This is a genomic window from Streptomyces achromogenes, from assembly GCF_030816715.1.
GTDB lineage: Bacteria > Actinomycetota > Actinomycetes > Streptomycetales > Streptomycetaceae > Streptomyces > Streptomyces achromogenes_A.
Genome location: NZ_JAUSYH010000001.1, coordinates 5490082 through 5604316, shown reverse-complemented (window position 1 = coordinate 5604316; position 114235 = coordinate 5490082). Strand labels below are relative to the sequence as shown.

The 114235-nt window shown below is 71.0% G+C and carries 104 protein-coding genes and 3 pseudogenes (2 of these 107 running past the window's edge); 50 read left to right on the top strand and 57 right to left on the bottom strand.

The features are described 5' to 3' along the window. A protein-coding gene (pglX, locus tag QF032_RS25345; RefSeq protein ID WP_307057605.1) for a BREX-2 system adenine-specific DNA-methyltransferase PglX crosses the window boundary here: on the bottom strand, positions 1-2060 show its 5' portion. Its footprint begins 1744 nt before the window's first position; only the first 2060 of its 3804 coding nucleotides appear in the window; the start codon lies at positions 2058-2060; the stop codon falls past the left edge of the window. A gap of 133 nt (positions 2061-2193) precedes the next feature. Here pglX and QF032_RS25340 point away from each other — a divergent pair, with 133 nt between their 5' ends. The 3 genes from QF032_RS25340 to QF032_RS25330 are packed head-to-tail and all read left to right on the top strand — an operon-like array spanning position 2194 to position 5554. Next, on the top strand, positions 2194-2700 hold the full coding sequence (locus QF032_RS25340; RefSeq protein WP_307057603.1) for a hypothetical protein: 507 nt from the start codon (positions 2194-2196) through the stop codon (positions 2698-2700). After that, positions 2697-4076, top strand: a complete 1380-nt coding sequence (locus QF032_RS25335; RefSeq protein ID WP_307057601.1) for a ParA family protein — start codon at positions 2697-2699, stop codon at positions 4074-4076. Before QF032_RS25340 ends, QF032_RS25335 begins: the two co-directional genes overlap by 4 nt. Further along, on the top strand, positions 4073-5554 hold the full coding sequence (locus QF032_RS25330) for a hypothetical protein (RefSeq protein WP_307057599.1): 1482 nt from the start codon (positions 4073-4075) through the stop codon (positions 5552-5554). Before QF032_RS25335 ends, QF032_RS25330 begins: the two co-directional genes overlap by 4 nt. A gap of 31 nt (positions 5555-5585) precedes the next feature. Here QF032_RS25330 and pglW read toward each other — a convergent pair whose 3' ends face one another. Both pglW and ychF read right to left on the bottom strand, forming a co-directional pair. Further along, positions 5586-9986 (bottom strand): BREX system serine/threonine kinase PglW, encoded by a 4401-nt coding sequence (gene pglW / locus QF032_RS25325; protein WP_307057597.1) that lies wholly within the window; start codon positions 9984-9986, stop codon positions 5586-5588. Positions 9987-10473: 487 nt separating this feature from the next. Further along, entirely contained in the window at positions 10474-11562 is a 1089-nt protein-coding gene (ychF, locus tag QF032_RS25320) for a redox-regulated ATPase YchF (protein WP_306949502.1), read from the bottom strand. 197 nt (positions 11563-11759) lie between these two features. On the opposite strand from ychF, the gene QF032_RS25315 reads away from it, so the two are divergent. Then, positions 11760-12344: a DUF6542 domain-containing protein gene (locus QF032_RS25315; RefSeq protein ID WP_307045613.1), complete on the top strand. Its 585-nt coding sequence runs from the start codon at positions 11760-11762 to the stop codon at positions 12342-12344. Positions 12345-12420: 76 nt separating this feature from the next. Here the strand turns inward: QF032_RS25315 and ppgK are convergent, their stop codons facing one another. Further along, entirely contained in the window at positions 12421-13167 is a 747-nt protein-coding gene (ppgK, locus tag QF032_RS25310; protein WP_307057595.1) for a polyphosphate--glucose phosphotransferase, read from the bottom strand. Positions 13168-13196: 29 nt separating this feature from the next. Continuing rightward, entirely contained in the window at positions 13197-14264 is a 1068-nt protein-coding gene (locus QF032_RS25305) for a 4-hydroxy-3-methylbut-2-enyl diphosphate reductase (protein ID WP_307045609.1), read from the bottom strand. A 104-nt stretch (positions 14265-14368) separates the two neighbouring features. Between QF032_RS25305 and xseA the strand changes: the two genes are divergently transcribed. The 3 genes from xseA to QF032_RS25290 all read left to right on the top strand — a co-directional run bounded on the left by xseA (position 14369) and on the right by QF032_RS25290 (position 16580). Further along, entirely contained in the window at positions 14369-15577 is a 1209-nt protein-coding gene (gene xseA, locus QF032_RS25300; RefSeq protein WP_306949505.1) for an exodeoxyribonuclease VII large subunit, read from the top strand. A 12-nt stretch (positions 15578-15589) separates the two neighbouring features. Next, the gene (locus QF032_RS25295; protein ID WP_307045607.1) at positions 15590-15814 is read left to right on the top strand and encodes an exodeoxyribonuclease VII small subunit; all 225 of its coding nucleotides are present in this window, start codon (positions 15590-15592) and stop codon (positions 15812-15814) included. A gap of 175 nt (positions 15815-15989) precedes the next feature. Beyond that, a complete protein-coding gene (locus QF032_RS25290) occupies positions 15990-16580 on the top strand; it encodes a malonic semialdehyde reductase (protein ID WP_307057593.1) in 591 nt (196 codons plus the stop codon). A 64-nt stretch (positions 16581-16644) separates the two neighbouring features. Here the strand turns inward: QF032_RS25290 and QF032_RS25285 are convergent, their stop codons facing one another. After that, positions 16645-17169, bottom strand: coding sequence for a DUF4245 domain-containing protein (locus QF032_RS25285; RefSeq protein WP_307045606.1), 525 nt, complete (start codon positions 17167-17169; stop codon positions 16645-16647). A 131-nt stretch (positions 17170-17300) separates the two neighbouring features. On the opposite strand from QF032_RS25285, the gene glpX reads away from it, so the two are divergent. Continuing rightward, a complete protein-coding gene (gene glpX, locus QF032_RS25280) occupies positions 17301-18335 on the top strand; it encodes a class II fructose-bisphosphatase (protein WP_307045604.1) in 1035 nt (344 codons plus the stop codon). A gap of 69 nt (positions 18336-18404) precedes the next feature. On the opposite strand, the gene QF032_RS25275 is transcribed toward glpX, so the two are convergent. Continuing rightward, positions 18405-18782: a WhiB family transcriptional regulator gene (locus QF032_RS25275; RefSeq protein WP_307045603.1), complete on the bottom strand. Its 378-nt coding sequence runs from the start codon at positions 18780-18782 to the stop codon at positions 18405-18407. A gap of 126 nt (positions 18783-18908) precedes the next feature. After that, the gene (locus QF032_RS25270; RefSeq protein ID WP_373430378.1) at positions 18909-19595 is read right to left on the bottom strand and encodes a DUF1707 SHOCT-like domain-containing protein; all 687 of its coding nucleotides are present in this window, start codon (positions 19593-19595) and stop codon (positions 18909-18911) included. 168 nt (positions 19596-19763) lie between these two features. Between QF032_RS25270 and QF032_RS25265 the strand changes: the two genes are divergently transcribed. From QF032_RS25265 to QF032_RS25250, 4 genes are all read left to right on the top strand, one after another. Further along, positions 19764-21431, top strand: coding sequence for a fumarate hydratase (locus QF032_RS25265; RefSeq protein ID WP_307057591.1), 1668 nt, complete (start codon positions 19764-19766; stop codon positions 21429-21431). Between the two features lie 115 nt (positions 21432-21546). After that, entirely contained in the window at positions 21547-22932 is a 1386-nt protein-coding gene (locus QF032_RS25260; protein ID WP_306949512.1) for a class II fumarate hydratase, read from the top strand. A 73-nt stretch (positions 22933-23005) separates the two neighbouring features. Next, complete coding sequence (fomD, locus tag QF032_RS25255) at positions 23006-23698, top strand: cytidylyl-2-hydroxypropylphosphonate hydrolase (RefSeq protein ID WP_307045599.1); 693 nt, start codon at positions 23006-23008, stop codon at positions 23696-23698. 316 nt (positions 23699-24014) lie between these two features. Continuing rightward, the gene (locus QF032_RS25250) at positions 24015-26126 is read left to right on the top strand and encodes an ATP-binding SpoIIE family protein phosphatase (protein ID WP_307057589.1); all 2112 of its coding nucleotides are present in this window, start codon (positions 24015-24017) and stop codon (positions 26124-26126) included. Positions 26127-26234: 108 nt separating this feature from the next. Here QF032_RS25250 and QF032_RS25245 read toward each other — a convergent pair whose 3' ends face one another. Further along, the gene (locus tag QF032_RS25245) at positions 26235-28652 is read right to left on the bottom strand and encodes a transglycosylase domain-containing protein (RefSeq protein ID WP_307057587.1); all 2418 of its coding nucleotides are present in this window, start codon (positions 28650-28652) and stop codon (positions 26235-26237) included. A gap of 278 nt (positions 28653-28930) precedes the next feature. Between QF032_RS25245 and QF032_RS25240 the strand changes: the two genes are divergently transcribed. The 5 genes from QF032_RS25240 to QF032_RS25220 all read left to right on the top strand — a co-directional run bounded on the left by QF032_RS25240 (position 28931) and on the right by QF032_RS25220 (position 33920). Beyond that, positions 28931-29893, top strand: a complete 963-nt coding sequence (locus tag QF032_RS25240) for an SPFH domain-containing protein (protein ID WP_307045595.1) — start codon at positions 28931-28933, stop codon at positions 29891-29893. After that, the gene (locus QF032_RS25235) at positions 29890-30219 is read left to right on the top strand and encodes a hypothetical protein (protein ID WP_307045594.1); all 330 of its coding nucleotides are present in this window, start codon (positions 29890-29892) and stop codon (positions 30217-30219) included. Before QF032_RS25240 ends, QF032_RS25235 begins: the two co-directional genes overlap by 4 nt. 148 nt (positions 30220-30367) lie before the next feature. Beyond that, positions 30368-30892: a PadR family transcriptional regulator gene (locus QF032_RS25230; protein WP_307045593.1), complete on the top strand. Its 525-nt coding sequence runs from the start codon at positions 30368-30370 to the stop codon at positions 30890-30892. Continuing rightward, positions 30889-31578 (top strand): ABC transporter ATP-binding protein, encoded by a 690-nt coding sequence (locus QF032_RS25225; RefSeq protein ID WP_307057584.1) that lies wholly within the window; start codon positions 30889-30891, stop codon positions 31576-31578. The genes QF032_RS25230 and QF032_RS25225 overlap by 4 nt, the downstream gene beginning before the upstream one ends. Then, complete coding sequence (locus QF032_RS25220; protein WP_307057583.1) at positions 31575-33920, top strand: ABC transporter permease; 2346 nt, start codon at positions 31575-31577, stop codon at positions 33918-33920. The genes QF032_RS25225 and QF032_RS25220 overlap by 4 nt, the downstream gene beginning before the upstream one ends. Before the next feature lie 72 nt (positions 33921-33992). Here the strand turns inward: QF032_RS25220 and QF032_RS25215 are convergent, their stop codons facing one another. The 4 genes from QF032_RS25215 to QF032_RS25200 all read right to left on the bottom strand — a co-directional run bounded on the left by QF032_RS25215 (position 33993) and on the right by QF032_RS25200 (position 36943). Further along, positions 33993-34421 (bottom strand): hypothetical protein, encoded by a 429-nt coding sequence (locus tag QF032_RS25215; RefSeq protein ID WP_028806553.1) that lies wholly within the window; start codon positions 34419-34421, stop codon positions 33993-33995. A 4-nt stretch (positions 34422-34425) separates the two neighbouring features. Beyond that, a complete protein-coding gene (locus QF032_RS25210) occupies positions 34426-34851 on the bottom strand; it encodes a roadblock/LC7 domain-containing protein (protein WP_307057580.1) in 426 nt (141 codons plus the stop codon). 104 nt (positions 34852-34955) lie between these two features. Further along, a complete protein-coding gene (locus QF032_RS25205; RefSeq protein WP_307045588.1) occupies positions 34956-35846 on the bottom strand; it encodes a MarR family transcriptional regulator in 891 nt (296 codons plus the stop codon). Between the two features lie 179 nt (positions 35847-36025). Then, positions 36026-36943 (bottom strand): hydrogen peroxide-inducible genes activator, encoded by a 918-nt coding sequence (locus tag QF032_RS25200; protein WP_307060364.1) that lies wholly within the window; start codon positions 36941-36943, stop codon positions 36026-36028. A gap of 319 nt (positions 36944-37262) precedes the next feature. Here QF032_RS25200 and QF032_RS25195 point away from each other — a divergent pair, with 319 nt between their 5' ends. Continuing rightward, on the top strand, positions 37263-37817 hold the full coding sequence (locus tag QF032_RS25195; protein WP_057584435.1) for a peroxiredoxin: 555 nt from the start codon (positions 37263-37265) through the stop codon (positions 37815-37817). A gap of 6 nt (positions 37818-37823) precedes the next feature. Then, a complete protein-coding gene (locus QF032_RS25190) occupies positions 37824-38360 on the top strand; it encodes an alkyl hydroperoxide reductase (protein ID WP_306949524.1) in 537 nt (178 codons plus the stop codon). A 103-nt stretch (positions 38361-38463) separates the two neighbouring features. Here the strand turns inward: QF032_RS25190 and QF032_RS25185 are convergent, their stop codons facing one another. The 7 genes from QF032_RS25185 to QF032_RS25155 all read right to left on the bottom strand — a co-directional run bounded on the left by QF032_RS25185 (position 38464) and on the right by QF032_RS25155 (position 46354). After that, a complete protein-coding gene (locus tag QF032_RS25185; protein ID WP_307045585.1) occupies positions 38464-39822 on the bottom strand; it encodes an AI-2E family transporter in 1359 nt (452 codons plus the stop codon). Positions 39823-40022: 200 nt separating this feature from the next. Next, positions 40023-40751 carry a transglycosylase SLT domain-containing protein gene (locus tag QF032_RS25180; RefSeq protein ID WP_306949526.1) on the bottom strand — a complete coding sequence of 243 codons (729 nt, stop codon included), beginning with the start codon at positions 40749-40751 and terminating at the stop codon, positions 40023-40025. 139 nt (positions 40752-40890) lie between these two features. Continuing rightward, a complete protein-coding gene (locus tag QF032_RS25175; RefSeq protein WP_307045583.1) occupies positions 40891-41565 on the bottom strand; it encodes a transglycosylase SLT domain-containing protein in 675 nt (224 codons plus the stop codon). A gap of 429 nt (positions 41566-41994) precedes the next feature. After that, entirely contained in the window at positions 41995-43320 is a 1326-nt protein-coding gene (locus tag QF032_RS25170) for a PhoH family protein (protein WP_107442162.1), read from the bottom strand. Positions 43321-43683: 363 nt separating this feature from the next. Further along, a complete protein-coding gene (locus QF032_RS25165; RefSeq protein WP_306949529.1) occupies positions 43684-44457 on the bottom strand; it encodes an isoprenyl transferase in 774 nt (257 codons plus the stop codon). Between the two features lie 598 nt (positions 44458-45055). Then, positions 45056-45853 (bottom strand): class I SAM-dependent methyltransferase, encoded by a 798-nt coding sequence (locus QF032_RS25160; RefSeq protein WP_307045581.1) that lies wholly within the window; start codon positions 45851-45853, stop codon positions 45056-45058. Between the two features lie 105 nt (positions 45854-45958). After that, positions 45959-46354, bottom strand: coding sequence for a DUF192 domain-containing protein (locus QF032_RS25155; protein ID WP_307045580.1), 396 nt, complete (start codon positions 46352-46354; stop codon positions 45959-45961). A 77-nt stretch (positions 46355-46431) separates the two neighbouring features. Here QF032_RS25155 and QF032_RS25150 point away from each other — a divergent pair, with 77 nt between their 5' ends. The 4 genes from QF032_RS25150 to QF032_RS25135 all read left to right on the top strand — a co-directional run bounded on the left by QF032_RS25150 (position 46432) and on the right by QF032_RS25135 (position 50559). Beyond that, positions 46432-47040, top strand: coding sequence for a dihydrofolate reductase family protein (locus QF032_RS25150; RefSeq protein ID WP_307057578.1), 609 nt, complete (start codon positions 46432-46434; stop codon positions 47038-47040). An 83-nt stretch (positions 47041-47123) separates the two neighbouring features. Then, a complete protein-coding gene (locus QF032_RS25145; protein ID WP_307057576.1) occupies positions 47124-47597 on the top strand; it encodes a hypothetical protein in 474 nt (157 codons plus the stop codon). Positions 47598-47691: 94 nt separating this feature from the next. Next, on the top strand, positions 47692-49902 hold the full coding sequence (locus QF032_RS25140; RefSeq protein WP_307057574.1) for a hypothetical protein: 2211 nt from the start codon (positions 47692-47694) through the stop codon (positions 49900-49902). A gap of 156 nt (positions 49903-50058) precedes the next feature. Beyond that, on the top strand, positions 50059-50559 hold the full coding sequence (locus QF032_RS25135; RefSeq protein ID WP_306949535.1) for a hypothetical protein: 501 nt from the start codon (positions 50059-50061) through the stop codon (positions 50557-50559). 128 nt (positions 50560-50687) lie between these two features. Here the strand turns inward: QF032_RS25135 and QF032_RS25130 are convergent, their stop codons facing one another. Next, on the bottom strand, positions 50688-50846 hold the full coding sequence (locus tag QF032_RS25130; RefSeq protein WP_307057573.1) for a hypothetical protein: 159 nt from the start codon (positions 50844-50846) through the stop codon (positions 50688-50690). A 56-nt stretch (positions 50847-50902) separates the two neighbouring features. Next, entirely contained in the window at positions 50903-51271 is a 369-nt protein-coding gene (locus QF032_RS25125) for a hypothetical protein (protein WP_307057571.1), read from the bottom strand. Positions 51272-51416: 145 nt separating this feature from the next. Between QF032_RS25125 and QF032_RS25120 the strand changes: the two genes are divergently transcribed. Together QF032_RS25120 and QF032_RS25115 are read left to right on the top strand one after the other, a co-directional pair. Next, entirely contained in the window at positions 51417-51707 is a 291-nt protein-coding gene (locus tag QF032_RS25120; protein ID WP_307045571.1) for a winged helix-turn-helix domain-containing protein, read from the top strand. A gap of 102 nt (positions 51708-51809) precedes the next feature. Further along, the gene (locus QF032_RS25115) at positions 51810-51989 is read left to right on the top strand and encodes a hypothetical protein (RefSeq protein WP_307057568.1); all 180 of its coding nucleotides are present in this window, start codon (positions 51810-51812) and stop codon (positions 51987-51989) included. Here the strand turns inward: QF032_RS25115 and QF032_RS25110 are convergent. From QF032_RS25110 to QF032_RS25050, 13 genes are all read right to left on the bottom strand, one after another. After that, positions 51964-52590, bottom strand: a complete 627-nt coding sequence (locus tag QF032_RS25110; RefSeq protein WP_307050290.1) for an OmpA family protein — start codon at positions 52588-52590, stop codon at positions 51964-51966. The two genes, QF032_RS25115 and QF032_RS25110, sit on opposite strands and share 26 nt — an antisense overlap. A gap of 8 nt (positions 52591-52598) precedes the next feature. Beyond that, the gene (locus QF032_RS25105) at positions 52599-53180 is read right to left on the bottom strand and encodes a hypothetical protein (protein WP_306949540.1); all 582 of its coding nucleotides are present in this window, start codon (positions 53178-53180) and stop codon (positions 52599-52601) included. A 34-nt stretch (positions 53181-53214) separates the two neighbouring features. After that, complete coding sequence (locus tag QF032_RS25100; RefSeq protein WP_306949541.1) at positions 53215-53811, bottom strand: pilus assembly protein TadG-related protein; 597 nt, start codon at positions 53809-53811, stop codon at positions 53215-53217. Positions 53812-54169: 358 nt separating this feature from the next. Next, entirely contained in the window at positions 54170-55012 is an 843-nt protein-coding gene (locus QF032_RS25095) for a response regulator (protein WP_307045569.1), read from the bottom strand. A 32-nt stretch (positions 55013-55044) separates the two neighbouring features. Next, the gene (locus QF032_RS25090) at positions 55045-56328 is read right to left on the bottom strand and encodes a sensor histidine kinase (protein ID WP_373430492.1); all 1284 of its coding nucleotides are present in this window, start codon (positions 56326-56328) and stop codon (positions 55045-55047) included. Between the two features lie 187 nt (positions 56329-56515). After that, on the bottom strand, positions 56516-57403 hold the full coding sequence (locus QF032_RS25085; RefSeq protein ID WP_307057566.1) for a DUF5936 domain-containing protein: 888 nt from the start codon (positions 57401-57403) through the stop codon (positions 56516-56518). A 27-nt stretch (positions 57404-57430) separates the two neighbouring features. Beyond that, the gene (locus QF032_RS25080) at positions 57431-58375 is read right to left on the bottom strand and encodes a type II secretion system F family protein (protein WP_307045565.1); all 945 of its coding nucleotides are present in this window, start codon (positions 58373-58375) and stop codon (positions 57431-57433) included. Between the two features lie 5 nt (positions 58376-58380). After that, positions 58381-59718, bottom strand: a complete 1338-nt coding sequence (locus QF032_RS25075; RefSeq protein ID WP_107442176.1) for a CpaF family protein — start codon at positions 59716-59718, stop codon at positions 58381-58383. Between the two features lie 85 nt (positions 59719-59803). After that, positions 59804-60115 (bottom strand): TadE/TadG family type IV pilus assembly protein, encoded by a 312-nt coding sequence (locus QF032_RS25070; protein ID WP_307060362.1) that lies wholly within the window; start codon positions 60113-60115, stop codon positions 59804-59806. Positions 60116-60287: 172 nt separating this feature from the next. Next, positions 60288-60686, bottom strand: a complete 399-nt coding sequence (locus tag QF032_RS25065) for a TadE/TadG family type IV pilus assembly protein (RefSeq protein ID WP_307045561.1) — start codon at positions 60684-60686, stop codon at positions 60288-60290. Position 60687: 1 nt separating this feature from the next. Next, positions 60688-61944 (bottom strand): AAA family ATPase, encoded by a 1257-nt coding sequence (locus QF032_RS25060; protein ID WP_307057564.1) that lies wholly within the window; start codon positions 61942-61944, stop codon positions 60688-60690. 13 nt (positions 61945-61957) lie between these two features. Next, complete coding sequence (cpaB, locus tag QF032_RS25055) at positions 61958-62665, bottom strand: Flp pilus assembly protein CpaB (protein WP_307045558.1); 708 nt, start codon at positions 62663-62665, stop codon at positions 61958-61960. Between the two features lie 121 nt (positions 62666-62786). Beyond that, positions 62787-63656 (bottom strand): hypothetical protein, encoded by an 870-nt coding sequence (locus QF032_RS25050; RefSeq protein WP_306949549.1) that lies wholly within the window; start codon positions 63654-63656, stop codon positions 62787-62789. Positions 63657-63906: 250 nt separating this feature from the next. Here QF032_RS25050 and QF032_RS25045 point away from each other — a divergent pair, with 250 nt between their 5' ends. Continuing rightward, on the top strand, positions 63907-65634 hold the full coding sequence (locus QF032_RS25045; protein WP_307057562.1) for a chitinase: 1728 nt from the start codon (positions 63907-63909) through the stop codon (positions 65632-65634). 61 nt (positions 65635-65695) lie between these two features. After that, a complete protein-coding gene (locus tag QF032_RS25040) occupies positions 65696-65947 on the top strand; it encodes a hypothetical protein (RefSeq protein WP_307057560.1) in 252 nt (83 codons plus the stop codon). Here QF032_RS25040 and QF032_RS25035 read toward each other — a convergent pair. Further along, positions 65937-66305 carry a hypothetical protein gene (locus tag QF032_RS25035; RefSeq protein WP_307057558.1) on the bottom strand — a complete coding sequence of 123 codons (369 nt, stop codon included), beginning with the start codon at positions 66303-66305 and terminating at the stop codon, positions 65937-65939. The two genes, QF032_RS25040 and QF032_RS25035, sit on opposite strands and share 11 nt — an antisense overlap. Before the next feature lie 121 nt (positions 66306-66426). Here QF032_RS25035 and QF032_RS25030 point away from each other — a divergent pair, with 121 nt between their 5' ends. Beyond that, the gene (locus QF032_RS25030; RefSeq protein WP_306949553.1) at positions 66427-66936 is read left to right on the top strand and encodes a SigE family RNA polymerase sigma factor; all 510 of its coding nucleotides are present in this window, start codon (positions 66427-66429) and stop codon (positions 66934-66936) included. 100 nt (positions 66937-67036) lie between these two features. Further along, the gene (locus QF032_RS25025) at positions 67037-68305 is read left to right on the top strand and encodes a hypothetical protein (RefSeq protein ID WP_307045548.1); all 1269 of its coding nucleotides are present in this window, start codon (positions 67037-67039) and stop codon (positions 68303-68305) included. Positions 68306-68431: 126 nt separating this feature from the next. Here the strand turns inward: QF032_RS25025 and QF032_RS25020 are convergent, their stop codons facing one another. Beyond that, positions 68432-69766, bottom strand: coding sequence for an Nramp family divalent metal transporter (locus tag QF032_RS25020; protein WP_306949555.1), 1335 nt, complete (start codon positions 69764-69766; stop codon positions 68432-68434). A gap of 310 nt (positions 69767-70076) precedes the next feature. Between QF032_RS25020 and QF032_RS25015 the strand changes: the two are divergent. After that, a pseudogene (locus QF032_RS25015) lies at positions 70077-71418 on the top strand (M14 family metallopeptidase). Between the two features lie 18 nt (positions 71419-71436). On the opposite strand, the gene QF032_RS25010 reads toward QF032_RS25015, so the two are convergent. The 4 genes and pseudogenes from QF032_RS25010 to QF032_RS24995 all read right to left on the bottom strand — a co-directional run bounded on the left by QF032_RS25010 (position 71437) and on the right by QF032_RS24995 (position 74388). Further along, entirely contained in the window at positions 71437-72045 is a 609-nt protein-coding gene (locus QF032_RS25010; RefSeq protein ID WP_307045546.1) for a hypothetical protein, read from the bottom strand. Positions 72046-72181: 136 nt separating this feature from the next. Further along, positions 72182-72574 (bottom strand): annotated as a pseudogene (locus QF032_RS25005) (RidA family protein); the annotation flags it as partial. 12 nt (positions 72575-72586) lie between these two features. Next, the gene (locus QF032_RS25000; protein WP_306949559.1) at positions 72587-73360 is read right to left on the bottom strand and encodes an IclR family transcriptional regulator; all 774 of its coding nucleotides are present in this window, start codon (positions 73358-73360) and stop codon (positions 72587-72589) included. Further along, positions 73357-74388, bottom strand: a complete 1032-nt coding sequence (locus QF032_RS24995; protein WP_307050288.1) for a sugar kinase — start codon at positions 74386-74388, stop codon at positions 73357-73359. Before QF032_RS24995 ends, QF032_RS25000 begins: the two co-directional genes overlap by 4 nt. Positions 74389-74642: 254 nt before the next feature. Here QF032_RS24995 and QF032_RS24990 point away from each other — a divergent pair, with 254 nt between their 5' ends. Together QF032_RS24990 and QF032_RS24985 are read left to right on the top strand one after the other, a co-directional pair. Beyond that, the gene (locus tag QF032_RS24990; protein WP_307057556.1) at positions 74643-75917 is read left to right on the top strand and encodes an amino acid deaminase; all 1275 of its coding nucleotides are present in this window, start codon (positions 74643-74645) and stop codon (positions 75915-75917) included. Between the two features lie 22 nt (positions 75918-75939). Beyond that, a complete protein-coding gene (locus QF032_RS24985; protein ID WP_307057554.1) occupies positions 75940-77565 on the top strand; it encodes an N-acyl-D-amino-acid deacylase family protein in 1626 nt (541 codons plus the stop codon). Positions 77566-77611: 46 nt separating this feature from the next. Here QF032_RS24985 and QF032_RS24980 read toward each other — a convergent pair whose 3' ends face one another. Beyond that, positions 77612-78475, bottom strand: coding sequence for a S1 family peptidase (locus QF032_RS24980; RefSeq protein WP_307045537.1), 864 nt, complete (start codon positions 78473-78475; stop codon positions 77612-77614). A 182-nt stretch (positions 78476-78657) separates the two neighbouring features. Here QF032_RS24980 and QF032_RS24975 point away from each other — a divergent pair, with 182 nt between their 5' ends. From QF032_RS24975 to QF032_RS24960, 4 genes are all read left to right on the top strand, one after another. Further along, entirely contained in the window at positions 78658-79206 is a 549-nt protein-coding gene (locus QF032_RS24975) for a hypothetical protein (protein ID WP_307057552.1), read from the top strand. 159 nt (positions 79207-79365) lie between these two features. After that, complete coding sequence (locus tag QF032_RS24970) at positions 79366-80577, top strand: pyridoxal phosphate-dependent aminotransferase (RefSeq protein WP_306949564.1); 1212 nt, start codon at positions 79366-79368, stop codon at positions 80575-80577. Between the two features lie 90 nt (positions 80578-80667). Beyond that, positions 80668-81111: an SCO4983 family protein gene (locus tag QF032_RS24965; RefSeq protein ID WP_307045533.1), complete on the top strand. Its 444-nt coding sequence runs from the start codon at positions 80668-80670 to the stop codon at positions 81109-81111. A gap of 219 nt (positions 81112-81330) precedes the next feature. Beyond that, entirely contained in the window at positions 81331-82695 is a 1365-nt protein-coding gene (locus QF032_RS24960) for a glycosyltransferase (protein WP_307045531.1), read from the top strand. 67 nt (positions 82696-82762) lie between these two features. Here the strand turns inward: QF032_RS24960 and rfbD are convergent, their stop codons facing one another. From rfbD to QF032_RS24930, 6 genes are all read right to left on the bottom strand, one after another. Then, entirely contained in the window at positions 82763-83671 is a 909-nt protein-coding gene (gene rfbD / locus QF032_RS24955; RefSeq protein ID WP_307057550.1) for a dTDP-4-dehydrorhamnose reductase, read from the bottom strand. Continuing rightward, positions 83668-84672 (bottom strand): dTDP-glucose 4,6-dehydratase, encoded by a 1005-nt coding sequence (gene rfbB, locus QF032_RS24950; RefSeq protein ID WP_307057549.1) that lies wholly within the window; start codon positions 84670-84672, stop codon positions 83668-83670. The genes rfbD and rfbB overlap by 4 nt, the downstream gene beginning before the upstream one ends. 161 nt (positions 84673-84833) lie before the next feature. After that, positions 84834-85811 carry a hypothetical protein gene (locus tag QF032_RS24945; RefSeq protein ID WP_307057546.1) on the bottom strand — a complete coding sequence of 326 codons (978 nt, stop codon included), beginning with the start codon at positions 85809-85811 and terminating at the stop codon, positions 84834-84836. A gap of 239 nt (positions 85812-86050) precedes the next feature. Continuing rightward, the gene (locus QF032_RS24940; RefSeq protein ID WP_307045522.1) at positions 86051-86650 is read right to left on the bottom strand and encodes a dTDP-4-dehydrorhamnose 3,5-epimerase family protein; all 600 of its coding nucleotides are present in this window, start codon (positions 86648-86650) and stop codon (positions 86051-86053) included. Further along, the gene (gene rfbA, locus QF032_RS24935) at positions 86647-87594 is read right to left on the bottom strand and encodes a glucose-1-phosphate thymidylyltransferase RfbA (RefSeq protein WP_307057544.1); all 948 of its coding nucleotides are present in this window, start codon (positions 87592-87594) and stop codon (positions 86647-86649) included. Before rfbA ends, QF032_RS24940 begins: the two co-directional genes overlap by 4 nt. Before the next feature lie 177 nt (positions 87595-87771). Then, entirely contained in the window at positions 87772-89595 is a 1824-nt protein-coding gene (locus QF032_RS24930; RefSeq protein ID WP_307045518.1) for a phosphoenolpyruvate carboxykinase (GTP), read from the bottom strand. Between the two features lie 318 nt (positions 89596-89913). Between QF032_RS24930 and trhA the strand changes: the two genes are divergently transcribed. The 4 genes from trhA to QF032_RS24910 all read left to right on the top strand — a co-directional run bounded on the left by trhA (position 89914) and on the right by QF032_RS24910 (position 93803). Then, complete coding sequence (trhA, locus tag QF032_RS24925) at positions 89914-90627, top strand: PAQR family membrane homeostasis protein TrhA (RefSeq protein WP_307045516.1); 714 nt, start codon at positions 89914-89916, stop codon at positions 90625-90627. A 122-nt stretch (positions 90628-90749) separates the two neighbouring features. Further along, positions 90750-92336: a DHA2 family efflux MFS transporter permease subunit gene (locus QF032_RS24920; protein WP_373430377.1), complete on the top strand. Its 1587-nt coding sequence runs from the start codon at positions 90750-90752 to the stop codon at positions 92334-92336. Between the two features lie 5 nt (positions 92337-92341). After that, on the top strand, positions 92342-93043 hold the full coding sequence (locus QF032_RS24915; protein WP_444875771.1) for a TetR/AcrR family transcriptional regulator: 702 nt from the start codon (positions 92342-92344) through the stop codon (positions 93041-93043). A 34-nt stretch (positions 93044-93077) separates the two neighbouring features. Continuing rightward, entirely contained in the window at positions 93078-93803 is a 726-nt protein-coding gene (locus QF032_RS24910; protein ID WP_307057540.1) for a Mut7-C RNAse domain-containing protein, read from the top strand. Between the two features lie 86 nt (positions 93804-93889). Here the strand turns inward: QF032_RS24910 and QF032_RS24905 are convergent, their stop codons facing one another. Together QF032_RS24905 and QF032_RS24900 are read right to left on the bottom strand one after the other, a co-directional pair. Next, positions 93890-95941, bottom strand: a complete 2052-nt coding sequence (locus tag QF032_RS24905; RefSeq protein WP_307045507.1) for a thioredoxin domain-containing protein — start codon at positions 95939-95941, stop codon at positions 93890-93892. A gap of 30 nt (positions 95942-95971) precedes the next feature. Next, complete coding sequence (locus tag QF032_RS24900; RefSeq protein ID WP_307045505.1) at positions 95972-96520, bottom strand: hypothetical protein; 549 nt, start codon at positions 96518-96520, stop codon at positions 95972-95974. Positions 96521-96811: 291 nt separating this feature from the next. Here QF032_RS24900 and QF032_RS24895 point away from each other — a divergent pair, with 291 nt between their 5' ends. Continuing rightward, complete coding sequence (locus QF032_RS24895; protein WP_307045503.1) at positions 96812-100012, top strand: tetratricopeptide repeat protein; 3201 nt, start codon at positions 96812-96814, stop codon at positions 100010-100012. Positions 100013-100370: 358 nt separating this feature from the next. Here QF032_RS24895 and QF032_RS24890 read toward each other — a convergent pair whose 3' ends face one another. Together QF032_RS24890 and mca are read right to left on the bottom strand one after the other, a co-directional pair. Continuing rightward, complete coding sequence (locus tag QF032_RS24890) at positions 100371-100658, bottom strand: hypothetical protein (RefSeq protein ID WP_307045501.1); 288 nt, start codon at positions 100656-100658, stop codon at positions 100371-100373. Further along, on the bottom strand, positions 100651-101511 hold the full coding sequence (gene mca, locus QF032_RS24885) for a mycothiol conjugate amidase Mca (RefSeq protein ID WP_307050286.1): 861 nt from the start codon (positions 101509-101511) through the stop codon (positions 100651-100653). Before mca ends, QF032_RS24890 begins: the two co-directional genes overlap by 8 nt. A 125-nt stretch (positions 101512-101636) precedes the next feature. On the opposite strand from mca, the gene QF032_RS24880 reads away from it, so the two are divergent. Continuing rightward, complete coding sequence (locus QF032_RS24880; protein WP_307045499.1) at positions 101637-102038, top strand: DUF4307 domain-containing protein; 402 nt, start codon at positions 101637-101639, stop codon at positions 102036-102038. 190 nt (positions 102039-102228) lie between these two features. Then, a pseudogene (gene greA, locus QF032_RS24875) lies at positions 102229-102730 on the top strand (transcription elongation factor GreA). 172 nt (positions 102731-102902) lie between these two features. Here greA and QF032_RS24870 read toward each other — a convergent pair. The 3 genes from QF032_RS24870 to ilvA form a co-directional block, all read right to left on the bottom strand. Further along, positions 102903-103709, bottom strand: a complete 807-nt coding sequence (locus QF032_RS24870; protein ID WP_306949582.1) for an ABC transporter permease — start codon at positions 103707-103709, stop codon at positions 102903-102905. Continuing rightward, positions 103706-104698 carry an ATP-binding cassette domain-containing protein gene (locus tag QF032_RS24865; RefSeq protein WP_307057538.1) on the bottom strand — a complete coding sequence of 331 codons (993 nt, stop codon included), beginning with the start codon at positions 104696-104698 and terminating at the stop codon, positions 103706-103708. Before QF032_RS24865 ends, QF032_RS24870 begins: the two co-directional genes overlap by 4 nt. Before the next feature lie 286 nt (positions 104699-104984). After that, complete coding sequence (gene ilvA / locus QF032_RS24860; RefSeq protein ID WP_307057536.1) at positions 104985-106214, bottom strand: threonine ammonia-lyase; 1230 nt, start codon at positions 106212-106214, stop codon at positions 104985-104987. A gap of 163 nt (positions 106215-106377) precedes the next feature. On the opposite strand from ilvA, the gene QF032_RS24855 reads away from it, so the two are divergent. The 3 genes from QF032_RS24855 (at position 106378) to QF032_RS24845 (ending at position 107777) form a co-directional block, all read left to right on the top strand. Further along, positions 106378-106887, top strand: coding sequence for a MarR family winged helix-turn-helix transcriptional regulator (locus tag QF032_RS24855; RefSeq protein WP_306949585.1), 510 nt, complete (start codon positions 106378-106380; stop codon positions 106885-106887). 132 nt (positions 106888-107019) lie between these two features. Next, entirely contained in the window at positions 107020-107532 is a 513-nt protein-coding gene (locus QF032_RS24850; RefSeq protein WP_307045493.1) for a sigma factor-like helix-turn-helix DNA-binding protein, read from the top strand. Then, entirely contained in the window at positions 107529-107777 is a 249-nt protein-coding gene (locus QF032_RS24845; protein ID WP_307045490.1) for a hypothetical protein, read from the top strand. The genes QF032_RS24850 and QF032_RS24845 overlap by 4 nt, the downstream gene beginning before the upstream one ends. Positions 107778-107794: 17 nt before the next feature. Here the strand turns inward: QF032_RS24845 and QF032_RS24840 are convergent, their stop codons facing one another. Then, positions 107795-108949 (bottom strand): cystathionine gamma-synthase, encoded by a 1155-nt coding sequence (locus QF032_RS24840; protein ID WP_307045488.1) that lies wholly within the window; start codon positions 108947-108949, stop codon positions 107795-107797. Between the two features lie 202 nt (positions 108950-109151). Here QF032_RS24840 and QF032_RS24835 point away from each other — a divergent pair, with 202 nt between their 5' ends. The 3 genes from QF032_RS24835 to QF032_RS24825 all read left to right on the top strand — a co-directional run bounded on the left by QF032_RS24835 (position 109152) and on the right by QF032_RS24825 (position 112385). After that, positions 109152-110270 carry a hypothetical protein gene (locus tag QF032_RS24835; protein WP_306949589.1) on the top strand — a complete coding sequence of 373 codons (1119 nt, stop codon included), beginning with the start codon at positions 109152-109154 and terminating at the stop codon, positions 110268-110270. Between the two features lie 173 nt (positions 110271-110443). Further along, positions 110444-111148 (top strand): DUF4389 domain-containing protein, encoded by a 705-nt coding sequence (locus QF032_RS24830; protein WP_307045485.1) that lies wholly within the window; start codon positions 110444-110446, stop codon positions 111146-111148. Between the two features lie 82 nt (positions 111149-111230). Next, positions 111231-112385, top strand: coding sequence for a serine hydrolase domain-containing protein (locus QF032_RS24825; RefSeq protein WP_307057534.1), 1155 nt, complete (start codon positions 111231-111233; stop codon positions 112383-112385). A 175-nt stretch (positions 112386-112560) separates the two neighbouring features. Here the strand turns inward: QF032_RS24825 and QF032_RS24820 are convergent, their stop codons facing one another. Next, positions 112561-113601, bottom strand: a complete 1041-nt coding sequence (locus QF032_RS24820) for an NAD(P)-dependent alcohol dehydrogenase (protein WP_307045481.1) — start codon at positions 113599-113601, stop codon at positions 112561-112563. A gap of 173 nt (positions 113602-113774) precedes the next feature. Between QF032_RS24820 and QF032_RS24815 the strand changes: the two genes are divergently transcribed. Beyond that, a protein-coding gene (locus tag QF032_RS24815) for a helix-turn-helix domain-containing protein (protein ID WP_306949593.1) crosses the window boundary here: on the top strand, positions 113775-114235 show its 5' portion. 445 nt of this gene lie beyond the right edge of the window; the window shows 461 of its 906 coding nt (coding positions 1-461); the start codon lies at positions 113775-113777; its stop codon lies off the right edge, out of view.

Here is a 114235-nt window from a genome sequence, read left to right as displayed (position 1 = left end):
CATAGCCCATGCGAAACGAGCGGACTCGACTCAGTAACTAGCTTCGTGTTGGAAGAATCAACATAAGGGTTACGGATCTGAGTCACCCGCGAGATCGCAAAGTCGCGAACGCTGTCACCTGTAACAAGTTCGCGAACCGCCGCGTCTTCCCCCAACCGCTTGGCCGTCATCCGGTCAGGCAGGAAGTACGCATCGTCCGCGCCACTGGCAGTGGTTCGCCCGATGCTGGTGCACCGGTCTCCTAGCCGACCCACAGCTGCCGCTTCCACATGAGCTTGCAGTTCGCCTGCCCCTCCCCCAGAGAGGCTCCACGGAAATTCACTGAGGCTGGAGCTGGGCGAATCCACCACGCTCACCCAGTCCGACGGACTGCCCGGGGCACCCGTCTTCTGTGCAATCTCGCGCCAGACCAGACCGTCCTCGGCGTTCTGCGGCTGCGAAGGCTCCCCCCGAACCCCCAACACCGCCCGAAGTATCCGCTTCGGATTAGGAATCCGATTCCGCCCCACCAGAATCACCGTAGGCGTGCCATGCCCCGGGATGTACGCCCCCGACGTATCAATCACATGTGACAGTTCGACCCGGTTACGGAAGAAGACCTCGATGAGCTTCTTGCCGAACTCTCGCTTCATGAAGGAGTTCGCCGTGATCTGCCCGACGAACCCGCCCCCGCCGAGCCGCCCGCCCGGCCCCCTGACCGCCAAGTCAAAAAGCCGTGCCGCGAACGGCACGGACAGCGCGTACGTCCCCGCGCACACGTCCTTGTACGCAGCCCGGTAGTTCTCGTTCTCCTGCTTGTCCTTCACCGTGATGTACGGCGGGTTCCCCACAACCACGTGGTACGAGCCCCGCCCCAGCAGATCCGCCCGCTTCGCGTACTCCCACACGTCCTCCGTCGCGTACGCGTAGGCCTCCCCGTCCTCGCGCCCCACGACCGCCTCCGCGAACAGCGAGTCCAGGTCGATCTCGGTCTGGATTCCGGCCGCGCCCCGCCCGTGCAGGAGCGAGTCGCCGACCGCCACGTTGATCGGGAAGGGCCGCATCTCCGCGAGACGGCTCACGCCCGCGGCCTTCATCGCGGCGACGAGCAGCCGGAAGCGCGCGATGCTCGCCGCGAACGGGTTCTTGTCACAGCCGTGGACGGATTCCAGGGAGCGCCGGACCAGGGTCCAGTCGTCCGTACCCGGCTCCGCGATACGCCACTTGTCCAACAACCGGTGGAAAATGCCGAGCAAGAAGTGCCCGGACCCGCAGGCCGGGTCGATGGTCCGCAGCCCGCGCAGCGGCTCACCGTCCGGGTCCAGCGGATCTTCCCGTACCGCGTTGAGGCCGAACTCCTCGATCGCCGGTTCCAGGGTCAGGTCGAGAATGAACTCCTCGACGAATTCCGGGGTTTGGAGCAGCGCGTACGTCTTGCGGGCATGCTCGCTCAGCTCCTGGTAGAGGTCGCCGAGGAACCGGGTGTTCCACTCCGGGTCCGTGAAGTCGTAACGGATCTCGCCCGCCGCGCCCCACCTGCGCCAGAACGCGAGCAACTTCGTCGCCGCGTCGTAGCCGGGGGTGATGCTCCACAGCGGGTTGTGGTTCTCGTCGAAGAGGCCGGCGGCGGCGGCGTTCGTCTTGGCGAGATGACGGAAGGAGTCGATCAGCCAGTCGCGGTCGTTGAGGTGCGGGTTCTCGCGGAAGAAGTGGTCGTGGCGGGCCTCCGCCTCGGCGAGACGTTCGCCGGGGCCGGCGAGGAAGGGCTCCTCGATGAGCCGATTGTCCTCGCAGAAGCGGACGAAGACGCAGGCGAGGACCCAGGCCGCCGCGGCCTGCGTGACCCGCTCGTCGCGCCAGGCGGCGTAGGGGGCCGCGATCCGCTTGGCCTTCTTGGCCTGCTGATACTCCTCTTCCAGGCGTTCGCGGAACTCGTCGACCGTCTCGCTGCGGGCACGCAGGTCGTCCTCCAGGTCGAGGACCTGCCGCTTGAGGTCCTTGACCAGGGCCTCCTTGTCCAGGCCCGCCGCCGTACCCGCCGTCTCCACCGTCACGTCCGCTTCCTTCTTGTTCCTACTCACCGCACCGCGTCCTCTCCCGCCGCGCATCCCGCGGCCAGGCCCTTCAATCCTGCCAGCCTCGTTAACGAGGCTGGGGTCCCCGTGTGTGGAAAGGCCTCCCGCGCCCTCGGCTCCCCCCACTAAAGTGATCGTCGTGACGGCAGCGCCCAGTACCTCGCCCCCGCCCGACTTCGCCCGAGCGAGCGTGCACCACTACCGGTCGGCCGTCCTCGCGACGGGCGCGCGGTGGCAGATATCGGCGGACCACCTGGCCGGTCTGGCCGCGGAATGCGCCATCAAGGCCATCCTGATCAGTTTCCTCGGCTCCGAGCTCAAGCCGAACGGCATGCCGCACCACCCCGAGATGAAGTTCGCGCATCCTCAGCGGAGGCAGCGGAACTGGGACGGCCAGCACGGCCACCTTCCCGCCCTCTGGGAACAGCTCACCGCCGTGGCCCACCGCCGCAACGACACCGCCGCAGGTCTCCTGTTCTCCCAGCTCCTCTGGGAGAACCCGTTCGCGGACTGGGACGTGGGCGACCGGTACTGCGACGGCACCACGCTCACCAAGGAGCACGTCGACCGGCACCTCAAGGCGGCCCACGACCTCATCGCCGCCCACGAGCAGGCCCGCATCCTAGGAACCGGCACCCTCGTATGACCACCCCTCCCCCACCCTCCGCACGGTTCGACGCGGCCTGGAAGCAAGCGCTCGCCCACGCCGGACAGGCCGCCCAGCGGTTCGGAATGGACGTTGTCGTCACCCGTGACCTTCTGGGCCGGGCGTCGCTCCTTGTCGACGACCGCGCCGCTCCACTGCCTGCGGACGCCCCCGATGTGCTCTCGGCGTCAGCGGCATTCGCGGCCGCGACGCACCCCTTCACCGGCCTCGAGCCCGTCGTCCTAGGCAGTCTGCTGTTCGCCCCCGACCTCTTCTTCGCCAGCAGCGACCGTACGGAGATCAGCGCGTCCCACGGGAGCGTCGGCAGCGTGCATGCCTTAGAACGCACAGTGATAGGGACCGACTGGACCAGTGCACCCGTTTCTGCCCAGGCGCCGAACGACGAGGACTGGGACCGCCGGGACCGACGCGTCGCCATGTACGGATTCAAGGGGGGTGTGGGCCGCTCTACGGCCACCGCGATGCTCGCCCGGTATCTGGCGGACCGCGGACGTTGTGTCCTCGTGGTGGACCTCGACCTGGAGTCCCCCGGGGTATCGAACCTCCTGGAGAGCCCGAGCGGCATCCCGCGTCACGGCATCGTGGACCATCTGGTCGAAGCAGCAGTCGGGCATGGAGACGGGCTGGAACTGGTCGCTCGCGGCACCGCCCTCCCGGTCCGGGGCGAAAGCAACGGTGAGGTGTGGTTCGCCCCTGCGGGAGGGACACCTCGCGCAGGCGAACGCAGCGACTACCTCGCCAAACTGAACCGCATCTACAGCGACCTGGCCCCGCTCACTCCCGGCGATTCCCCGCGCCCCTTCGCCACCCGTCTTGAGCAGGCCATCAGCGCCTGCGAGAACCAGGTCGCGGAGCTCTCCCGGCGCCCGGATGTCGTCCTGCTCGACTGTCGGGCGGGAATGCATGACATCGCCGCTGTCACCCTGACCCACCTGAGCGGCCTGGCTCTGCTGTTCACCGTGGACAACCCCTCCACCTGGGAGGGGTACCGCATGCTGTTCGAGCAGTGGAGGCAACGGCAGGACCACGTCAGCGACCTGGTAGAACGCCTCAGGGTCGTCGCTGCCATGTTCAACTCCGCCGGAGACATCAACCGACTCCTCGCCCTGCAGGAGCGGGCCTACAACCTCTTCGCGGACACCCTCTACGAGCCGGACAGCACGTATATCTCGGCACCGGACGCGGAAGACGCACCGCACTCCCCCATCCCGATCCTGTTCGGCAACGACCTGATCGGACTCGACCCGCTGCGCAGCAGCGCCTGGCCGGAGCTGCCGATGGTCGAGGCCGTGTACCAGACCTTCACGACTACGGTGGAGCGACTGCTGCCGTCACCGCACCCGGAGCCCTCATGACCCCCCTGACCGCCGACGAGTACCGCACCCTGATCGACAGGGCTCTGGAAGGCGCGGTCGACGCGAACACCACGGAACCGGACCTGCGGCGACTGTTCACCCCGTCGAGCCACCGGCTCGCTCTCGCTCCCGATGTCACAGTGGTGAAGGGCGCTCGCGGCACCGGCAAGACCTACTGGGCCAAGGCACTGACGGATCCCCGGCTGCGAGAGATCGCCGCGGCCTCGTACCTGATGCCCAAATTGCGCCGGGTCGAGATCGCCACCGGCTTCGCTGCGGACCGTAGGGCCGACGCCGCGTACCCGACCAAGCGAGTCATCGCCCGGCTAATGCGTGATGACGAGTTCGATGCGGTCGACTTCTGGTTCACGGTCGTTCTGATGGCGCTCCAAGTGCCCGAGATCGCAGCCATCGGTGACTGGCCCGGCCGGATGAGCTGGGTACGGGACAATCCCGAAGCACTCGACGACGCTCTCCAGGAAGCGGACAGCACAGCCCACAACGACGGCATGACGCGGGTCCTGCTCTTCGACGCCCTCGACCACCTGCACAAAGACAGGACACAGGCGGACAAGCTTGTGTCAGGTCTGCTCGAGGTGGCACTCGAACTGCGGCTCACGACCACAGCTCTGCGCGCGAAGATCTTCATTCGCCCGGACATGTACGACAGTGCGCCCAAGAAATTCGCAGACGCCTCGAAACTCACGGCAAACACCGCCGAGCTCACCTGGCTCCGGGAGAACCTCTACGGACTCTTCTTCCACCAACTGGGCAACTACGACGGCCCCGGAGCCGCGGAGTTTCGAGCCGCGACCAGCATGACCGGCAGCTGGCGCGACGAGGGCGAGGGCAGGTTCATCGCGCCGACCGACGTCATCGCTGACCAGACACGGCAGGAAGCCGTATTCGTTGACATCGCCGGGCCGTACATGGGTACCGACCGGCGCAAGGGCCTCACCTACACCTGGGTGCCCAATCACCTCCAGGACGGCAATGAGGAGGTCAGCCCCCGTACCTGGCTCTACAGCCTCCGGGAGGCCGCCGTCGTCTCCGCGGAGCGCTACGCCGGGCACGAGTACGCACTGCACTACGACGCCATCAGAGCGAGCCTGCACGGGGCGGCCCGTATCCGTGTGGAGGAACTTACGGAGGACATCGCCTGGGCGGTTGCTGCGGTCGAAAAACTCGAGGGGGGTGAGGTACCGATGGAGCCTTCCCTCGTCATCGCCTACTGGGATCAGGGCGGGCTCAGCGCAGCGCTGCAGGATCTGGCCAAGGACAACGCTCAGGACGGCCAGGAAGACGACGGCGGCAGCGGTCCACGCAAACCAGCTGACCTCTTCGCCGTCCTCGAGGAACTCATCGACATCGGCGTCCTGACCCGGCGACTCACCACCGGGGCCATCGACCTGCCCGATGTGTACCGGCTGTACTTCAACATCGGGCGCAGGGGCGGAGTTTCCCGCAAGAAGTCCTGACCCCGGCCGTCCGTTCACTTCGTGAAGGCGCTCAGTCCCCGAGCGCCTTCACGAACTCCGCATCCAGGTGCTCTTTCTCCCCATCGCCCGCAATCACCTCAACCGTCCGCCCGTCCAGGCGCGGCTGCTGCGACCGTGTCTCGACCGGACACAACAGCCACAGGCCGTACGGGACGGTCGCCGGTCGGCGTGCCGCACTCTGAAGACGGGTCAGGAAGCCATGGCCGCCCTCGTCCCAGTAGCGGGCGACGAGGCCGGCGTCGTAAAGGAAGAGAATCGTCCGGGGCTCGGCGGCCCGCTCCAGGAGGGCGTCCTCCATCCTCTGCCAGACGACGCGTGCGAAAGAGGCAAGGCCGGGCTTGATGCGGCCGGGAGCCGAACTGCTGTCGGCGCGCAGGAACTTCTGCCAGTCCTGGCCCTTCTCGTCCGCCAACTCCCGCAGCGTACGCAGGAACATGCCAGCGACGTCAACCGCGACGACACCCTCGGATTCGAAGGTCGCCGCCACCCGCTCCGCCGTCCCCACGAGTACGTCGCGCTTCACCGTCAAAGCGAGGAAGCCGCCGCGCGCGGCCCGCTCGGTGAGCCGGGCACGAGACGCCCCGTGCGGGTCCTCCCGGTCCGAGCGGGAGATCGGGCGGGGTGGAAGATAGCTGGTGTGGACGCCGGTTGAGGTGCGGGCGGCGGGCGGTGCGGTTCTGCGCGGGAAGAACGTCAGGGTCGTGTGGTCGTACCGCAGGTCGAAGCGTGCCGCTTCGAGCGCGTCCTCAAGCTCCACATGGGTCGGCTCGCGGCCGCCCACGAGGAGGTCGAGGTCGGGGAACCGTGCCCGCAGCCGCGCGATCAGACCGGGAACCATGATGCCCCGGTCGTGCCGGACCCCGGCTCCCGCCTGGGAGATGCGAAGTGCGCGCTCCAGACTCAGATCCTGCGGGTACAGCTCCAGACGCGGGGTGACCGCGGTCCGAGTGGCGACCGCGGCGGCCAGTGCCACGAGGCGGGTGTCCGCGAGTGGGGCGAAGCCGTCGGGAACCGGTACCGCACGCAGATCACGCAGGACCTCGGTACGGCTGGGCAATGGGTCACGCCTGGCCGACTGATAGGCGCAAGCCCCCAACAGAGCGCTGTAGTCGGCCAGTTCACGGGGGCTCGGATCCTCGGTTCCGGGAAGCGACTCGGCCGCGATGAGGATCGCTTCGCCACGCCGGTGCACCGCGAGCCGGGGCTCATGCGGTACTGCGCTCTCGGTCCCCGCGCTGTCTCCCCCTCCCAGTACATCCGCGGTCTCGGCCTCGACCGCGGCCCGGACCACGGCGAGCGATCTGGCCAGGATCCGCTCACCGGTGTCGCTGTCCGCTCCGTGGCGGGCACGCAGTTCGGCGGCAGCCTCCACAGCGGTCATGACGCGCCCGGCGGCAGTGACGATGTCGACCAGCTCAGCCCGTACCGGTGCGAGCCAGGCCGCCTCGGCCCACTGTTTGATCTCCATCCGATGGTGCCGCGAGACCGGCGGCTGCTTGATACCCAGGTGCTCGGCAATGCGTGCCTGCACCGGCCAGGCTCCCAGCGGAGACAGCCCGCCCTCCTCGGGCGGAAGCCCGAGCGTGAGCCGGACCACGCCCTCGCGGTGCGAACCCTTGCGTCCCGGCTCGGGCGTGAGCAGGGCTGCCATCTCGTCTATCGACAGGATCCGTTCCGGAGCCGAGCCGTCCGCCGTGACGACGTCCACCACCGCGCGATCGACGGACGCGGTCCGCGGAGACCTTCCGTCGGAGGCCGGAAGGAGCGCTGCCGCCCATTGCTTGCGCCGCCGGTTCAGTTCCTTGCGGACCAGCGCACCTGCGCCGCGCGCCCGGGAGATGACGTACGGCTGAAGGTTCAGCAGATCACCGACCCGGTAAGCGTGCAGGTCGTTCGCGACAGACACCGCCCGGGGAGACAGACCGGCGGCCTCCAGGAGTGTCGTAGTGTCGGCGGCTGCCGCTGCCCTGTCCCGGTCGCTCTCTGGGTCCTCGGAGATGGTGCCGACCGTGGTCGGAGTAGTGGTGGGGCCGGTCGAGTCCGCGGTGCGGAACACCTGCCGCCACTCGTCCCGCATCTGCGTGAGGGTCTCGAAGCGGTGCTCGGTATCGCGGTGCAGGGCTCTACGGAAGAAGCGTGCGAGCCCCTCGCTCAATGCCGGTTCGAAGAGTTCGACCGCTATGCGGAGGACTGCCGATTCGTTGGTGAGCGGGTCGTTCTGCCCGTCGCCCCACACCGGTCGCTCGCCACTGGCCATCTCGTGAAGGGTGACGGCCGCCGCGTAACGCTCGGCGTGATCGTCGTAGTGGGCGCGGCGCATCGACCCGAGGAACGGGTCGAGATAGTTACGGGTACCGGCCTTGATGTCCCGGTCAGAGGCATCGGTGAGTGAGAAGTCGAAGAGCTTCAGCTGCCAGGTACGGTCCTTGCGTCGCTGGACACCGAAATTGTCCGGCTTGATGTCACGGTGGCGCACTCCATGACCGGCGAGCTGGTCAAGGGCGTGGAACAGATCGTCCGAAAAGCGTTCCAGCTCGTGGTAGGTGAGACGGCCCTGGCCTCGGAGTCGCTCACCGAGAGACTGCTCGCCGGCGTACTCCAGCTCCAGAACCGTGCGCCCGCCGATCTCCCGCAGGCCCTGTCCGCGCAACTGGACGACCGCTCCACCACCGACCGTGCCGAGCACCCGCTCCTCGGCCCGCAGTCTGCCCGCACGCTCCTCGTCGAGCGCCACCTTGAAGACGTGCTCGTCGATCTGGACGTGTCCGTCCTCGTCCTCGGTCGCCCGCTCCACGAGCAGCGCACGGGCAGTGGCCCCGGTGCCGAGAACCCGCCGGACCGACCATTCGGCGTCGAGTGACTGACCGGGCAGCGCCTCCAACGGGTCGACACCGGTCGAGGCCGGGGAGTCCGGCAGCACGCTGGCACGTTCGGCCTCGTCGAGGAGGTCGAGGAATGCCTCCACCGAGCCGAGGCGATCATTGACATCGGTCCGGGTCGCCTGGAAAACGAGATCGTCCAGGGCATCGGGCAGCCCATCCGCCACCGCGAAGAGACGCAGCCCCGAGTCCGTGCGCAGACGGTCACTCAGCGCGCTGCGCTGCGCAGCCGGCGGCAACCCGGTCAGGATCAGATGTGCCACCGCTCCGAGACCGAAGACGTCCAGGTCGCCGGGGTCGGCGTAGGGCTGATCCGTCTCCGGGGCGAGGTAGACGCGGGCCGCGTCCTCAATGAGTGCCGCGTCGAGGGCGGAACCACCGATGGAGCGGAAGAAGGTGGCGTTGGAGTCGAAATCCCGGGCCGCGGTCTGCCAGTCCGTGATCCGCAGTTCGGGATGGGACCCACCCTCTTTGAAGGAGACGTACACCGATCGTGCAGCCAGAGCCCGGTGGTACAGGGAACGGTTGTGTGCGTAGCGGACGGCTTCTGCGAGTTGTCGGACCAGGTCGAGGCGGGTCTCGGGAGTCAGCTTCCCGCCGTAGACATCGAGGTACTGGTCGAGTCGCAGATCCGTGTGGCGATGGCGGAAGAGAATCGCCGGCCCGCCCTGATGCTCACGGAATTCGACTGCGTCGACGATCCCGCGATGGTTGATGCCCTGGAGCACCTGGTACTCACGGCGCGCGGCACGTTCGGTGGCCTTACGAGCCGCTTCGGTCGCCATCTGGCTGACCAGATAGATACGGACCCGTCCCTCTTCCTGGACCATCCCGTCATCGCGAGACGCGAGCCGGTCCTCCCAGGACGGACCGGCGTCCAGCGGATGGGGCTCCATCTTCCATGCCTCGCCGAACCGCAGATGGGCGGCGGACTGACGAATACCAATGGCCTTCAGCAACTGCGGGAGGGTATGGCGAGAGAACTCCGGAGTAATGCGCCGCTCAGGGCGGTCCGGTGGCAGTCCCAGGAAATCCTGCCAGATACGCTTCAGACCGCTCGCGCCGTCGTCACGGCCGTAGACCTTGATCTGCTGGACCTCGTCCAGGTGGCTTTCCAGATCCGGGGCGGAGAGGAACACGGCAGGCTCGATACGCGGCACGACGCGGTCGCTGATACCCAGCTTGCGTGCTGCCCACTGGAGTTGGCTCTTCAGCTCCTTGGACTTCAAGTCGTTGAAGTGCAGAGGGTTGGTGAGGGTCCGCATACGGTCCTGGCCACGGAAATTCCACGTGGAACCGGTGTTACGGAGTTCACCGGGGTGACTCTTGATCTCGACGAGAAAGAGGCCGGCCGGAACTGCGATCAGCAGATCGCATTCATTGACGCGTCCGGACTGCGCAGTAAAAGAGAAGGTGGCCCAGGCCCGATACGGCTCGGCGTGCGGCATGAGCTGCCGGACGTGATCCAATGCCTCCTGCTCCCACGGGTACGGAGAGACCCTCTCCTGCGACCACTGCCGGGGCGGCCTCACCGGGCCAGGCTTCGGCACCCCGGACGCCGGGGTTCCTCCCACTGCGGTCACTGTCCCCGTCCTCCCGCGTCGCCCACGCCAGCAGGGCCGCATCATGCCTGGTCGAGCCTACCGTGCCCGCCACAAGAGGGAAGCGGCGTTCTCCGATCCGGCACGAGAGCAGCCTTGATCGAACGCCGCTCACCGGTCAGCCACCCGAATCGTTTGAGGGGCCCGCCGTCACTGACACCAGCCGTCGTAAGCGGCAGCCTCGCCACTTGTCCCGGAAACAGGGCAGAGATCGGCCCGCGCCAGCAGTCGCTGTGAACCCATACCCGCAGTCGGTCCACTCCGAGGGAGCCACACCAGGGACGCTTGCGAAACAAGGTGACAGAGCGTCAGTTTTCTCAGCACCATCCCAGCACGGGAACGAGCGAAGGGCTCAACTCCGAAGGGTCGAGCCCTCCTGACTTGTGTAATCAACCAAGCCGACGTGGTGGAAATGCGCCTAAACGTTGAAGCGGAACTCCACCACGTCGCCGTCCTGCATCACGTACTCCTTGCCCTCCATGCGGGCCTTGCCCTTCGCGCGGGCCTCGGCGACCGAGCCGGTCTCCACCAGGTCGGCGAAGGAGATGACCTCCGCCTTGATGAAGCCCTTCTGGAAGTCGGTGTGGATGACGCCGGCCGCCTCGGGGGCGGTGGCGCCCTTCTTGATGGTCCAGGCGCGGGATTCCTTGGGGCCGGCCGTGAGGTACGTCTGCAGGCCGAGGGTGTCGAAGCCGACGCGGGCCAGGGTGGCGAGGCCGGGCTCCTCGGCGCCGACGGACTCCAGGAGCTCCATCGCGTCGGCCTCGTCCAGCTCGGCGAGGTCCTGCTCCAGCTTGGCGTTGAGGAAGATCGCCTCGGCGGGGGCGACGAGGGCGCGCTGCTCGTCCTTGAAGGCGTCGTCGGTCAGCTCGTCCTCGTCGACGTTGAAGACGTAGAGGAAGGGCTTGGTGGTGAGCAGGTGCAGGTCGTGCAGGAGCTCGGCCCGTTCGCTGCCCTGGAGGACGCCCTGGGAGAAGAGGGTGTCGCCCTTCTCCAGGATCTCCTTCGCCTCCTCGACGGCCTTCACCTTCGGGGCGACGTCCTTCTTGATCCGCGATTCCTTCTGCAGCCGCGGCAGGACCTTCTCGATGGTCTGCAGGTCGGCGAGGATCAGCTCGGTGTTGATCGTCTCGATGTCGTCCTTGGGCGAGACCTTGCCGTCGACGTGGACCACGTTCTCGTCCTTGAAGGCACGGATGACCTGGCAGATCGCGTCGGACTCGCGGATGTTCGCGAGGAACTTGTTGCCCAGGCCCTCGCCCTCGCTCGCGCCGCGCACGATGCCCGCGATGTCGACGAAGTCGACCGTCGCCGGGAGGACGCGCTGGGAGGAGAAGATCTCCGCCAGCTTCGTGAGCCGGGCGTCGGGGACGCCGACCACGCCGACGTTGGGCTCGATCGTGGCGAACGGGTAGTTGGCCGCCAGCACGTCGTTCTTGGTCAGGGCGTTGAACAGGGTCGACTTGCCGACATTCGGCAGACCGACGATTCCGATCGTGAGCGACACGTTGCGACTTCCCGTGGTGAGAGGGCCAAGGGGCCAGTTCCCGGAGTGAGAGGGCCAGGGGCCAGAGAGCTGACCGGTCCACCAGTTTACGGCGTGCCCCGGCTCCGCCCCGCTGCCCTGTCGAACGCTTGGCCAAGCCGCGCCGCACGGCGTGTCCGACACCCGATTCGGCACATAAACAGACCTATGTTGGTCCGGTGGAGCAACACAGGACACGGGCCCCGGACCGGGACGCCCACCGGGACGCCCGACAGGACGCCCGACGGGACACTCCTCCCCTGCCGCCCCAGCCGGGCCCGGAGCGGAGCCGCCGCGAGCCCCGCCCCGCCCCGGCCGGACGCGGGCCCGCACCGCTGCCGGCGCGGAAGATGCCGACCCCCCGGCTGACCGGGCTCGGCGCGGGACTGTTCGGCTCGGCGCTGATGTGCGTGCTCGGCGGCCTGGACCAGCTGCTGTTCGGCGCCTCGCTCACGGTGTACGGCGTGCTGTTCCTGCCGGTGTGCCTGCTGACCGCGCTCTGGGTGCGTGACGCCGAGCTGCTGTCCGCGCCGGTGGTCGCGCCGATCGCGTTCTCCGTCGGACTGCTGCCCGTGGCCGCGGGCGGCAACGGGATCGGGGCGCGTCTGATGGGGCTGGTCACGGCACTGGCCACCCAGGTCGGCTGGCTGTACGGCGGGACGCTGCTGGCGGCGCTGACCGTCCTGGCGCGCGGCCTGCGCCTGGCGGCGGCCCGCCGCAGGAACCCGGTCCGCCGCCCGCCGGCCCGCCGGGACCCGTCGTAGCCGTGTCGCGGTTCGTGGCGCAACGGCCGTCGTGGCCGTCACGGCCGCGACGCCACGGGGCCGCGGTCGCCGCGCCTCAGTCGCTCTGCGCCGCGTGCATCGCGGCGCCCACGATTCCCGCGTTGTTCTGCAGCTGGGCCGGGACGATCTCCGCCTTGACGCCCTCGATGAAGTGCAGGAACTTGTCGGCCTTGCGGCTGACGCCGCCGCCGATGATGAACAGCTCCGGCGAGAAGAGCATCTCGACGTGGGCGAGGTACTTCTGGACGCGGTGCGCCCAGTGCTCCCACGTCAGCTCGTGGTCCTCCCTGGCCTTGCTGCTGGCGCGCTTCTCGGCGTCGTGGCCGTGCAGCTCCAGATGGCCGAGCTCGGTGTTGGGGACCAGCGCGCCGTCCACGAACAGGGCGCTGCCGATGCCCGTGCCGAACGTCAGCAGGATCACCGTGCCGCCGCGGCCGCGCCCGGCGCCGAAGGACATCTCGGCGACGCCCGCCGCGTCCGCGTCGTTGACCACGGTGACCGGCAGGCCGCCCAGCCGCTCGCCGAACAGGGCGCGCGCGTCGGTGTCGATCCAGCCCTTGTCGACGTTGGCCGCGGTGCGGATCGTGGAGCCGCCGGTGACCACGCCCGGGAAGGTCAGCCCCACGGGCCCCGTCCACCCGAAGTGCTCCACGACCTGCCGCACGCCGTCGGCGACGCCGTCGGGCGTCGCCGGGTGCGGGGTGAGCACTTTGAGCCGTTCCTGGGCCAGGTCGCCCTTGTCCAGGTCCACGGGGGCGCCCTTGATCCCGGATCCGCCGATGTCCACGCCGAAGATCTGCATGGCCCTACGTTACGACGGCCGACGGACCGTCACTCGGCCGAGGTGCCCGCAGCACCGGAGGCCGTACCGGGTGCCGTACGGGAGGACGCCGTGCCGCTCCCGCCGCGACCGGCCGCCAGCGCCGCCGCCTCCTCACGCAGGTCGCGGCGGAGCTCCTTGGGCAGCGAGAAGGTGATGTGCTCCTCCGCGGCCTTGACGAGCTCGACGTCCCCGTAGCCGCGCTCGGTGAGCCAGGCCAGCACCTCCTCGACGAGGACCTCGGGGACGGAGGCGCCGGAGGTGACGCCCACCGTCGTCACGCCGTCCAGCCAGGCCTCGTCGATCTCGCTCGCGAAGTCCACCAGGTAGGCCTCGCGGGAACCGGCGAGCTTCGCGACCTCGACCAGACGCTTGGAGTTGGAGGAGTTGCGGGAGCCGACCACGATGACCAGTTCCGCCTCCGCGCCCATCTGCTTCACCGCGAGCTGACGGTTCTGCGTGGCGTAGCAGATGTCGTCGCTGGGCGGGGAGACGAGCTGCGGGAACTTCTCCTTCAGGGCGTCGACCGTCTCCATCGTCTCGTCGACGGAGAGGGTGGTCTGGGAGAGCCACACGATCTTCGACGGGTCGCGGACCTCGACCTTGGCGACGTCCGCGGGGCCGTCGACCAGCTGGATGTGGTCCGGGGCCTCGCCGGAGGTGCCGATGACCTCCTCGTGGCCCTCGTGCCCGATCAGGAGGATGTCGTAGTCCTCCTGGGCGAAGCGGACCGCTTCCTTGTGGACCTTGGTGACCAGCGGGCAGGTCGCGTCGATGGTGGCGAGGCGCCCGCGCGCGGCCTCCTCGTGGACGACGGGGGCGACGCCGTGGGCCGAGAACATCACGATGTTGCCCGGCGGCACCTCCTCCGTCCGCTCGACGAAGATCGCGCCCTTCTTCTCCAGGGTCTGCACCACGTACTTGTTGTGGACGATCTCGTGCCGGACGTAGACCGGGGCCCCGTACTGCTCCAGGGCCTTCTCCACGGCGATCACGGCACGGTCGACGCCCGCGCAGTAGCCCCGGGGAGCGGCGAGCAGGACACGGCGGCGGCCAGGCGAAGCAGTCATGGGTCCCATCGTAAGGCCGTGCCCGGCGGCCGCCGGCGTGCGCCGGGGTCCGCCGCCGCCCGCAACCCGGCGCTCGGACCGGGTTGTCGGTCGTGGCCGATACTCTCGTCGGCATGGCTGTGAACACGTCCGCGGACGCCCCGCTGCCCGTCGGTCAGGTGTCGCGGCTCATCGGAGGCTGGATCGACCGGCTCGGCGCGGTGTGGGTCGAGGGGCAGATCACCCAGTTGTCCCGGCGTCCGGGCGCCGGGGTCGTCTTCCTGACCCTGCGGGACCCCTCGCACGACATCTCCGTGGGTGTGACCTGCTACCGCCAGGTCTTCGACGCGGTCGCGGACGTCGTGGGCGAGGGCGCGCGGGTCGTCGTCCACGCGAAGCCGGAGTGGTACGCGCCGCGCGGGCAGCTGTCGCTGCGTGCCGTGGAGATCAAGCCGGTCGGCGTCGGCGAGCTGCTGGCGCGGCTGGAGCAGCTGAAGAAGTCCCTGGCGGCGGAGGGATTGTTCGCCCCGGCGCGCAAGAAGCCGCTGCCGTTCCTGCCGCAGCTGGTCGGCCTCGTGTGCGGCCGGGCCTCCGCCGCCGAGCGGGACGTCCTGGAGAACGCCCGGCACCGCTGGCCCGCGGTCCGCTTCGAGGTGCGCAACGTCGCCGTCCAGGGCGTCCACGCCGTGACGCAGGTCGTCCAGGCCGTCAAGGAGCTGGACGCGCTGGAGGAGGTGGACGTGATCGTCGTCGCGCGGGGCGGCGGCAGCGTCGAGGACCTGCTGCCGTTCTCCGACGAGCAGTTGGTCCGGGCGGTCGCCGCCTGCCGTACGCCGGTCGTCTCGGCGATCGGGCACGAGCCGGACAACCCGCTGCTGGACCATGTGGCCGACCTGCGTGCCTCGACGCCGACCGACGCCGCGAAGAAGGTGGTGCCGGACGTCGGCGAGGAGCTGGAGCGGGTGCGGATGCTGCGCGGGCGGGCGCGGCGCTGCGTGCAGGCGTATCTGGAGCGGGAGGAGCGCGGGCTGGCCCACGCGCTGGCGCGGCCCGCGATACAGGATCCGCACCGGATGATCGACGAGCGGGCCGATCACGTGGCCTCGCTCGCCGACCGCGCCCGGCGCACGCTCGGCCACCTCCTCGACCGCGCGGACTCCGAGTTGGGTCACACGCACGCGCGCGTGGTGGCTCTCTCGCCGGCCGCGACGCTGAAGCGGGGGTACGCGGTGCTGCAGAAGGCCGACGGGCACGTGGTGCGGGACCCGGGCGAGGCGGCGGCGGGCGAGGCGCTGCGCGCGCGGGTGGCCGGGGGCGAGTTCACCGTTCGAGTCGACGAGTAGGAACACAGGGACATGACGAGCACGACGGACGAGGCACTCGGGTACGAGCAGGCCCGCGACGAGCTGATCGAGGTCGTACGGCGCCTGGAGGCGGGGGGCACGACGCTGGAGGAGTCCCTCGCCCTCTGGGAGCGCGGGGAGGAGCTGGCCAAGGTGTGTCGGCGCTGGCTGGAGGGCGCCCGGGAGCGGCTGGACGCGGCGCTCGCCGAGGAGGAGGGGGCCCCGCAGGAGGAGTGAGCCCGCCGGGGGATCGGCCCCGGGGCGCGGGTGGCTGTGCGGCTGATGTGAAGCGGATCACCCCGCACCCGTTTTTGTTGAAGGTTGAACTTCCCTCGCGTACTGTCGCTTCCGTCAGCCGATCCGGACCACGGTCCGGTACCGGATCCGGACGCCACCAGAAGGAAGCCCCCGCATGTCTCTCGTTCTTGACGCCGCTGCCCAGGACCTGCTGTTCCGCGAGGCTCGCACCGCGAACACCTTCACCGACGAGCCGGTGACCGACGAACAGGTCCAGGCGATCTACGACCTCGTCAAGTACGGCCCGACGGCGTTCAACCAGACCCCGCTGCGCGTCACCCTGGTCCGCTCCCCCGAGGCCCGTGAGCGCCTGGTGCGGCACATGGCCGAGGGCAACCAGGCCAAGACCGCCACCGCCCCGCTGGTCGCGATCCTCTCCGCGGACAACGAGTTCCACGAGGAGCTGCCCACCCTGTTCCCGGCCTTCCCGCAGGCCAAGGAACTGTTCTTCAGCGAGCGCCCGGCCCGTGAGGGCGCCGCCGCCCTGAACGCCGCCCTCCAGGCCGCGTACTTCATCATCGGCGTCCGCGCCGCCGGCCTCGCCGCCGGCCCGATGACCGGCGTGGACCTCGAGGGCGTCCGCAAGGAGTTCCTCGACGACGACCACACCCCGCTGATGGCCGTCAACATCGGCAAGCCGGGCGAGGCCGCCTGGTACCCGCGCTCCCCGCGCCTGGCCTACGACGAGGTCGTCACCACCGTCTGAGACCGCTGACATGCGAGGAGGGCCCCCGGCGTCGCCGGGGGCCCTCCTCGCATGCGCCGGGCGCTCACGCCAGCTTCAGCGCGCCCGCCATCGTCGAGAGCGGGCCGAAACCGGCCGTGCCCGCGACCACCGTGGTGGAGCCGCCGGCGTCCTTCAGCACGAGGGCGTCGTAGCGGCCGCCGGTGTAGCGGATCCAGGTGCGCCCGCCGATCCGCTCGGTGACCTTGGTCTCGGTCGCGCCCTGACTGGCCTCGTCGATGAACTGCGAGCGCCGCTGCGTGGACTGCTCGATGGTCACGTACTCCCCGTCGGGAGTGTGAAAACCCAGGTGCCAGGCGTCGAACTCGTCGCCCCGGAAGCGCACCGAGGTGGCCTTCCAGGTGCTCGGCAGGCCCTCGGGCGCGGCCACCGGGTACGACGCCGCGCGGCGCGCCGTGAGGAGTTCGACGCGGTAGTCGACCCGCTTGACGTCGGGAGCGCGGTCGTCGTGGGGGATGAAGAGATAGATCACCCACGCCGCGATCATGATGAGCCCCAGGGAGAGGATCATGTCCCGGGCCGTCTTCTGTCTGCCGTTCGAACCTGCCACGCCCCCTATCGTCGCAGGTGCCCGGCGCGCTCATCCGTGGGGTCCCCTGCTCATTTTGTCGGACTGACGATAGAGTCGGGGATCGAACCCTCATCCGGCCGTCGTCGTATCAGTCAGAAAGGTGCGCTCCGATGACCGAGCATCATCACTTGCCGTCCGAACTCGATGTCCCCTCCGAGGCCCCGGACCGCAACCTCGCCCTGGAGCTCGTCCGGGTGACCGAAGCGGCCGCGATGGCCGCCGGCCGCTGGGTGGGACGCGGGGACAAGAACGGCGCCGACGGCGCCGCGGTGCGCGCGATGCGGACCCTCGTCTCCACCGTGTCGATGAACGGCGTGGTCGTCATCGGCGAGGGCGAGAAGGACGAAGCCCCGATGCTCTTCAACGGCGAGCGCGTCGGCGACCAGACCGGTCCCGAGGTCGACATCGCGGTCGACCCCATCGACGGCACCACGCTGACCGCGAAGGGCATGCCGAACGCGATCGCCGTCCTCGCCGCCACCGAACGCGGCGCGATGTTCGACCCGTCCGCCGTGTTCTACATGGACAAGCTGGTCACCGGCCCCGAGGCCGCCGAGTTCGTCGATATCGACGCGCCCGTCGAGGTCAACATCCGCCGGGTCGCCAAGGCCAAGCGGGCCACGCCGGAGGACGTCACCGTCGTCATCCTGGACCGGCCGCGGCACGAGGGCATCATCGAGGAGATCCGGGCGACCGGGGCGCGCATCAAGCTGATCTCCGACGGCGACGTGGCCGGCTCGATCCTCGCGCTGCGCGAGGGCACCGGCGTCGACCTGCTGCTCGGCATCGGCGGCACCCCCGAGGGCATCATCTCGGCCTGCGCCGTGAAGTGCCTGGGCGGCGTCATCCAGGGCAAGCTGTGGCCCAAGGACGACGAGGAGCGGCAGCGGGCGATCGACGCCGGGCACGACCTCGACCGGGTGCTGACCACCGAGGACCTGGTGACCGGCGAGAACGTGTTCTTCGTCGCCACCGGCATCACCGACGGCGAACTGCTGCGGGGCGTCCGGTACCGCTCGGAGACCGCGACCACCGACTCGATCGTGATGCGGTCGAAGTCCGGGACGGTCCGGCGGATCGACTCCGAGCACCGGCTGAGCAAGCTGCGGGCCTACAGCGCGGTCGACTTCGACCGGGCCAAGTAGGCCCCCGGCCCGGCGGGGCCGGAAAGCAGCCGAGGAGGGCGCCCCCGGTGCGGAGGGGGCGCCCTTCGTTCATCCCGCCTGGGCTATGCGGTCCGCCCCGCGCACCGTCTTCTGCAGTTCCACGTCACGGCGGCGCCGCCGGGCGAGGACCACCCGGCGCTCGGCGGCGGTCAGACCGCCCCAGACGCCGTAGGGCTCGGGCTGCAGCAGCGCGTGCTCGCGGCACTCGACCATGACGGGACAACGCGCGCACACCCGTTTCGCGGCTTCCTCCCGGGAGAGGCGGGCGGCCGTGGGCTCCTTGGAGGGCGCGAAGAACAGGCCCGCCTCGTCGCGCCGGCACACCGCGTCGGTGTGCCAGGGGTCGTCCTGGTCCCTGTCGCGCCCTGGCACCCGCCGGGCCGGGACGGCGGCGACCTGCAGGGGCGAATGCGGCGGTTGCAGCACGGGTCTTCTCCTGACGACGGCTTCGCGAGCGAGAGACGATGCAGCAGGCCTACCCGCTGTGCGCGTGCCTATGCACTGAGTTCCGGACCACCGCCGCCGGGGACCGCCCGCGCCGTCCGACGACCGTCAACGGTCCAGATGTCTGCGCAGACTCCGGTCCACCTTGTCGTGGACCCGGTCGAGGATGTCCGCCACGAGCTTGCCCCGCTTCGGCCGTCCCTCGATGTTGCCCAGCACCGCCCAGCCGTCGACGTACACCACCGGGGCGTCGGGCTGCGGGGAGTCGAGCGCGTCCACCTCGAAGTTGCCGAGGACAGCGCCGCCGGTGCCGCGCAGCGAGACGTTCTCCGGGACGCGGACCTCCACGTTGCCGAAGACCGAGAACGCCTTGATCACCACCTGCTGGTACTCGAAGAGCGCCTCGGTGAGGTCGATCTCGACGGTGCCGAAGACGGCGTACGCGTGGATGCGGCGGCCGGCGCGCCAGCGGCCCCGGCGGACGGCGCTGCTGAAGACCGCGACCACGTTGTCGTCGGGGTCGGCGGGGATCGCGCCCGCCGCCGGCCGGTCGGGGGCGGCGGCGGGCGCGGCGCGCCGCTCGTGGGCGGCGGGCAGGTCCCGGACGAACGCCTGCAGCTCGCCGACCGTCTTGGCGGCCAGCACGCCCTCGACGCGTTCGGCGTGCTCGTCGGCGGTCAGCCGGCCCTCCGCGAGGGCCTCGCGGAGCATGTCGGCGATACGGTCCCGGTCGGCGTCCGAGGCGCGCAGCGCGGCGGCCGGCATGGCGGCGGCGGTCTGCTTCTGAAGGTCCACGACAGCAGCGTACCGACACACGATAGATCGCGATACCCCCGGCCGCCGCCGGGCCCGCGACGGCCACTGAGCCCTACCTCACAGGCTCGCCGTCGGGGGCAGGTCCTACGCTGGTGGGCGCCCGCCAATGGAGGCGGTCGCCGTCTGTCGAGTGAGGAATGGGCACCGATGCCTGAGTTCGCGTACACCGATCTGCTCCCCCAGGGAGAGGACACCACCCCGTACCGGCTGGTGACCTCCGAAGGTGTCTCCACCTTCGAGGCCGACGGGCGGACCTTCCTCAAGGTGGAGCCGGAGGCGCTGCGCAAGCTCGCCGCCGAGGCGATCCACGACATCCAGCACTACCTGCGTCCCGCGCACCTCGCGCAGCTGCGCCGGATCATCGACGACCCCGAGGCCTCCGCCAACGACAAGTTCGTCGCGCTGGACCTGCTGAAGAACGCGAACATCGCGGCCGCCGGCGTGCTGCCGATGTGCCAGGACACCGGCACCGCGATCGTCATGGGCAAGCGCGGGCAGAACGTCCTCACCGAGGGCGGCGACGAGGCGGCGCTGAGCCGCGGCATCTACGACGCCTACCTGAACCTCAACCTGCGCTATTCGCAGATGGCTCCGCTCACCATGTGGGAGGAGAAGAACACCGGCTCCAACCTCCCGGCCCAGATCGAGCTGTACGCGACCGACGGCGGCGCCTACAAGTTCCTGTTCATGGCCAAGGGCGGCGGCTCCGCCAACAAGAGCTTCCTCTACCAGGAGACCAAGGCCGTCCTGAACGAGGCCTCCATGATGAAGTTCCTGGAGGAGAAGATCCGTTCGCTGGGCACGGCCGCCTGCCCGCCGTACCACCTGGCGATCGTCGTCGGCGGCACCTCCGCCGAGTACGCGCTGAAGACCGCCAAGTACGCCTCCGCGCACTACCTGGACGAGATCCCGGCCGAGGGCTCCGCGCTCGGCCACGGCTTCCGGGACAAGGAGCTGGAGGAGAAGGTCTTCGAGCTGACGCAGCGCATCGGCATCGGCGCGCAGTTCGGCGGCAAGTACTTCTGCCACGACGTGCGGGTGGTCCGTCTGCCGCGGCACGGCGCCTCCTGCCCCGTCGCGATCGCCGTGTCCTGCTCGGCCGACCGCCAGGCCGTCGCGAAGATCACCGCCGAGGGCGTCTTCCTCGAGCAGCTCGAGACCGACCCGGCGCGGTTCCTGCCCGACACCACGGACGAGCACCTGGACGACGCCGGTGACGTCGTGCGGATCGACCTGAACCAGCCGATGGACGCCATCCTGGCCGAGCTGACGAAGCATCCGGTGAAGACCCGCCTGTCGCTGTCCGGTCCGCTGGTGGTGGCCCGCGACATCGCGCACGCCAAGATCAAGGAGCGGCTGGACGCGGGCGAGGAGATGCCCCAGTACCTCAAGGACCACCCGGTGTACTACGCCGGTCCCGCGAAGACCCCCGAGGGGTACGCGTCCGGCTCGTTCGGCCCGACCACGGCCGGCCGCATGGACTCCTACGTCGAGCAGTTCCAGGCGGCGGGCGGCTCCAAGGTGATGCTGGCCAAGGGCAACCGCTCGCAGCAGGTCACCGACGCCTGCGGCAGCCACGGCGGTTTCTACCTCGGCTCGATCGGCGGCCCGGCCGCACGCCTCGCGCAGGACTGCATCAAGAAGGTCGAGGTCGTCGAGTACGAGGAGCTCGGCATGGAGGCCGTCTGGAAGATCGAGGTCGAGGACTTCCCGGCGTTCGTCGTCGTCGACGACAAGGGCAACGACTTCTTCAAGGACCCCGCCCCCTCGCCGACGTTCACGTCGATCCCGGTACGGGGGCCGGGGCTGGGCTGACGGCGCGGCGTACCGGCGCACGGACGCACCGGTACGCCTCCGCCCGTTCCCGGCGCGGTGGCCCGAACGGCCCCGTGCCAGGAACAAGCGGGGCGCCCCGCACGCTGTACCGGTCATGAGCGACTACCGCATCGAGCACGACTCCATGGGCGAGGTCCGGGTGCCCGCCGAGGCCAAGTGGCGGGCGCAGACCCAGCGTGCCGTCGAGAACTTCCCCGTCTCCGGGCAGCGCCTCGAGCGGGCGCACATCGAGGCGCTCGCCCGGATCAAGGGGGCGGCGGCGAAGGTCAACGCCGGGCTCGGGGTGCTCGACAAGGACATCGCCGAGGCGATCCAGGAGGCGGCCCGCGAGGTGGCCGAAGGGAAGTGGGACGAGCACTTCCCCGTGGACGTGTTCCAGACGGGCTCCGGCACCTCGTCCAACATGAACGCCAACGAGGTGCTCGCCACCCTGGCCGGCGAGCGGCTGGGCCGCGAGGTGCACCCCAACGACCACGTCAACGCCTCGCAGTCCTCCAACGACGTCTTCCCGTCCTCGATCCACATCGCCGCCACCGCCGCCGTCACGCGTGATCTGATCCCCGCCCTGGAGCACCTGGCCGACGCTCTCGGCCGCAAGGCGGAGGAGTTCGCCGACGTCGTGAAGTCGGGGCGGACCCATCTCATGGACGCCACGCCCGTGACCCTCGGCCAGGAGTTCGGCGGGTACGCCGCCCAGGTGCGGTACGGCGTCGAGCGGCTCACCGCCTCCCTCCCCCGGCTCGCCGAGCTCCCGCTGGGCGGCACGGCCGTCGGCACCGGCATCAACACGCCGCCCGGTTTCTCCGCCGCCGTCATCGAGGAGGTCGCCCGGAGCACCGGGCTGCCGCTGACCGAGGCGCGCGACCACTTCGAGGCCCAGGGCGCGCGGGACGGGATCGTCGAGACCAGCGGGCAGCTGCGGACCGTCGCGGTGGGCCTCACGAAGATCGCCAACGATCTGCGGTGGATGGCCTCCGGGCCGCGCACCGGACTGGCCGAGATCAGCCTCCCCGATCTCCAGCCCGGGTCCTCGATCATGCCCGGCAAGGTCAACCCGGTGATCCCGGAGGCCGTCCTCATGGTCGCCGCGCAGGTCGTCGGCAACGACGCGACGGTGGCCACATCGGGCGCGGCGGGCAATTTCGAGCTGAACGTCATGCTGCCGGTGATCGCGAAGAACGTGCTGGAGTCGATCCGGCTGCTCGCCAACGTTTCGCGGCTGCTCGCCGACCGCACCGTCGACGGGATCGTCGCCCACCGCGAACGCGCCCGCGAGTACGCCGAGTCCTCGCCCTCCGTCGTCACCCCGCTGAACAAGTACATCGGGTACGAGGAGGCCGCGAAGGTGGCCAAGAAGGCACTGGCGGAGCGCAGGACGATCCGCGAGACGGTCCTCGCGGCCGGCTACGTGGAACGCGGCGACCTGACGGTCCAGCAGCTCGACGAGGCCCTGGATGTCCTGCGGATGACACGCCCGTGACCTTTCGCGCCCCGGCGTGAGAACCGTGTCACGCGCCGCAGCGTCATATGGCCATGGCACCTAATATCTCCGCATGGCAGAAGGTGAAGCGGTGAGACGCGTGGGAACGGGCGATGCGGCGGCCTTCTGGGCGCCCGGGGACCGGATCCTGTGGCGCTACCGGGAGAACGGCGGCGCGGGCTTCCACATCGCCCGTCCGGTCACCGTGGTGCGCGACGACGCGGAGGTGCTGGCGGTCTGGCTCGCGCCGGGCACCGAGTGCGTCAAGCCGGTGCTCGCGGACGGCACACCGCCGCACCGGGAGCCGCTGCGCACCCGCTACACCAAGCCGCGCACGGTGCAGCGCGACCGCTGGTTCGGCACCGGGGTGCTGAAGCTGGCCCGGCCGGGCGAGCCCTGGTCGGTGTGGCTCTTCTGGGAGCCGGGCTGGCAGTTCAAGAACTGGTACGTCAACCTGGAGGAACCGCTTGTCCGTTGGGACGGCGGAGTGGACTCCGAGGACCACTTTCTGGACATCTGCGTCTACCCCGATCACAGTTGGGGGTGGCGCGACGAGGACGAGTTCGCGCAGGCCCAGCAGGACGGACTGATGGACCGGACGGTCGCCGAACAGGTGCTCCTGGCGGGCCGCAGGGCGCTGGAAACGATCCGCGCCTGGGGGCCGCCGTTCGACGAGGGCTGGCAGCATTGGCGCCCGGACCCGTCCTGGGCCGTACCGTTGCTGCCGGAGGACTGGGACCGTACGCCCGCGCACATGTCCACATGAGACCCTTGATGCGCCCCCGGGCAACAAACGTAGGATCGTCCTCCGCAAGGCACGCTGGCAGTAACTCCCGGAGCAGTCGCCGGGTCTGACCGAACGTCACCGAGGGGCGGCAGGACGTGAGCGAGGGGTACGAGGGCAACACCGGCGGCACGCTCGGCGTCGGCCACCCGGGCCGTGAGCGGTCCACGGGTGACACAGGAACAACCTCTGACCACGCGGGAATTCCGTTCCGGGGGCACGTATTCCGGGTATCGGGTTTCCTGCGGGACCAACTGCGTGCGCGGCGCGCAGCCCCGGACGGACGGATTCGACACGCGTGACGGAGCAGCCCACCTCCTACGAACGCCCCCAGGGCGTCGACCCCACGGACCCCCGTGGGGCACTCCTGCATACTCCGGCCTCCGCGCCGGGCCCGTCCGCCTTACCGCCCGACGCCTCGGGTACGACGACGTGCGGCAAGGGCGGAAAGGGCGACATGGGCGGCCAGGGAGCCACGGGCAAGGACGCGGCCGGCGCGGAGGCGGGTGCGGGCGCCGAGCACTCCCAGCCTTCGGCGACCGCGGAGTCGGACACGCACCGGCCGCGCCCGGCGCCCGAGTCCATCCCGGCCCAGCCGGGCGGTGACGGACACCAGGAACGCGGTCCCGGCGGGCAGGAGCGGCGCGCCGGCGTCGGGGTGACGCCCGGCCGGCCCACGCCCATGCGGCGGGAGGGCGACCGGCTGCGGTTCGTGGGCGCCGCCACCCGGCGGATCGCGCGCGGTCTGGACCTGGACGAGATCGTGATGGGGCTGTGCCGGGCCACCGTGCCGACCTTCTCCGACGCGATCCTCGTCTATCTGCGCGACCCGCTGCCGGTCGGCGACGAGCGGCCCGCGGCGGACCGCATCATGCTGCGGCTGCGCCGTACCGACCGGATCCCGGAGGAGCGGGACACGGAGACCGGTTTCGCGGCGCTGGCCCTGCCGCTCCCGGAGCCGGCGGAGCTGACCGCGGAGCTGTCGGCCTCGGTCGGCGACATGTGCGAGGTGCGGCCCGGCGGAGCGCTCGCGGAGGTGCTGCGCGGGGTGCGTCCGGTGTTCGCCGACCATCCGGCCGCACGCGCCGCGCTGCCGGAACTCCTGGGCACGGACAGCACCTTGGCGGTGCCGGGCGGTCAGCGGGCCATCCTGGCCCCGCTGCGGGGCCGTCGCCGGGTGATCGGGGCCGCGGTGTTCCTGCGCCGTCCGGAGCGCATCCCGTTCGAGACCGACGACCTGCTGGTGGCCGCCCAGCTCGCCACCCACAGCGCCCTGGGCATCGACAAGGCGGTGCTGTACGACCGTGAGGCGTACATCGCCGACGAGCTGCAGCGCACGATGCTGCCGGAGACCCTGCCGCGTCCCACGGGCGTGCGGCTGGCCTCCCGGTATCTGCCGGCGGCGGAGACCGCGCGGGTCGGCGGCGACTGGTACGACGCGATCCCGCTGCCCGGCAGCCGGGTGGCGCTGGTGGTGGGCGACGTCATGGGCCACTCCATGACGTCGGCGGCCATCATGGGTCAGCTGCGCACCACGGCGCAGACCCTCGCCGGTCTCGACCTGCCGCCGCAGGAGGTCCTGCACCACCTCGACGAGCAGGCCCAGCGGCTGGGCACCGACCGTATGGCGACCTGTCTGTACGCCGTCTACGACCCGGTCGCGCACCGCATCACCATCGCCAACGCCGGCCATCCGCCGCCCATCCTGCTGCATCTGGGCGGCCGGGCGGAGGTGCTGCGGGTTCCGCCGGGCGCGCCGATCGGCGTCGGCGGGGTCGACTTCGAGGCGGTGGAGCTGGACGCGCCGGCCGGAGCGACGCTGCTGCTGTACACCGACGGCCTGGTGGAGTCCCGGCTGCGGGACGTGGCGACGGGCATAGAGCAGCTGCGGGAGAAGCTCGCGGCCACCGCGCAGCTCACCGGGCCCGACCACCCGCCGCCGCTGGAGGCGCTGTGCGACGAGGTGCTCGACATGCTCGGCCCGGGTGACCGGGACGACGACATCGCGCTGCTCGCCGCCCGCTTCGACGGGATCGCGCCGAGCGATGTGGCGTACTGGCTGCTGGAGCCGGAGGACGCGGCGCCGGGCCGGGCCCGTCGGCTGGCCCGGCGGGCGCTGTCCCGGTGGGGTCTCGAGGACATGTCCGACTCGGTGGAGCTGCTGGTCAGCGAGGTCGTCACCAATGCGGTGCGGTACGCCTCGCGGCCGGTGACGCTGCGGCTGCTGCGCACCGACGTGCTGCGCTGCGAGGTCGGGGACGATGTGCCGCAACTGCCGCGGCTGCGGCAGGCGCGGGCGACCGACGAGGGCGGTCGCGGTCTCTACCTGGTCAACCGGCTGGCCCGGCGCTGGGGTGCGACACGGCTCAGCACCGGCAAGGTCGTCTGGTTCGAGCTGAACCGGGGGTAGGCGGCGGAGGGCCTCTCGCCCGGCGGAGAGGGTCCGCCGCGGTGTGACGACGAGAGGGGCGCCCGGAGATCTCCGGGCGCCCCTCTGTGCTGTTCCCGCGCTGGCGCGCTACTGGCCCAGGAGCGGGTTCGCGGGATCCCCGTCTCCGGGCGGTTCGTCCGGCTTCGGCGACGGGGACGTGGACGTGGACGGCGACGTGCTCGGCTTCGGCGACGAGGACGGGGACGTGGACGGCGACGTGCTCGGCTTCGGCGACGAAGACGGCGACGTGGACGGCTTCGGCGACGAGGACGGCGACGTGGACGGCGACGGCGAGGCCGACGGGGACGGCGACGCCGTGCGGACCGCCGCGCCCTGGTCGGTCTCCAGGTCGAACTTGGAGACCTTGGTGGAGACGCCGAAGGTGTACGTCGCCCAGATCTGCGCGGGGAAGCCACCGCCGTTGATCCGGCCCTCGGTCGTGGTCAGGCCAGTCGTCGCGCCGGTCAGCGGTACCTGCGCGTGGGTCTTGGCGTCCTCGCCGAACAGGCCGACGGAGGTCACCAGGTCGGGGGTGTAGCCGGTGAACCAGGCGGACTTGTTGTTGTCGGAGGTTCCCGTCTTGCCGGCCACCTTCTGGCCCTTGCGCAGCGGGTTGTCGCGCACGGACTTCTTGGCGGTGCCGTCGTCGACCACGCCGGTGAGGACCGAGGTGACGGAGTCGGCGGCCTCCCTGTCGATCACCTGGCCGCCGACGGCCTTGGCGAGCCGGAACGACGGGTGGGCGCTGTTCTGCGCCGACTTGATGATCGCCGGGGTGACCTTCTTGCCGTGGTTGTCGAGGGTGGCGTAGACACCGGCCATCTGCAGGGGGCTCGCGCTCATGGTGCCCAGGGTCTGGGCCGGTACGGCCTTCAGGTCCTTGGTGTCCATGCCGAGGTTGCCGGCGACCTTCAGCACCTCGGGCATGCCGACGTCGACGCCCATCTGCGCGAAGACGGAGTTGATCGACTGGTTCAGCGCCGTCTGGACGGTGACGTCGCCGTAGTCCTGGTCGTCCTCGTTCTCCGGCGCGAAGCCGATGTCGCTGCCGACGACGGGGCGCTTGCTGGTGCCGTCGTAGATGGTGTCGGCGGTGATCTGCTCGCCCTTCTGCGTCTTGGCCTTCTCGTCGAAGGCCGCGGCGAGGATCACCGGCTTGAAGGTGGAGGCGGGCTGGTAGTCGGTGCGGGTGGCGTTGTTGACGAAGTGTTCGGTGTAGCCCACGCCGCCGTACATCGCCTCGACCGCGCCCGTCTTCGGGTTCACGGACACCGCGCCGGCCTGGACGTTGCCGTCGACCTTGCGCTTCTTCTTGTCGAGCTTGCTGGTCAGCTGCTCCTTGACCGTCTCTTCGAGCTTCTTCTGCTTGGCCTTGTCGATGTTCAGCTCGATGTTCCAGCCACCCTTCCTGACCAGGGCGTTGGCCGACTCGAGATCGTCGGCGGCGCCCTGGGCCACGAGCTGGCGGGCCAGTTCGGCGTTGGCCGCGTCGACCAGATAGCCGACCTGGCCCTCCTTGCCGGGGGCGGCCTTGGGCTGCTTGGGCACCGGGAACGTCATGGCTGCGCGGTCGGACTTCTTCAGCCAGTCCTGCTCGACCATGTTGTCCAGGACGTAGTTCCAGCGGGCTTTGACCAGCCGCTGGCCCGTGGCGGAGGCGGAAGACCAGTCGTACTGGCTGGGGGCCTGCAGCAGGGCGGCGAGGTAGGCGCCCTGCTGGACGCTCAGTTTGTCGGCGTCGACGCCGTAGTAGGCCTGGGCGGCGGCCTGGATGCCGTAGGCGCCGCGGCCGTAGTAGCTGGTGTTCATGTAGCCGGCCAGGATGTAGTCCTTGGACTCCTCCCGGTCCAGCTTGAGGGAGATGACCAGTTCCTTCAGCTTGCGGGTGACGGTCTGTTCCTGGCTCAGGTAGTAGTTCTTGACGTACTGCTGGGTGATCGTCGAACCGCCCTGCGCACCCTTGCCCATGAGCGTGTTGAGAACGCCGCGGGCGGTGCCCTTCAGGTCGACGCCGGCGTCGGTGTAAAAGGTCTTGTTCTCTGCGGCGACGAAGGTGTGCTGGACGGGCTTGGGCACCGAGGCGAGGTCGACGTTCTCCCGGTTGACCGTGCCGTCGCGGGCGAGGATCGCGCCGTTGCCGTACTTGTAGACGTTGCTCTGCAGGTCGGCGTCGGGGTTGCCCTTGGGGATCGGCGTGCTCATGTACAGCCAGAGGAAGGCGCCGATCACGGCGACGGCCAGACCGAGGAACGTGCCCAGTATCTTCTTCCAGGTGAAGATCCGGCGTATGAGGCTCTTGTCCTTCTTGCCGGCCTTCCCCCTGCCGCCCTTGGCGCTCTTCTTGGCGCCTCTGCGGGCGGCGGCGCGACCGCCGGTCGCGGCCCCGGTCCCGCCGGTGGCCGAGGGGGCGGGGGGCGCCACCGACTCCGTCTCCGTCGAGCGGTTCCTGGGCGCCGCGCGGCGGCCACCGCGCTGTCGCGCTCGTCTCTCTTCCGCTCGTCCCATGAGTCCGCTCGCTCCGCTTCCTACTCGGCAGTCACACCAGTGCCCGGGGCAGGGCCAGGTCAGCTCAGAAAGCTAACACCGCTCTCTGTGGCGACGCGCTCCCCATCCGGCCTTCGCAGGGCGTGAGAATGCGCACCCCGCACGACGGAACCCGGAGAACATCCCCATCGATTCGACGTGCGAGACGGGCACAGGGTTGCCATCCCGGGGTAAAGTGATATCACTTAGCTAGACAGCCGATCGCTGAATCAGCTGCTGACGAGAGACGGGGGACCACCATGTCCGCACACGACCCTTCGGCCACCGCCGAGCACACCCACGCCGTCGACACCGCCGACGCGCCCGACATGCCCGCCCCGCGCGTGCACGAGTTCCCCGCGCACAGCGTGGGGGGCGGGGTCGCGCTGCTTCTCGGCCTGCTCGGTCTGCTGGCCGGCGGCGGGTTGATCGCCGCGGGCGCCGTGATGACCGCGGCCGGCCCCAAGGCCGCGCTGATCGTCACGGGCGTACTGGTCGCCCTCGCCGCGTTCCTCGCCATGTGCGGGCTGAACACGGTGGCGCCGGGCGAGGCCCGCGTGGTGCAGCTCTTCGGCCGCTACCGCGGCACCATCCGCGAGGACGGGCTGCGCTGGGTGAACCCGTTCACCTCGCGCGAGAAGATCTCCACCCGGGTCCGTAACCACGAGACGGCCGTGCTCAAGGTCAACGACGCCTACGGCAACCCGATCGAGCTCGCCGCGGTCGTGGTGTGGAACGTGAAGGACACCGCGCAGGCCTCCTTCGAGGTGGACGACTTCCTGGAGTTCGTCTCCACCCAGACCGAGGCGGCCGTACGGCACATCGCCATCGAGTACCCCTACGACTCGCACGACGAGAACGGGCTCTCGCTGCGCGGCAACGCCGAGGAGATCACCGAGAAGCTGGCCGTGGAGCTCCACGCCCGCGTGGAGGCGGCCGGCGTGCGGATCATCGAGTCCCGCTTCACCCACCTCGCGTACGCTCCCGAGATCGCCTCGGCCATGCTCCAGCGCCAGCAGGCGGGCGCGGTGGTCGCGGCCCGGCGGGAGATCGTCGACGGTGCGGTGGGGATGGTCGAGGCCGCGCTCGGCCGGATCGCCGAGCAGGGCATCGTGGAACTGGACGAGGAGCGGAAGGCGGCGATGGTGTCCAACCTGATGGTGGTGCTGTGCGGGGACCGAGCGCCCCAGCCGGTGCTGAACACCGGAACGCTCTACCAGTGACCGTCCCCTCCGGGGGGCCGACCCCTCAGGGCCGGCCGCAGCGCAAGCAGGTGCTGCTGCGGCTGGACCCCGCGGTGTACGAGGCGCTGGCCCGGTGGGCCGGGGAGGACCTGCGGTCCGCCAACGCCCAGATCGAGTTCCTGCTGCGGCGGGCGCTGCGGGAGGCGGGGCGCCTGCCCGGCGACACCGGCCCCATGCCCCGCCGCGGCCGGCCCCCCGGCGGACGCCCACCTGGAGGAAACCCGCCCGGAGGAGCCCCGCCCGGAGGAGCCCCGTCCGGGGGGAGTCCGGCGGGCGGGGCCCCGCCCGGGCCGCCGTCGGGCTGAGCACACCGCCCCCGGCCGCCCGAGGGCCCGCGCGGCTGTTGCAGAACGGTGACAACCCGCCTCCCACCTGCACACCCCCACCCCTTGCTGCCACCTGCGCACTCCGCGTATACAGCGCCGGGTATACACCGCATGTACAGTCCTTGACATGTCCATCGGTCACACCCTTCTGGGACTCCTGGAGTCCGGACCCCGCCATGGTTACGACCTGAAGCGGGCCTTCGACGAGAAGTTCGGTCATGACCGGCCGCTGCACTACGGCCAGGTCTATTCGACGATGTCGCGGCTGCTGAAGAACGGCCTGGTCGAGGTCGACGGCATCGAGGCCGGCGGCGGCCCCGAGCGCAAGCGGTACGCGATCACCGACGCCGGGATCACCGACGTCGAGCGATGGCTCGCCACGCCCGAGAAGCCCGAGCCGTACCTCCAGTCCACGCTCTACACGAAGATCGTCCTCGCGCTGCTCACCGGCCGCGACGCCGCCGACATCCTCGACGAGCAGCGTGCGGAGCACCTGCGGAGCATGCGCATCCTGACCGACCGCAAGCGCACGGGCGACCTGGCCGACCAGCTGATCTGCGACCACGCCCTGTTCCACCTCGAGGCCGACCTGCGCTGGCTGGAACTCGCCGCCGCGCGCCTCGACAGACTGAAGGCCACGGTGACCGCATGAACGCCCCCGGGGGATCCCTGCTCGTCGCCGAGAGCCTGCGCAAGGCCTACGGCCCGACGATGGCGCTGGACGGCGCCGAGTTCTCCATCCACCCCGGCGAGGTCGTCGCGGTGATGGGCCCGTCCGGCTCCGGGAAGTCGACCCTGCTGCACTGCCTCGCCGGCATCGTGACGCCCGACTCCGGATCGATCATGTACGACGGCCACGACCTCGCCACGATGAACGACACCCAGCGCAGCCGGCTGCGGCGCTCGGAGTTCGGGTTCGTGTTCCAGTTCGGCCAGCTCGTGCCCGAGCTGACCTGCGTGGAGAACGTGGCGCTGCCGCTGCGGCTGAACGGCACTCCGCGCAAGCAGGCCGAGCGCACCGCCCTGAGCTGGATGGAACGGCTGGAGGTGGACGACCTCGGCAGGAAGCGGCCCGGGGAGGTCTCCGGCGGACAGGGGCAGCGGGTCGCCGTGGCGCGCTCGCTCGTCACCAGCCCCCGCGTGCTGTTCGCCGACGAACCGACCGGCGCGCTGGACTCGCTCAACGGCGAGCGCGTGATGGAGCTGCTCACCGAGGCAGCCCGGACGGCCAACGCGGCCGTCGTCCTCGTCACGCACGAGGCCCGGGTCGCCGCCTACTCGGACCGCGAGATCGTCGTCCGGGACGGTAAGTCGCGGGACATGGAGCGCGTCATATGAGTCTGGGTCAGTGGTCCAGGGATCTGGGCCTGGGGATCCGGTTCGCCTTGTCCGGCGGACGGGAGGGGTGGATCCGGGCCGTCCTGACGGCCGTCGGCGTCGGCCTCGGCGTCGCCGTGCTGCTGCTGACGACGGCGGTGCCGAACGTGATCTCCGTGCGGCACGAACGTGCAGAGGCACGGCTGGACTGGGCGTTCATCGACCCGCCGCCGGCCAGGGCCGACGACACCCTGCTCATCGCGCAGGTCGACACGACGTTCCGCGACAAGGACGTCCGCGGCCGGCTGGTGGAACCGGAGGGGCCGCGCGCGCCGCTGCCGCCCGGCGTGAGCGCGTTCCCGGCCAAGGACGACATGGTGGTCTCGCCCGCCCTGAAGAAGCTGCTCGCCGCGGACGGCTCCGCGCTGCTGCGGGAACGGCTGCCGTACCGCGTCGTCGGGACCATCGGCGAGAGCGGGCTGGTCGGTTCGCAGGAGCTCGCCTACTACGCGGGGGGCTCCGGGCTCGCCTCGCACGTCGAGGGCTACGGGGCGACCCGGATGAAGACGTTCGGCAACCCGCAGCGGACCAGCGAGAAGACGGACCCGGTGCTGCTCCTGCTGATCCTCGTGGTCCTCGTGGTGCTGCTGATGCCCGTCGCCGTGTTCATCGCGGCCGCCGTGCGGTTCGGCGGCGAACGGCGCGACCGCAGGCTCGCCGCACTCCGGCTGATCGGCTCGGACGGCGGGATGACCCGGCGCATCGCCGCCGGCGAGGCGCTGGCAGGCGCGCTGCTCGGCCTGGTGCTCGGCACGGTGTTCTTCCTGATCGGCCGTCAGGCGGCCGGCACGGTCGAAGTGATGGGCGTGAGCGTGTGGCCCAGCTACCTCAACCCGTCCCCCGCCCTGGCCGCGCTGGTCGCGCTGGCGGTGCCCTCTGCCGCGGTGCTGGTCACCCTGTTCGCGCTGCGCGGCGTGGTCATCGAACCCCTCGGCGTGGTCCGCTCGGCGAAGCCGTCGCGGCGCCGGCTGTGGTGGCGGCTGCTGCTGCCGGTGGCCGGCCTCGCGATGCTCTACCCCATGATCGGACAGGGCCGCGGCAACGGCGAGTTCAACGAGTACCTGGTGGTCGGCGGCGTGCTGCTGCTCCTCGTCGGGATCACCGCCCTGCTGCCGTGGCTCGTCGAGAAGGTCGTCGCCCGGCTCGGCGCCGGCGGTGTCGCCTGGCAACTGGCCGTACGAAGGCTCCAGTTGAGCAGCGGTACGGCGGCCCGCATGGTCAACGGCGTCGCGGTCGCGGTGGCCGGGGCCATCGCCCTGCAGATGCTGTTCGCCGGGGTCGAGAGCGACTACACGAAGGCCACGGGCAAGGACGTGCGGCTCGCCCAGATGCAGGTGACCGTGCCGCACGGCCCCTCGCTGGCGAAGAGCGGGCAGGCGTTCGCCGACACCCGGGGCGTCCGCAAGGTCACCCTCCTGGGGGAGGAGTACCTGGGCGACAAGTCCTGGCAGTCGAAGGACGGCCCGGACGTCTCCACCGAGCTGACCGTCGGCGACTGCACGGCCCTGCGTGAGCTGGCGAAGCTGCCGTCGTGCAAGGACGGCGACCTGTTCGTCCTCACCGGCAGCGAGTACTCCACCGAGGGACCGAAGCTGAACGTGCCCGGCAAGAAGCTGTACATGGAGACGGGCGGCTCCTTCCCCGGAAGGGCCACGGAGACCGTCTGGACGGTGCCCGCGGGCGTGCGGCAGGCGCAGTCGATCGAGGACATGACCGGTCAGCGGCGGGGCGGCTTCCTGCTGACGCCGGGCGCGCTGCCCGAGGAGGCCGCGACGAAGCTCCGCGGTCAGCTGTACCTCTCGTTCGACGAGTCGGTGCCGGACGCCTTCGACCGCGCCCGCAACACGGCGGCACGGCTGGACCCGCTGGCCCAGCCGATGAACTGGTCGTCCACCCGGGAGGACGTGAAGTTCTCCTCCATCCGAACCGGCCTGCTCGTCGGGTCCGCGTGTGTGCTGCTGCTGATCGGGGCGAGTCTGCTGGTCTCGCAGCTGGAGCAGTTGCGCGAGCGCAAGAAGCTGCTGTCCGCCCTGGTCGCCTTCGGCACCCGGCGGCGCACGCTGGGTCTGTCGGTGCTGTGGCAGACGGCCGTCCCGATCGCGCTGGGACTGCTGCTGGCCCTGACCGTGGGCCTCACGCTGGGCGCGGTCCTGCTGAAGATGACCAGCACGACGGTCCGCGTCGACTGGGGCAGCGTGCTGGCGATGACCGGCTTCGGCGCGGCGATCGTCGCCCTGGTGACGCTGCTGAGCCTGCCGCCGCTGCTGCGGCTGATGCGGCCGGACGGCCTGCGCACGGAATGACGTGCCGCCCGCGCGCGGCATGACCTGAGAGGACGACGGTCCCTCCCCCGCCCGGGGAGGGACCGTCCGCGCTCACAGCTGGTACTCCCGCACCACCCTCCGCACCTGTGCGAACAGCATGCCGACGTTCACGGACTTGCGGCAGACGACCACCGCGACGACGTCCTGCTGCTCGGTCATCCGCACGAACAGGTGGGTGAGGTTCTCACTGTTGACGAGGATCTCCTGGAAGAAGTGGTTCTCGCTCTGGACCCCGCGCCGCTCCTTGAAGACGTCCTCGATCATCACCACCGTGCGGCCCTGGAACAGGTCGAGCGTCGCTCCCGCCAGCAGGTCCAGGACCTCGGGCGGGTGGTTGTCGACCGTCTCGTAGGACAGCAGCATGCCGGTGGACATGTCGACGACGCCGGAGGCGACGCAGTCGGGGGCATCCGTACGCAGTGACTTGACCAGGCCCATCACCTGGTCGGAGAAACCCGGGGTCATACGCTTCGTCGCCATCCCTTCAGACTCCTTCGGCGGTTTTCACGGTCGTCGCGTCCGCCGCGGTCAGCGCGGTCGTCCGGTCGGTGAGGATCAGGTCGATCCGGCGCAGGGCCGGCTGGGTCGCCCGGTGCAGGCGCTCCACGTCCATGCCCTCGTCGCCGAGGACGACCATCAGCGCGGTGTCTCCGACCGCGTAGAACGCGGCGCAGCCGTGGCTGCCGTAGGCCACCGTGCGGTGCAGGGCGCCGCGGGCGGTCGCCTCGGCGGTGCGGCGGGCGAGGCCGAGGCCGGCCGCGGCGAGGGCTGCCAGGCCCTCGGGGTCGATCGAGTCGGCCGTGTCGGCGGCGATGAGCAGTCCGTCGGCCGCCGCCACCGCCGTGTCGGTGATCCCGGCCACCTGCTCACGCAGGCCGCGCATCTCCCGCGCGAGGGCTTTGTGGTCCATGAGTGCAACTCCCCTGATTCTGATGGCATGTGACCGTCTGTTCTCTGTGGGGGGTTTCCGCGTGCCGTGGGTGCCCGCGTGGCCGTGGGGGTTCAGGCGGGCCGTCATTTCGCCGTCTGGTTGCGCAGGCGGAAGAACTCCTTCCAGCCGGGGCCGTTCCGTTCCGGCGTGAGGGCCTCGTGGATGCCGCTGGCGCCGGGCCTGCGGCGGGGCAGGGCGGTCGCCTCCGGGGCCGGCGGTGGCTGCGGGGCGGGCGGCGCCGGCTCGCGGGGGCGCACCCCGTGTCCGTCGGGCGGCAGCCGGACGGGGATCGGGTGGGGCGACTCCACGCACTCCAAGAGCCCCTCGCCCAGCATCCGGGCCACCTCGACGGTGACGGTGTACACCCCGCGGCCGGTACGGAAGGCGAGGTCGCGGGCGGTGCGCCGGCCGTCCGCGTGGGCGAGCAGCTCGCGCTGCAGGGCGCCGAGGCGGGCCGCGGCCAGGGAGAGCGGCGCGGGCACGGGACGTTCCCGGTCCGGGCGCACGGGGCACGGCATCGCCAGCAGCGCGGCCAGCTTGCGGGAGGCGACCTGGAGCAGCCGGGTGGGCGGTTCGCCGACGGCGACCGAGGCCGGCGGCGGGCCCGTCGCCGGGCCGCGTTCGCAGCCGTCGACGCTGCCCGCGACGACCGCGAACGCGGCGTCCTGGAGGGCCATCGCGCACACCACCCGCAGCTGGGCGGCGCCCGAGTAGCCGTGGGCGATCAGCCCGGCGGCCGGCCAGCGCGCGCCGCCCGACTCGCGCACCAGCGCGGTCCACTCCTCGCCGCCGATCCGGCCGGAGCGCAGCAGCAGCGCCTCGGGGGCGGGCGCGCCCGGCGACTCGACGGCGACGACCAGGCCGCCGTCCAGATGGAAGACGCCGCCGGGCGAGCCGGTCACGCGCAGTTCCCCGGTGTAGCCGTCCCGGCCGCACGCGGCGAGGTCGCGTGCCAGCAGCTCGTAACCCGACATCAGCCCGACATCACTCCCCTGCGGCCTCTCGCACATACGCCTGACGCGTAGCGCCGAGGAGGGAAGGTGTATCAGTCAGGGTGCACGGTCCAGCGGGGGATTTCCGACCTGCCCCCAGCTGACGGAAGTTGTTCTGCGGATGGGCTCAAATCTCGTTGTCAGGCGCTCATTTGACCGATTCACAGACCTCGGTCTTCGCCGCCGAGCACACGGACCGGGAGCGGTCTCAGCGCCTCGCGCAGCGCGCCCGTCAGCTCCTCGTACTCCGCCCCGCGCGCCGCTCCGGTGCGCATCGCGAGGGCGATCCGGCGGGCGGGCGCGGGGGCGGCGAAGGAGCCGGTGAGCAGCCGGGTGCTGCGGCTGGTCTCGACGGTGACGGCGGTGCGCGGCAGCAGCGTGCAGCCCAGGCCGCCGGCGACCAGTTGGACGAGGGTGGACAGGCCGGCGGCCGTGGTGGTCACCGGCGCGTCGCCGCGGCCCGCCTCCCGGCAGATGTCGAGGGCCTGGTCGCGCAGGCAGTGGCCCTCGTCCAGGAGCAGCAGGTTGAGCTCCCTGAGCGCCTCGCGCGCGATGCCCTGCTGTCCGCCGAGCTCATGGCCGAGCGGCGTCACGAGCACGAAGTCCTCGTCGAACAGCGGCAGTTCGCGCACACCGGGGACGCCGAGGGGCACGGCCAGCAGCAGGAGTTCCAGACGGCCGGTGTGCAGGCCGTCGAGGAGACCGGCGGTCTGCTCCTCGTGGACCTGGAGGTCGAGGTGCGGATAGCGCTCGTGGACCAGGTGCAGCACGGTCGGCAGCAGGTAGGGCGCGACGGTCGGGATGACGCCGAGGCGCAGCGTCCCGGTGAAGGGGGCCCGTACCGCCTCGGCCTCCTCCATCAGCGCCTCCATCTCGCCCAGCACCGCCCTGGCCCGGACGACGAGCCGCTCACCGGCCGGCGAGAGCAGGACCTTGCGCGTCGTGCGCTCCAGGAGGGTGACCCCGAGGGACTCCTCCAGGGCCGAGACGGCGCCGGACAGCGCGGGCTGGCTCACGCCGATCGCGGCGGCCGCGTCCCGGAAGTGCAGGTGCTCCGCGACGGCCACGAAGGCCCGCAGCTGGGCCGGGCTGGGCGGCCTCCGCCGGGCGTGTGCGCCTCTGCCGGCGGCCGCCCCGCCGACCGCCGCCCGGCCGACCGCCGCCCGGCCGACTGCCGGCCGACCCGCCGCCACCTCGCCGGCCGGCGCCTCGCCCCGCCGGATTCCGCCGCTCACAGTCCTGGCACCCACATCACTCTCAGTCACTGATAGCTACCTCCGATCAACCCTATCGAGTGTAGCCATTTCCTGAATCAATGCACCCTGTGCCACGATCGACGCCGTCCAACCCACGGGGAGTGTCCGCAATCCGGACATCCCTTCGCTGCAAGGAGAGCGTGTGCTCACTGTCGGTGACAAGTTCCCCGAGTTCGAACTGACCGCCTGCGTCTCGCTGGAGAAGGGTGCGGAGTTCGAACAGATCCACCACAAGTCCTACGAGGGCAAGTGGCTCGTGGTCTTCGCGTGGCCCAAGGACTTCACCTTCGTCTGCCCGACCGAGATCGCCGCGTTCGGCAAGCTGAACGACGAGTTCGCCGACCGTGACGCGCAGATCCTCGGCTTCTCCGGCGACTCCGAGTTCGTCCACCACGCCTGGCGCAAGGACCACCCGGACCTGACCGACCTGCCGTTCCCGATGATGGCCGACTCGCGGCACGAGCTGATGCGCGACCTCGGGATCGAGGGCGAGGACGGCTTCGCCCAGCGCGCCGTGTTCGTCGTCGACCCGAACCGCGAGATCCAGTTCACGATGGTCACCGCGGGCTCCGTGGGCCGTAACCCCAAGGAGGTCCTGCGGGTCCTGGACGCCCTGCAGACCGACGAGCTGTGCCCCTGCAACTGGACCAAGGGCGAGAACACCCTCGACCCGGTCAAGCTGCTGGCCGGGGAGTGAGCTGAGATGTCCCTCGACGCCCTGAAGTCCGCGATACCGGACTACGCCAAGGACCTGAAGCTCAACCTGGGCTCGGTCATCGGCAACTCCGACCTGCCCGCACAGCAGTTGTGGGGCACGGTCCTGGCGACGGCGATCGCCTCCCGCTCCCCGATCGTGCTGCGCGAGCTCGCGCCGGAGGCGAAGGCGAACCTGTCGCCGCAGGCCTACACCGCGGCCCGTTCGGCCGCGGCCGTCATGGCGATGAACAACGTGTTCTACCGCACCCGCCACCTGCTGTCGGACCACGAGTACGGCAACCTGCGGGCCGGCCTGCGGATGAACGTCATCGGCAACCCCGGCGTCGACAAGGTCGACTTCGAGCTGTGGTCGTTCGCCGTCTCCGCGATCAACGGCTGCGGGTTGTGCCTCGACTCCCACGAGCAGGTGCTGCGCAAGGCGGGCGTCGAGCGGGAGGTCGTTCAGGAGGCCTTCAAGATCGCCTCGGTGATCCAGGCGGTCGGCGTGACGCTGGACGCGGAAGCGGTCCTCGCCGACGTCTGAGCCGCACGCCCGGCCTCGACCCCGCCGCGGCGCAACGCGCAGGGCCCGTCGGTCACTTGCCGACGGGCCCTGCCGCGTCCACCGGCCCACCCTCGTGCAACGACTACGCGGGCGGCGTGACCTGACCCTCGTCGGCCGGGGGTTCCGGTTCCCGGCTCGGCCGCGCGGCCGTCACGGGCGCCACGCCGGAGGCCGTCGCCCCTCTGGGCCGGGGAGCGTGCCGCAGGGCCTGTTCCCTGGAGTAGGCGTGCAGATAGCCCACCACCGTGTTGGTGACGGCCACCAGGGGCACGGCCACGATCGCGCCGCCGATGCCCGCGACCATGCCGCCCGCCGCGACCGACAGGACCACCGCCAGCGGGTGGACGCGCACCGCGCGGCCGAGGATGAACGGCTGGAGGATGTGTCCCTCGATCTGCTGGACCGCCAGCACGACGGCCAGCGTCATCACCGCCGTGAACACGCCCTGGGTGACCAGCGCGACCACGACCGCCAGCGCGCCGGACGCGACAGCGCCGACGAGCGGGATGAACGAGAACAGGAAGATGAAGACGGCGAGCGGGACGGCCATCGGCACATCGAGGAAGTAGATGCCCAGGCCGATGAAGATGGCGTCGATCAACGCGACGATCACCGTGCCGCGCACATACGCCGTGAGCGTCGCCCAGGCCCGCGGACCGGCGCCCGCCACGCCCGGCCGGGCCGCCGCCGGGACCAGCTTGAGGGTCCACTCCCAGATGCGCTTGCCGTCGTAGAGCAGGAAGAGCGTCGAGAAGAACGCCAGCAGGATGCCGGTCAGCGCCTCGACCACGACGGTGACGCCCTCCAGGCCCGCCGAGGTGATCGAGTCCGTGTTGTCGCCGATCGCGTCCCGCAGGTTCTTCGCGATGCCGTTGATCTGCTTGTCGGTGACGTGGAAGGGGCTGTTGAGCAGCCAGCGCCGCAGATCGTCGATGCCGTCCTGGACCTGGTCGGAGAGGTTGTCGATGTTCGCCATGACCTGCCAGGTCACGAACCAGCCCATCAGCCCGATGACGACGAACCCGAGGATCGCCGTCAGCGCGGTGGCCGCGCCCCCGGGCACTCCTGCCCGCTTCAACCGGGCCACGGTGGGCTGCAGCAGCGCCGTGAGGAGCAGCGAGACCACGAAGGCCATCACGACCAGCTGGATCGCGGTGATGACCTTCATCAGCACCCAGACGGTCCCGGCGAGCACCAGCAGCCGCCAGCCGGCCTCGGCGGCGACCCGGACCCCCCACGGCACGGCCTGTGCGGGATCGGGGCGCGGGGCGGGCTCGAGGGGCTCCGGGTACTCCTCGGAGGACGGCGCCGCGTCGGGCGTCGTCGCCTCCCGCTCGGCCGCGGCCTCCCGTTCGACCTCGGCGCGCCGTTCGTCGAGCCGCTCGCTCATCTCGCTGAGGCCGGCGCCGAGCCGGCCGAGCCACCGTGGCACTCTCGACATGATCCGTCCTCTTCCCCCGTCTCTCCCCACCACTCCCCCTGGAGTCGTCGGTCCCGGTCGTACGACCGTACAGGGCGACAGCCCCTCCCCCGGTGCACGGGGAGGGGCTGTGCGCAGAGGAGAGCTGTCGGAGCGTCACGCCGGACCGGGCGGGCCGTCAGGACGGGGGGACAGGCCGTCGGCGCGGGCGGAACGGTCCGTCAGTACGAGCCGTTGGCCTGCCAGAAGGCCCAGGCGTCGCAGGGGCTGCCGTAGCGCTCGTTCATGTAGTTCAGGCCCCACTTGATCTGGGTGGCCGGGTTGGTCCGCCAGTCGGCGCCCGCGGACGACATCTTCGACCCGGGATAGGCCTGGACGAGGCCGTACGCGCCCGAAGAGGGGTTGACCGCCCGGTAGTTCCACGTGGACTCGTGGTTCACGATGTTGCTGAAGCACTGGAACTGTCCGCCGGGCACCATCTGCTGGGCGATGGCCTTGACCTCGCCGACGGTGTACGACGCCTGCTGCGGGAAGTCGCCGGCGTCACCGGTGGGGCCGGCCGACGCGCTCTGGGTCCGCGCGGCCGCGCGGTCCTTGGCCTCCTGCGCGGCCTTCGCCCGGTCCGCGGCCTTGTCGGCGGCTTCCTCGGCGGCCTTCTGCTTGGCCACCGCGTCCTTGGCGGCCTGCTTGCGGGCGGTCTCTTCCGCCGCCTTGCGCGCGGTGGTGTCCGCCGCGATGGCCTGGACGGTCGCCTGGTGCGTCATCGAGTCGGTCTGCACCTGGGCGAGCTGTCCGGCCGGTAAATCGGCGAGCAGCGTGGAGTCGCCCACCGCCTGGGCGTCGTCGGCGGACTGCGCGACGCTGCCCTGGGCGACTCCCACGACGGCTCCGACGGTGGTGACGGCGGTCGCCGATGCCACGGCGAAGCCCCTGACCGATATCCGGCTCACACGAATTCCTTCTGCAGTGTCATCGGGTGAAGGGACGACGAACAGCCGAGGGCCGCGCGGGCCCTCGGCTCAGTCGTTCGGTACCGGTCGCCGGCCCAGATGGTGTCCGCGAAGCGGTGTCGGCTGCCCACAGGGCTGCCTAGTACCAGTGGTTGGCCTGCCAGAACGACCACGCCTCGCAGGGACTGCCGTACCGGCTGTCCATGTAGTTCAGGCCCCACTTGATCTGGGTGGCCGGGTTGGTCCGCCAGTCGGAGCCGGCGGACGCGTACTTGCCGGCGGGCAGCGCCTGGAAGAGACCGTAGGCGCCGGAGGAGGCGTTGACCGCGTGGTAGTTCCAGCTGGACTCGTGGTCCACGATGTTGCTGAAGCACTGGAACTGGCCGCTCGGCACCATCTGCGCCGCCATGTCCTGGATCTGCCCGATGCTGTAAGAACCCAGGATCGGGAAGTCTCCCGCGCTGCGGCTGGCCTTGGCCTTGGCCTCCGCGCGGTCCTTGGCGGCCTTCTCGGCGGCCTTCTTCTTCGCGATCGCCGTCTCGGCGGCGGCCCTGCGGGCCGCTTCCTCGGCGTCCTTCTTCGCGCCCTCGTCAGCGGCGATGGCCTGGTAACTGGCCTGCTGCGTGAGGGACGCCGTCTGCACCTGGGCCTGCTGGCCTACAGGGATGTCGGCGAGGAGCGTCGCGTCGCTTGCCGTCGCATCTGCGTCGTTGGCCTGCGCGACGCTGCCCGAGGCAACGCCGACGACGCTTCCGACAGCGGTGACCGCCGTGGCCGAGGCCACTGCGAGTCCCCGGACCGAGATCCGGCTCACACGGTTTTCCTTCCAGCATCGCCCGCTTCGGTGACCCTGGCGGACGCAATCGTGCCCCTTGTCGCTGGTCTCCGAACTGCGGGGTCACGGGAGACGCGGGCCCGGTGGGCAACTCCCGGTGCGGGAGCGCCTCGTGGTGCACGGGCGGCATACGACGGTCGGTATGGAGTTGACGGTGATACTCGAGCGGTGCCGTAGTGCTGGGGGCACAGGTGTGTCGTATGCGGGGCCTGACAGGACTGAGACTTTGCCGTAACCAGAGCGCGTGAGGCAATTCCGGGTTACGTGTGAAAGCTCACACCCTTCGGGGTCCAGGGGATTTCTCGAAACCCCCACATACGCCGGCGCCGCCCGGCTAGGCTCACTGCCTTTGCCGGACGGCGCCGACTACCACCTCACCCCGATATCGCGCATCTCGGGGCAGCTCCTTCAGATCTGCCCATCCTCCAGCATTTCGGTCACCAGCGCCGCGATCTGGGACCTCTCGGACCGGTTCAGCGTGACGTGGGCGAAAAGCGGATGCCCCTTCAGTTTCTCGACGACGGCCACCACACCGTCGTAACGGCCGACTCGCAGATTGTCCCTTTGCGCCACATCGTGGGTCAGAACGACCCGGGAATTCGCGCCGATCCGGGAGAGAACGGTGAGCAGCACATTCCGTTCGAGCGACTGCGCCTCGTCGACGATCACGAAGGCGTCGTGGAGGGAGCGTCCCCGGATGTGGGTCAGGGGCAGGACCTCCAGCATCCCGCGTGCGGTGACCTCCTCGATGACATCGCGGCTGGTGACCGCGGACAGCGTGTCGAAGACCGCCTGCGCCCACGGGCCCATCTTGTCGGCCTCGGACCCGGGCAGATAACCCAGCTCCTGTCCGCCCACCGCGTACAGCGGCCGGAAGACCATCACCTTCTGGTGCTGACGGCGCTCCAGGACCGCCTCGAGGCCCGCGCAGAGCGCGAGCGCGGACTTGCCGGTGCCGGCCCGGCCGCCCATGGAGAGGATCCCGACGTCGGGGTCGAGCAGCAGATCGAGCGCGATGCGCTGCTCGGCGCTGCGGCCCTTGATGCCGAACGCCTCGCGGTCGCCGCGCACGAGGCGGACGTCTCCGTCGGCGGTGACCCTGCCCAGGGCCTTGCCCCGCTCCGACTGGATGGTCAGGCCGGTGTGCACGGGCAGGCCCGCGACCTCGGGCACGTGGATGTGCCCCACCTCGAAGAGGATGTCCACCTGCTCACCGGACAGGGTCAGTTCGGACATTCCGGTCCAGCCGGAGGAGCCCGTGATGGCGAGTTCGGCGCGGTACTCCTCGGCGAGGAGACCGACCGAGGACGCCTTGATCCTGAGCGGCAGGTCCTTCGACACGACGGTGACGTCGAATCCCTCGGCCTGCAGATTGCGGGCGACCGCGAGGATGCGGGAGTCGTTGTCCCCCAGGCGGTAGCCCGTCGGCAGCACACTGGGGTCCGAGTGGTTGAGCTCGACACGGACGGTGCCGCCGAGTTCCCCGATCGGGATGGGGGCGTCGAGGCGACCGAACTTCACCCGGTAGTCGTCCAGCAGGCGCAGCGCCTGCCGGGCGAAGTAGCCGAGTTCCGGATGGTGCCGCTTGGCCTCCAGCTCCGTGACCACGACGATGGGGAGCACGACTTCGTGCTCGTCGAAACGGGTCAGGGCGTTCGGGTCGGCCAGCAGGACGCTGGTGTCGAGAACATAGGTGCGCCGGTCTGGCATACGGCGCTTTGTGCTGGTCACCACGGAAGGACGTACCCCCTCGGATGAGGTCGGGGAGCGACGGAGTGGAAGCAGGGCCGGGAGGGCGGGAAGAACCAGGCCGGTCGTCGGCCGCCGCTGTGCACGGGCCGAGAACCGGCCCCCCGCTGCTTCTTCCGTGCCGTGACCGCACGGTCGGGCTGGTGCAAAGGGCCTCCCGGGCGGACGGCCCCGTGCCGTCCGCTGAGATCCGACACCCGTGATTCGGGTGTCGACCTGCTTGGCTTATGCCCTCGAAAACGCGCCGTCATGCCACGGCATATGACGGCGTGCCGGTGAACTCCTCGTTACTTCCGCCCCGGAAAGGGGTATACGGGCCGCCCCTCAGGGGCGCACGTGTCCTGCGGTTCAGCCGCCGTAGCGGCGGTGACGGGCCGCGTAGTCGCGCAGGGCGCGCAGGAAGTCCACCTTGCGGAAGGCCGGCCAGAAGACCTCGCAGAAGTAGTACTCCGCATGGGCCGTCTGCCACAGCATGAATCCGGACAGCCGCTGTTCGCCGCTGGTGCGGATCACGAGGTCGGGGTCGGGCTGGGCGCCGGTGTACAGGTGGCGGCCGATCAGGTCGACGCTGACGGAGTCGGCGAGGTCCTCCATCGAGGTGCCCCGGTCCGCCGCGTCCACGATCATCGAGCGCACGGCGTCGGCGATCTCCTGGCGGCCGCCGTAGCCGATGGCGACGTTGACCAGTATCCCGTCGACGTGGGCGGTGGACTCCTCGGCCTCCTTCAGCGCGGTCTGCACGTGGGAGGGGAGGATGTCGGGCGTGCCGACGTGGTGGACACGCCAGCGGCCGTCGGCGGCGAGGGTGCGCACGACGTCCTCGATGATGCCGAGGAGCGGGACGAGTTCTTCCTGGGGGCGGTCGAGGTTGTCCGTCGACAGCAGCCAGAGGGTGACGACTTCGACGTCCGTCTCGGTGCACCAGCCGAGGAACTCCTCGATCTTGTCCGCACCGGCCCGGTGGCCGTGCTCGGTCGTGGAACCCGAGGCCTTCGCCCAGCGTCGGTTGCCGTCCATGATGACGCCGATGTGCTTGGGCACCTGAGCGTGGTCCAGGTGGCCTTCCACCCGGCGTGCGTACAGCCTGACCAGAAGGCCGCGCAGCTTGTCGCGCAGGTTCACGTGATTGTCAGCCCCTCCGAACGGTGCGGTCCCCGCGGGGCGCAGCCTACCCCTGTGCGGACTTGGGCAAAAAAACGGGCCGGTCCGTGGGGGGGAGACGGACCGGCCCGAGGGGGGGTTTCCACCATAACCCTTCGTGAGTGCTGCTGCGCGCATCGGCGCGCCACAACTACTCTCCGCAGCCGGACGGCGACACCCCGCTGACCGTTTCGACCGTCGATCACGGGTGGCTCATGGCCGGAACACATCGGATTCCCAGGGAAAGTCAGCCGTTCGCCGACGGAAGTCGGGGTTCCGGGGCGCATTCAGCACGTCCGGACATCTGCCTACACATCCCCCCGACGGGCTAACCCCGAGGCGAGCCCCACCTTGACGCGGGCGTCACCGCGCAGCCCCCTCCGCTGCGCGGTGACGTCCACGCAGCTTTGCTCACGCGAATTGCCTCCGCTAGAACTTACGTGAAGGTGAGGGCGGACAGGAACCGATCGCGATAACGATGTGGAAACTCCGTGAAGGTCATGGCCGGGCCGAACACCCCGCAACGACGATTCTCGGCCGGTACGACCCCGCGCGGCGCCGCCCGCCCTCGTCGGCGGGCCTACGGCCGGCGGGCCTCCACGAGGTGGCGGGTGCTGTGCGCCACGAAGGGGCCGTCGGCCAGGATCTGCTCGTGCAGGTCCCGCAGCCGCGGCCGGTAGGCCGCCACCGTGAACCCGGGGACCATCCACACCACCTTGCGCAGGAAGTGCACGACGGCGGCGATGTCGTGGAACTCGACGCGCAGCCGTTCCGCCCGCAGGTCGACGATCTCCAGGCCCGCCGCCTCCGCGTCGGCGCGCTCACGGTCGGGGTGGCGGTTGCTGCTCACGGCCTCCGGCTGCGGCCCGAGGAAGTACTCGACGAGCTCGAAGACACTGCGGGGGCCCACGTGTTGGGCGAAGTAGGTCCCGCCGGGCCGCAGCACACGGGCGATCTCGTGCCAGGAGGGCCGCACCGGATGCCTGCTGCTGACGAGGTCGAAGGCGGCGTCCGCGAAGGGCAGCGGGGCGTCCTCCGGGGACGCGACGACCGCGATGCCGCGCGCCCGCAGCAGCGCGGTGGCCTTGGCGGCGTTCGCCGGCCACCCCTCCGTCGCGACGGTGAGGACGGGGGCCTTGGGCGCTGCCCGCTCGAGAGCGAAGTCCAGCACCTCGCCTCCCCCGGTCTGCACGTCGAGCGCGGCGTGCGCGCCCGCCAACCGCCCGGCCAGCGACATCGCGTACCCCCAGGAGGGCCGCGCCTCGGTCGCCCGCCCCTCGAACCAGGAGAAGTCCCACCCCTCGGTGGGCACTGCGGCCCCTTCGGCCACCAGGTCCTCGAAGAGAGCAGACTCGTCGCACCCGTCGTCCTTCTTCATAGGGGGATCGTCGCAGAGGGCCGGGACCGCGCGCGTGCGAATTTTCCCCACGGACCGGGTCCTCGGATGCCGAACCAGGGGAAGCCCGCCCCTCTCCCATCCCTCTCATCCCTCAGCGGCCTGCTCCGGCCCGGTTTCGTCCACCTCGACCGTGACCCGCGCGCCCGCCTCGACCCCCCACCCCGCCATAACCCCCGCCTCCGCCTCCAGCACGTGCCGGGCGCGCGGTCGCGGCAGGCCCAGGCGGCCGGTACGCATGGTGCGTACGGCGAGGACGGTGAGGTCTGCGGTCAGGTAGGCCACGTCGATGGGGATGCGCATACGGAACGTGTGGATGCCGGAGGCCGGGGTGAGCAGCAGCGCGCCGTCGACGGCGTCCCGCCCCAGCAGGCCCCGGGTGCGCGCCCGGTAGGAGGCGGCGACCTCCAGCGGGACGACCGTGACGGCCCCGCCGTCCCCGTGCACCGTCAACCGGCCCCGCCCGTCACGCCAGCGCCTCATGTCCCACCTTTCGCGTCCTCCAGGGCCTACCCTTCCGACCGTCCGCCGAGTCCGTCCGTGGTCCAGCGAGGTGCGTGATGCGCAAGATCGTCCTGATGATGTCGGTGTCCCTCGACGGGTACATCGAAGGCCCTGGCCACGACATCTCCTGGCACCGCGTCGACGAGGAACTGCACCGGCACATGAACGACGTCGTCCGCGGACTGGGCGGCCTGCTTTCCGGACGGGTCACCCACGAGCTCATGGCCGGCTTCTGGCCCACGTTCGACTCCGGCCCCGACGTCGATCCGGACGGGGCCATGGCCGAGTTCGCCGGCATCTGGCGGGAGATCCCGAAGTACGTGTACTCCCGGACCCTGCGGAACGCCGACCGGAACACGGTGATCGTCCGGGAGGTCGTGCCCGACGAGGTCCGCGCCCTCACCCGGCAGCCGGGCGGGGACCTGGGGCTCGGCGGGGCCGGCCTCGCCGCGTCCTTCCTGGAGCACGGCCTCGTCGACGAGATCCGCCTGTACGTCCACCCCGTCCTCATCGGCCGCGGCAAACCCCTGTTCCCCCACGCCGACGCCCTGACGCCCCTCACCCTGCTCGAGTCCCACACCTTCGGCAACGGAGTCGTCCTGCTGCACTACCAGCGGGCGGGTGAAGAGGGTGTTCAGGCCGTCGGGGAAACGCCGGTCGCATAGCCGAACGCTGCTTTACACTCCCTTGGTTCGGGCAAAGCCCCGGCCAAGTCCGCGGCCGGGCAACGGGAGGGGGACGGCGAAACATGGCGTGGGACGAGTGGGAGCAGTTAAAGACCGCCGCAGCCGAACGGTCCGCGACAGGTATGCAGTTGAACCACATCCCGCCGGACCCGGGCAGCGGCGGCACCGGGGAACTGGTGGTCAACCAGGACGATCTCGGTGCCGTCGGTCATGACGCGCACACGCTGTTCGAGGATCTGCGGGTCGGGGCCGACATCGCCGGCGCCGGCGCCGACAAGGAGGGCGCGGGGACCACTCAGCAGGCCGCCGCGTCGTTGCAGTCCCACGGCTTCACATCGGGCGGAGCGCTGAAGACGACCGTGGACGTCTGGACGTCGCAGCTCAAGACGGTGCTCCAGGCCTGCGCACACATATCCGACCACCTCGACTTCAGCAAGAAGCTGCACGCCGAGGACGACGCCAAGATCGGGGCCGTGCTGCTCGCCGACAATGGCTCCGCGCTGCCCGTGTCCGAGATCAGCAAGTACTTCCGGTAGGGGGAGCGCAGTGGCCCTTACCTACACGGATCTCGTCGAGGTCGACCTCGGCAAGCTCGGTTCCGCGGTCTCCGACTGGAAAAAGAGCGTGGACATGCTCAAGACGGCGGCGGAGAACGCCCGCACGGGCATGCAGGCCAAGTCGGACAAGGCCCGGTGGGCCGGTGTCAACGCCACGGTGACCCGGGAGTTCGTCACCAAGACGGCCAAGGAGATCTCCGACCTGCACGTCGAGGCCGACAGCATTCACACGGTGCTCGTGGACGGCCACACGGAACTGGTCGCGCTGCAGAAGAAGATCAGGACCGCGGTCCAGCAGGACGCACCGAACCTCGGAGTCCGTGTCGAGGACATCGGCGAGGGCAAGGTCCGCTGCTTCTTCCCGCACGTCCGGGGTGACACCGACGAACGCACGCAGGAACAGCTCGACGCCAAGCAGGAGTTGGAGGACCGGGTCAACCGGTTGGTCGCGCACGCCTCCGAGATCGACGCCTCCTTGGCCCGCGCGCTGGCCAAGAGCCACGGCGGCGACAAGCACAACGCCGGTCACGCGTCGTACGGGTCCCTGGACGACGCCCAGGCCGAGCGCGCGGTCGAACTGGCCAAGCTCGGACCGAAAATGACCGACAAGCAGTACATGGAACTGAACTCCATCATGCGGTTCAACGCCAAGGACGCCGATTTCTCCACGGACTTCTACACCTCGCTCGGCGGCCCGAAGGAGACGCTGGAGTTCTACGGACGCATGTCGCTGGACGGCACCATGGGAGACGACAAGGAGCGGCTCGCCCTCACCCGGCAGCTCCAGCGGAACATGGGGCTGGCCCTGGCCTCGGCGACCGATCCCGACAACAGGTCGCACCTGCCGGCGAGCTGGTCCTCGGAATTCCGCAAGCTGGGCACTCAGCGGGTCGAGCTGTACCCAGGCGCGGGCAGCGCGCCATACGGCTACCAGCTCCTCGGCGGCATTCTGCGCTACGGCAATTACGACGCGAGGTTCATCAACCCCATCGCCGAGCACGTGGTGCAACTGCACAAGAAGGATCCCTACCGGTTCGTGGAGAACAAACCCACGGTCGGCGGATCCGACCTCGACTGGGGCTTCAACCCGTCCGGCAAGAACGGCAACGGCTACGACCCGCTGACGAGCGTCCTGGAGGGCCTGGGACACAGCCCGGAGGCGGCGAAGAAGTTCTTCACCGACCCGCCGACCGTCTACCGGGAGGACGGCACGGTCGACACGAACGGCACCGTCACCTACAAGGACTACTTCGAGGCTCTGAACGACAAGGACTTCACGTGGGCCCCGGACAGCCTCGCCCACCCCTCCAGCGACGAGGCGGCACACGCCCGCGAAATGGGCCCGGACGCCCTCGGCCACGCCCTGGAAGCAGCGACCACGGGGTCCGCGTGGGACGCGGACCCGCCGGTGCTGCACCGGGACGAGCAGACGGCCGACATCATGGAGAAGGTCATCAACCGCTACAACGTCGCCTCCACGGACGGGCCGCCGCACGAGGTCATGACAGACAGCCTGGCCCGCATGGGCGCGGCGTACATCGACGACCTCAATTACTCGACATACAACTTCGGCAGCTCCGGCGACTCCCTGGGACGCGACGAGATCTTTGGAAACAGCAGCGACGGAAGTAAACGCGAGGATTTCGGCGAAGTAGATAGTAGAAATTTCATGATGCTTGTCGCACGCGACGAGGACGGCTACCAATCGCTGTCCGCCGCTCAGCAGGTGTACGAAGCCAGCGGTCTCGCTGTTCACGAAGACGACAAGAGCTCCGGCCTTGCTTTTGCGCACAACGCCTCAAAAATCCACGGAATCCTCGACGCTTCGCGAGAGCTCGAGATCAGGTCGGGCTTCAAAGATATCGAGGATCAACACAATCTGGATCTCGAAAAGCAGGGTGAATGGCGCAAGACGGCCGTCAGCGGTTCAGTGGCCGCAGTGGTGGGCGTGGGATCGGCCGTTGTCCTCGGTCCAGCTGCTGGCTTGGTGGCAGCCACTGCGGTCCCCTTGGTCATGGAGACCGTCGGCGAAACGGCCAACACGGCATACGGGACTCACACCCTGCAGTACTTGAAGGACAACGAGTGGAACAACGACCCTGAGGCCCTGCAAGGGACGCAGACCGTACGAGAAATCGGCGAGCGGGGTGCGTGGGTACCCGTGCAAAACTACGGGCACGCCACCAATATGACCCAGGATGAAATGCGGGAGCTTCAACCATCGATTGCGGGTTCCTACTCCGACGGGAGAGCGCTCGTGGGAGATCTGGAGAAGGTCGGCTGAGGAATGCATATGAGATCCGGTTGGACCATCCGGTGCGGAGCGCTGACAACGCTGGCCCTTCTGACGGGATGCTCTGACAAACCTTCCCTCCGAGAAAGCTACCCTGTTCAGTGGCAGGCTTGCGACACGTTGTACGGGTCAAAGAACATGAAATTGGTGCGCGACGGGGACGGCTCGGACGGGCTTCGTTTCACGAATGAACCCCTGTCCGTCGATGGCCTGCGGAACGAGCTGGTCGAGGAAGTCGTGAATTGGAGCCCGAACCGAAAGTACTACTCACTCAAGGAGTACCAGCCGTGCGCCCTTTCAGGCGACAGCGGCCTCTCCTCGACCGTGGAATGGGCCAAAGACAACCTCAAGGCCGTCCGATCGGCCTCATCACCTTGGCGTCCCGCTGGCGGAGACGTCTACGCCGACCATCATCATTCGGCGAGCGGCCGGGACACCGACGCTATATTCCCTTGCAAGATCAGCGGTACTGATGGCGCGCAAGAGGCACGGATACCTCTCGAGGTGAGAGTCCGAACGAGAGCGCTCAAGGTGTCGGCCGACCTTCACGAGCGATTGGTGGTCACCCTCGCCCGCTCGCTGCGCAACGAATTGAAGTGCACCAATGCCCCGCAGATTCCCGACGACCTGGCGCTCAGCGAGGAGTGACAGTGCTTCGCCGAGCGGGTGCCTACCCGAGATCTCGGCAGGCAGCGCACGTCCGTCGGGCGGCGGCACCTGCCTGCACGTCCTCGTTGGCGGGGCGGCCCGCCGACTCGCTCGGGCGGGCCACCCTGCTACTCCGGCGTTCCCGCTCGGCGGGTGGGCGAGGGGACGGAGAGGACGTCCGGCTCCGGCGGGTAGTGCGCGGCGCACGTCCGGCAGGCGTACACCACGAAACCGGGCCCCGAGTTCTGGTGGACGACTCCCACCACGACCGGCGTCTCAGTAGTCACCTCGCAGCGCACGCACATCCGTACCGGCGGGCGGGGCTCCCTGGCCCCCGCGCCCATCACGCCGCCCTCTCCGCGCCCACGACATGCCGGTCCAGGTCGATGCCGAAGTCCGCCGCCATGACCAGGGCCACACGTCGCCGCGACTGACGCGCCCGCTCACGCTCCCGGTCCGCATGAGCCCCCTCCGCCGCGAGCAGGTACGGGCGGACGGGGACCGTGGCAGCGCCGTCGAGGGGTTCGGCCAGCCCGTACGGGGACCTGGGTGCGGGGAGCCGAGCGGCTCCCGGGCAGCAGGGATTCGCCGGGATGCGGGCAGAAGCGGCTGCGGTAGCGGTCGGGCGCGCGCCTGCTCGACGCCGGCCGGTACCGGGCGCGCACACGCCCAGGATCCAGCGCAACAGCGCGTGGATAATGCTCACTGTCATCAGCTCCTTTGAGGCTGGTGGCCAGCCCCGGGACCGTTCGCGCGGTCGCCGGGGTCTCTACTGCACCTGACCTTACTAAGCCATGTAGAGCTATGTATAGCTCTCTAAAGATTCGCGTAGCTCGGCCCCGGCTTACGTTGCCGTTGTGAGTGACCGCAGTGAGGTGCCCGAGTTCAACCCGCAGGGGTCCCAGCTCATCTATGTCGCCGTGGCCAACCATGTCGAGGCGAGGATCCGCAGCGGAGAGCTCCGGCCCGGCGTCCGGCTGTCAGCCGAACGCGACCTCGCACAGGAATACGGCGTCGCCTACCTCACCGTCCGGCGGGCAGCTCAGGTTCTGCGCGACCGGGGACTCATCGAGACGGTTCACGGCCGCGGCACGTTCGTCGCCGACCCACTGCCCGAGTCCGGGAACAGCGAGCCGCCGCAAGAGTGAGGAAGGCCGGCCTGACGGCTGGCACTGAGATCACGCCCTGGCAATTGCTGCCCCCTTCGCTACCCTCGCCGCACGGGTGATGCCGAGCAGCAGCACGGCTATGTGAGCGCCGCCGTCGAGCGGCAGATCCAGCGTGACCTGCTGGAGGAACGGCTCCGGGCGAAGGAGAAGGAGATCGGTCCGCCCTCGCCCGAGGGCGAGGAGTGGGCAACGGAAGCCTTCCGAGAGGCCGAGGCCATGGCGGCCGGGCTGCCGCTCAGCTCGTCGTGCGGGGGAACGTGACCTCCACGCGGCGGTTCTTCTTGCGGCCGGCCTCGGTCGAGTTGTCGGAGATCGGGTACTGCTCGCCGTAGCCGCGCACCTCGAAAGTGATCTTCGGGTCGTTCAACTCGCCCGCGAGTTCCGCCTGGACGGCGTCCGCCCGCTGCTTGGACAGGACGTCGCCGTGCGCGGAGGAGCCCAGGTTGTCGGTGAACCCGAAGACCCGGACCAGGGTGGTGTTCTGCTTCTTGATCTCGGCGGCGATCGTGGTGATGCGTGCCTTCGCCTCCGTGCCGAGCTTCGCGCTGTCCTTGCCGAAGAGGACTTCCGCCTGGAGCGCGAACGTCACGTCGGCGTTGGTGTCCTCCCGGCGTTCGTCGCCCGTCTCGTCCTCGACGACCTGCTTGATGTCGAGCACCTTGGGCTCGGCGAGCGTGCCGCCCTCGGGGAGCTTGAGATCGGGGTCGTTGGCATCGACGTCCACCGGGGCGGACGCGGTGGGTTCGGTGCCCGGCGGGACGCTCGGGGTGTCGGCCCGGGCCGGGGCGGGGGCGACGAGCACAGCGGCCACCGCGAGGACGGCGAGGGTGAGACGGGACGGGAGGGGGCGGGTGCGGGGCATGGGGGGCCTCACCCGGAGATGGTGATGGAGGCCGAGGCGAACGTCGGCAGCTGGAACATGACGTCGGCGGTTCCCGCAGGGGGCGCGGGGAACTGCATGAAGACGGAGATGCTGTCCCCGGCCCTGAGCGTCGAGAATCCGGAGGTCGTCAAGGGCCGCCCGTCCGTGTCCCGCAGGACGTAATACCGTTTCTTGCCCTTGGGATCGACGAGGGTGGCTCCGCCGAGCGACCGGCCGTTGCGAATGATCTCGGTCTCGTTGCCGCTCAGCGCGGACGGGACCACGACGCTCTTCGCGCCGTCGTTCTTCAACGAACCGTTCAGCGTGACGAACCCGCCGGAATCGCGCTCGGCGGAGGTGATGTCGAGGATCAGCCCGTTCGACCCCTTCACCTCGGCCAGCGGCGTCTCCGCCTGCCCTTCCTGGGCACTCGGTTTGGAGTCGCCGGCGCGGGAGGGCGACGAGGAACTCTCGGGCCGCTTGTCGTCGTCGCCACCGCCGCCGCAACCGGCTGCGGCGAGAGCGAGACCGGCCGCCACGGTCACCGCGACCATCCCCCTGCGGGCCTTCGTCGTGAACCGCATGCCCATGTCTGTGCTTCCTTCGTCGCTCGGCGTTCGCTTGTCAGTCGACCAGATGGACACGGAAGAGGTCCTGAGGCTTCGGCAGATCCGCGGGCTCATCCGGATCCGGCGTCCAGTTACCGGCGTCGCAGCTGAGTTGTGGCAGCACGTCGTCCTCCGCGTCCTCGCCGGGTTCTTCGAAGGTGCAGAGAGGGTCGATCTCGGCGGACGCGGTGGCCTTGGACCGCACGTTCTCCGTACCGGGCACAATGGAGTCCCCGACGGTCTTGTCGGTCCGCACGCCGACCGTGAACCTCAGTCCGTCCTGCTGACAGCTGTCCACGCCGGCGTCGTTCTGGGCCGCCAGGTCGTACGCCCTCCAGCACGAGGGGGTGAGCCCGGCGGCGATGCCGTGGAAGATGTCCGACCACTTCGTCGGATCCTTGACGTTCAGCACCCACAGTTCGGCGAGTTGGTCCCTGGTGTCCTGGGCCGCCGCGAGCGCCGCCGCGTCGGCCGCCGTCTGCGCACCGTTGCGGTTCGCCGCCGCCTGGCCGACCGCGAGGTAGGCGAACGCGAGAAAGAGCAGGCCCGCCACCACCGTGATGTAGATGGGGAAAGCCTGCCCTGCGTCACCGCGCCCGCGCGGCGGCCTCAACCGCCGGTGACCTCGGCGATCTCTCGCGGTGATCGCGTCGTAAATGGACTGGCCGATGTCCGTGCCCGTGATCGCCAGGACGATCGCCACGACCACGGCGATGATGCCCAGGTACTCCACCGCGGTCTGGCCGCTGTCGTTGCGGCGCGCTCGGGACTGGACACGGGCGACGACCGTGTTGATCCACTGGGTCATGCTGTTCCCCTCCGGGTGTCGCGTGACCGGCTCGCTGGGTGCCGGTGCCGCTGTCGGCACCCTGAGCGTAGGCCTCGACGCCGTTTCCGGTAGAGGGCCCGCAGGCCCAATCCCGGGCCCAATTCCGGACCGCCCGGCCGTTCCGTCGCCCCCTCGTCACCCGTCAGCCCACCCCTCGGTGTGCGGCGCCGGGGGCCGTGCCCAGCCATGTGGCGGTGGCTTCGGAACGGCTGGCGCTGTGGAGCTTCGCGAAGATGCGGTTGATGTGGTTCTTGACCGTCTTCTCGCTGATGAAACAAGTGGCGGCGATCTGCTGGTTGTTCATGCCCGATGCGATCAGGTCCATGATCTCCGCCTCCCTCGCGCTGAGTCGGCTTCTCGTGCCGGCTTCCCGTGCCCGTGCCCGTTCCGGTTCCCCGTCGTGTTCCCCTGCCGACTGTCCCATAAGAGGTTGCATCTGCGAAAGCCGGTTTGGTGAAGTCACTGGAAATAGGGGAAGTGGGTCCGTTTCTGCGTGTGCAGTCGCATCGGTGTAGAGGTGTGCCAGCACCGCTGTCGCCGCCGTCGGAGTGAGGTGGGCGCGACCCCGGGTGATGTCCCGTACCGCCGACGCCAGTTCCTCGGCGGTGAACTCCCCGTGGACCAGGTATCCGCCCGCCCCGCCCCGCAGGGAAGCCTGGACGATCTCGGCCTCGTGGCTGTACGTCAGCATCACGACCCGCGCGATCCGCGCCAGGTGCGGAAGGGCCGTGAGGCCGTCGACGCCGGGCATGCGGACGTCCAGGAGGACGACGTCGGGGCGGTGCCGTGCCGCGGCCTCGTAGGCCTCACGGCCGTCCGCCGCCTCCGCGACGACCGTGATGTCCTCCCGGCCGGAGAGCAGAGCGGTCAGGCCCGCGCGGACCACCGGGTTGTCGTCGGCCACGACGACGCGCACGGGGGCGGGACGGGGAGGAGGCGGGAAGAGCGGCTGTACCGCGGCGGGGGGTGCGGGTGGGTCCGGCATGACGTCACTTTCCTTCGGGTGCGGGAGGCCGTTCACGTGCGGGACGCCGTCAGGGGGAGTTCGAGGCGGACTTCGGTGCCCCCGGGGTGTGCGCCGCGGCCGATGTGGATGCGGGCGCCGATGGCGGCGGCCCGCTCCACCATGCCGACCAGGCCGAAGTGACCGGATCGGCGCAGTTCTTCGAGTGTGGTGCCGTCGGGCAGGCCGCGGCCGTCGTCGTAGACGCTGATGCACAGGCGGTCGCCGTGGACGCCCGCGTGCACGGCGACGCGGGTCGGGTCGGCGTGGCGCCGGACGTTGTCCATGGCTTCCGAGGTGATCGTGAGGAGATGGCGGGCCACGGCGGGCGGCACGGGAAGCGTCGCCCGGTCGCCGGTGGCGTGGTAGCTGGCCGGCAGGCCCGTGCGGAGGGCGAAGTCCCGTGTTCGGGCCGCCAGTTCGGGCAGCACATCGACACCCCGAGCGGAGTCTTCCGACTTCTCGCGGCGCAGGTCGGTGAGGAGTTCGCGGGACTCCGCGGCGGCCTGACGTGCGGCGCGCGCGATCAGCTCGGCGTGCCGGCGCACCCGGGCGGGGTCCGTGTCGGGCGAGCCCGCCGAGCGGGCCAGGGCGTCTGCGGCGAGCGCCACGCCGTGCAGCGTCTTGGCGACCGAGTCGTGCATCTCCCGGGCCAGTCGGGCACGTTCCGCGGCGACCGCCTCGGTGACGGCGAGGCGCGCCTTGACCTCGGTCAGGGCGTGCGTCGCCGCGCCGAAGCGGAGCATCAGCCCGCGCAGGGTGGAGCCCATCGCCCCCGTGATGACGCAGAGGCCGGGCAGCAGCAGCCGTTCCGCCACGCTCACATCCGGCCCGTGCCGCAGCGCCGCGTGGACGAGCAGCAGGATCAGCGACTGGAGGGAGGCGAAGCAGGCGGCGCCCCGCCAGCCGTAGACGATGCCGGCCAGCAGCGGCGTGCAGACGCTGACGTAGGCGAGTGTCGTGCCCGGGCCCGCGGAGACCAGCAGCAGGGCGCCGAGGAGGGTGTCCGCGACGAGCAGCGAGGGGTGTCTCAGCAGGAGGGGGCCGAAGCGTTCCCAGTCGCGGAAGAGGACGTACGAGCCCATGAAGGTGACGACGACCGCCGCACCCACCAGTCGGACGCCCATTCCCGGGGCCGCGTTGAGGAGGGCGGCCGGGGCCGCGACGGCGATCATGGCCAGCCGGAAGCCGAAGACCTGCCGGGACATCGCCTGCAGCGCGTTGACCTGGATCGGGATGGGCGGATTGAGCGGGCTGGGCCGATGGGGCGTGGGCGGATCCGTCGGCGGAGGCTTCATCCACCTCCCCGGCAGCCTGCCGCGTGCCTTCGAGAGCAGCGCCGTCGCCTTGCCCGCCGTCGCCTTGTTCGACGGGCTCGACGTTCTCGACGTGGTCGACGTTCTCGACGTGGTCGACGTGGTCGACGTTCTCGACGTGGTCGTCGTGGTCGTGGTCGTGGTCGCCGTCATCGCCCTCACCCGCCCGCTAGTCGCCCGTGAGCGGGCTGAAGTCCGTGCCGGAGCCGAGGAGGAGGCCTGCGCCGAGCAGGAGCATCGTCGCCGGGACCATGAACGTGGTGATCATCAGCGTGGCCCTCGGGACCGCCCGGGCGGCCTTGCGGCGGGCGTTCTGGGCGTCGGTGCGGCGCATGTCCTTGGCGATCGACACGAGCGTGTCCACGATCGGCGCGCCCAGTTCCTCGCCCTGCTGGAGCGCGGTGACGAACATGGCCACCTGCTCGGAGTCGTTGCGGCGGCGCAGTTCGGCGAAGGCCTGCCGGCGGCTCACCCCGAGGTCCATCTGCCGCAGGGTGATGCGGATCTCGTCCGCCCAGGGTCCCTCGTACTTGGACGCGACCCGGTCGAGGGCCTGCCGGAAGCCCAGCCCGGCGCTCACCACGACGGCGAGGACGTCCAGGAAGTCGGGCAGCGTCCGCTCGATCACGTCCTTGCGGATCCGGATGGCCGCCCAGATGCCGACCTCGGTCCAGAACACGGCGAACGCGAAGAGCAGCAGGGCCACGACGATCCTGCCCTGCAGCAGGAACACGAGTCCGCCGAAGCCGCCGAGAGCGCCGTACACCGCGCGGCGCGCCGCATAGCGGTCGATGGTCAGCCCGCCCGGGTTGCCCGCCAGGTCGATCTTGCGGCGGTACCTGGCGACCTGCTTGGGGCCCATCAGACGCAGTACGGCCGGGGCGTACCGCATGCCGAGCCGGTCCACGAGGGAGTCGACCGCGCCGGTGCGGGTCGCGCCGACCTCCAGGGCCAGGGCCAGGTCCGGCGGAAGCTTGGCGTCCGCCCGGTACATGCGGATGCCGGCGAAGGCGCCCCAGACGGCGAGGCCCATGACGAGTGCGAGCAGTAGTTCCATGACGCGCGGTCCTTCCTTCCCGGCCGCTCAGACGTCGATACGGGACATGCGGCGGATGAGGACGAAGCCGACCGCGTACAGGGCGAAGGCGATGACCACGGCGCCCTGGCCGACCGGGGAGCCGGTCATGCGCTCCAGGGCGCCGTCCTTGACGCCGTTCATGAGGAAGAGGGAGCCCACCCCCAGCACCGGCACCGCGTACGCCGTCATGTTCACCTGGGACAGTTGGGTGCGCACCTCGCGTCGGGTCTCCTTGCGTTCCTCCAGCGTCTCCGTCAGGTTGCGCAGCGCCCCGACGACCTGGCCGCCGGCCCGGTTGGAGAGGACCAGGGTGGTGACGAGGACGACCAGTTCGCGGGAGGGCAGACGCTCGGCGAGTTCACCCAGGGCGTCGTCCATGGAGTGGCCCACGGCCAACTGGTTGGCGACCTTGGCCAGTTCCTCACCGGCCGGCGCTTCCAGCTCCTCCGCCGCCATGCCGATCGCCGTGCGCAGCGCCAGCCCGGCGTGGGTCGCGTTGGCCAGGATGCGGGCCAGCTCGGGGAGTTGGTTGATGAACTTCTCGATGCGTTTCTGACGCTGCCAGGTCAGGAACTGCCAGGCCGCCCAGACGCCGAGCAGGCCGGCGATCGGCCCGAAGAAGGGGGCGAGGGTGGCCTGGCCGACGAGCCACAGGCCGGCCACCGCGGCCAGCAGGTAGACGGAGAACTCACCCGGCGTCACGTCCAGCCCCGTCGCCGCGAGCTTCAGTTCCAGCCTGCGCCCGGTGCCGGTGCGGCGCAGCCGCCGGTCCAGGGTGTGGAAGCGCCGTCGGCGGCCACCGCCGTGCACCTGCCCGGCGGAGGTCAGGCGTTCCACCAGTTCGGCGCGCTGGGCCCGGCCCCGGGCGTAGGCGTGCACGCCGGCGACGGCCAGGGCGCAGGTCAGCAGGGCCACACCGGTGGTGAGGGTGATGAGGGTGTCGAGGTCCATCAGCGTTACCGGGCTTCCCTTGTGGTCAGTTCGAGTGCGTCACGCGCGACCCCGAACGCCTGCGGGATCGGCTGGCTCGCCATGTAGAGCCGGTCCGCGGTGCGGCGTGGGAGGGGGAAGTACTCGAAGGCGCCGTCGATACGGCCGTCGGCGCTCATCGGCCGGGCGTTGAAACGGGCGATCGTCGCCAGCCGGTACGGCTCTCCGCCATGACTGTCCAGCAGGGCGATCTCGGTGACGCGGCGGGCGCCGTCGGCGAAGCGGGTGAGCTGGACGACGACGTCCACCGCGCTGTTGATCTGGTCGTGCAGCGCGACGAAGGGGATCTCGACGTCCGACATCGAGGCGAGGGTCTGCAGCCGCATCAGCGCGTCCTCGGCGCTGTTGGCGTGGACGGTGGCGAGGGAGCCGTCGTGGCCCGTCGACATCGCCTGGAGCATGTCGAGGGACTCGCCGCCGCGGACCTCGCCGACGACGATCCGGTCGGGGCGCATCCGCAGGGAGTTGCGGACCAGGTCGCGGATGGTGATGCGGCCGTTGCCCTCCACGTTCGGCGGGCGGGACTCCAGGCGGATCACATGGGACTGCTGGAGCTGCAGTTCCGCCGAGTCCTCGATGGTGATGATGCGTTCGCCGTCCGGGATCAGGCCGGAGAGCGCGTTCAGCAGCGTCGTCTTGCCGGTGCCGGTCGCGCCCGAGACGATCACGTTGAACTTCGCCTGCACCAGTCCGGCGAGCAGGTACAGCATCTGCTCGTCCAGCGAGCCGAAGCCGACCAGCTCGTGCAGGGTGAAGGAGCGGGGGAAGCGGCGGATCGTGAGGATGGGGCCGGTGAGCGACAGCGGGGGGATGATCACGTTGACGCGCTCGCCGGACGGGAGGCGGGCGTCGACCATCGGGTTCGTCTCGTCCACCCGCCGGTTGACCGTCGAGACGATGCGTTCGATCGTCTGCATCAGCTGGTCGTTCGACGCGAAGCGGAGGGGAAGCTGCTCCACCCGGCCGCCGCGTTCGACGAAGATCGCGTCCGGTCCGTTGACCATGATCTCGGTGATCGACGCGTCCTCGAGCAGTGGCTCCAGGATGCCGAGGCCGAGCGCCTCGTCGACGACCCGGCGGATCAGCTGCGCGCGTTCCCCGGTGGACAGCACCGGGCCCTCACGGCTGATGATGTGTCCCAGCACCCGCTCCAGCCGCGCCCGGCGTTCGGCCGCCGCCAGCGCGCTCATCTCGGCGAGGTCGATCTCCTCGAGGAGTTTGGCCCGGTAGGACGTGACCAGGTGGCCGTCCTCGCCGCGCCCGCCGTGCTCGTCGGGGGAGGTGATGCGCGCCCGCAGGCTCATCTCCGGGTCCTCCTCGTGGACTTCGTCGATCTCGTGGACTGCCTGAGTGGCGGGGACTGTGTGGGTGGCGGGGTCTGCGTGGGCGTCAGTGGTCGAGTGGCATGGTGGCCGTCCTGTGAGCCTCTCCGAATCCGATGCCGGGGATGACGGACGGGATGACGACGGTGGAGGTGACCTGGACCTCCTTGTCGGAGTACGAGGGGGGCGCGCAACTGGCGTCCAGCCAGCTGCTGACCGCCCGTGCGCAGTCCCCGGCGTAGTCCTCGCGCAGGGACGCGCTGCGCGCCCCGGTGCGCGCCGCGGTCCCGGCCTGCTGCGCCGCGTACGCGATCAGCCCGAGCTGGACGGCGGCCAGGGCGACGGCGAGGAGGACGGGCAGGAAGCCTAGGTACTCGATGGCCGCCTGACCCCGGTCCCGCCCGCTTCCGCACGCGCGCCCGCGCCACCGGTCCCGGCCCCGCTCCCCCGCTCTCCCCCGGTCCCGCCCGCGGCGTCGGTCCCGCGAGGGGTCCCGCTCACGGCGTCGGTCCCGCTCCCGTCCGCGCCCTCGGTACGCCAGGTACGCCATCTCAGTCGCCGTCCTCTTCCTCGACCGCGCCCGCGTGGGCGCGCACCGGGAACGGGAAGTCGATCAGGCCCGGGACCAGGACGGGGACGTGCAGCGTGACCTCGGCCGTCACGAAGCCGCTGCCGCCGCAGCTCACCTCGGCGCCGCCCTCCCACGCGTCCCCCAGCTTGTCCCTGCCCGCCTGTGCGCAGGCCGCCGACCGCGCCCCCGGATACGCGGCCGTGCCCGCCCGCACCGCCTCGTCGGCAGCATTCCCCGCGAGCGTGTACGTGTATCCCAGGAGGACGAACTGCCACACCACCACCAGGGTCACGATGATCGTCGGGAGCATGCCGAGGAACTCGACGGTGACCTGGCCCCGGTCTCCCGCGAGGAACGCCCTCGTCCGCCGTGCGGTCATCTCACTCCTTCCGCCGCCGGAACCCGGCCGGCCCCCGGTCCGCGCCGCGCGCGCGTCCGCCGCCGCGGCGCACCAGGGCCGTCTCCGGCGCCTTGACCAGCCCGAGTTCCCCCGCGAGCGCCCACAGGGCCTGCCGGACGGCGCCCTTGGCGTCGAGGGCGTCGATCCGGCCGGCGTCGACGGCGGCCTGGAGTTCGCGGAAGTTGGCGGGCACCGTGGTCGCGGCGACGGCCGTGCCGGTGATCTTCTGGATGAGCGGGGGCTGGATCTCCGTGCTGCGGCTGTTGCGGTTGACGACCACGGTCGTCTCCTCGGCCTTGCGGATCTGCAGCCGGTCCCACATGCGCACGGTGCGTTTGGCGCCGCGCACGGCGACCACGTCGGGGGTGGTGACGAGCAGGGCGCGGTCGGCGAGTTCGACGGCGGCGGCTCCGGCGCCGGCCAGCTGGGCGCCGCAGTCGACGACGACGACCTCGTAGCGGGAGCGCAGCGCGCCCAGGATCTGGCGGGCGGCCCGGTCGGTGACCTCCTCGCCGCGTTCGCCCTCGCCGGGGGCGAGCAGGAGCGCCACGCCGCTGTCGTGGCGGAAGACGGCCTCGGCGAGGATGCGGGGCGAGATGTCGGCGATGGCGGCGAGGTCGACGACCGAACGGCGGAACTGGACGTCCAGGTAGGAGGCGACGTCGCCGGCCTGGAGGTCGAGGTCGACGAGGGCGGTGGGACGGCCGGACGCCTGGGCGGCGAGGGCGAGCTGGACGGCGGTGAGGGTCGCGCCGACGCCTCCCTTCGCGCCGCTGACGGTGACTACGGTGCCGCCCGCGCCGGTGAACACGTCGCCGCCGTGGCCGAGATGACGCCGTACCCCGACCGACCACGTGGCGACGGCCTGCACGCGGTTCGCGAGGTCCTCGTAGCTCAGCGGCAGGGTGACCAGGCCGCGCGCGCCGGCGTCCATGGCGGCGGCGAAGAGGCCGGGCCCCGCGTCGGTGGTGACGAGGACGACGCCGACCGCCGGGAAGCGCAGGGCGACCTCGCGGACGAGTTCCAGCGCCGGCACCGGGCCGATGCGCTCGTGGACGACGACGACCTCGGGGAGCTCGTCGACCGACTCGGCGGCGAGCCGGGCGAGGGTGTCCACCAGCTGGGTGGAGTCGGCGACCGGGGCGACCGGCTCGGCGTCGGGGAGCTGGCTGAGCAGGGTGGTGAGGGAACGGACCGCGTCCGCGTCGCCGACGGCCGGGAGGATCCTCGTGGGCATGGGCGGCGGCCTCTCACTTGTCCGTGGCGAGTTCGTACGTACGGTCCTTGTCGGGGATCGTGGCGCTGCCGCCGGGCGCGACGAGGGCGAGGCGGACGCGCTTGGCGAACGACTCGGCGTACGTGATGCGCTGGGCGTCGAGGGTCGACAGCGCGAAGGTGATGGGCACCGCGTCCTTGGGCGACTGGCCGCGGTTCTTCTCGTCCGGCTCGAGGGCGGTCAGCTCGCCGACGTCGAGGACCCGGGCGTTGGTGACGATGATCTTCGACTGGTCGGGATCGCTGTCGCGAGCGCCCTCGAAGGTGGCGTAGACGTTGACGGACGAACCCGCGGTGATCTTGCCGGCCACGCCGGTCGCCGCGTCGATCATGATGGCGACCTCCTGCTGACCGGGCTGGAGGGCGGGCTGGTCGACGATCATGTCGCTCTGCAGCAGGGAGCCCTTCCGCAGCGTCGTCACGGCGATCTTGCCGCGGATGGCGGCGAGGTCGGTGACGGCGTTCTCGGACAGCCAGCGCTCCGGCATCTCTATTTTCTTGAACTGGCCCGCGTTCAGGGCGGCGTAGGGCGCGACGTCGGAACGCAGCTCGTACGCGGTGACCTCCGGGCCGACCTTGGACTTCACGTCGTCGATGACGGAGAGGACGCCGGCGAAGGCGCCGAGGGCGCACACGATCGACAGGATGAGCAGAATCACGCCGCGGCGCTGACGGGAGTTCATGGCCGTACAACCTCGTCGGGAGTCGGGTCGGGCGGACGGAAGGACGGAAGGACGGTCGGGAACGATCGGGCGGAGCGGAGCGGAGCGGAGGGAAGGGGGGCGGCGGGCGGGCGGTGCCGTCTCAGCCGCCCGCGGTGAGCTCGCGGGCGGGACGGACGGCGAGCTCGGAGGCGGACGGCGGGGTGGCGGAGCAGAAGACGCAGCGGTCGCCGATGACGTCGATGCCGCACCAGTGGCACACGCTCTGCCGGACCGAGGCGACCAACTGGTAGAGGACGGACAGGTCGGGCAGGTAGGCGCAGAACTCGATCGCCTTGCCGGTTCCCCACCAGTCGGCGGACTCGGCGGGCAGTTCCGTCTCCCGCAGCCCCTGCACCCGCCAGGCGGGGGCCAGCACGTCCGTGACCCAGTCGGACTGCAGGTGCCCGCGGGCGACGAGCAGCCAGGTGCCGAACTCGGGTCCCGGCAGGGCCGTTTCGGGGGTGGCCTTCACCAGTTCCGGCTTGGGGTGGGCCAGCACGCCGAACTGGCTGCCGGGCACCCAGGACCGGGCGTGCGACTTCAGGCCGACGCCGGGCACCCGGTCGAGCCGGGCGACCGAGCCGAGGAGGGCGCCCGCGTGGAGGTAGTGGGTGAGTAGCCGGCCCGCGGAGGCGAGCACGCCGGGGCCGAGGTCGCAGGAGGCGAGCTGACGCAACTGGCGGACCAGGACGGCGACGGCGAGCGGCGGGAGGTCGGGGCGGAAGAGGGCGATGCGGTCGCTCTCGAGGAGGGAGCGGATGGTGTGCAGCCGCTGCTCCACGACGGTGGGCACGGCCCGCGAGTACACGACGATCAGATGCCCGTGCTGGTCGACGAGCGACTGGACGGCGGCGAGGGCGTCCTCCAGCGGCTGCTGGTCGAGGCCGGCCAGCACGGCGGCGGGCAGGGTGCGTTCGTCCTGCGGCGACAGCGCCAGGTCGGCTCCGGTCACGGCAATGGCTGTTGGCACGCGCAGCTCCCCGATTCCCGCGGTCCGGCCCACCGGCGTTACTCCGGTGCACCGGGGTGACTTCATTGCGTGACTACCTCAGCACTGTATCCACGCCCCTGTGGCCGGAGAACAGCTTTCCGTAGCTGCCGGGCAACTCTTCTTCGCGCAAGTGCCGCCAAACCGGGGCAGGTTACGCACACCGGTCCTCCACGAGCGGACCTGGCGACGACCCCTTGACAACGGAATTGGTCTGGACCAGCTTATTGTCATGTCCCCACATAAAAGATCGACACGCCTGTCGACACGACCATCGGCCCTCCTGTCGACACGACTGTGGTCGGGCGCGGTGACCGCCGCGCTGACCCTCACCCTGGCGGGCGCGGCTCAGGCGTCCGCCGCGGACGTCAACAACGCGAAGAACGCCGGCTTCGAGTCCGGCCTGACCGGCTGGAGCTGTTCGGCGGGCAGCGGCGCCGCCGTCTCCTCGCCCGTGCACGGCGGCGCGGCCGCGCTGAAGGCGACGCCGGCCGGCCAGGACAACGCCCGGTGCTCCCAGACCGTGGCCGTCAAGCCCAACTCGACGTACTCGCTCGGCGCCTGGGTGCAGGGTGGCTACGCCTACCTCGGCGTGACCGGCACGGGCACCACGGACGTCTCGACCTGGACGCCCGACTCGTCGTCCTGGAAGCAACTGACGACGACCTTCACCACGGGCTCCACGACCACGTCCGTGACGGTCTACACGCACGGCTGGTACGGCCAGGCGGCCTACTACGCCGACGACGTCTCGGTCCACGGGCCCGACGGCGGCGGGGGCGGCGACCCCACGCCCACGGTCCCGTCCGCACCGGCGGGCCTGAGCGTGTCGGGGACGACGTCGTCGTCGGTCTCCCTGGCCTGGAACGCCGTCTCCGGGGCGACCGGGTACCACGTCTACCGCGCGGGCACGAAGGTGACGGCGGTGAGCGGCACGTCCGCGACGGTGACCGGGCTCGCGGCCTCGACGTCGTACGGCTTCCAGGTCACGGCGGTCAACGCGGCGGGCGAGTCGGTGAAGTCGGCGACGGTCACCGGCACGACGACACCGGGCGGCGACACCGGGGGCGGCGCCCTGCCCAGGCACGCCGTGACCGGCTACTGGCAGAACTTCAACAACGGCGCGGCCGTCCAGCGGATCTCGGACGTCCCGGCCCAGTACGACATCATCGCCGTGGCCTTCGCGGACGCGACGACGACGCCGGGCGCGGTGACCTTCACCCTGGACTCCGCCGGACTGAACGGTTACACCGTCGACGAGTTCAAGGCCGACGTCCGCGCGAAGCAGAACGCCGGCAAGAAGGTCATCGTCTCGGTGGGCGGTGAGCGGGGCTCCGTCTCGGTGAACGACTCCGCCTCCGCGGCGAACTTCGCGAACTCGGTGTACGCGCTGATGCAGACGTACGGCTTCGACGGCGTCGACATCGACCTGGAGAACGGCATCGACGCGACGTACATGTCACAGGCGCTGCGTTCCCTGTCCGCGAAGGCGGGGCCGTCCATGATCCTCACGATGGCACCGCAGACGATCGACATGCAGTCGACGTCGAACGGCTACTTCCGGACGGCGCTGAACGTGAAGGACATCCTCACGGTCGTCAACATGCAGTACTACAACAGCGGTTCCATGCTGGGCTGCGACGGCAAGGTGTACGCGCAGGGCTCGGTGGACTTCCTCACCGCCCTCGCCTGCATCCAGCTGGAGGGCGGCCTCTCCCCGTCCCAGGTGGGCCTGGGCGTGCCGGCCTCCACCCGCGGCGCGGGCAGCGGTTACGTCTCCCCGTCCGTGGTGAACAACGCCCTCGACTGCCTGACCAAGGGCGTCAACTGCGGCTCCTTCAAACCGTCGAAGACCTACCCCGCCCTGCGCGGTGCGATGACCTGGTCGACCAACTGGGACGCGACCGCCGGCAACGCCTGGTCGTCGACGGTCGGCCCGCACGTACACGCCCTGCCGTGACCGGCGGGCCTGGCGCAATGCCGCGTCGCCTTCCGTGACCACCCCATGTGATCTTGGGAAAATGGGTGCGGAGGGCGACGCGGCCGAACTGGTGGACGTCGTGCGGCGGGCACGGGCGGGATCCGTCTCGCCGCACGACGTCTTCGACGCGTTCCTGCGGGCGCGCGTGCACTGGACGCAGACCGCGAGCCGCCACGGCTCAGTGCACTGGAGCCGCCACGGCTCGGTGCACTGCGGCGGGACGTCGACGTCGCTCGGCGGTTGCGGGGCGTCGGCGCCTGAGCGGGGGCCGGCCGGACCGGTCAGCCCGTAGGGCGGTAGTGGGCCAGGACCCAGGAGAGTCGGGGGAACCAGGTCTGGAGGCGGTCTTTGGGCTTGGCTGTGACGACGCACTCGTAGACCCGGCCGTCCACGTGGACCACGGCGACCATGAGCGCCTTGCCGTTGGGGCTCGCCTTGTAGTGGACGCTGCGGATCTCGGGCCAGGGGAAGTCGACGGTGATGTCGTACATCTCGAAGGTGATGCCCGCCTCGTCCACGACGACCGCGTTGTGTTTGTCGACGGCCGTGAAGTCCGGGCCGCCGGGCTGCCGCTGCGGGGCGTACTGCGGCGGGGGCGGGCCGAACCCCGGCGGGGTGGACGGCGGCGGGGGCGGCGGCTGGTCTGTCACAACGGAAACCTACCCGGCGGGGGGTTGTGCGCCCACTTCCGGTCTCCCTTGAAACATTTACCGTGCCCCACCGCATCAGTCAGGTGAGGGCGGCACGGCGAGCGACACAGGGGGCACACACATGAGGCAGGTCCGCGCGGACGAGTACGCCGAGTTCGCGGCGGCGCGTGCCCGGCATCTGTACCGGTCGGCGTGTCTGCTCACCGCCGGGGACACGCACCTCGCCGAGGATCTGGTTCAGGAGACCCTCGGCAGACTGTACGTGCGCTGGGGACGGGTGTCCCGGGTCGACAACCCGGCCGGGTACGCGCAGACCGTCCTCACCCGCACCTTCCTCGCGCACCAGCGCAAGCGCAGCAACCGCGAACAGGCCACGGACGTGTTCCCCGACCTGCCCGACCGCAGAGGCACCGACTCCTCGCTGCGGCTGACGCTGGTGCAGGCGCTCGGGCGGCTGCCCGCCAAGGACCGGGCCGTCGTGGTGCTGCGGTACTGGGAGGACCGCTCGATAGAGGAGACCGCCGACGCCATGAACGCCAGCTCAGCGGCCGTGCGGACCCGCTGCTCCCGTGCCCTCGGACGCCTGCGGCAACTGCTCGGCGAGGACATGAGCGAGTACGCCCGGCCCTGAGCCGTCCGGCCCTCGACGCCTCGACGGTCGGCTCCGGGCCGCCGGCCCGCCGCACTTCAGACGACTTCACTCCATCCCACGCGGAAGACGGTGGTTCCCCATGCCCGTAGACCAGCACAGCGATCCGTTCGAGGAGCGGCTCTCCACCGCCCTGCACGAGGCCGGCGGCGCCTTCGACCGGCCGGGCGGCGCGCTCGCCGCCGCCGGTCAGGCCCGCGGGCACCGGATGCGGCTGCGGCGCAGGGCCGCCGTCGCGGGCGGCGTCGCCGGCCTGGCCCTCGTGGGCGTGGGCGGGACGCTGCTGGTGCCGCGCGGCGGCGCACCCGCTCCGAACCCCTCCTCCGTCGCCGCGAGCGGCAGCACCAGCGCCAAGCCGGCCGTGTACTCCGCCGACGACGTGTTCCGCACCCTCAAGAAGCTGCTGCCGAAGGGGAAGCTGACCAAGACGGAGGCGCGCGGCACGGACGAGGAACTGCCGCCGCTCGCCCTCGGCGTGTTCGACGACGGCAAGGGCGAGGGGGCCGTCTCCGTCGGACTGGACCGCGTCCGGACCGACACCCCGGGGAAGTTCGATCCCGTCACGGCCGTGATGCCCTGCTCGGACGGCGGGCAGTCGGGTTTCGACAGTTGCAGGACGGACGTCCTGCCCGACGGGTCGGCGGTCACCGTCTACCAGGGGTACGAGTATCCCGACCGCCGTGAGGACACCAAGGCGTGGGGGGCGGACCTGGTCACTCCGGCCGGGCAGCATGTGAGCGTCATGGAGTGGAACGCCGCGGCGGAGAAGGGCAAGCCGGTCACCCGTCCCGAACCGCCTTTGTCGACGGCCCGGTTGAGGACGCTCGCCGCGGCCTCGGAGTGGCGCCGGATCGTGGACGCCATGCCCCGCGAGCAGCAGAAGCCTTCCGCCGCCGCGAGCGCGTCCGCGCGACCCGCGGAGATGGCCGGCTGGCTCATCCTGCGCAAGCTCAGCCTCCTGCTGCCGTCCAGCCTGAAGCGCGTCTCGTACGGCAGCCAGGAGACCGGGTACGGCTACATGGTCGTCGACGACGGCAAGGGCAGGAGCCTGGTCCAGGTCAACGTGCAGCCCGGCATGTCCGACGTCGCGGACGAGCTGTTCGGCGACGGCTCCGAGACCCTGGCCGACGGCACCCGGGTCGCCGTCCGGCAGGGCCCGGGCGAGAAGGGCGGGGCCGGGGTCGTGATGTGGACCGTCGACACCCTGCGCAAGGACGGGCTGCGGATCGTCGTCAGCGCCTTCAACGCCGCCGAGCAGAACAAGGCGGCGACCCGCGCCGAGCCCGCTCTCACCATCGCGCAGCTGCGGACGATCGCGCTCAGCCCGCGCTGGCGGAGCGACCACGACTGAGGGCCGCCGCGGGCCCCGGCCGGGCGCGTCCGGACGAGGCCCGGCGGGGTTCGGCGGGCCGGGGGGCCGGGGGGCCGGCTGGGCTCCGCGGGGTTCAACGGGGGCTCCGCGGGGCCCGCTCGGGGGTCAGAAGAACTCCGACCAGGGCTGGTCCCAGATCTGTTTGACGCACAGCACCAGGAACAGCAGCCCCGCCAGTGCCAGCATCGCGTTGCTCAGCAGCCCGTTGCGCCACTCGCGGGGCGTGCGCGAGGAGTTGAGCAGCCACAGCAGCGTCCCCGCCAGGAACGGCAGGAAGGCGGCGCCCAGCACGCCGTAGAGGATGACCAGGCGGAACGGCTGGCCCTGGAAGAGCAGCACGATCGGCGGGAAGGTCAGCCAGAGCAGGTACGCCCGGAAGGGCCAGGAGCGTTCCCGCTCGCCGGAGGCGACCTCCGTGCCGGTCGTGTCGCTGCCGCCGCGCAGGCGGGCGTAGAAGTCGGCGAACATCAGGCTCACGCCGTGCCAGACGCCGATCAGGGAGGTGAAGGACGTCGCGAAGAAGCCGATGAGGAAGAACTTGGCGGTCGCCGCGCCGTACTTCGCCTCCAGGATGTCGCTGAGCTGGACGAGCCCCTTGTCGCCGCTCGCGATCGACACGTTCGCCGAGTGCAGCAGCTCCGCGCCGACGAAGAGCATGGCGACGACGAAGACTCCGGTCGTGAGGTAGGCGACGCGGTTGTCCAGCCGCATGACCTTCATCCAGCCGGTGTTCGTCCAGCCCTTGGCGTTGACCCAGTAGCCGTACGCGGCCAGCGTGATGGTGCCGCCCACGCCGCCGATCAGGCCGAGGGTGTTGAGGACGGAGTCCTTCTCGTCCGGCAGGACCGGCAGCAGGCCCGCGAAGGCGTCGCCGAGGTTCGGGGTGACGCGGACCGCCAGGTACACCGTGACCACGAACATGACGCCCACCAGGACCGTCATGACCTTCTCGAAGACGGCGTACTTGTTGAACCAGACGAACACCAGGCCGACCAGACCGCAGGCGACGGCCCACGACTTGAGGCCCAGCACGTCCGGGAACAGTGCCTGCAGCGGCAGCGCGCTCGACGACATCGCCGCCGCGCCGTAGACGAAGCCCCAGACGACGAGGTAGACGCCGAAGAACCAGGTCGTCCAACGGCCGAGCCCCGCCCAGCCGTCGAAGAGCGTGCGGCCGGTGGACAGGTGCCAGCGGCCGGCCGCCTCGGCGAGGGAGATCTTGACCAGGCAGCCGACGACCGCCGCCCAGAGCAGGGTGTAGCCGAAGTTGCTGCCCGCGATGAGGGTGGCCACGAGGTCACCGGCGCCGACGCCGGTCGCCGCGACCACGATGCCGGGTCCGATGTACTTCCAGCTGGACTTTCGGGGGGTCTGGTCGGTGCCGGATGGAGCCTCGGTGTCCTTGGTGTAGCCCGTGGGGGGTTCCGTGGTGTCCGCCATGAAGGTCAAGAAAGCCCAAAGCGGCCGGTCCGGCAAGAGGGCCTGCCCGATCTCCACCCGATGTGCTCAGCCCGCCCTCGCGTGTGATCACTTTCGGCGGGTGCGTGCGCAATTACACTTCGCGGCCGGTCATGCGCCGTTTTTCGCATGGTTCCGGCCATCTCCCCTTTGTCACTCCTTGACCTATTGACCTGTTCATGCCATGCGTCGACGATGTGCGGCAGCCTCACCACGGCAGCACCGCACCCTCCGCGCCCCCACGCCCACGCGCGCCCACACCCCACACTCCGACTCCCCACTAGGAGCGTTCATGCGACTGCGCATCCGCAGGAGCGGTGCGAGAAGCACCGTCCTCGCCGCCCTGCTGGCCCTCGCCCTGGCCGCGCCGTTCTCGGCCGTCACCGACGCGTCCGCGGGCGGCGCCCGCAAGCCGGCGCCGTCCGCCGACGACATCCGCCAGTACGAGATCCACGTCCACCACAGCACCCCGCAGCTGCGCACCGCGATCGCCGCCTCCGGGGTGAGCGTGGACGAGGCCGACGAGGAGACCGTCGTGGTCTCCGGCCGGGGCCGAGCAGATCGGGAAGCTGCGCGCGCAGGGGTACGCGGTCTCGCCCCTGGGCGCCGCGCCGGACCGGGTCGCCGGGGACGAGGCACGGCTCTTCGACTTCCCGTCCGCCGACTCGAAGTACCACAACTACGCCGAGATGACGGCGGAGATCGACCAGCGCGTCGCCGCCCGCCCGGACATCATGAGCAAGCGGGTCATCGGCAGGTCGTACCAGGGCCGGGACATCGTGGCCGTCAAGATCAGCGACAACGTGGCCGTCGACGAGGCCGAGCCGGAGGTGCTGTTCACCCACCACCAGCACGCCCGCGAGCACCTCACCGTGGAGATGGCCCTCTACCTGATGCGCGAGCTGAGCGCCGGGTACGGCACCGACTCCCGGATCACCGGCATGGTCGACGGGCGCGAGATCTGGATCGTCCCCGACCTCAACCCGGACGGCGGCGAGTACGACATCGCCACCGGCTCCTACCGGTCGTGGCGCAAGAACCGGCAGCCCAACTCCGGTTCCTCGTACGTCGGGACGGACCTCAACCGGAACTGGGACTTCAAGTGGGGCTGCTGCGGCGGCTCTTCCGGCAGCAAGTCGTCCGAGACCTACCGGGGCGCGTCCGCCGAGTCCGCGCCCGAGGTGAAAGTCGTCGCCGACTTCGTGCGCAGCCGGGTCGTGGGCGGCAGGCAGCAGATCACCGCCGGGATCGACTTCCACACCTACAGCGAGCTGGTGCTGTGGCCGTTCGGCTACACGTACTCCGACACGGCGACCGGGATGACCGCGGACGACAACGCCGCGTTCAAGGCCGTCGGCCGGAAGATGGCCGCGAGCAACGGGTACACCGCCGAGCAGTCCAGCGACCTGTACATCACCGACGGCTCGATCGACGACTACCTCTGGGGAACGCAGAAGATCTTCTCGTACACCTTCGAGATGTACCCGTCGTCCGGTTCGGGAGGCGGTTTCTACCCGCCCGACGAGGTCATCGAGCGGGAGACCTCCCGTAACCGGGACGCGGTGCTGCAACTGCTGGAGAACGCGGACTGTATGTACCGGTCGATCGGCAAGCAGGCGCAGTACTGCGGCTAGCGCCGTGACCGGAACCGACTAGTCGGCGTCCTTGGCCTTGGCCTCAGCCTCGGTCTTGGCCTCGGTCGCCTCGACCGCTTCGGTGTCGTCGTCCACGGCGTCCGTGGTGTCCGAGGCGTCGCCCTCCTCGAAGTAGGCGTCGAGGACCGCGTCCAGCTGGTCGTCCCACTCCTGGAAGCGCGCCCTGGCCGTCGCCTCGACCTCGATCGGGTACCAGCGGCGGTCAGGGGTGTGCACGGTGATGGTGTACCGCTTGCCGAAACGCGGCGTCTCGGTCTCGACGGCGCCGATCTCGTCCCAGCGGAACTCGCACTCCTCCTCGTCGAGGCGGAGCCGGACGCCCCTGGCGTCGGCGACGATCCGCGCCCGGCGGTCCGAGGCCTCGAAGACGGGACCCGCGACGGACGCGTCCGGCTCCTCCGCCTCCCCGGCCTCGGCGTCGGTCTCCGCGTCGGGCCCGGTCTTCTCCACCTCCTCGGAGTCGACGACCGCCTCGGCGTCGTCGGCCTCGGCCGGCTTCGCGTCGGACGGCTCCGCGGTCACGGGCGACGTGAGCCCGGGGACGAATGCCGGGTCGAATCCGGCGCCCTCCAGGGGCTGGCTGCTCGAACCTATGCGCTGCTCCACAGCGGGCAGTATGGTCGAAGATCCTGTGCCGGACACAGCCAGCCCCTACTTCGTTACGGGAGTTCCGCACGGCGTTCCGTCAGAGAACCAGACGAAGGCGTTCAATACGGCCGCCCTCGCGCGGCCAGGGCCGGTGTCAGCCGAGGACGGCGAGCGCGTCGATCTCGACGAGCAGTCCCGCCGGCAGGCCGACGTAGACCGTGGTGCGGGCCGCGGGCGGGGCGGTGAGCGCCTGCTCCTCGAAGTACGCGTCGTACAGCTCGTTGAACTCGGCGAAGTGGCCGGTGTCGGTCAGGTAGACGCGGATCATCATGACGTCGTCCCAGCCCGCGCCGCCCTCGTTCAGGATCGACCTGACGTTGGCGAGGGTCTGCAGGGTCTGCTCGCGCAGGCCGGGACCGGCCGGGGTGGGCGGCTTGCCCGGCTCTGCGGGCAGGAAACCGACCTGGCCCGCGACCTGGAGGATGTTCCCCTTCTTCACACCGTGCGAGAACTTCGCGGGCGGGGTGGTGTGGGTGCCGGGGGTGAGCGGTCTTCTCGGTCATCTGGTGTCCTTGTCCGGGGCTGATACAGGCGTCCTGCCGGAGTACTCGGCGCTGACGGCGTCCGCCGCGCGACGCACCAGCGGGAGCAGGGCGAGGAGTTCGTCGGCGGTGGCGACGACGTTCGGCGCGGAGACCGACAGCGCGGCGACCACCCGGCCGTCGGCGCCCCGGACGGGCGCGGCGACGCAGTTGATGGACTCCTCGTGGCCGCCGAGGTCGGTGGCCCAGCCCTGCTCCCGCACCTTCCGCAGCTCCCGCAGGAAGGCGGGGGCGTCGGGCGTCGAACGAGCCGTGTAGAGGGGGTAGTCGAGGCTCTCGGCGACGGCGCGCCGCTCGGGTTCGGGGAGGTCGGCGAGGAGCAGCTTGGCGACGGCGGCGACCGTGACGGCGACGGGCCTGCCGATGCGCGAGTACATGCGCACCGGGTAGCGGCTCTCCACCTTGTCGATGTAGAGGACCTCGCCGTCCTCGTACACGGCGAGGTGGACGGTGTGGCCGCAGGCCTCGCCCAGCCGGGCCAGGTGGGGGTGGGCGATCTCGCGGACGTCGAGGTTCTCCATCGCCTCCTGGGCGAGGGCGAACAGGCGGGCGCCGAGGCGGTAGCGCTGGTCGGCCTGGCGGTAGACGAGGCCGTGCTCGTGGAGGGTGCGCAGCAGCCGCAGGGCGGTCGACTTGTGCACGCCGAGGCGGTCGGCGACCTGCCCGAGGTCGGCGGGGCCCTCGGCGAGCAGCGGCAGGATGCTCAGGGCACGGTCGACGGTCTGACTCACGGGGTGGGTACCTCCTCGGGGGCGGCCGGGGCCTGCGTCCAGCCCGGGCCGAGTCGAAGTCTCCCCCACGCGGTGTCGTCGAGGGCGGCGAGCCGGTCGGCGTGGTCGCGGGACGGGGGGACGGCGAGGTCGCCGGGCACGGTGAGGGCGGCGGCGGCCGTCAGATGCCCGTGCCGCAGCCGGGCGCGGGCGGGCAGCCCGCGCAGGGTGGCGGAGAGGAACCCGGCGGCGAAGGCGTCCCCGGCGCCGACGGCGGCGACGACGTCGACCCGCGGTGCCGGGACGTGCAGGACGCGTTCCCCGTGGAAGAGGGTCGCCCCGTGCGCGCCCTGTTTGACGACGAGCGCCTCGGGTTCGGGGATCGCGGCGCGTACGGCGTCGGGGCCGTCAAGGCCCCACACGTCGGCGGCCTCGTCCTCGCCGACGAACACCAGGTCGGCGCCGCGGGCCAGTTCCCGCAGGATCCGGGGGCCGTCGCCGCCCGTCCACAGCCGGGGCCGGTGGTTGACGTCGAAGGAGACGAGCGGCCGGCCGGGCCGGGCGGCGGTCAGTTCGCGCAGCAGATGGAGGCAGTCCGCGGAGAGGGCCGCGGTGATGCCGGTGAGGTGCAGGACCCGGCAGGCCCGTACGGCGCCGAGGCCGACGGTGTCGACGGACATCGCGGAGGCGGCGGACCCGGCCCGGTAGTAGGCGACCTCGTGGGCTTCGCCGGAGCGGTCGCCGGCCGTGCGGAAGTAGACGCCGGTCGGGCGGTCCGGGTCCCGTCGCACGCGGCTGACGTCGACGCCGTAGGAGCCGACGGTCTCGACGAGGTGGTCGCCGAAGCCGTCCGCCCCGACCCGGCCGACCCAGCGCGCGGTGTGACCGGCCGCCGCCAGGGCGCAGGCCACGTTGGATTCCGCGCCGCCGATGCCCCGGTCGAAGGACGGCACGTCGGCGAGGCGACCCGGGCGGGAGGGCAGGAGGGCGACCATGGACTCGCCGAGCGCGACGACGTCCACGACGTCCGCCGCGCCCACCCCGTCCACGACGTGCGAGGCCTCGGGGGCGTCGGACGCGTCCGGGGCGTCCGGGGTGTCGGGGGTGTCGGGGGGTCCGGTGGCGGTCACGATCGTCGTGGCTCCCGTGCTGGTGTGGGCGAGCGAAGCGAGACGGGGGTCCCGCCGGCCGAAGGCTGGGGGAGGATCCGTTGACCCCGCGTCGGCGGAGATGTTAGACAGCGGTCAGCGACATACGCAATGGACGTTGCAGCTTGCGCAACGCTCCTGATCAGGGAGGTTCCATGAGTACCGAGGCGATCGCGGCGCTCGCCCGACTGGCCGAGGAACGCGTCGACCACCGCTTCAAGGGCCTCCCGCCGGACGCCGACGGCCTCACCGTCGGCGAGCTGGCCGCCCAGCGCCGCAACCTCTTCACCGGCGGCTTCTCGACCCCGGTGCTGGCCCTCTCCGCCGAACGCCTCGAGCACAACCTCGCACTCATGGAGACGTACGCGACCCGGCACGGTCTCGCCTTCGCGCCGCACGGCAAGACCTCCATGGCCCCGCAGCTCTTCCGGCGCCAGCTCGACCGCGGCGCCTGGGGCATCACCCTCGCGGTCCCGCACCAGGTGCGGGTGGCCCGTGCGTACGGCGTCCGGCGGATCTTCCTCGCCAACGAACTGGTCGACCCGGCGGCCCTGCGCTGGATCTCCGCCGAACTCGACGCCGACCCCGGGTTCCACCTGGTCTGTTACGTCGACTCGGTGCGCGGCGTCGAGCTGATGGACGCGGCACTGCGCGGCGCCGCCCGCCCCCTCGACGTCGTGGTCGAGCTGGCCGCCGGCGACGGCGCCCGCACCGGCGTGCGCACGGAGGAGGAGGGCGCGGCGGTCGCCGACGCGGTGGCGGCCGTCCCGACACTGCGGCTGGCCGGGGTCGCGGGCTACGAGGGCGAGGTGCCGGCGGCCGACCCGGAGCGGGTGCACGCCTGGCTGCGCCGGCTGGTCGCCCTGGCCGCCGGCTTCGACGCGGCGGGGCGGTTCACGGGCGTCGAGGAGATCGTCGTCAGCGCGGGCGGCAGCGCCTGGTTCGACACGGTCGCCGACGTCTTCGCCGGTGTCCCCGAACTCTCCCTCCCCGTGCTGAAGTTGCTGCGCTCGGGGGCGTACGTCTCGCACGACGACGGCCACTACCGCAAGCTCACACCGTTCAACCGGGTCCCCGGGGAGGGCGCGCTGGAGCCCGCGTTCCGGCTGTGGACCCAGGTCGTCTCCCGTCCCACCCCCGACCAGGCGTTCGTCAACGCGGGCAAGCGCGACGCCGCCTACGACCTCGACCTGCCCTTCGCCCAGGTGATCCGCCGCGACGGCCGCGAACGCCCCGCGACCGGCGTCTCGGTGACCGCCCTGTCCGACCAGCACGCCTGGCTGCGCACGACGGACGAGGCGGACCTCGAGGTCGGCGACTGGGTGGGCCTCGGCCTGTCGCACCCGTGCACGTCCTTCGACAAGTGGCCGCTGATCCCGCTGGCCGAGGCGGACGGCACGGTGGTCGACTACATCCGCACGTACTTCTGATCCGTCCGAGCCGGAGGCCGACATGGAAGACCTCGTCATCCGGGACGCCGACGTCGTCGACGGCACGGGCGCGGACTCCTACCGCGCGGACGTGGTGATCGACGACGGCAGGATCGTCTCGATCGTCAAGGAGGCGGCGGCCGCGGGCTGCCAGCGTCCGAAGGCCGTGCGGGAGCTGGACGCGGAGGGGCTGGTCCTCTCCCCCGGTTTCATCGACATGCACGCCCACAGCGACCTGGCTCTGCTGAGCGACCCGGACCACAGCGCCAAGGCGGCCCAGGGCGTGACACTCGAAGTCCTGGGCCAGGACGGTCTGTCGTACGCGCCGGTCGACGACCGGACCCTCGAAGAGGTGCGCCGCGCCATCACCGGCTGGAACGGCCCCGGCGACGACGTCGACTTCGACTGGCGGTCGGTGGGCGAGTACCTGGACCGGCTGGACCGCGGCGTCGGGGGCCGGGGCATCGCCGTCAACGCGGCGTATCTCGTCCCGCAGGGCACCGTCCGCGCCCTCGTCGTCGGCTGGGAGGACCGCCCCGCCACGCCGCGGGAGCTGGACCGGATGCGGCGGCTGGTGGCGGAGGGCCTGGAGCAGGGCGCGGTCGGCCTGTCGTCCGGGTTGACGTACACGCCCGGGATGTACGCCCGCAACGCCGAACTGGAGGAACTGTGCCGGGTGGTGGCGCGGTACGGCGGCTACTACTGCCCGCACCACCGCAGTTACGGCGCCGGTGCGCTGGAGGCGTACGCGGAGATGGTGGAGCTGGCCGGGAAGGCCGGCTGCGGCCTCCACCTGGCGCACGCCACCATGAACTTCGGCGTGAACGAGGGGCGTGCGCCCGAGCTGCTGGCCCTGCTGGACGAGGCGCTCGACGCGGGCGCCGACATCACCCTCGACTCCTATCCCTACACCCCCGGCTGCACCACGCTCGCGGCCCTGCTGCCGAGTTGGGCGGCCGAGGGCGGCCCGGCGGAGCTGCTGCGCCGTCTCGCGGACGACGAGAGCGCCGAACGCGTCCGCCACGACCTGGAGGTGACCGGTGCGGACGGCTGCCACGGGGTGCCGGTGGACTGGGAGACGATCGAGATCTCCGGCGTGGTGAACCCGGCGCTGGGCGACTTCGTCGGCCGCACGGTCGGCGCGTCGGCCGCGCGTCTGGGCGAGGCTCCGTGGGCGACGGCGCGCCGGCTGCTGCTCGAGGACGGACTCGGTCCGACGATCCTGCAGCACGTGGGCCACGAGGAGAACGTCCGCGCGATCATGCGCCATCGCGTCCACACGGGCGGCTCGGACGGTGTCCTGACCGGCGCCAGGCCGCACCCGCGCGCGTACGGCACGTTCCCGCGCTATCTCGGCCACTACGTCCGCGAGTCGGGGCTCCTCACCCTGGAGGAGTGCGTCGCCCACCTGACCGGCCGTCCGGCGGCCCGGCTGCGCCTGCGGGACCGGGGCGTGATCCGTGAGGGGTACCGCGCCGATCTGGTGCTCTTCGACCCGGCGACGGTGGCGGCGGGCTCGACGTACGAGTCCCCGCGCACCCTGCCGACGGGCATCCCGCACGTCCTGGTCGACGGCCGGTTCGTCGTCGAGGACGGCCGGCGCACGGACGTGCTGGCGGGGCGGGCGGTCCGTCGCGGTCCCACGTGACGGAACGCCCCGCCGCCCGTCCCAGGGGCTGTCCGGCGGACAGTCCCTACGGCTTGGGCAGGGTGCACCCGCTCTTGTTCAGGTCGATCTGGTTGCCGGCTTTGAAGCAGGCCGGGATCAGGTAGGTCTCCTGGGCGTAGTTGATGCCCTTGCGGACGGTGACGTTGCCGTTCGCGTCGACCTCACAGGGGTTGTTCTCGGTGCAGCGCTGGCCGTCCTCGTTGCCGGTGTTGTTTACGGCGACGACCTTGCCGGTGGCCTGGTCGATCACCGGCGAGCCGGAGGTGCCGCCGATGGTCTGGCAGGCGGAGGTGTAACGGACCGAGTCCTTCCAGGTCCAGTCGCCCTCCTTCATCCGGTAGACGAACCCGTCGATGTTGCAGCTGTAGAGCCGCTTCCAGTAGCCGGACGCCACGGTGATGGCGGTGCCGGCGACCGGGTGCGTGTCCTGCACGGTCAGCGCCGAGATGCCGTACGAGTTCCTGATCGACGCGTAGGTGCTGGTGAGCTGGTAGATCGAGACGTCGGTGTCGGTCATCGTCCCGTAGGCGAGCTTGCTGGCGCGCAGGGTGGCGACCCGGGTGCCGGCGGAGTTGAGCAGGCCGAAGGTGCGGCTGGAGGCCTGGTTGACGAGCACCTCGCCCGGCTCCGGGAACCCGGTCGACAGGCAGTGGCCGTTGGAGAGCACCAGCGCCGGGTCGGTGTCCAGGGAGCTGGGGAAGCGGACGACCGAGCCGGAGCAGTTGCTGAGCGCGACGGTCCCGGCGAGGTTGACGGCCTTGAGCGTGGGCGCGGCGGCCTTGAGGGCGGCCGCCCCGGTCCCGGCCGCGGCCGGTGCGGCGACCGCGGGCGCCGCGCCCGCCCCGGCGATGGCCAGGGCGAAGCAGGCGGCGACGAGAGGTTTTCTCATGTGGGGGTCCCCTCTGACGACAGGGCGACCGGAGATCTTCCGGCCGCCCGTTGTTTTTGACATGCGCATTGTTAGTGCACAGAGGGGAGAGAACAAGGGTCGCTTTTCAGCCGCGGGGACCTCGGCTCCGGGGCGCCCCGGCCTACCTGCCCCCCTTGCCCCGGCCCCGGCCCTTCCCGGGGTTGCCCTTCGCGGACCCCGAAACGGAGGCCGCGGCAGTCGCCGCCTGGCTCGCGGTGGCGTCGGCGGACGACCCGACGGAGGGAGCCTCGGACGCCGTCACCCCCGAGGACGACCTCGGAGCGACCGAAACGGACGGGGTCGGCCCCACGGACCCGGCGGAGCCGCTCGGGGCCGAAGCCGGCCCGCCCGACGGGCTCACCGCGTCACCCGACGCCGAGCGCATGTCCCCCTGCTTCCCCCGCTGGTCACCGGCCGGATCTCCGGAAAAGGACATCCCCGCCGCCACCGCCGCCAGCGCCACCGCCCCGACCGCCCCGGCGGCGGCCAGCACGCGGCGCGAAGGCCGGCCCCCCGTCCGGTGCGCGGCACGCCGACGGCGCGCGCGGCCGCCCGGCTCCGGCCCCGACACCGGATCCGGGGTACGGACCCTGGGCAGCTCGGCGGTCTCGTCGTACGCGTTCTCCCACCCATGGGCAGCCGCCGGATCGGCGTACCGCTCGTACGAGGCCGGATCGGTCTCGGCGTACGGGTGGTACACGATCGACTGAACCGGAGGCACGCCACTCTCACCTGGCCTGAACATGCCGCGGATTGTAGGGACAGGAGCGACTCCCGGGACAGCTGCCGGCGATAACCACCCAAACCATCCGCCCCACGTGGCGGAAAACACCCTCCTGAAGGCGTTACCGGGCCGTAAGCTCCCAGACATGCAGGTGATCCAGTCGACCAAGCTCGCCAACGTCTGTTACGAGATCCGGGGCCCGGTTCTCGAGGAGGCGATGCGGCTGGAAGCGGCCGGTCACCGCATCCTCAAGCTGAACACCGGGAACCCGGCCGCCTTCGGCTTCGAGGCCCCGCCGGAGATCCTGGAGGACATCCTCCGCAACGTCTCCACGGCGCACGGCTACGGAGACGCCAAGGGCCTGCTGGCGGCGCGCCGGGCCGTCGTGATGCACAACCAGACGCTCGGCATCGAGACGGACGTCGAGCACGTCTTCATCGGCAACGGCGTCTCCGAGCTGATCGTCATGGCGATGCAGGGGCTGCTGGACGACGGCGACGAGGTGCTGGTCCCGGCCCCGGACTACCCGCTGTGGACCGCCGCCGTCTCGCTCTCCGGCGGCACCGCCGTGCACTACCGCTGCGACGAGCAGGCGGACTGGATGCCGGACCTCGCCGACATCGAGCGCAAGGTGACCGACCGCACCAAGGCGCTCGTCATCATCAACCCGAACAACCCGACCGGCGCCGTCTACGACGAGGCGATGATCCGGGGGCTGACGGACATCGCACGCCGGCACAACCTGCTGATCTGCTCGGACGAGATCTACGACAAGATCCTCTACGACGGCGCCACGCACACGCCGACCGCCAAGGTCGCCCCCGACCTGCTCACCCTCACCTTCAACGGCATGTCGAAGGCGTACCGGGTGGCCGGCTACCGGGTCGGCTGGATGTCGATCTCCGGCCCGCGCGCGCACGCCGACTCCTACATCGAGGGTCTGACGATCCTGGCGAACATGCGCCTGTGCGCGAACATGCCGGGGCAGCACGGCGTGGTGGCCGCCCTGAGCGGACGCCAGACGATCAACGACCTGGTGCTGCCGGGCGGACGGCTCAAGGAGCAGGTGGACACGGCGTACGAGCTGCTGACGCAGATCCCGGGCGTCACCTGTGTGCGGCCGAAGGGGGCGCTGTATCTCTTCCCGCGCCTCGACCCCGCGGTCTTCAAGATCAGGGACGACCGGCAGATGGTCCTCGACCTGCTGCGCCGGGAGAAGATCATGGTGGTCCAGGGGACCGGCTTCAACTGGCCCGAGCCGGACCACTTCCGGGTCGTCACCCTGCCGACGGCGACGGACCTGCGGGACGCGGTGGGCCGCATCGCCCGCTTCCTGGACGGCTACAGCCAGCCTTAAACATCATCCGGGCAACAACTTCTTGAATCTCTCAACTTTAGACGAAATCCAAGCTAGGATGGTTTCCTGACAGCACGGGAGGCCATCCTCATGTACGAGCCGATCCACACAGCTTCTTCCCGTAGGTCCGTCCACGCCACGATGGCCGACACGCCCTCGGACTTCCCCCACCGCTCCCGCGAGGAGGAGCTGGACATCCAGCTCGCGGGTCATCTCGCGGCGCTGCTCGCCGTCACCGACGAGCTGCGCGCCACCGCGCCGTCCGCCGACCTGGACGCCGCGGCCACCCGGCTCGCACAGCAGGTGGCCAGGCTGCGCGGCGGACGGACGCAGGTCCGCTCCGACCTCGTCGCCCCCGCTCCGGCCGCGCCACAGCCCGCGGCACTGCACGACCGCGCCCACGCCCTCGCCGGCCGCGCCCTCCTCGTCGCCGCGTCCCGCGCGGACACCGCCGTGGCGATCCTGGCGGCCCAGCGCATGGACGCGCACGCCGCCGGCCAGGCCGAGCAGCGGGAGCTGAGCGCCGCCGGCTGACCCCCTCCCCGGGGGCTCCCCCCTCGGGGACCTCGAACGGCCCCGGTCCGCGTGCACCCGCAGCGACGCGCGGACCGGGCGCCATCACCGTGCCACGCCCACACCACGGCCCCGCCTCTGGCGACTCTTCGCCGCGGTCCCCCCATTCGGGTGATCTGTACACCACAAGTGCCTGCCGGACGGCGGCGTCCTCGCGACCGGCTCGTAACGTCGGCGCACATGACGGTGGTCGACTCCGGCACGTCGGCACGCCCCGATCCGCTCGAAGTCGGCCTCCCGACGACCATCGAGCCGAGCAGGGAGCACCAGATGACGTCGACGGCCACCCCGAGGTTCTCCGTCTTCACCCCCAGCCACCGAACCCGATTCCTCGACGACTGCCTGGCGACGCTGCAGGCGCAGACCTGTCCGGACTGGGAGTGGATCGTCCTGCTCAACAACGGCGCCCGCTGGCGACCGGAGCGCCCCGACGACCGGGTCCGGATCGAGATCGCGGACGACGTCACCGGCGTCGGAGCCGCCAAGCGCAGGGCCTGTGAACTGGCCCGCGGCGAGATCCTCGTCGAACTCGACCACGACGACCTGCTGGCGAAGGCGTGCCTGGCGGAGCTCGGCAAGGCGTTCGACGAGAATCCCGACGCGGTCTTCGTGTACAGCAACACCGCGCAGATCACCGAGGACGGGAAACGGGACGACAGCCGTTTCAACGAGTCGCACGGCTGGCACTACGAGGACGTGCGCGTCGACGGCCAGAACCTGCTGCAGGTCAGGGCGATGGCTCCGACGCCGCACAACATCGCGTACATCTGGTACGCGCCCAACCACGTACGGGCGTTCCGCCGGGACGCCTACGAGACGGCCGGCGGGTACGACGCCTCCCGCTCGGTCCTGGACGACCAGGACCTGATGTGCCGTCTGTTCCACGTCGGCGACTTCCACCACATCCCCCGCTGCCTGTACCTGCAGCGGATGCACCCGGCGAACACCCAGCGCGACCCGGAGACCAACGCGCACATCCAGACCGAGACGGTCGCCCTGTACGACAAGTACATCGAGGCCAACGCCCTCGCCTGGACCTACCGCAGGGGGCTGCTCGCGCTGGACCTCGGAGCGGCGCACCGCAAGCCGCCCGGTTACCTGGGCGTGGACCAGTACCCCGGTGAGGGCGTCGACATCGTCGCGACCCTGCCCGGCAGGCTGGACCTGCCCGACGACTCCGTCGGCCTGATGCGGGCCGTGGACTTCCTGGAGCACGTGCCCGCCAAGATTCCCCTGATCAACGAGCTGTACCGGCTGCTGGCGCCCGGCGGCATGCTCCTCAGCACGACCCCCAGCTCCGACGGCCGCGGCGCGTACCAGGACCCGACCCACGTCGCGTACTACAACGAGAACTCCTTCTGGTACTACACGGACGACCAGTACCGCGCCTTCGTGCCGGAGATCGAGGCCAGGTTCCAGAGTTCGCGGCTGACCACCTGCTTCCCGTCCCAGTGGCACTCCGAGAAGAACATCTCGTACGTGATCGCCAACCTCATCTCGGTGAAGGACGGCGCCGAACGGTGCGGCGGCCCGCTGCTCGTGTAGGTCCCGGTCCCGTGTACGGGAGGCGCCCCGCAGGACTCCCGGGTTCCGCAGGGCGCCTCCCGTCTGTTCAGGGCCGGCGCGTCGTGCGGGCCGCGTCGGCCAGTGCGGCGAAGGCGGGCAGTCTCACGGCCGAGGCCAGCTGGTCGTCCCACGGGGGCAGGGGCGGCAGGCCGGCCCGCAGCCACTTGCCGTGGCCGAGCACGCCGAACGCCGGGCGCGCGGCCGGCCGGGGGAACTTATCCGAGCCGACGGGGCGGATCCGCTCGGGATCGAGACCGCTGAGCCGGAAGGTGTCGCGCGCCAGGCCGCACCAGGTGGTGCGGCCCGCCGAGGTGCCGTGGTAGATGCCCGCCGGGGCCCGGCCCGTGAGCGCGGCGCGGCCGAGGGCGGCCAGCTGCCGGGCGAGCGCCCGGGTCCAGGTCGGCTGACCGTGCTGGTCCGCCACCACGTCCAAGGACTCGCGGCGGGCGGCGAGTTCGAGCACGGTGGCCACGAAGTTGGGTCCGTGCTCGCCGTAGAGCCAGGCGGTGCGCACGACGTAGCCGGTGTCCGGCAGCAGCTCGACGACCGCCCGCTCACCCACGAGTTTGCTCCGGCCGTACGCGTTGACGGGGCCGGTCGGCGCGTCCTCGGGGTACGGCCCGCGGGCGTCGCCCGGGAACACGTAGTCGGTCGACAGGTGCAGCAGGATCGCGCCGCCGTCCGCGCAGGCGCGGGCGAGGTTCCGGACGCCGGTGCCGTTCACGGCCGTGGCCGCCGCCTCGGACCGCTCGGCGCCGTCGACGTCCGTCCAGGCGGCGCAGTTGACGACCACGTCATGGCCGGGGAGGGCGGCACGCACGGCGGCCGGGTCGGTGATGTCGAGCCGGTCGCGGCCGAGGCCTGTCACGACGGCGTCCGGATCGGCGGCGAGCTCGGCGAGCACGTCCTGGCCGAGGAGCCCGTGGGCGCCGGTGACCAGCCACCTCGTGGTCATCGCGGGACCCGTTCTTCGCGGTGCGCGAGGAGACGCTCGGCCCTCTCCTTCAGCGGCTCCCACCAGGAGCGGTGGGCGCGGTACCAGGCGACCGTGGCGGCCAGGCCCTCCGTGAAGTCCGTCCGCGGGACGTAGCCGAGTTCTTCGCGGATCTTGCTGTCGTCCAGCGAGTAGCGCAGGTCGTGCCCCTTGCGGTCGGGTACGTGCTCGACCCGGTCCCAGTCCGCGCCGAGGGCGTCCAGCAGCAGACCCGTGAGCTTGTGGTTGCTCAGCTCGACGCCTCCGCCGATGTGGTAGACCTCCCCGGCCCGGCCGCCGCGCAGGACGAGGTCGATGCCCCGGCAGTGGTCGGAGACGTGCAGCCAGTCGCGGACGTTGCGGCCGTCCCCGTACAGGGGGACCGGTTTCCCGTCGAGCAGGCGGGTGACGAAGAGCGGGACGACCTTCTCGGGGAACTGGTACGGCCCGTAGTTGTTGGTGCAGCGGGTGACCACGACGTCCAGGCCGTGGGTGCGGTGGTGGGCGAGCGCCAGCAGGTCCGCGCCGGCCTTCGACGCGGAGTACGGGGAGTTGGGGGCCAGGGGCCGGTCCTCGGTCCACGACCCTTCGCCGATCGAGCCGTACACCTCGTCCGTGGACACCTGGACGAAGCGGCCGACGCCGTGCCGGAGGGCCGCGTCGAGCAGCACCTGCGTGCCCAGCACATTGGTGCGCACGAACGGGCCGGCCCCCTCGATCGACCGGTCGACGTGCGACTCGGCGGCGAAGTGCACCACCGCGTCCTGGCCCGCCATCACCTGGTCGACCACGTCCGGGTCGCAGATGTCGCCCCGGACGAAGGTGTAGCCGGGGACGGTCGCCACCGACGCCAGATTGGCCTCGACCCCCGAGTAGGTGAGCTTGTCGAGGACGGTGACCCGTGCCGCGGGATCCGCGTCGAACCGCTGCCGGACGTATTCGGAACCGATGAATCCGGCACCGCCGGTCACCAGGACGCGCATGGCTCTCCGAGTTCTCTCACTGCCCGGCGCTCGGCACCGGGTCGGTCGGTCGGACGGGTCCTCGTGCGGCGGCGGCCTCCGAGGCCGAAGCCTCGAAGGGCGCGCGCCACGCGGGTCCGGTGAGACCGGCGGCCGGTACCGCACCGCCGGTCTCGAAGGACCTACGGCGCTACGTCGGCGCAGACCACGAAGACCTGGACGGTGTTGGTGCCCGTGACGCCGGCCGTCCATCCCGTGGGCGGCGAACTGGCCGTGCCGCCGACCGGGGAGTTGTCCCGGAGATTGCCGCCGCTGACCGTGGCCCCGCCGCCGGTGGCCACGTCCCCGAGATCGCAGGTGGCAATGGCCCCTCCCGCCCCCGTCCCCGTCGCGGTCTTGACGTACAGGTTGTTGCCGACTCCGCCCTGGGCACCCGTGGCTCCCTGGGCCCCCGTGGCTCCCTGAGCGCCGTCGGCACCCGGGACACCCTGAGCACCCGTCGCACCCTGAACACCCGCGGCACCCGGGACACCTTGAGCACCCGTCGCACCCTGAACACCCGCAGCACCCTGAGCACCCGTGGCGCCCTGAGCACCCGTGGCGCCCTGAGCACCCGTGGCGCCCTGAGCGCCGTCAGCACCCGGGACACCCTGAGCACCCGTCGCACCCTGAACGCCGTCGGCGCCGTCAGCGCCATCCGCGCCGTCAGCTCCCTGGAATCCCTGCGGTCCTCGTGGCCCCTGGGGGCCCTGCGGACCCTGGGGGCCCTGCGGACCCTGCTTGCCGGGCTTTCCGGGCTTGCCCGGCTTGCCGGGCCTGCCCTCGTGGCCCTGGGGGCCGCGCGGTCCCCTGTGGCCCGCGTGGTCCCGGCCGCTGTGATGCTTGTCCTTGTCCTTGTCTGCGGCGGCGGACCTCATGGCGCGGTCGGACTGCACCGTCGCCTGGCCCTCGGCGCCAGCCCTGCGGATCGCGTCCGCGATGGCCACGGAGGGCCGCTCGATCGGGCGCAGTCGCGTCACGGAACTGTCGGCGCCCGGCTGACGCACCACGTCGGCGGCGGCCACCGCGCTCGGGACGACGCTGAGCGCCACGGCGACCGCGCCCGCCGAGACGAGCGTGGCGGATTTCAGGCGCGAGATTCGAATCGTTCTACGGTTCAAGTGAACCTTCCTCACGATGGGGAGGGGATCAGCAGCAAGCGCGCACTGAGTGAGTTCCATGCCGCTCGCATGCCACTTCACCTACGGTCACGAACAACGAGGACATTCTTTACCTTTTGTGAAAGAATTATGAATGATTGTCCGATACAGTGGCCGCGGATCACCCGGGCGAGATCCATGCCTTTGCCGCCCCTCCGCCATTCCGCCGAAAGAGTGAAACTCGCCGAACAGCAGCCTTTTCAAGCGCCGCTGCCGAGAACTCCGCGATACACGACGCAGTCCTCGAAGGACGGCAGCAGACCCTGCCGCTCCGCCTCCTCCAGCGTGGGCGCGGCCGCGTCCTTCGCGGAAAGGAGCGGCACGAGGTCGTCGGGCCAGGCGATGCCCAGTGCCGGGTCGAGCGGATGGATCCCGAACTCGCGACTCGGCGCATATCCCCGCGAACACAGATAGACGACGGTGGAGTCGTCCTCCAACGCCATGAAGGCGTGCCCGAGCCCTTCCGAGAGATAGACGCAGCGGTGCGTGGTGTCGTCGAGCCGGACCGCCTCCCACATCCCGAAGGTCGGAGAGCCGACGCGGATGTCGACCACCACGTCGAGGACGGCGCCGCTGACGCAGGTGACGTACTTCGCCTGGCCCGGCGGTACCGCCGCGGCGTGCACCCCGCGGAGCGTTCCGCGAGCGGAGCGGGAGCAGTTGGCCTGCTCGAGCCGGAGTCCCTGGCCGACGACGTCCTGGAACACGTCGGCCTTGAACCACTCGTGGAACCGGCCCCGGTCGTCCGTGAACACGGCCGGCGTGTCCACCCACGCCCCTTCGATGCCGAGCGGTCTCATACGACCGCCTCCTTCCGTCCGCTCGGCCCGTGCGCGTCACACAGCGGGTGCCCGGCCGACGGGGACGCGACGACCTGCCGGGAGTCCTCCAGCAGTCCCAACAGGTACTGGCCGTATCCGCTCTTGAGGAGCGGCCGGGCCAGCTCGCGGAGCCGGTCGTCGTCGACCAGGCCGGCCCGCCAGACCGCCTCCTCGAGACAGCCGATCTTGAATCCCTGACGCTCCTCGATCACCCGGACGAACTCCGAGGCCTGCACCATGGAGCCGAAGGTGCCGGTGTCGAGCCACGCGGTGCCCCGGTCGAGCCGGGTGACCTGCAGCGCCCCGGCTTCCAGATAGACGCGGTTGAGATCGGTGATCTCCAACTCGCCCCGGGCGCTGGGCCGCAGGCCGCGGGCGATGCCCACGGCACGGTTGTCGTAGAAGTACAGTCCGGGCACCGCGTACCGGGACCTCGGCCGGGCCGGTTTCTCCTCGATGGAGATTGCCCTGCCCATGTCGTCGAATTCCACGACGCCGTACGCCGAGGGATCGGCGACCTGATAGGCGAACACCCGGCCGCCCCGCAGATCGCCGTGCAGAGCCAGCCGGGTGCCGAGTCCGCTCCCGTGGAAGATGTTGTCGCCCAGAATCAGGGCGACGGATTCGCCGCCGAGGAAGTCGGCCCCCAACAGGAAAGCCTGGGCGATGCCCTCCGGGCGTTTCTGCACCGTGTATCGCAGCCGTAGCCCCAGTTCGTCGCCGTCGCCGAGCAATCGGCGGAACTGCCCCTGGTCTTCGGGAGCGGTGATGATCAGAATGTCCCGGACGCCGGCCATGACGAGCGTGGAAAGCGGATAGTAAATCATGGGTTTGTCGAATACCGGCAGCAGTTGCTTGGACACCGAGCGGGTCAACGGCCAAAGCCGCGAGCCGGTGCCTCCGGCCAACAGGATTCCGCGCACGGAATCACCATAGGCCGACCGGACATGAATACCGGGGGCGAAACACCACCCCACGACACGACACCCCCACGACAGGCGAAAAGCCTCTCGTGGGGGTGTCCGGTACCGCACCGCGGCCGGTCGTGACGATCGCTGGTCAGGGCATCCCCAAACCGGCCGCGGAGTCCTCGCGGGGTGTCAGCCCAGGCGCTTCACCAGCGCGCGGTACTCGTCCCACAGTTCCTTCGGGGTGTGGTCGCCGAAGGTGTTGAGGTGCTCGGGGACCAGGGCGGCCTCCTCGCGCCAGATCTCCTTGTCGACGGTGAGGAGGAAGTCGAGTTCCTCGTCGTCGAGTTCGAGGCCCTTGGTGTCGAGGGCCTCCTTCGTCGGCAGGATGCCGATCGGGGTCTCGACGCCCTCGGCGTGGCCGTCCAGACGCTCCACGATCCACTTCAGGACGCGGCTGTTCTCACCGAAGCCGGGCCAGACGAACTGCCCCTCGTCGTTCTTGCGGAACCAGTTGACGTAGTAGATCTTCGGGAGTTTCGCCTGGTCCTTGCCCTTGGCGACGTCGACCCAGTGACCCATGTAGTCGCCCATGTTGTAGCCGCAGAACGGCAGCATGGCGAACGGGTCCCGGCGCAGCTCGCCGACCTTGCCCTCGGCGGCGGCCGTCTTCTCGCTCGCCACGTTCGCGCCGAGGAAGACGCCGTGGTTCCAGTCGAAGGACTCGGTCACCAGCGGGACCGCGCTCGCGCGGCGGCCGCCGAAGAGGATCGCCGAGATCGGCACGCCCCTGGGGTCCTCCCACTCGGGCGCGATGATCGGGCACTGCGCGGCGGGCGTGGTGAAACGGGCGTTGGGGTGGGCGGCCGGGACACCGGACTCCGGGGTCCAGTCGTTGCCCTTCCAGTCGGTGAGGTGCGCCGGGGTCTCCTCCGTCATGCCCTCCCACCAGACGTCGCCGTCGTCGGTGAGGGCGACGTTGGTGAAGACCGAGTTGCCCCACAGCGTCTTCATCGCGTTGGCGTTGGTGTGCTCACCGGTGCCGGGAGCGACGCCGAAGAAGCCGGCCTCGGGGTTGATGGCGTACAGCCGGCCGTCCTCGCCGAAGCGCATCCAGGCGATGTCGTCGCCGATCGTCTCGACCGTCCAGCCGGAGACGGTGGGCTCCAGCATGGCGAGATTGGTCTTGCCGCAGGCGCTCGGGAAGGCGGCGGCGACGTACTTCGGCCGGCCCTGCGGCGGGGTGAGTTTGAGGATCAGCATGTGCTCGGCCAGCCAGCCCTCGTCGCGGGCCATGACGGAGGCGATGCGCAGCGCGTAGCACTTCTTGCCGAGCAGCGCGTTGCCGCCGTAGCCGGAGCCGTAGGACCAGATCTCGCGGCTCTCGGGGAAGTGCGAGATGTACTTGGTCGCGTTGCAGGGCCACGGCACGTCGGCCTCGCCCTCGGCCAGCGGCGCTCCGAGCGTGTGCACGGCACGCACGAAGAATCCGTCGGAGCCGAGCTCGTCCAGGACCGGCTGTCCCATGCGGGTCATGGTGCGCATGGACACGGCGACGTAGGCGGAGTCGGTGATCTCGACGCCGATCGCGGAGAGCGGCGAGCCCAGCGGGCCCATGCAGAAGGGGACGACGTACATCGTGCGGCCGCGCATCGAGCCGCGGAACAGGCCCTTCTCACCGGAGAAGATCTCCCGCATCTCGGCGGGGGCCTTCCAGTGGTTCGTGGGACCGGCGTCCTCCTCCTTCTCGGAGCAGATGAAGGTGCGGTCCTCGACCCGGGCGACGTCGGTCGGGTCGGAGGCCGCGTAGTAGGAGTTGGGGCGCTTGACCGGGTCGAGTTTGCGGAACGTGCCGTGCTCGACGAGCTCCTCGCACAGGCGCTCGTACTCGGCCTCTGATCCGTCACACCAGACCACGTTGTCCGGCTGCGTCAGTTCGGCGATCTCGTTCACCCAGGAGACGAGTTCCTGGTGCTGGGTGGGAATGACGGGGGGAGCCGCGATGTCGCGCGCCACGATTGCTCCTAAAAAGAGGGATTTTTTGTTGGAGGCCCCGTGGGGGCTGCGACCCGGATGCTGCACAGTGATGGACCTCTGGCGCTCATCCGGTGTCGACCGCACTCATTTGATCATCCGATGGTCATGCCCATATGTCCAGAGGGCCTCACAAGTGAGCGGAGTGAGGATGGCCACGTGTACGGATGTCACTTTGCGTTCCCATGACGTTCACGCGGTCGGCCGTTGACCCGGACCCCGTGAGACGATGACCACTCCTCACCGTCAGTCATGTCGTACTGACGCGTAACTTACGGTTCCGTAGGTACCCTGCACCCCATGACTGCGCCCGTCCCCGACGCGCCCATGGACTCGCCGGCCGCCGGCCCCGCGTCCCTCGCGCACTCCCTGTCGGAAGAGATCAAGCCCAAGCTCCGCGGTTGGCTGCACCTCGGCATGTTCCCGGCAGCCCTCGTCTCCGGACTGGTCCTCACCGCCCTGGCGGACTCGACCCGCGGCCGCGTCGCCTGCGCAATCTTCGCCCTGACGGCCTGCCTGCTGTTCGGGGTCAGCGCCCTCTACCACCGGGGCGACTGGAGCCCGCGGATGGACGGCGTCCTGCGCAGACTCGACCACGCGAACATCTTCCTGATCATCGCGGGCACCTACACGCCGCTCACCCTGCTGCTCCTGCCCGGGAACAAGGGGCGGTGGCTGCTGTGGAGCATCTGGGCCGCGGCGCTCGCCGGGATCGCCTTCCGGGTCTTCTGGGTCGGCGCCCCCCGCTGGCTCTACACCCCCTGCTACATCGCGATGGGCTGGGCGGCCGTCTTCTTCCTGCCCGACTTCATGCGCACCGGCGGCATCGCCGTCCTGGTCCTGGTCGTCGTCGGCGGACTCCTGTACAGCGCGGGCGGCGTGATCTACGGCATCAAGCGCCCCAACCCGTCACCGCGCTGGTTCGGCTTCCACGAGGTGTTCCACTCCCTCACCCTCGCCGCGTTCGTCGTGCACTACGTCGGCATCTCCCTCGTGGCGTACCAGCACGGCTGACCGCCCCTCCCCCTCTACGTTTCGGCCATGGCGACCCCGCCATGGCCGTTTTTCATGCTGTTCACGCCCGGAAACGGACCTGATATTGACAGGAGCTACTTTTTGACAGTTACTCTCATTTCATGGTTACTCCCATGAACGCACCCGGCGCGGGCCCCGACCCCCGCCGCTGGTGGGCCCTCGCCGCCCTGGTCGCCAGCATGCTCACACTCGGCTTCGACACGACGATCCTCAACGTGGCGCTCCCGACCATGGCGGAGCAGCTCGGCGCCACGACCGGCGAGCAGCAGTGGATGGCCGACTCGTACGTCGTCGTCTTCGCGGCGCTGATGCTCCCGGCCGGGCTCCTCGGCGACCGGTTCGGCCGCCGCCGGATGCTCGTCGCCGGCCTCGGGATCTTCCTCGCCGGCTCACTGGCCGGCGCCCTCGCCGGGGACGTCGCGGCGGTCGTCGCCGCCCGCTCCGTCATGGGCGTCGGCGCCGCGCTCGTCATCCCCCTCGGGCTGTCGGTCCTGCCCTCGCTCTTCGCACCCGACGAGCGCACCAAGGCCGTCGGCATCGTCTCCGCCGGATCCACGCTCGGCCTCCCCCTCGGACCGATCGTCGGCGGCTGGCTGCTCGACCACTTCTGGTGGGGCTCGGTCTTCCTCATCAACCTCCCCATGGCCGCGATCGGCATCGCCGCCTGCGTGTTCCTGCTGCCGGAGACCCGTGACCCGGCCTCCCCCAAGGTCGACGCCGCCTCCACCGCGTTCACCGCGGCCGGCCTCGGCGCGCTCATCTACGCGATCATCGAGGCTCCGGGCCGCGGCTGGGGCGACCCCCTCGTCCTCACGATGTCCGGCACGGCCGTCGTCCTGATCGCCGCGCTGGTGCTGCGTGAGCGCCGGTCGGCGCGGCCCATGCTCGACATGGGTCTGCTCACCCACCGCGGGTTCCTCCTCAACACCCTCGCCGCGACCCTCGTCATGTTCGTGCTCTCCGGCCTGCTGTTCGTCCTGCCGCCCTACCTCCAGGCCGTCCTCGGCAACGACGCCCTCGGCACCGGAGTGCGGCTGCTGCCGATGATGGGCGGGCTGGTGGTCGCCGCGCGGGCCGCACAGCCGGTCGTCGCCCGGTTCGGGGCGCGGGCCGTGGTCAGCGCGGGCCTGACGGTGCTGGCCTTCGCCGCGCTGCTGGGCAGCCGTACCACGGTCGACTCCGGGTACGGCTTCACCGCGCTGTGGCTGTCGGTCGCCGGCCTCGGCTTCGGCTTCTCCATCGTGCCCGCCATGGCCGGCGCCCTGAGCACCCTTCCCGCGGACCGCGCCGGGAGCGGCTCCGGCCTGCTGATGACCCTGCGCCAGGTCGGCGGCGCCATCGGCATCGCCCTGCTCGGCAGCCTGCTCGCCGGGACCTTCCGCGACCGCCTGGACGTCACCGGCCTGCCCGCCGGAGCCGCCGACACCGCCGGGGACTCGGTGATCGCCGCACACCTGATCGCCGAGCGGACACACCTGACCGCTCTCACCGGCTCCGCCGACGACGCCTACGTCCACGGCATGGGACTGGTCCTGCTGGTCTGCGCCGCCGCCGCACTGGCCTCCGCGCTACTGGCGGCGGCGTTCCTGCCGGGGAGCCCGCGCGTCAAGAACGCGGACGCCCGCAACGGCGGCCCCGGGGGCACCGGTCCCGACGTGGTCTCCCCCCAGGCCGATGCCCGACAATGAGCCCCATGACGGCCGCACGCATCAGTTCCCCCGCCGACCGCCCGCGACTCGGTCTCCGCGAGCGCAAGAAGATCAAGACCCGCGAGGCCATCCGCACCGCGACCTACGCGCTCGTCAGGGAGCAGGGGTACGACGCCACGACGATCGACCAGATCGCCGAGCGCGCCGAGGTGTCGCCGTCGACCGTCTTCCGCTACTTCCCGACCAAGGAGGACATCGTCCTCACCGACGAGTACGACCCGGTCCTCCTGGAGGAACTGCGCGGCCGTCCGGAGGACGAGCCGTGGCCGCAGGCCATCCGTCAGGTGATGCTGGCGGCCGCCCGCACGGGCGTCGAGGACGACATCGAGGTGGCGAGGCTGCGCACCCGCCTGCTGGTCCAGGTTCCGGCGGTGCGCGCGCGGATGATGGAGAGCATGTCGGTCACCAGCCGGATGCTCTGCGCCGCGATCGCCGAGCGCACCGGCCGCGACCCCGACGGTCTGGAGGTCCGCGTCCACGCGATGTCGCTCATCGGCGGCCTGATGGAGACGTCCATGTACTGGGCGGAGAACGGCCACCAGGGCGACTTCCCCGCCCTCCTCGACCGCGCCCTGGACGTCCTCGAACACGGACTGGAACACGGCCGGAAAGACGGTCCGGAGCCCGGCGGGCAGCATGGTCCGAAGCCCGTCGGCGAGCAGGGCCCGGGCAGCCGAAACCCCTGAGCCCCCGCCCCTCCCCCCATGCCATCCTGGCCAGGTGAACGCACCCGAGATCCGCCTCGAAGTCGCTCCCGAGCTGGCCCTGTTCGTCCCGCACGCCCGGCGCGCCGGCGCCACCGCACTCGCCGTCGACGGCGTGTCGACGCTCGGCCACGTCGTCGAGTCCCTCGGGGTGCCCCTCACCGAGGTCGGCTCCCTCGTCGTCGACGGCCGCGAGGCACCGGTCTCGCACATCCCCGCCGATGGCGAGTCCGTCGAGGTCCGCCCGGTCAGCCGCCCCCAGCGCGTCCCCGGCGCCCCGCTGCGGTTCCTCCTGGACGTCCACCTCGGCACCCTCGCCCGCCGGATGCGTCTGCTCGGCGTGGACACGGCGTACGAGTCGACCGACATCGGCGACCCGGCGCTCGCCGCCCGCTCGGCCGCCGAACAGCGCGTCATGCTCAGCCGCGACCGGGGCCTCCTGCGCCGGCGCGAACTGTGGGCGGGCGGCTACGTCTACAGCAACGACCCCGCCGAGCAACTGCGCGACGTCCTCGACCGGTTCGCACCCGCGTTGCGCCCCTGGACCAGGTGCACCGCCTGCAACGGCGAGCTGCGCCAGGCCACCAAGGACGAGGTCGCCGACCAACTGGAACACGGCACCCAGCAGAACTACGACGTCTTCGCCCAGTGCCGCTCCTGCGGCCGCGCGTACTGGAAGGGCGCGCACCACGACCAGCTGGAGGCCATCGTGGAACGCGCCCTCGCCGAGTTCCCGGGCTGACCCGCCGAACTCCCGGGCGGCGGCCCGCCGAGCGCCCAGGCCGGTCCCCGCCTTCCCGGCTGGCCGGCCGCTGGGCTGCCCGCCCTCTAGCCCGCCGGCTGCTCCCGGCCGCCCAGCGCGGTGCGCAGGTGCTCCGGGTCGGTGGTGGGGGCGTCGCAGGTGAAGTCGCGGCAGACGTACGCGGTCGGTGCGCCGCCGCGCAGCGGGCGGTCGGCCAGCAGCGGGAACTCGTCGCCGCCGGGGACCCCGAAGGCGACGACCGCGCCCGGGGCGTTGCCCAGCAGCGCCGTGCGGTGCAGAGCCTTCGACGCCGGGTCGTCCGTGCCGGGGCCGACGACGGCGACCTCGCGCGGGCCGTCGAGCAGCGCCTCGGCCACGGCCAGCCCCCACCCGATGAACCTCGGCACCCGTGGCCCGAGCGCCTTCACCACGCCCGACGCCCGCTCCGCGGCGGTGCGGTGCGGCTCGGAGCCGGTGTGGGCCGCGTAGCTCAGCAACGCGCCGGCCGCGGCGGTCCAGCCGGAGGGCACGGCGTTGTCGGTCGGGTCCTGCGGACGCCGGATGAGCCGCTCGGCGTCGGCGGCGGTGTCGAACAGCGCGCCGGACTCCGGGTCGGCGAACCGGGCGAGGACGTGGTCGAGCAGGAACCCGGCGAACTCCAGCCAGACCCCCTCCCCGGTGACCGAGGCCAGCGCGAGAAAACCCTCGGCGACGTCGGCGTAGTCCTCCAGGACGCCCGCGTTGGCCCCGACGTGACCGTCCTTGCTGGTCCGCGCCAGACGCGCCTGGTCGTCCAGGTGCAGCCGGACGAGGAGGTCGGCGGCGGCGACGGCCGCGTCCACCAGGTCCGGACGGTCGAAGTAGGCGCCGGTCTCGGCCAGCGCGGAGATCGCGAGCCCGTTCCACGCGGCGACGACCTTGTCGTCCCGGCCGGGCGCCGGGCGCAGCGCACGCGCCCGCAGCAGCCGCTCCTTGACGCCGGCGATCCGCTCGGCGTCGAACACGGCTTCCTGCTGCGGCAGTTGCAGGACGGAAGCACCGTGCTCGAAGGTGCCCTCCTCGGTCACGCCGAAACAGCGGGCGGCGAGTTCGGCGTCCTCGGGGCCGAGCGCCGCCGCGAGCTGCGCGGGCGTCCACACGTAGTACGCGCCCTCGACGTGGTTGCCCTCGCCGTCGTCGCTGTCGGCGTCGAGCGCGGAGGCGAACCCGCCCTCGGCGGTGCGCAGTTCGCGCACCATGAAGTCGGCGGTCTCCAGCGCGACCCGCCGGGCCAGTTCACTCCCGGTGGCCCGCCACAGATGGGCGTAGACGCGGCACAGCAGGGCGTTGTCGTAAAGCATCTTCTCGAAGTGCGGCACCACCCAGTCACGGTCGACGGAGTACCGGGCGAACCCGCCGCCGAGCTGGTCGTAGATCCCGCCGCGCGCCATCCGCTCGCAGGTGTCCCGCGCCATCTGCAACGCGCCCTCGGCGCCGGTCCGCGCGGCGTGCCGCAGCAGGAACTCGAGCACCATCGACGGCGGGAACTTCGGCGCGCCGCCGAAACCGCCGCGCTGCGCGTCGTACTCCCGGGTCAGGCCGAGCAGCGCCTGGGACAGTTCCTGCTCGCCAGGGGCCCGGCTGTCCCCGTAGGAGATCTCCCGTCCGGCCAGGTCCCGCACGATCTTCCCGGCGACCTCGGCCACCTCGTCTCGCCGCTCGGTCCACGCCTGGTGCACCCCCTCCAGCACCTGCCGGAAGGAGGGCATGCCGTGCCGGGGGGCGGGCGGGAAGTACGTACCGAAGTAGAACGGCTCGGCCTCGGGCGTCAGGAACACGGTCATCGGCCACCCGCCCTGCCCGGTGGCAGCCTGCACGGCTTCCATGTAGACGGCGTCGACGTCGGGACGCTCCTCCCGGTCGACCTTGATGTTGACGAAGTGGTCGTTGAGGCGGTCGGCGGTCTCCTGGTCCTCGAAGGACTCGTGCGCCATCACATGGCACCAGTGGCAGCTGCTGTATCCCACGCTCAGCAGCACCGGCACGCCCCGCCTGCGCGCCTCCTCGAAGGCCTCCGCCGACCAGGGCCACCAGTCGACGGGATTGTCGGCGTGCTGGAGCAGGTAGGGGGACGTCTCATGGGCCAGTCGGTTCGCCATGGCCTCCATCCTGCCGCAGGTCCCGGCCGGTCAGGCGGCAGGCATGTCCCAGACGGTGACGTTGAGCTTGCCCTGGCCCGTGCTCGGCGCGGTCACGACGCGCAGGTAGGCGACGTGCCCCTGGTCGGTCAGCAGGCAGAAACGGTCGCCCCGCTTCACGTCGGCCGTGTACGTGCCGTTGCGGTCCACACTCTCGGCGCACTCCCCCGCGCTCGGGGCGGGACCGGAGGCGGGCAGCGGGGCCAGGTTGGAGGCGGAGCCCGGCACGAACAGCGTCGGATCGCCGAGGGACGCGCCGAAGATGACGTCCGCGCCCTTGACGGAGCTGCCCGACACGACCGGCTGGGACGTGTCCAGCTCGATGTACGACCCGGAGTTGGTCACGTCGGCCGCCACGTCCGCCGGGCCGTACCGCACCTGTGCCGTCCCGGCGCCCGGCGTGGCGGACGCCGGGGGCTGCGCCGGGGCGGAGGACGACGGCGAGACGGACGGCCGCCCGTCGGAGGCCGGCGCCGCCTTCCCGTCGCCGTCCGAGGAACCCGGCCGGCTGACCAGCACCGTGATGAGAATGCCCACCACCGGAATGACGATCCCCACGACCCACCAGGCCCAACGAGGCTGTTGGGGCGACTGGGGCGGGTGGGGATGGGGCGGCTGGGGCGGGTAGGGCTGGTGGGGGCCCTGCGGCGGACCCGCCGGCCCCCCGTTGTGCACGCTCATGCGACTTCCCCCGTCATCCTCTTCGGTTGCTGCGATCACGATAGTGGCGAGGGCGCCCCGTGCCGCAACGCCTCCCGCCCCCTCGCGCCGAGGAGCCGCCCGCCGCACACTTGACCGAGCACAACTGGTGCCGCCGGAGGGGGACGGGACATGCGGGACGGCCATAGGGCGGAAGCCGAGCAGTTGTTGGCGCGGGCCGTGGAGGAAGAGGTGCGGCGGTCCGGCGGGCGTACCGACCGGCAGGCGCTGCTGACGCGGGCGCGCGGCGCGCTCGACGCGATGGCGCAGACCGCCGCCGAGGAGTACGAGGCGTACGCCCGCGCCCTGGAGGAGTCGGAAGCCGCCCGGATCAGTTTCGGACAGCGCTACGCCCGCGAGGGCGGCCGCACTCCGCTGCTGGTGGCGGGCGTCGCCGCCCTGACGACGGCGGTCGCCGACCTCGCGCTCGGCACGGGCCCGGGCACGGCACTCGGCGCCGGGGTGACCGTCGGGGTCGTCGGGGCGGCGGCGACGGTGGTGAAGGTGGCGGGGTCGCATCTGCCGGCCGCGCATCACCGGGCCGGTGCGGCCGGACAGCCCGGCGGCGCCGAGCAGTTGCGGTTGCAGTGGCTCACGGCGCTGGAGGTGCGGGGCATCCGGCCGTTCCTGGACCAGCAGCGGGTGCTGAGCGCGACGACCGGTCCGAAGAAGGCGACGGGACCGCAGCTGCGCGGCGCCGACAAGAGCGCGGCGGCACGCGGGCGGACGGTGTTGCAGCAGTCGTTCGCGCAACTGCCCGAACCCGCCGGTCCGTTCGCCGCGCGGAGGACGGAACTCGCCCAGATCCGGCAGTGGGTGCAGGCGGCACGGGCCAGCACGCAGACGCGGCCCACCGTGGTCGTGCTGCACGGCGCCCCCGGCAGCGGCCGCACCGCACTCGCGGTGCGGGCCGCGCACGATCTGCGGGACCAGTTCCGCGGCGCCTGCGTGGTGGATCTGCGCGGGGACAGCACGGGCGAGGCCCCGCTGCCCACCCGGGACGCCCTGCTGCATCTGCTGAACCGGCTGGGCGCGCCCCGCGAGCAGCTCCTCTTCCGTGAGCGTTCCTCGGCGGAGCAGCAGCTGAAGCGGCTCGGCGAGCTGTACCACCAGCACCTGACGGGCCTGCCGGTGACGGTGATCCTGGACGACGCCTCGGATGTCGGGCAGGTCCGGGCGCTCGTCCCGGAACGCTCCGACAGTCTGGTTCTCGTGACCGCGCGGACGGCGCTCGCCCTGCCGGCCGAACTGTCGGCGTGGGTGCACGAACTGGCGGTCCGTCCGCTGGAGGCGGCGGGCGCGGAGGAACTGCTGGGCGCGGCGGCGCAGGACGCCTCGGGTCCGTACGACGCCGAGGCCGCGGACCGGATCATCGAGCTGTGCGGCGGCCTGCCGCTCGCGCTGCGCGTCGTGGGGTCCTCGCTGGGCCCGCGCTCGCCGCGCGCCCTCGCCGCGGATCTCGCGGCGTACGGCCCGGTGGACCCGGTGGAGCGCGCGCTGTGGCTGCGCTACACCGACCAGCCGGAGACGACGCGCCGGCTGCTGCGCCGGCTGGCGCTGGCGGGACGGGCCTCGCTGGGTACGGCCGCGGCGGCCGCGCTGCTCGCGACGGACCGTCCGGAGGCGGCCCGTCTCCTCGCGGCCCTCGCCGACGCGGGTCTCGTCGACCGGGTCCGGGGAGACCGCTACCGTCTGCACGACCTGGTGCGCGGTTTCGCGCAGGCCCGTCTGCTGGACGAGGAGGACCCCGCCGAGCGTTCGGCGGCGCAGGAGCGGCTGCTGGTCAGCTACGCGGAACTCGCCGACTCGGTGCTGCGGCTGGTCGACGGCAACATGTCGACCCGCTCCGACCGGTTCACCCCGCACGGCTTCACCTCGCTGGACGAGGCGCTGCGCTGGCTGGACGACGAGTCGAGCTTCATCACGGCGACGCTGCGGCACGCGGAGGGCGTGGACCAGAACGCGGTGATGAGTCTGCTGGGCGCGCTGTGCGACTACTGCCTGCTGCGCGGCGACCTGTACCGGCTCGGTGAGATCAGCGAGCTGGCGCAGTCGGTCGGGCAGGACCTGCTGGTGCGGTCCGTGCAGTGGCGCACCGGCATCGCGGCCCGTCAGCTGGGCGAGCTCGACAAGGCACGTACCACGCTCAGTTCGGTCGTCGACCTGTATCTGCAGGCCCATCACGACGCGGGGGCCGCTCGGGCGCTGTGCTCACTGGGCATCACCCTGCACCACCAGGGCCAGCTCACGGAGGCGTCGGCGAAGCTGCGGGAGGCGATGGCTCTGCAGGCCGCGCCCGAGCTGGCCACCGACCGCGCCTGGACGATGCACGCGCTGGCGGCGGTGGAACGTGACCGGGCCCATCTCGCCGAGGCGCTGGACCTGCTGACCCGTTCGCTGGAGCTGCACCGCGAGGGCGGCTCCGTGCACGGTGAGGCGTGGGCGCACTTCCAGCTGGGGCAGCTGCATCTGCGGCGGGGCGACGTGCCGCGGGCCGAGTCCGAACTGCGGCAGGCTCTCGACCTGTACGGCCGCACCCGCGACGCACGCGGTGAGGCGTGGGCCATGACCCAGCTGGCGCGGGCCCGTCTGATCGACGGCGATCCGGGGCCGGCCGCGGAGGACCTGCGCCGGGCGTCGGCGCGGCACCGGGACAACGAGGACGCGCGCGGCGAGGCGTGGACGGTGTACTACCTGGGGCTCGCGCTGGAGGAGACGGGCGACCTGAACCACGCTGTCCGCGAACTGGAACGCTCCCGCACCCTCTTCTCCCGCATGCGGGACGTCTACGGGCTGGCCTGCGCCCGGCACCACTCGGCGCGGGTGACCCGGGACCAGCGCGCCGCCCAGACCGGTTCGCTGCGCAACTCGGGCTTCGCCCGGCAGCTCCTCGTCGACGCCCGCGCCGACTTCCAGCGCATCGGCGTCGCCCACGGCGAGGCCTGGACGTGCGTCGAGCTGGCGATCGTGGACGCGGGCAACGCCCGTACCCAGGCGGCCCTCGCGCTGTGCGAGGAGGCGGCGGCCCTGTTCACGTCGTACGGCGACCGGCGCGGCGAGGACTGGGCCCGCTTCCTGCGCTGCACGCTCCTGCCGTACGCGGCCCCGGGCGGCGTGGAGGTGGGCACCGCGGTGGCCCAGGAGGACCTGGCAGAGCTGCGCCGGGCGCACCATCCGCTGCGCGACGACCGGCTGACCGAGTGCCTGGAGGCCTACGGCCTGTTGCTGGAACGCGGCGTGCGCCTGGAGTCGGGCTGGCAGGCCTGGCGCCTGGGGCTGGTACCGGGCAGGCACGGCCGGGAGGTCATGGGGGTGGAGGTCGGCGCGGACTGAGAACCCCGGCCCGGCGCGAGGTGAGAAGCCCGGCCCGGCGCGAGGTGAGAAGCCCGGCCCGGCGCGGGCGTGGGCCGGGCGGTGCGCCTGCCGCTGCCCGGCTCGCGGCACACCGGTCGTGGACCCGTCCCGCGTTCCCGGCCAGGCGCTGCCGCCGCGGCCGAGTCGGCGGACGCCGCGACGGCCGACGGCATGACCCTGGTGAGCAGGCCGAAGCCTCGCCCAGGTCGCCCCGGGCCCGGCCCGGCCCCTCGCCGTCGGCTCGGCGCTCGCCCGGCCTCGGCCTGTGGCCGGACCCTCAGGCCCGGCGCCGCCGCTCGCCGCCCGCCCCGGCATCCGCTCCCGCCCGGGCGCGGCCTCACGTCGCCGAGGAGGGCTTCCCCGTCGTCGTCTGCGCCGCCGTGTCACGCGGGGCGTCCGTCGGCGTGCCGCCGGAGGTCCGCTCGGCGCCGACCGCGCTCTCCTTGAAGTCGACCTTGCCCATGTGCTTGCTCATGGACCTCATCAGGCCCCACACCGCCACCGCCATCGCCGCGAAGACGATGAAGCCGAGGACGCCGGGGGTGACCTTGTTCTCGTCGACCTCCTTGGCGAGGGGGACGAGGTGCGTCATTGCCAGGCTCACGCTTGCGCTCATATCAGGCATTGTCGCGGATGCCCGCGAAGAGGTCGTCCTCGGGGATGGCGGTGTCGACGCGCGACTTCGCGAGCTCGTACTCCTCGGTGGGCCACACCTTGCGCTGGATCTCCATCGGGACGCGGAACCAGCCGCCGTCGGGGTCGATCTGGGTGGCGTGGGCGATCAGCGCCTTGTCGCGGATCTCGTAGAAGTCGGCGCACGGGATGTGGGTGGTGAGCGTGCGCTCCCGCTGCCCGAACTCCTCCCAGCGCTTGAGCCACTCCCCGTAGGGGGACTCCAGGCCGTGGTCGAGCATCGCCTGGTGCAGCGCCATGGTGCGCGGGCGGTTGAAGCCCTGGTTGTAGTAGAGCTTCAGCGGCCGGTAGGCGGGGCCGAACTCGCTCTCGGGGTACTTCTCGGTGTCGTCCGCACCCTCGAAGGCCACCATGGAGATCTTGTGGGTCATGATGTGGTCGGGGTGCGGGTAGCCGCCGTTCTCGTCGTAGGTGGTGATCACCTGGGGACGGAAGGTGCGGATCTGCTTCACCAGCTCGCCGGCCGCCTTGTCGACGTCCTCGAGCGCGAAGCAGCCCTCGGGGAGCGGCGGCAGCGGGTCGCCCTCGGGCAGGCCGGAGTCGACGAAGCCCAGCCACTCCTGTCGGACGCCGAGGATCTCGCGGGCCTCGTCCATCTCCTTCTTGCGCACCTCGTGGATGTGCTCCTCGATGTACGTGTCGCCCTGCAGCTTGGGGTTGAGGATGGAGCCGCGCTCCCCGCCCGTGCAGGTCACGACCAGCACGTCCACCCCCTCGGACACGTACTTCGCCATGGTGGCCGCGCCCTTGCTCGACTCGTCGTCGGGGTGGGCGTGCACGGCCATCAGTCGCAGCTGGTCAGTCAAGACTCAATCCTCGGTAAGTCGGCGCCCGGTGTGCACCGGCGCGATCGCAGGCTTCTATAGTGACCGAATCGGGGGGCGATTAATTCCGCGCCGAGAGGACGATCATGAGCACTGCCGGCACGCGACTTCCGGAGGGCCGGTACGGCCGCTCCTCGGACGAGCGCGCCGACCACAAGCTCAAGATCGCCGGTGCGGTGCTGGGCGCCCTGCTCCTGGCGCTGGTGGGCTACTTCGCCTATCACTACGTCGGCCAGAACAAGATCAGCGCCGAGGTGATCGCCTTCGAGGCGACCTCGGACGCGACGGTGCGGGTCCACCTGGAGGTCCGCAAGGACTCGGGCACGAGCGGCTACTGCACCGTGCGCTCGCAGGCCGCCGACGGCGCCGAGGTGGGCCGGGCGGACTTCCGGTTCCCCGGTTCGGACACCCGCATCGACAAGGTGGTCACCCTGCGTACGACGGCGAAGGGCACCACGGCGGAGCTGCTCGGCTGCCACGCCGACTGACGCGAGAGCCCCCACACGGGTGGCACCGACGGCAATACACGCCCGGTGACCTGCTCCGACGCAATTCTGGTGGCTTATGTCCTCCCCCTTCGGCCACTGAATTGTTAGGCTCGTGGTTTCGCCCATCACCTGAGGAACATGCTTCTGGGTGGGCGATGCTTTGTATTCCCGGTACCGACGAGGAGCACCTGTGACCCAGACCAGCGAGTCCGTCACCTGGCTGACCCAGGAGGCGTACAACAAGCTCAAGGTCGAGCTTGAGTACCTTACTGGTCCTGCGCGCACGGAGATCGCCGCCCAAGATCGCCGCCGCACGCGAGGAGGGGGACCTGCGTGAGAACGGTGGGTACCACGCGGCCAAGGAGGAGCAGGGCAAGCAGGAGCTCCGTGTGCGCCAGCTGACCCAGCTCCTGGAGAACGCCAAGGTGGGCGAGGCCCCCGCCTCCACCGACGGCGCGGTGGCGCCCGGCATGGTCGTGACCATCGCCTTCGACGGCGACGAGGACGACACCATGACCTTCCTGCTCGCCTCGCGCGAGTACGCGAGCTCCGACATCGAGACCTACTCGCCGCAGTCCCCGCTGGGCACCGGCGTGATCGGTCACAAGGTCGGCGAGGAGGCGCAGTACGAGCTGCCCAACGGCAAGAAGGCCTCCGTGCGCATCCTCAAGGCCGAGCCCTACAGCGGCTGAGCCCTTCCCCGGACCCTTCCGTCCCGGACCTGTCGCGGATCTTCCGTCGCGGACCTTCCGTCCCGGATCTTCCGGACGAGCCCCCGGCGCCCCGTGCCGCCGGGGGCTTCGTCTTCCCCGCGTCCGTCCGCCGCGGCCGGCTCTCAGGGCCGTCGGCCGCCGCGGCCGGCCGTCACGCGGTGGCCGAGCGGTACTTGCGGACGGCCAGCGTTCTGAACAGCACGATGATCAGGACCGAGTAGACGATCGAGGCCCACACGGGGTGGGCCATCGGCCACGCGTCCGACGTCGAGACGCCCGGATCGCCGAAGAGCGTGCGGCACGCCTGGACGGTCGCGCTGAACGGGTTCCACTCGGCGATCGGCTGCAGCCAGGACGCCATCTGCGCGGAGTCCACGAACGCGTTGGAGATGAAGGTCACCGGGAAGAGCCAGATCAGGCCGCCGGAGGTGGCCGCCTCGGGAGTGCGGACCGACAGGCCGATCAGGGCGCCGATCCAGGTGAAGGCGTAACCGAGGAGCAGCAGCAGACCGAAGCCGGCCATGACCTTGCCGAAGTCGGTGGGCTCCGCGAAACCGGGACGCCAGCCCACCAGGAGCGCGACGACGGCCAGGACGAGCAGGGTCAGCGCGGTCTGGACGAGGTCGGCGATGGTCCGGCCGGTGAGCACCGCGCCACGCGCCATGGGCAGGGAGCGGAAGCGGTCGATCAAGCCCTTGTGCATGTCGTCGGCGATGCCCGCGCCGGCTCCGGCGGTCGCGAAGGTGACGGTCTGCGCGAAGATGCCGGCCATCAGGAAGTTCTTGTAGACGTCCGGGTCGGTGGAGCCGCCGATGTTCATGGAGCCGCCGAAGACGTACGTGAACAGGACCACGAACATGATCGGCTGGACCAGTCCAAAAATGATCATCTCGGGGATCCGACTCATGCGGATCAGGTTTCTGCGGGCGATGACCAGGGAGTCGTTCACGGCACTCACTTCAGCGGCTCCTTGCTCTGTCCGGTGTCGTCGCCGCCTTCCGCCTTCTCCTCGGCCACGTGCCCGGTCAGGGACAGGAAGACGTCGTCGAGGGTGGGGCGGCGCAGGCCGATGTCGTCGATCTCGATGCCGCGGGCGTCGAGCTCGCGGATGACCTCGGCGAGAAGCTTCGCGCCACCGGTCACGGGCACGGTGAGTTTGCGGGTGTGCTGCTCGACGGTGGTGTCACCCTTGCCGAAGCCGGCCAGCACCTCCTGCGCCGCGGCGATGTGCCCGCGGTCGTGCACGACGACCTCCACGCGCTCCCCGCCGGTGCGGGCCTTGAGCTCGTCGGAGGTGCCGCGGGCGATGACACGGCCGTGGTCGACGACCGCGATGTCGTGCGCGAGGTGGTCGGCCTCTTCGAGGTACTGGGTGGTCAGCAGCAGCGTGGTGCCGCCGGAGACCAGGCGTCTGATGACCTCCCACAGCAACTGCCGGTTGCGGGGGTCGAGGCCGGTCGTCGGCTCGTCCATGAACATCACGGGCGGGGAGACCACCAGCGCGGCGGCCAGGTCGAGGCGGCGGCGCATGCCTCCGGAGTAGGTCTTGGCGGTGCGGTCGGCGGCGTCCGCGAGGTCGAACTGCTCGAGGAGCTCGGCGGCCCGGGCCTTCGCCGCACCGGCCCTCATCTGGTACAGCTGCCCTACCATCTGCAGGTTCTCGCGGCCGGTGAGGTACTCGTCCACCGCGGCGAACTGGCCGGACAGGCCGATCGAGCGGCGCACCTCGTTGGGATGCCCGAGCACGTCGAGGCCGGCGACGACGGCCCGGCCGCTGTCGGGGCGCAGCAGGGTGGTCAGACATCGGACCGTCGTGGTCTTGCCCGCGCCGTTCGGCCCGAGCAGCCCGAGGACCGTGCCCTCGGGGACGTCGAGGTCGACGCCGTCCAGAGCCTTGACGTCGCCGAAGGTCTTCACCAGGCCTTCGGCGTAGATGGCGCCTGGCATATGGGTCTCCACGTCGTTGGGGATACTTCGTGCGGGAATCCTCCGGTAATCCTCAGGGAATTCCGGGATCGCACCTTTCATCCTGCCGCCGGGAACACGAGCAGGTGGCGCGACACCGACCATAACGCGATGTATCGCGTCTCACAACGGACTTACACGTATGGGTGACGCAGACCGTCCCGACCTGCGCCGACACCCGCCGCGGCCGCCCTCGGACGATCGCCACGGGCCCGGGAAGGCGACCGCCGCAGGCTCCCGAGCCGCCCGGGCGGTCCTTTCCGGCGCTTCAGTCGATGACGGTGTATCCGGCCTCGCGCAGAGCTCGGCCGACCTCGGAGCAGTGCGCCGGCCCCTTCGTCTCCAGGTGCACCTCGACCTCCGCCTCGGTCAGCCCGAGCCGCGGATCGGTCCGCACATGGCCCACGTCGAGCACATTGGCGTCGACGGCCGACAACGCCCCGAGCATCGCGGCGAGGGCGCCCGGCCGGTCCGTCAGCCGCAGACGAACAGCCAGGTAGCGGCCCTGCGCCGCCATGCCGTGCCGCAGCACCCGCTCCATCAGCACGGGGTCGACGTTGCCGCCGGACAGCACCGCGACGACCGGCCCCTCGAAGGCGTCCGGCTCACTCAGCAACGCGGCCACCGGACTCGCCCCGGCCGGCTCGACCACCAGCTTGGCCCGCTCCAGACACAGCAGCAACGCGGCGGACAGCTCGCCCTCCGACACCGTGCGCACCTCGTCCACCAGGTCGCCGACGATGCCGAACGGCACGTCACCGGGCCGGCCGACCCTGATGCCGTCGGCCATCGTCGTGGGGTTGTCGATCGACACCGGCCGTCCGGCCGCCAGCGAGGCCGGGTACGCCGCCGCGCCCGCCGCCTGCACGCCGACGATCCGCACGTCCGGCCGCAGCGCCTTCACCGCGACCGCGATGCCCGCCGCCAGCCCCCCGCCGCCGATCCCCACGACGATCGTGCGCACCTGCGGGCACTGCTCCAGGATCTCCAGGCCGACCGTGCCCTGCCCGGCGATGACGTCGGGGTGGTCGAAGGGGTGGATGAACACCGCGCCCGTCGCGGCCGCGTACTCCTGCGCCGCCGCCAGCGTCTCGTCGACCACCTGACCGTGCAACCGCACCTCCGCGCCGTACTCCCGGGTCGCGCTGATCTTCGGCAGCGGCGCACCCCGGGGCATGAACACCGTGGACCGCACGCCCAGCAGTGTCGACGCCAGCGCCACGCCCTGCGCGTGATTGCCCGCGCTCGCCGCGACGACCCCGGCGGCCCGCTCCTCGGGCAGCAGCCCGGCGATCCGGACGTAGGCGCCGCGCAGCTTGAACGAGCCCGTCCGCTGGAGGTTCTCGCACTTGAGGTGCACCGGTGCCCCGACGAGCTGGGACAGGTGCCTGCTGCCCTCCATCGCGGTCGTCCGGGCCACGCCGGACAGCATCTTCCGCGCGCCGCGCACGTCGTCGAGGGTGACGGCGCGCAAGGAGTCAGCCGGGCTGTAGCTCATGACACCAGCATCGCAGTTCACAGGCGGGAACGACCGCTGTGACCAACCTCCGAGACCGGTTTCCGCAGCGCCGGTACGACCCGCCTTCCAGCCGCGTACTCTGTCCCCCATTCCAGCAGCCCCTTCATGAAGTGAGCCCCCGGCCATGCCCACAACACCTGAAATGTCGATGGACATGACGACCGTCGGTGACACCGGTCTTCTCGACACGCTGCAGCACGAGGTCGCGGTGTTCGCGCGCCGGGCCGAACAGACCCGGCTCGGCGGCGTCGGACAGGTGCGCAACTCCATGGACCGCGCCGCATACCTGCTGCTCAACCGTCTCGACAACGAAGGTCCGATGGGCGTCAAGGCGCTCGCCGCGAGCATGGGGATCGACTCCTCGACGGTCACCCGGCAGGTGGCGCCGCTCGTCGACACCGGCCTGGTCAAGCGGACCTCGCACCCGGAGGACGGGCGGGCCGTGGTGCTCCAGCTGTCCCCGCGCGGGGCCTCGCGCCTCGAGGAAGTGCGGTCCTCCCGACGGCAGTTGATGGCCGAACTGACGGACGACTGGGCGCCGGAGGAGCGCGAGGCGTTCTGCGCGCTCCTCACACGCTTCAACACCGCGCTGTCCTCCCGGATGGCCTCCGCGGGCGTCCCGGGCGCGGAGCAGTCGCCGGCCGCCTCCTGACCCCCGCCGCACGCGCGCGGGGACGACTTTCCGGCGAGCGTGCGCGGCTCTTGACCGGCGCCCTGCCCCTGGCCTCAGATGAGACCGGGGCAGATGGCCGTCCAGGGGACGCCGTCAGGCGGGAGGCTCGGTGTGCGAGAGAGGCGTACGACCCAGGAACACCGCAGGAACCGGGAGTTCGAGGCGTTCGTCGCCGGAGCGGGCGGGCGGCTGCTGCACACCGCCACGCTGCTCACCGCGGAGGCCCCGGACGACAACCCGCGCGCGCGTCGTCTGCTGACCCTGGCTCTCGCGCACACGTACGCGTGCTGGGACCGGCTGCGCGGTGAGGACCCCTACGACCACGCCCGTGAGCACCTCGCGGCCCGCTTCGCGCACGGCGCCTGGCACCGGTACGGCACGCTGCCCTTCGGCCGTGTCCGCCCGCGTCCGGCCGTCGGCGCTCTGGCCCGCCTCACCCCGCGGCAGCGCCTCGTCCTCGTCCTGAGGCTGTACGAGGGCGTCGCCGAGGAACAGGTGGGAGCGCTGCTGGGGCTGCCCGAGGACCGGGTCCGCGCGGTCTGTGAACGGGCGACGACGACGCTGCTGCACCCACCGCGCGATCCCGCCCCCGCGGTGCGCCGGGCCAAGGCGGCGGCGTCGTGAACCGGGCCGCCCGGGAGGCCGCCGTCCGGCAGATGATGGAGCGGACGCCGCCGGCCCTGCCGGCGGAGCTCTACCCGGACGTCGTACGCCGGGGCAGCCGGCTGCTGCGCCGGCGGACGCTGGCCCTGCGGCTGCTGTGGCTGCTCCTGTGCGCGGCGACCGTGGCGTTCCTCGTCTGGGCGGCGGTCGTCGAGCCGTGGGTGGAGCCGCCGTCGCAGACGACCCCACCGCTCACCGACTGGTGACGACCCGCACGGGACGACTATCCGAGGGCCTGCTGCAGGTCCTCGAGGAGGTCGTCGACGTTCTCGATGCCGACGGAGAGCCGGACGAGGTCGCCGGGCACCTCGAGGGCGGAGCCGACCACGGACGCGTGCGTCATCCGGCCCGGGTGCTCGATGAGGGACTCGACGCCGCCCAGCGACTCGCCGAGGGTGAACACCTCTGCGCGGTTGCAGACCTCGACGGCCGCCTCCTCGCCGCCGGCGACCCGGAAGGAGACCATGCCGCCGAAGGCCCGCATCTGCTTGGCCGCGACCTCGTGACCGGGGTGCTCCGGCAGGCCCGGGTACAGCACGCTCGTCACGCGCGCGTGGCGGGTCAGCATGTCGGCGATCCTGGTGGCGTTCTCGCTGTGCCGGTCCATGCGCACCGACAGCGTCTTCGTGCCGCGCAGCACCAGCCAGGAGTCGAAGGGGCCGGCCACCGCGCCCATCGCGTTCTGGTGGTACGCCAGTTCCTCGCCGAGCTCCGCGTCGTCGGTGATCAGCGCGCCGCCGACGACGTCCGAGTGGCCGCCCATGTACTTGGTCAGGGAGTGCACGACGACGTCCGCGCCGAGCGACAGCGGCTGCTGCAGGTACGGCGTGGCGAAGGTGTTGTCGACGACGAGACGGGCGCCGGCCTCACGGGCGACCTGGGCCACCGCGGCGATGTCGGTGATGCCGAGCAGCGGGTTGGAGGGGGTCTCCACCCACACGGCCTTGGTCTTCGGCGTGATGGCGGCCCGGACGGCGGCGGCGTCGCCGGTGTCGGCGACGGACCATTCCACGCCCCAGCGGGCGACGACCTTGGCGAACAGCCGGAACGTGCCGCCGTAGGCGTCGTTGGGGATGACCACGTGGTCGCCGGGGCTGAGCAGCGTACGCAACAGGCAGTCCTCGGCCGCCAGTCCGGAAGCGAACGCGAGGCCCCGGCGGCCGCCTTCGAGGGCGGCGAGGTTCTCCTCGAGGGCGGTCCTGGTCGGGTTGGCGCTGCGGCTGTACTCGTAGCCGCCGCGCAGACCGCCGACGCCGTCCTGCTTGTAGGTCGAGACCTGGTAGATCGGCGGGACGACCGCGCCGGTGAGGGGGTCCGCGGTGTTGCCCGCGTGGATCGCGAGGGTCTCGAAGTGCTGACTGATGTGCCTGTCGCTCATGGGCCCCGAGCGTAGTCCGCTCGCGGGCCCGGTGCCGTACAGCGGCCGCGACCGAGGCTCGGCTGCGCCGTCACCGAACCCCGGCCGCCCGGCCGCCGGGGACAGCGGGCCACCGGTCCGGGGCACCGGTCGGCAGGGACGTTTCTCCACAGGCATGGGGGCGGGTTGGCCAATTGTCGGCGCGGTCTGGTTCGCTTGTGGCATGGAGATTCTGTGGGTCCTGACGGCCGTCATCATGATCGGCTTCGTGCTGCAGGCGCTGCTGCGGCGCAGGCGCGGCCTGGTCGGGCTGGTCCCGGCAGATCATCCGGACGCCGCGGACCCGGCGACGTACGGCTTCATGGCCACGGAGGAGCTGGACATCCGGATGCCCGGACCCGACCAGGACCTGCTGAACGTGCTGGACGTGGTGCAGCGCACACAGGACTACCGGGCCGCGCAGCAGCTGCTGGCCGGCACCGAGACGGAGGGCGAGTTGCGCTGGCAGCGCGTCCAGGCCTTCGCGGGCGCGGCGGCGCTGGAGCTGCAGCAGCGGCCGGGCGGGGTCTCCGAGGCGCCGGGCGGGCAGTGGCTGCGGGTGTGGCGCACGGAGGCGCCGAAGGACCCGGGCGGGGCGGCGGTGCACGCCGAGTTCCTGGTCCAGCAGGCATGGCGCACGTCGACGCCGGGCACCGACGACTTCCGGATCATCATGGAGGAGGCGAAGGACACCTGCGGGCAGGCGGCGCTGCTGGCCCCCGGTGACCCGATCCCGTACATCGTCGAGTTGTCGGTGGCCCGCGGCATGAAGTACTCGCAGGCCGAGTTCGAGCAGCTCTGGCTGAAGATCCTGGACCGCGCCCCGGCGCACATGGGGGCGCATCTCGCGGCCCTGCACTACTGGTGCGAGAAGTGGCACGGTTCGCGCGAGCTGGCGTACGACTTCGCGGAGGCCGCGGCGGCGAGAGCCCCGCGGGGTTCCCTGCTCGCGGCGATGCCCCTCTTCGCGGTCTTCGAGCACCTTCCCGAGGTCAACCTGGTCAGGAGCTTCTACCAGAGCGAGGTCGTGACGAAGGCGGTGCACGGCGCGCTGTTCGCGGTGCACGCGGCCCGGCCCGACGACCCGATGCTGGCGCATGTCCGCCATCTGCTGATCTTCTTCCTGGTCCGCTCCGAGCGCTGGTCGGAGGCGATGAGCCAGCTGGTCCACGTGGACGGCCACGTCGGCGCCCTCCCCTGGACGCTCTCCCCGGACCCGGCGGCCGAGTTCGCGGTCTACCGAGCGCTGGCGGTGGCGGGCTACGAGGCGAACGGCGGCAGCCCGGCGACCATGCCGCACTGACCGTCGCCGGGACACCCCTGAGTGGGTGGTCGTCGGATCGGCCCGGTCGCAGCCTGTCTGTTCCTGTGCGAGCCTGAATTCATGATCAGGAAACCGTCTTTCCGCCCGCCCGTCCGGGTGGGGACGAGGACGGTGGTCGCCGCGGCGGGGGCGCTCGAGAGGAGCTGATCGACATGAATCCGGTCGCCGGGTCACCCGTACGGCTCGAGGCGTTCCTCGACCCCCGGCTGTCCAGATGGCTGTGGCTGGTGAAGTGGCTTCTCGCCGTCCCGCACTACATCGTGCTGTTCTTCCTGTGGATCGCGTTCTTCTTCGTGACCGTCGTGGCGTTCTTCGCCATCCTGTTCACCGGCCGGTATCCGCGGTCGCTCTTCGACTTCAACGTGGGCGTCCTGCGCTGGAACTGGCGTGTCGGCTACTACGCCCACACCGCGCTCGGCACCGACCGGTATCCGCCGTTCACCCTAGCCGACGTGGCCGACTACCCGGCGCACCTCGACGTCGCCTACCCCGAACGCCTGTCCCGTGGCCTGGTCCTGGTGAAGTGGTGGCTGCTGGTGATCCCGCAGTACATCGTCGTGGGGATGTTCGTCGGCGACTGGGGATGGGGCTGGGGCGACTCCGACCGCCCGCACGGCGGCGGTCTGGTCTACTTCCTGTCGCTGGTCGCCGTGATCATCCTGGCCTTCACCGGCCGTTACCCGGTCCACCTCTTCGACCTCCTGATCGGGCTGGCCCGCTGGGTCGCGCGGGTGGCCGCCTACGCGGCGCTGATGACCGACGTGTATCCGCCGTTCCGCCTCGACATGGGCCCCCAGGAGACCCCTCCCCCGCTGACGAAGTCCCCGGCTGGCGGCGCGGGCGGCACCGGGCCGTGACGTCCGACCGGCGCGGCGGGCCTGGCCGGCCGGGCGGTATTTCGGTTGCCCGGGGCGGTTCGGCGGGGGCTGAATGGCAGGCATGGCTGACCTTCAGGGCTCGTACGACGATCTGTTCACCGCGGTGCCCACCGCCTTGGCCGCACTCCTGGACGAGGGCGACGCGGGCGGCTCGGTGGCCGTCTTCGTGGACGGTGAGCCGGTGGTGGACGTCTGGGGCGGATACGCCGACGCGGCTCGCGAGGTGCCGTGGCAGCGGGACACCCTCGTCAACGTCTACTCCGTCACGAAGACCATGACGGCGCTGTGCGCGCTGGTGCTGGCCGACCGCGGCGAGCTCGACCTGGACGCGCCGGTCGCCCGCTACTGGCCGGAGTTCGCCGCGGCGGGCAAGGAGTCGGTGCTCGTACGGCATGTGCTCGCGCACACGGCGGGGCTGCCGGACTGGGTCGGCCCCCTCGACGAGCTCTACGACTGGCCGGCCGCGACGGCCCGACTGGCCGCGCAGGCTCCGCAGTGGGAGCCGGGCAGCGCGGCCGGGTACCACTCGCTCACCCAGGGGTTCCTGGTGGGCGAGGTCGTACGCCGGATCACCGGCCGGATGCCGGGCGACTTCTTCGCCGACGAGATCGCCGGCCCGCTGGGCGCGGACTTCCACATCGGGCTGCCGGCCGAACACGACCACCGGGTGGCCCTGACGGTGCCGCCGCCGTCCCGGGACGAGGACTACACGGCGGGCGCGGCCGCCGGCGACGCGGCGACGGACGCCCCGGGGTCGGCGGCCGACCCGGACGCGGCGCCGACTCCCGCTCCGACCGCGTTCCGGGTGCGCGACGGCAACAGCGTGGCCTGGCGCCGGGCGCAGATCCCGGCGGCCGGCGGTTTCGGCAACGCCCGTTCGGTCGCCCTCGTCCAGTCGGCGATGGCGTGCGGGGGCTCGGTCCGCGGGGTGCGCCTGCTGTCGCGGGCCGGCCGTGACCGTGCGTGGGAGGAGCAGTTCAGCGGCGCGGACCGCAGGCTCGGCATGCCGATCAGCTGGGGCCTGGGGTACGGGCGGTTCGGCGGCACGTACGGGTGGGGCGGCTGGGGCGGCTCGACCGTCATGATCGAACCCGAGGCCCGCATGGTGGTCGCCTACGTGACGCAGCAGATGCGCGAACCCGCGCAGGACACCCGGGGACTCGACCTCCTGATGGCCGCCTACGACGGACTCCAGGGACTCCGGACCGGCGGCTGAGGCAGCACGCCCCGGCTCGCCCCACCGCCCCGGCCCGACCGCCCCGAGCCGCGGCTTCCCCGGCGGCCCCGGGATGGGAAGGGGCCCCCGGCGGACTGCGCCGGGGGCCCCTTTTTCTGAAATCCTCGAGCGGCGTACGCCCTCGAGGCGGCCGCGCGGGCCGTCCCGAAGACCGTCAGATCGTCGAGGCGTCGATGACGAAGCGGTAGCGGACGTCGCTGGCGAGCACCCGCTCGTACGCCTCGTTGATCTCGGCGGCGCTGATCAGCTCGATCTCGGCGCCGAAGCCGTGCTCGGCGCAGAAGTCCAGCATCTCCTGGGTCTCCTGGATGCCGCCGATGCCGGAGCCGGCGAGGGTCTTGCGGCCGCCGATCACCGAGAACAGGTTGAGCGCGACCGGCTCCTCGGGCGCGCCGACGTTCACGAAGGCGCCGTCCGTCCGCAGCAGGGACAGGTAGGCGTCCAGGTTCAGCGGGGCGGAGACCGTGGAGAGGATGAGGTCGAACGTGCCGCGCAGGTCCTCGAAGGTCTTCTCGTCGCTGGTGGCGTAGTAGTGGTCGGCGCCCAGCTTCAGACCGTCGTCCTTCTTGCGCAGCGACTGCGACAGGACGGTCACCTCGGCGCCGAGCGCGTGTGCGATCTTCACGCCCATGTGGCCGAGGCCGCCCATGCCGACGATCGCGACCTTCTTGCCCGGACCGGCGTTCCAGTGCCTGAGCGGGGAGTACGTGGTGATGCCCGCGCAGAGCAGCGGTGCGGCCTCGTCGAGCTTGAGTCCGTCGGGGATGCGCAGGACGTAGTTCTCGTCGACGACGATCTTCTGCGAGTAGCCGCCGTAGGTGGGCTCGCCGTCCTTGCCGACGGCGTTGTACGTGCCGACGCCGCCTCCGGTGCAGTACTGCTCGAGGCCGGCCTTGCAGTTGTCGCACTCCCGGCAGGAGTCGACGAGGCAGCCGACGCCCACGCGGTCGCCGACGGCGAACTTCGTGACGCCGGGACCCACCTCGGAGACGACTCCCGCGATCTCGTGGCCGGGCACCATCGGGAAGATGGCCTCGCCCCAGCCCTCCCTGGCCTGGTGGATGTCGGAGTGGCAGATGCCGGCGAACTCGATGTCGATCAGGACGTCGAACTCGCGCACCGGGCGGCGTTCGATCGTCGTGCGCTCCAGCGGAGCCTTGGCGGCGGATGCGGCGTACGCGGCAACGGTGGTCATGCCGGGGGTTCTCCTAGCGAGGGGGTTCGTCCCGGCCTGCCTTCGGACCGGGCACGCCGTACAGGTTCCCCCATTCCCCCGCGTTCACCCAGGTCACGCTTCTGCGTACGACTGCCGTGCCTACCACTGGCGGGGTCAGGCTGGTGGGCGTACGACCGGGAATACTGGACGGCATGGACGATCGCCCCGAAGCCCCCGGCGCCTCCCTGGACCGGCGTGCCGAGCTCAGTGAGTTCCTGCGCACCCGGCGGGCCCGGCTGAAGCCGGAGGACGTGGGACTGCCGGACTTCGGACGGCACCGCAGGGTGCCCGGGCTGCGGCGCGAGGAGCTGGCGCAGTTGGCCGGGGTCTCGGTGGCGTACTACACGCGTCTGGAGCAGGGCAACGGCCGCAACGTGTCGGCGGAGGTGCTGGACGCGATCGCCCGCGCCCTGCGGCTGACGGACGCCGAGCACGCGCACCTCACCCACCTCGCGAAGCCGAAGCACAAGAAGAAGCAGAGCGGGCCGCCCCAGCAGGTCCGGTCCGCGCTGCGCCAGCTGCTGGACACGATGGACTCGGTGCCGGCGTATCTGGTCGGGCGGCGCGCGGAGATCCTGTGCTGGAACCGGATGGCCGCGGCGGTCTTCGGCGA

Excerpts from the sequence above, each read along its gene's own strand:
- QF032_RS24940 (WP_307045522.1), bottom strand. The coding sequence starts at position 86,650 with ATGAGACCGCTCGGCATCGAAGGGGCGTGGGTGGACACGCCGGCCGTG.
- ppgK (WP_307057595.1), bottom strand. The coding sequence starts at position 13,167 with ATGCAGATCTTCGGCGTGGACATCGGCGGATCCGGGATCAAGGGCGCC.
- QF032_RS25145 (WP_307057576.1), top strand. The coding sequence starts at position 47,124 with ATGGCGTGGGACGAGTGGGAGCAGTTAAAGACCGCCGCAGCCGAACGG.
- QF032_RS25230 (WP_307045593.1), top strand. The coding sequence starts at position 30,368 with ATGTCCATCGGTCACACCCTTCTGGGACTCCTGGAGTCCGGACCCCGC.
- QF032_RS24825 (WP_307057534.1), top strand. The coding sequence starts at position 111,231 with ATGGCTGACCTTCAGGGCTCGTACGACGATCTGTTCACCGCGGTGCCC.
- glpX (WP_307045604.1), top strand. The coding sequence starts at position 17,301 with ATGACCGAGCATCATCACTTGCCGTCCGAACTCGATGTCCCCTCCGAG.
- rfbB (WP_307057549.1), bottom strand. The coding sequence starts at position 84,672 with ATGCGCGTCCTGGTGACCGGCGGTGCCGGATTCATCGGTTCCGAATAC.
- QF032_RS25155 (WP_307045580.1), bottom strand. The coding sequence starts at position 46,354 with ATGAGGCGCTGGCGTGACGGGCGGGGCCGGTTGACGGTGCACGGGGAC.
- xseA (WP_306949505.1), top strand. The coding sequence starts at position 14,369 with ATGGCTGTGAACACGTCCGCGGACGCCCCGCTGCCCGTCGGTCAGGTG.
- QF032_RS24835 (WP_306949589.1), top strand. The coding sequence starts at position 109,152 with ATGGAGATTCTGTGGGTCCTGACGGCCGTCATCATGATCGGCTTCGTG.
- QF032_RS25030 (WP_306949553.1), top strand. The coding sequence starts at position 66,427 with ATGAGGCAGGTCCGCGCGGACGAGTACGCCGAGTTCGCGGCGGCGCGT.
- QF032_RS25020 (WP_306949555.1), bottom strand. The coding sequence starts at position 69,766 with ATGGCGGACACCACGGAACCCCCCACGGGCTACACCAAGGACACCGAG.
- QF032_RS25215 (WP_028806553.1), bottom strand. The coding sequence starts at position 34,421 with ATGGCGACGAAGCGTATGACCCCGGGTTTCTCCGACCAGGTGATGGGC.
- QF032_RS25330 (WP_307057599.1), top strand. The coding sequence starts at position 4,073 with ATGACCCCCCTGACCGCCGACGAGTACCGCACCCTGATCGACAGGGCT.
- QF032_RS25090 (WP_373430492.1), bottom strand. The coding sequence starts at position 56,328 with ATGAAGCCTCCGCCGACGGATCCGCCCACGCCCCATCGGCCCAGCCCG.
- QF032_RS24880 (WP_307045499.1), top strand. The coding sequence starts at position 101,637 with ATGAGCACTGCCGGCACGCGACTTCCGGAGGGCCGGTACGGCCGCTCC.
- rfbD (WP_307057550.1), bottom strand. The coding sequence starts at position 83,671 with ATGACCACGAGGTGGCTGGTCACCGGCGCCCACGGGCTCCTCGGCCAG.
- QF032_RS24890 (WP_307045501.1), bottom strand. The coding sequence starts at position 100,658 with ATGCCTGATATGAGCGCAAGCGTGAGCCTGGCAATGACGCACCTCGTC.
- QF032_RS24820 (WP_307045481.1), bottom strand. The coding sequence starts at position 113,601 with ATGACCACCGTTGCCGCGTACGCCGCATCCGCCGCCAAGGCTCCGCTG.
- QF032_RS25305 (WP_307045609.1), bottom strand. The coding sequence starts at position 14,264 with ATGGGACCCATGACTGCTTCGCCTGGCCGCCGCCGTGTCCTGCTCGCC.
- QF032_RS25245 (WP_307057587.1), bottom strand. The coding sequence starts at position 28,652 with ATGGGACGAGCGGAAGAGAGACGAGCGCGACAGCGCGGTGGCCGCCGC.
- fomD (WP_307045599.1), top strand. The coding sequence starts at position 23,006 with ATGGCAGAAGGTGAAGCGGTGAGACGCGTGGGAACGGGCGATGCGGCG.
- QF032_RS25295 (WP_307045607.1), top strand. The coding sequence starts at position 15,590 with ATGACGAGCACGACGGACGAGGCACTCGGGTACGAGCAGGCCCGCGAC.
- cpaB (WP_307045558.1), bottom strand. The coding sequence starts at position 62,665 with ATGAACTCCCGTCAGCGCCGCGGCGTGATTCTGCTCATCCTGTCGATC.
- QF032_RS25075 (WP_107442176.1), bottom strand. The coding sequence starts at position 59,718 with ATGAGCCTGCGGGCGCGCATCACCTCCCCCGACGAGCACGGCGGGCGC.
- QF032_RS24970 (WP_306949564.1), top strand. The coding sequence starts at position 79,366 with ATGCAGGTGATCCAGTCGACCAAGCTCGCCAACGTCTGTTACGAGATC.
- QF032_RS25220 (WP_307057583.1), top strand. The coding sequence starts at position 31,575 with ATGAGTCTGGGTCAGTGGTCCAGGGATCTGGGCCTGGGGATCCGGTTC.
- QF032_RS24980 (WP_307045537.1), bottom strand. The coding sequence starts at position 78,475 with ATGAGAAAACCTCTCGTCGCCGCCTGCTTCGCCCTGGCCATCGCCGGG.
- QF032_RS25105 (WP_306949540.1), bottom strand. The coding sequence starts at position 53,180 with ATGGGCATGCGGTTCACGACGAAGGCCCGCAGGGGGATGGTCGCGGTG.
- QF032_RS24830 (WP_307045485.1), top strand. The coding sequence starts at position 110,444 with ATGAATCCGGTCGCCGGGTCACCCGTACGGCTCGAGGCGTTCCTCGAC.
- QF032_RS24915 (WP_444875771.1), top strand. The coding sequence starts at position 92,342 with ATGACGGCCGCACGCATCAGTTCCCCCGCCGACCGCCCGCGACTCGGT.
- QF032_RS25260 (WP_306949512.1), top strand. The coding sequence starts at position 21,547 with ATGAGCGACTACCGCATCGAGCACGACTCCATGGGCGAGGTCCGGGTG.
- QF032_RS25190 (WP_306949524.1), top strand. The coding sequence starts at position 37,824 with ATGTCCCTCGACGCCCTGAAGTCCGCGATACCGGACTACGCCAAGGAC.
- QF032_RS25290 (WP_307057593.1), top strand. The coding sequence starts at position 15,990 with ATGTCTCTCGTTCTTGACGCCGCTGCCCAGGACCTGCTGTTCCGCGAG.
- QF032_RS25210 (WP_307057580.1), bottom strand. The coding sequence starts at position 34,851 with ATGGACCACAAAGCCCTCGCGCGGGAGATGCGCGGCCTGCGTGAGCAG.
- QF032_RS25185 (WP_307045585.1), bottom strand. The coding sequence starts at position 39,822 with ATGTCGAGAGTGCCACGGTGGCTCGGCCGGCTCGGCGCCGGCCTCAGC.
- QF032_RS25205 (WP_307045588.1), bottom strand. The coding sequence starts at position 35,846 with ATGTCGGGTTACGAGCTGCTGGCACGCGACCTCGCCGCGTGCGGCCGG.
- QF032_RS25025 (WP_307045548.1), top strand. The coding sequence starts at position 67,037 with ATGCCCGTAGACCAGCACAGCGATCCGTTCGAGGAGCGGCTCTCCACC.
- ilvA (WP_307057536.1), bottom strand. The coding sequence starts at position 106,214 with ATGAGCTACAGCCCGGCTGACTCCTTGCGCGCCGTCACCCTCGACGAC.
- QF032_RS25060 (WP_307057564.1), bottom strand. The coding sequence starts at position 61,944 with ATGCCCACGAGGATCCTCCCGGCCGTCGGCGACGCGGACGCGGTCCGT.
- QF032_RS25140 (WP_307057574.1), top strand. The coding sequence starts at position 47,692 with ATGCTCAAGACGGCGGCGGAGAACGCCCGCACGGGCATGCAGGCCAAG.
- QF032_RS25125 (WP_307057571.1), bottom strand. The coding sequence starts at position 51,271 with ATGACAGTGAGCATTATCCACGCGCTGTTGCGCTGGATCCTGGGCGTG.
- trhA (WP_307045516.1), top strand. The coding sequence starts at position 89,914 with ATGACTGCGCCCGTCCCCGACGCGCCCATGGACTCGCCGGCCGCCGGC.
- QF032_RS25095 (WP_307045569.1), bottom strand. The coding sequence starts at position 55,012 with ATGCCGGACCCACCCGCACCCCCCGCCGCGGTACAGCCGCTCTTCCCG.
- QF032_RS24855 (WP_306949585.1), top strand. The coding sequence starts at position 106,378 with ATGTCGATGGACATGACGACCGTCGGTGACACCGGTCTTCTCGACACG.
- QF032_RS24840 (WP_307045488.1), bottom strand. The coding sequence starts at position 108,949 with ATGAGCGACAGGCACATCAGTCAGCACTTCGAGACCCTCGCGATCCAC.
- QF032_RS24965 (WP_307045533.1), top strand. The coding sequence starts at position 80,668 with ATGTACGAGCCGATCCACACAGCTTCTTCCCGTAGGTCCGTCCACGCC.
- QF032_RS25045 (WP_307057562.1), top strand. The coding sequence starts at position 63,907 with ATGTCCCCACATAAAAGATCGACACGCCTGTCGACACGACCATCGGCC.
- QF032_RS25065 (WP_307045561.1), bottom strand. The coding sequence starts at position 60,686 with ATGACCGCACGGCGGACGAGGGCGTTCCTCGCGGGAGACCGGGGCCAG.
- QF032_RS24865 (WP_307057538.1), bottom strand. The coding sequence starts at position 104,698 with ATGCCAGGCGCCATCTACGCCGAAGGCCTGGTGAAGACCTTCGGCGAC.
- QF032_RS24960 (WP_307045531.1), top strand. The coding sequence starts at position 81,331 with ATGACGGTGGTCGACTCCGGCACGTCGGCACGCCCCGATCCGCTCGAA.
- QF032_RS25150 (WP_307057578.1), top strand. The coding sequence starts at position 46,432 with ATGCGCAAGATCGTCCTGATGATGTCGGTGTCCCTCGACGGGTACATC.
- QF032_RS24990 (WP_307057556.1), top strand. The coding sequence starts at position 74,643 with ATGAGTACCGAGGCGATCGCGGCGCTCGCCCGACTGGCCGAGGAACGC.
- QF032_RS24905 (WP_307045507.1), bottom strand. The coding sequence starts at position 95,941 with ATGGCGAACCGACTGGCCCATGAGACGTCCCCCTACCTGCTCCAGCAC.
- QF032_RS25225 (WP_307057584.1), top strand. The coding sequence starts at position 30,889 with ATGAACGCCCCCGGGGGATCCCTGCTCGTCGCCGAGAGCCTGCGCAAG.
- QF032_RS25110 (WP_307050290.1), bottom strand. The coding sequence starts at position 52,590 with ATGCCCCGCACCCGCCCCCTCCCGTCCCGTCTCACCCTCGCCGTCCTC.
- QF032_RS24920 (WP_373430377.1), top strand. The coding sequence starts at position 90,750 with ATGGTTACTCCCATGAACGCACCCGGCGCGGGCCCCGACCCCCGCCGC.
- QF032_RS25240 (WP_307045595.1), top strand. The coding sequence starts at position 28,931 with ATGTCCGCACACGACCCTTCGGCCACCGCCGAGCACACCCACGCCGTC.
- QF032_RS25040 (WP_307057560.1), top strand. The coding sequence starts at position 65,696 with ATGGGTGCGGAGGGCGACGCGGCCGAACTGGTGGACGTCGTGCGGCGG.
- QF032_RS25160 (WP_307045581.1), bottom strand. The coding sequence starts at position 45,853 with ATGAAGAAGGACGACGGGTGCGACGAGTCTGCTCTCTTCGAGGACCTG.
- QF032_RS25085 (WP_307057566.1), bottom strand. The coding sequence starts at position 57,403 with ATGGAACTACTGCTCGCACTCGTCATGGGCCTCGCCGTCTGGGGCGCC.
- QF032_RS25080 (WP_307045565.1), bottom strand. The coding sequence starts at position 58,375 with ATGGACCTCGACACCCTCATCACCCTCACCACCGGTGTGGCCCTGCTG.
- QF032_RS25265 (WP_307057591.1), top strand. The coding sequence starts at position 19,764 with ATGCCTGAGTTCGCGTACACCGATCTGCTCCCCCAGGGAGAGGACACC.
- mca (WP_307050286.1), bottom strand. The coding sequence starts at position 101,511 with ATGGCCGTGCACGCCCACCCCGACGACGAGTCGAGCAAGGGCGCGGCC.
- QF032_RS24895 (WP_307045503.1), top strand. The coding sequence starts at position 96,812 with ATGCGGGACGGCCATAGGGCGGAAGCCGAGCAGTTGTTGGCGCGGGCC.
- QF032_RS24985 (WP_307057554.1), top strand. The coding sequence starts at position 75,940 with ATGGAAGACCTCGTCATCCGGGACGCCGACGTCGTCGACGGCACGGGC.
- QF032_RS25335 (WP_307057601.1), top strand. The coding sequence starts at position 2,697 with ATGACCACCCCTCCCCCACCCTCCGCACGGTTCGACGCGGCCTGGAAG.